The following is a 107692-nucleotide window of genomic DNA, read 5'->3' as shown; positions in this document are numbered from 1 at the left end:
TTGTCTGGTAACTTTAATTTTATCAAAAGGTGTCCTTTTTGTTTACTAAAATTATGATAAATAGAAAATAGCTTCGCGCAAAAAGCGCGAAGCTATTTTCTATTTACTGGGGTTTTGTCCCAGCCTCATAATAGTTTAACCTGCAATAGTAGCTTCGCCAGCTTCCTTTTTCACTACGTCATCTAACAGAATGTCGTGATACGTAATTTCCGGCTGACTCCCAAAACGAATATTAATCCCGGTTTGTCCTAGACCTTCACTAATATAAAAAGGCGCACCTCTAAAGTGATGGAGACCTTTCACCATCTTCATCCGGGCGAGTTTTCCCATTTTCACGAGGTGGTACGGTTTAGGCCAATGGATTTGTCCGCCATGGAAATGTCCAGATAAGAGATAATCAAATCGGTGTTCTGCCATATGAAGCACGATATTTGGATCATGAGTTAAAACTAAATGATAGCCTTCCCCAACATTCTGATAGGATTTTACAAGGTCACTACGACCAGTGCTAAAATCATCGATTCCGATTATATTGACTGCTTTTCCATTTACCTTAATCATTTCACGTTCATTTTGCAGTGTCTTAAATCCGTGTTCATGAAATACTTCTTTTAACTTTTTAAAGTTGCGTTCCCTTAAGACATAATCATGATTACCGAACACTACATAAGCGCCGTAAGTTGGCTGGAGTTTCTTTAATATATTCAAATAAGGAATCAGTTTTGGAATTGTCCATTTTCTATCAAGAAAATCACCAGTCAGCGCAATGAGGTCTACTTGCTTGTCGGAAATTTTTTTATATAATTGATCAGGCGTAATCGATATATTTTCTAAATGCATATCCGAAACATGAAGAATACGTATTGTGGGAGAGTGGGAGGATGGGTTTCCTAGTTTCATATAATTGACCGCTACGTCTTGCGTGTTTTTGTAGCCTTTATATAAGATATAGCTGATGATAACGATAAACATAATTAAAAGTCCATAAAACATATTTCTCCACCTCCATACCATTCATTATAATAAAAAAGTCAGCCACTTTTTAGTTGTAATATATGGAATAAAGAGGGGGAGAAATGGATTTTAAAGGTTACCCAGATATCTGTTTAGTAATACTTCTTTCGACATAAATAAGTATTTTGGTTCTGGAACGGTGATGGAGCATTTCTTACTGGATAATAGATGAATCGAAAAAAAGGCTACTTGTTTAAAAAGCTTATAAAAACGGTTTTGAATCGTGAATGATTCGAATCCAAGTTTTGCACCTTTGTTTAATACAGAGATTCCAATCAACCCTTTAATCTTGTCACTATATTGTTTCCCTTGAATATAGTGAGCGATGGCTGGTAGGGAATCTTGAACACTTTTGTAAATTATATATGCTTTTCGAACGTCACTATCGTAGTTTTGAATTTGCTTTAAGATTTTAATATTATGCAGATGAATCTTTAATAAACAGTCATTCTTATGAATTACAGTGCCATCGGACAATGTAATGCTCCTGCCCTTATACTTGGTTAATCGTACGCGCATAATGGTACGTTCCCCGAAATCATCTGGTACATAGTCAAGGCGGGTAATACGGAAGTAAATCGGATCCATCAAGTCCCATAGCAAAAGGCTATTTTTTTTGAGTATTGTCCACACTGTTTTAACTCCTTTCGGAAGAAGATACTCTCAATAGTATTTATGTCCATATTTTTCTTTGCCATTCGAAAATTCATCGGTCTTGATCTCTTATTAAGGATACATGAAAGGGTGCTATACAGTGATTCAAATTGTTATTCGTTATTGGATTTTCAGAACTTCCAGTAATCCATAATGAGGTGGTGGTTTGGAAAAAACAAATAGTGAGTGGATGTTGAATTAATAAAGTATAAAATAAAAGGTCACATTAATTGACTTGTTATTATAAGTAACCTAATATTATATTGTAATTAAAATTATTCAGAAAAGGATGATAGCGAAATGACAAAAGTTGGTATCGTTGTAGGAAGTATTCGTAACAATTCTTTCTCAGAGGCTCTAGCGAAGAATATTGTGGAGCTTTTCCCGGAAGGATATGAAGCAGAGTTTATCGAGATTGCTAATCTGCCTTTATATAACCAAGATTCGGATGAGAATATTCCGGAAGTGTACACTAATTTCCGCAACAAAGTAAAAGCTCTGGACGCAGTTGTATTTGTTACTCCAGAACATAACCGTTCTATCCCGGCTGCACTAAAGAATGCTCTCGACGTTGGTTCTCGTCCATATGGTTCAAACGTATGGGATGGCAAACCTGCACTAATCGTGAGCCAATCACCAAGTAACTTAAGTGGATTCGGTGCAAACCATCACTTGCGTCAAGTGCTTGCATTCTTGAACATGCCAGTTGTCCAACAACCAGAAGTTTACATTGCTAACGTACACGAATTACTGGGTGAAGATGGTAAGATCACAAATGAAGATACCGTAGGCTTCCTACAATCTGTTGTAGACGCTTATGTAGATTTTGTAAAGCGTCACCAAGCTTAAGTTGATAATATCATAAACCATCCCATATTAAAGGAAATGGCCTGCAGACCATTTCCTTCTTTTTTAACCACATACTTGTTCGGTGATATTCATAAACATGTCATAAAAGAGTGTACATGAACCCATCAATATATTTTATAATGGAGATAGGCAGTTGAATAGGTTGGTATATATGACTTCAGCCCATTTATATGGTAAAATAGATATGAATTTCTATAGAAATAAGGTGATTGCAATTAGTAATATTAGACGAGCAATATATATTATGCTAGGACTTATTTCATTTGGCGTCGGAGTCGCTGGTACAATATTACCGGTATTGCCGGGCGGTCCATTCTTCCTTTTTGCTTCCTATTGTTTTGCGAAGAGCTCTCCACGCTTGGAAAGATGGTTTAAAACGACATCCTTTTATAAACAATATGTCGATCGTTATTTTATAAAAAAATATATGACAAGATGGGAAAAAATCCGTATTAATATAATAGCTGACTTTTTTATTATTCTTTCCGTCATATTGGTTGATATCCTCATTGTACGGATTATCATGATTGTTTTAGCGCTTATTAAACACTGGTATTTTATTACTCAAATTAAGACAATCAAACCGGAAGAAATTGAACTTGTCACGACAAAATAAAAAGTGGGACATTCAGGAATTCATAACCTGGTTGTTCCATTTTTTGTTGTTCTTTGGAATAGTTCATTACTACCAAATAGACCTTTTATAAAGAAAAGTATTTGATTTTTCATTATAATGGTTGTAGTTCTGTGTATTTTTTGCTGGAAGGTGTGAGAGCAATGATTGAATTAACAAATGTTACGAAGACCTATACCCAAAATAATATGCCATTCCATGCGGTTGACTCTGTTTCCATCTCTGTTGGCAGCGGGGATATTTATGGGATCATCGGTAGAAGTGGGGCAGGAAAGTCCACGTTATTACGAATGATTAATTTATTGGAAGTACCGACAAGCGGTTCTGTACTTGTAGATGGTCATGATTTAACTAAATTATCAACAAAGAAATTACGTCTTGCAAGACAGTCTATCGGGATGGTCTTCCAACATTTTAATCTTGTATCTAATAAAACAATTTTGGATAATGTACTTGTTGCATTGGAACTGGCCAACTATTCGAAGAAAGACAGAAATGAGCGTGCAATGGAGACATTACGCTTTGTTGGATTAGAAGAACATGCAACAAAGTATCCCGGTCAACTAAGTGGCGGGCAGAAACAGCGGGTAGGAATCGCTAGAGCTCTTGCCAATAAGCCAAAGATATTATTATGTGATGAGCCGACCTCAGCTCTCGATCCAAATACAACCCGTGAAATACTTGGTGTACTTCAGAAAATCAATAAACAGCTTGGTGTAACGATCGTTATTGTCAGTCATGAAATGGATGTAATAAAAAGCATTTGTAGCATGGTGACCATCATGGATGAGGGAAAAGTGTATGAGACAATAGCACTTAAACCTCAAGGAATCGTTGACTCCGATCACACACCAGAATGGTTCTTACATCAGTTGAGAGAGGATGGAAGTCATGCCTGAAGTTTTAGTTCAATATCAAGCAGAAATATGGCAATCTATTGGAGAAACATTTATGATGGTTGGTGTGTCTTTGCTGTTTGCCGTAGGCTTAGGATTGCCTGTCGGGACCTTGCTATTCCTGACGAGGAAAGGACAACTGATGGAGAATCAAGTCGTGTTCCAAGTGTTGAACTTATTCGTCAACATTGTTCGTTCATTTCCGTTTTTGCTATTTGTTGTATTTCTTATTCCCTTTACAAGATGGGTTGTTGGAACTGCGATTGGCACAGCGGCGGCAACTGTACCTTTAGCCATTATGGCAATCGCTTACTACTCCAGACTGGTGGAACAGTCGTTGGTCGATGTGCCAAAAGGTGTGATTGAAGCGGCAGTGTCTATGGGGGCTTCAATACCCGAAATTATTTTTAAATTCTTATTAGTGGAAGCGCGTTCTGGACTCGTATTGGGACTGACTACTTCAACAATCAGTTTTATCTCTTATTCAACGATTGTTGGTGTGGTCGGTGGTGGGGGAATTGGAGATTTTGCGATCCGTTACGGTTATCAGCAGTTTGAAACAGAGCTTATGGTTTACATGATTATCATTATGATCATTTTTGTACAAGCTATTCAATATACCGGCACAACGATTTCCAAGGCAATTGATAGAAGATAATACATATTTGGAGGTTACTACCGATGAAAAAACTATTTACATTATTAACAGCGGTTATCCTTTTAATTTTAGCAGGTTGCGGCAATGATAATGCTGAAGAAAATGAAGGTGCACAAGAAGAAGCGGATACTCCTCAAGAAGAGGTGGAGTTGAAAGTTGCCTCCATCAATCCTCCGATGACTGAAATACTAGAAGTGGCTCAGCCATTATTGAAGGAAGAGGGAATTAATTTAGAAATTGTTATCGTAAGTGATAACATCCAGCCCAATAATGCAGTTGTAGAAGGTGAAGTTGATGCTAACTTTTTCGGTCATGGGCTTTGGATGGAAACGTACAATGAAAATAATGATTCGGACTTAGTTGTTGTGAAACCGATTTATCATGCAACACTAGGCCTCTATTCTAAAAATTATAATTCGATAGAAGAATTGCCTGAAGGAGCTACTATTGCCATTCCAAATGATCCAACGAATCGTGGACGCGCATTAGCTTTCCTTGATGATAAAGAGGTTATTACGTTGACAGAAGGTACAGGTATTTACGGAACGTTGCAAGACATCGAAGACAATCCGAATAATTTTGAATTTAAAGAAGTAGATTTGCTTATGCTTGCAAGAATGTATGATGATGCGGATGCTTCCGTCATGTATCCTTCCTATGCAGCTCCGCTTGATTTACTTCCAAGCCGAGATGCACTTCTTACAGAGAATCCTATTGAAGACTTTGCTATTTCATTAGTGGCAAGGGAGGATAATGTGGATTCTGAGCCAATTCAAAAATTAGCAGAAGCAATGACAAGTGAAGAAGTAAAAGAATTCTTAGAGGAAAACTATCCGGAAGCAGCACTTCCGGCATTTGAATAATTCAAATACGATCGACAGATTAAACGTAACCATAGCGTTTGTTAAATTAAGCTGTTCAGACACACGTAAAGCTTCAATCGGCAGGGATAGAAAATCATCCTTTGCTGATTGGAGCTTTATTGTTTAAAAAATGCTTAAAAGTCAAGAGTATCGTATTTCCAACTTGTGTTTCTCTAGGAAGAATAGTACAATTTTTTTAAAGTACATAATTTTTAATTAATAAAATTTTATTTTTCTTACAAGAATGGAGGCAATATGATGAAAAAATGGATGAAGAAAATTCATGCCAATCATCTTGTAAGGGCTTTCGTTAAATTCATTCTTATTTTATTAGCAATTGGAATGGTACTACTCGGAATGATTGGCGGTTACTTATTAATTGCCGACTTTTTATACAATAACTAAACAGGGCATTCAGGAATATCTGAGTGATTCATTCTTAAACAAGGGGGAAGTAGAATGACAAAAGTATATTTGATTGATGGGGCGAGAACCGCATTTACTTCGTTTGGTGGTTCGTTCGCAACTGTCACGGCAACAGAGCTGGGAAGTGTTACGGCAAAGGAAGCATTAATTCGTTCTCAAGTCGACCCGGAACAAATTGATCATGTGATTTATGGAAATGTAATCCAGTCGGAAACCAACGCAGCTTACATCGCAAGACATATTGGGCTTGAAGTCGGCGTACCAAAAGAAGTTCCTGCATATGTGCTGAACAGATTATGTGGTTCCGGCTTACAATCCATCGTTTCTGGTGCACAGGAAATCTTGGTCAATGACGCGGACATTACTCTCGTCGGCGGTGTAGAAAATATGTCGCAAGCACCATACTCTAATTTTGAAAAACGTTTTGGCGGTGCAAAATTAGGAGAATTGAAATTCCATGATATGTTGCTTGCGACATTATTTGATGAGTATACAGGCTATGGCATGGGGGTAACTGCCGAGAATTTAGCGGAGAAATACGATCTTTCTCGTGAACAACAAGACGATTATGCCGTAACATCTCACCAACGGGCAGCGAAAGCAAGGGAATCAGGCAGGTTTGGTGAAGAGATCGTTGCTGTAGAAGTAGCATCCCGGAAAGGGACAATCTCTATAGACAAGGATGAACATATCAAGCCGGATACAACAACGGAGAAAATCAGTAGTTTACGGCCGTCTTTCAAAAAAGATGGCAGCGTTACTGCAGCAAATGCATCTGGAATAAATGATGGGGCAGCGAGTGTGATTGTTGCTTCTGAACGGGCAGTAAAGCAAAATGGCTTAAAACCACTTGCGGAAATAGTTTCTTGGGCGGTTGCGGGAGTTGATCCAACCATTATGGGGTTCGGTCCAGTTCCTGCAATTAAAAAAGCATTAGAAAAAGCTAATTTGACCCTAGAAGACATGGATATTGTGGAAGTGAATGAAGCTTTTGCAGCTCAATATTTAGCTGTTGAGAAAGCATTGGAACTTGATAGGGAGAAAACAAATGTAAATGGTGGAGCGATTGCTCTTGGTCATCCGGTCGGGGTGAGTGGCACTCGCTTAGCGTTGTCAGCTGCCTATGAATTAAGAAACCGTGATAAAGAGTATGCGCTTGTTAGTCTCTGTATCGGTGGCGGTCAAGGAATCGCTATGATCATCAGAAGGGGCTAATTTCTGAAGGACAATACGGGTTCATCCCTTATTGTCCTATTTTTTAACCTGCTATCGTGGTAAAATATGGATAGTTTTGATAAGGAGCAGGTGAAGACTGGTGAAGTTTTTAAGTAAATTGGCGGTTGGTATACTTGGTATGCTTTCTATATATACTTTTTGCAATAGTAATGTATTTAAAATAAATCGAGTCCGTGTCCAGACAAGAAAGTTTCCGTTGAATGGGAAAGTGCAAATCTTGCAAATCAGTGATATGCATAATAAAAGGGCGTGGGGATTACATAAGCGGTTACTTTATAAAATTGATAAACTGCATCCGGACATGATTGTACTTACCGGTGATCTGGTCGACCGTAAAACAAAGGATTTCCGTAAAATATTTACTTTTATTGATATGCTCGCTGCAACTAAAATCCCCATCTTCTTCGTGACTGGCAATCACGAATGGGGAAATTCGAAAAATAAACAATTTTTAACAGGACTTGAAAATCGGGGAGTAATCATTTTAAGTAATAAGGCAGTTGAACTTGAATTGAATTCCGTAAAGGTAACGCTGGTGGGGATTGATGATACATCAACCGAACACGAAAATATTCCTGAAGCATTCCGGCATGTAAAAAATGATGCGTATATGATTTTACTATCTCATTCACCTTATGTCATAAAAAAATATCCATATCTACCCGTTGATCTTGTGTTAAGTGGTCATACCCATGGTGGGCAAATACGTTTTCCAATAATCGGTGCCGTCATATCTCCAGGTGGAGGGCTATTTCCTGAACTGGATAAAGGACTTTTCCAATGGGGGAGAGATAAGTATATTTATGTGGACAGCGGTTTAGGTACGAGTACTATTCCAATCCGGTTTCTGAATCAAAGTCAAATGAGTCTTATCCAAATAGAGAGGGACAATTAGGAGTGGCCTCCAATTGTCCCTATTCTTGTGCTTCTTCCGCAAGTTTACTAGCAATCCAGCGTTCAGCGACTTCCTTTTCGACCTCGTAGACTTTTCCAGCTCGAAGTAATTCGCCATGATAAGAAGTTTGTACATTCATTTTTACTTTTATTTTCAATAATCGCACCTCCTGTTTCATTATATATGATTAAGATGGAAGCGGCAGGAGAGAAATGTTGGCCTCCTGCCGACTTTATCGCGAGAGCTTATTTGTACTCACTTATTAACTACTTATTAACCATCTGTAGTGCACTTTCTGCAAATTGTTCGATACGCTCGATGTCTTCGTTGGATGGTGTAAGGTCTACTTTCATACGTTCTGGAACAACATTAGCCCCGAGATGTACAAGTTTATCACCCATGAGATCTACGGATAAACAAAATTCATCGTATGCTGTATCTCCTGAACCGAATACCCCGAAGACCCGGCCTCCGATGTCAGCCTCATCCAATTCCTCATAAAAGTCTTCTGCCTCAAATGGAATTTCTCCATCATCAGATGAGTGGGTTCCAATAAATACAACATCATAATCTAGCAATTCTTCAACATCTATCGGATCAAAATCAAAAGTCTTAATATCAACAAGATGATCTTTATATTCAAGATAGCCAGCGATTGCTTCAGCCATCATTTCTGTATTTCCAGTCATAGAAATATATAGTATAAGTATGTTTGCCATTCCTTTCCTCCTTTTGAGTTCTTTGATGTTTCCAGGATATCATACTCACTTCGTACTATTTTACCGTAATAGGAGAATGATTTTCAATGAAAGGGTCTAAAGATGTTCACTATAAACAAAAAGACACATGAGGCTCTTTAAAATTAGTGGAGAAATCTTTCTTAATATACTATATTGAAAAAGCGCGGATAACTAGGACATTAATCCCCAACTCATACGTGAAATAGAGTACAATACTAATAGATAAATGATTTTTCTAGGCATTTAACCCTAAGTGATGCGTAATAATTACTTTAATAAAGTTGGGAAACTGCCGATATAAAATAAGCTACTAAAAAATCTAATGTACAACAATCAAATAGTGGGAGTGGGGGATTATTGGTGAGGAAGAAAGCTGCTTTAAACAAAAATAAAAAACAGCTACGTCCATCTGGATTGCGGGTACAATTAACGATACCTTTTGTTATTTTAATTGTACTTGCCATCGGAATAGTAGCATTTGTCAGCTATAATTTCAGTGTCCGTACAACAACGAATGAACTTTCGAAAAACGTCGAACAGCAAATGACGAGTGTCAATCATACGTTCGAAATGTATTTCGAGAATATGGAAAACGCGCTTACCCGGATGGCAAACCATAATTATTTAAGAGCGTATAACGGCAATAATTTCAGTGATCTTTTTACATATTTACAAGAAACAAGTACAGCAAGTGACGACATCAAAGCCGCGTATGCAGGTTATGACAGTCGGGAGGAAATCGTTTATTATCCTTATAATGAAGAAGTTAACAAAATTAATCCGAAAGAACGGGTTTGGTACCAGCAAGCTGTTGAGGAAGAAGGGGAAATAGTTTGGACTGAACCATATAGTGATGCACTTTCCGGTGAGATTGTCGTTACTGCTGCAAAGGCATTTTATCAATACAATGAACTCGTCGGTACGGCTGGAATAGATGTCAGTACAACCTCCTTGTTGGAATTGATGAATGATATTCAAATTGGTGATAACGGTTATGCGGTTGTCATAGATGAATCAGGAAACTTTATTACACATCCGGATCAATCAAAGTTGAGTGAGAGTATTTCTGAACAAGCATATTATCAGGATATCATGGCAGCTGGTGAACAAGGATTAATTCGGTCATCGGTGAATGGCGAAGATATGATAATTGGATTTGTAAAAAATCCAACCACAGACTGGATTATCGCTGGATTCATCCATGAAGCTGAATTTGCCAGCAAGGCTAGCGTTATTATGGTTCCAATTTTAATCACGCTTGGAATTGTTTTGATTGTTGCAATAATCGCTGCAGTTCTAGTAGCGAATCGATTAATCAAACCGATCAAAAAATTACAAAGCTCTATGCAAAAGGTGGAAGCCGGTGATTTAACAGCGACAATCATTCTTAATCGAGAAGATGAAATCGGTCAGCTTAGTAAAAGTTTTAATCACATGGTAAGCGAAATGAGGAAAGTCATTGATCGAATTTCCTTTAGTTCCAACAAAGTATCCGATGCAGCACAAAACTTGGTTGCAAGTTCTGAGGAGAATTCAGCTTCTGCGTATGAAGTGGCTCGAACCATGGAAGAGATTGCAGCAGGTGCCAGCAACCAAGCTGACTTGACGGAGCAAAACGCAAAGGCCTTTGGTGAATTATCGCAAATGATAAATGAAATAAAAGATAAAAATGAGCAGATGTATGAAAAGGCTCGTGATATGGATAGGCTCTCCAGTTCTGGAATTGAAACCATCCAATCATTGGCGGCGAGATCGGCGGAAACATCGCAAGTTTCTGAAGAAGTTGTCGGTGCGATTGAACAGCTTAATGAAAAGTCAACGAACATTCATAGTATTGTAGATAAAATCTCAACTATTGCTAGTCAGACGAATTTGCTGGCATTGAATGCATCAATTGAAGCAGCTCGGGCAGGAGAACATGGGCATGGTTTTGCTGTGGTAGCGAACGAAGTAGGAAAGCTGGCTGAACAAACGACGAATGCATTAAAAGATGTTGCTGCAATCATTAGCGAAATGCAGGAGATGACGAAGGAATCAGTTGAGCTGGTAAAACATACGATGCAACTATTTGAACAGCAAACAGAAAGTGTCGGTGATACAGGACAAGCATTCCTTGCCATTTCTAATTCCGTTAAGGAAAATAATGATATGACGGAACAGATTGTAAAATTAACAAATGCCATTGTTGACATGGAAAAAGCACTTGTAGCCAACACGAAAGATTATGCCTCCATCAGTGAGGAAACTGCAGCAGGAACGGAAGAAATATCTGCTTCTGTTGAACAGCAAACTGCATCGATGGAACAGTTGACCAACCTTGCAACTGAACTTGAAAGTATTGCAAATACGATGCAGAAAGAGATAAATAACTTCAAAATCAATTAATGCCTACCTTTAGAAAGGAAGTACGACATGGAAACCAATCAATATTTGGATGTCTTTCTGGATGAAAGTCGAGAGCATCTTCAAGCAATTAATGATCATACATTAACATTAGAAAAAGAACCCCAAAATCTGGAGATTGTAAATGAGATTTTCCGTTCTGCACATACATTGAAAGGCATGGCGGCAACGATGGGGTATCAAGACATAACTTCACTGACACATAAGATGGAAAATGTTCTCGATATGATCCGTGACAATAAACTTAACGCGACAACCGAAGTAATTGATATCATTTTTGCATCTGTTGATTACTTGGAAGATATGGTAGAGGACATCAGCAATGGTAATGATGGTAAAAAGGATGTCCGCCAACTTGTAGAGCGGCTGGATCGGTTTGAAAAGGGAGAAGCTGCAGTAACACTCGAACCTGAAGTAGAAAAAACAGTGCAAGATATTGTGGAGGTTTCTGTGGATCTCGATGAATTTCAAATGACAATCGTGCAGCAAGCAGAGGAGCAAGGAATTTTAGCATATCAGATGGTCGTCAAACTTTCTGAGGACTCCATATTAAAAGGTGCACGTGCTTATATGGTCTTTGAAACGTTGGAAGGGAAAGGAGATATCATTAAATCCATTCCTGAAACGGAAGATATTGAAGAAGGTAACTTTGATTCTAGTTTTGAACTTATCTATCTATCTAATGAAGACCCTGAAGAAATCAAAAAAGAGATTCTGAAAATATCAGAGATTAATAATGTTGATATTCAGGCCGTCAGCTTCAAATCAGTGGATGATATTCAGGAAGAAGTTGTGCAGAATGAAGATTTGACTGAATCTAAAGTAGAGGAAAAAGTAAGTGATACAGCTGTTGCTAATCAACAGACTTCCACATCTAAAACTATCCGGGTGAATCTCGAGCGGATTGATGATTTACTTAATCTATTTGAAGAGGTTGTCATCGATCAGAGCAGATTGAATGTCTTATCCGATGGAATTGGAAATCAGGAGCTGACGGAAACAGTGGAACATATGAATCGCGTTTCCTCTGACATGCAAAGTTTGATTTTGGCAATGCGTATGGTGCCGGTTGAACAAGTATTTAACCGATTCCCACGTATGGTTCGCGGATTAGCCAGAGATCTGAATAAAAAAATCAACCTCGAGATCCTTGGAGCGGATACAGAATTGGATCGTACAGTAATAGATGAAATCGGAGATCCGCTTGTCCACCTTATTCGAAACTCGGTTGATCATGGAATTGAGCTGCCTGAAGTGAGGAAGGCGGCAGGCAAGCCTGAAGAGGGGAACATCATTCTTCGTGCCTTCCATAGTGGCAACCATGTGTTTATCGAGATTGAGGATGATGGAGCAGGCATAAATATCGAGAAAGTGCGTAATAAAGCAGTACAGAATGGATTACTGACAAAATCCGAAGCAGCTAAACTATCAGATGATGAAGTGTCCCAGCTCATTCTCGAATCTGGATTCAGTACCGCTGAAAAAGTTTCGAGTATATCCGGTCGTGGAGTTGGAATGGATGTTGTGAAAAGCAAAATTGAATCACTCGGCGGTTCTATTTCCATTGTTTCTAGACAAGGTCAGGGAAGTATATTCTCTATCCAACTACCATTGACTTTATCCATCATCTCAACATTACTTGTGAAAAGCCAAGAAGAAACTTATGCGATTCCGTTGTCGTCCATCATTGAGACGGTATTGCTGAACGAGGATCAGATTATGACAGCTCACGGTCAAAAGGTAATGGATTTCCGTGGCCAGACCGTACCGCTTCTTGACCTGCAGGAAATCCTTGAGATTCCTGATGCTGGTCAAACAGAGAAGCAAAATGCTGTGGTCGTATTGAAAAAAGGAGACAAGTTAACGGGTCTGATTGTCGATACCTTTATCGGCCAGCAAGAGCTTGTTTTAAAATCACTAGGAGACTACCTAGGTGATGTATTCGCCATTTCAGGTGCGACCATTTTAGGTGATGGACAAGTTGCTTTAATTATTGATCCGAATGCATTAATAAAGTAAGGGTGTGAAAGTAATGGCCGAGCTGAACAAATATATATTATTCCAAATGAACGAACAGACTTTTGCGATAGATGTAGACCAGGTGATTTCCATTGAAAGAATGCAGATGGTTACTGCAGTTCCTAGAACAAGAGAGTTTATAAAAGGTGTTACGGAAATCAGAAGTGAAACGACTGCCATTCTTGATTTAAGGGAATTTCTCGGAATAAGAGTAAAAGAATATACGGATAATACAAGGATTTTAGTTGTTTCTATCGATAGCATGCAAGTTGGACTGATTGTTGATGGAGCATCAGAGGTCAGGGACATCGAAGCTGAAAATGTACAACCTGCTCCTAAAATTGTTACAGGCATACGTGATGACTTTTTAAAAGGTGTTGCAAAAATGGATGATGAGCTGATCCTCCTTCTTAACCTAGAGAGAATTCTAGATTTTGAGGATAAGAATGAATTAAAAGATGTATTACATGATGCTTGATAGAGGAGAGCCCAAATGGATTTTTCCATCTGGGCTCTTGTTATTTTCTTTTTGGAATACTGATTGTTTTCCAGTTCTCATTCTTGATGTATTTCACAATATAAATGATTTGGCCTACATGTGATGCGTAATGGGCGATTTGTCTCTCAATGGCTTCAATGACTGTATGTTTTTCTCCCCGTATTGTCAGTTCTTTTAATACATCATCTGATCTGAGTTGGTTTATGGTTGTAAATAGAATTTCCCAACCTTCTTCCCAAAGTAAAAGAACATCTCTTTTTGACTGAAAATCATCAACAAATTCATCGTCTCTATTTCTATCTGACTTTTCTCCGTCGGTTGTTAAAAAATCCGTCCAGCGTGATTTCATATTTCCGTTCATATGCTTGATGATGATGCAGATATTATTGGAGTTTTCATTTGGTCGCCAGAAGAACTCTTCATCTGACAGCTGTTCAAGTGTTTTGTCACCTTGTGTCTTTATCGCCAAAAACTGCTTACGTATGACTTTTAAATATTCATTAGCAACATCCATCATGCTTACCTCTCTTCCACTTATGATTTACATATATAATATTATGAAGATAAAAAAATAACACATCAACTTGTGATGTGTTATTTTCTACTATTCTACATAAATAAGTCTAATATTAGTACGACACCGAGTCCGACTATGGATGTGATAAAGAGTAGGACACCCCATGTTTTAAATGTATCTTTAATGGAAAGATTGAAGTATTCCTTAAATAACCAGAAAGATGCATCATTTACGTGAGTAATTGTGTTACTTCCTGCAGCGGTAGCAAGTACCATCAGTACAGGATTCACATCAAATGTCGTCATGAGCGGTCCAACGATACCAGCAGCAGTTATTGCTGAAACTACCCCTGTACCAGTAGCGATACGAATCATGGCAGTGATGAACCATGCCATAATGAGTGGATTGATCGTTGTATTTGCCATCATGCCAGCAATGTAATCACCAACACCTGAATCAAGAATAATTTCTTTAAATGCACCACCAGAACCTACGATGAAGATAATCATGGCAATTCCTTTAATTGCGCTTTCAAAAGATCCCATAACTTCTTTCATATTGCGTCCAGTACGGATACCGAATACATAAATAGCAATTAATACAGCAAGTAATAAACTCATTTCTGCGCTTCCGAAGAAGTTCACCAATTGATATAGGAATGTATCTTCACCAATAAACATGTTAACAATTGTTGCGGTAGAAATCATAATTGCAGGGATTAGTGGGATGAGTAAACTAATCCCGAATCCCGGCATTTCTTCATCTTTAAATTCCTTAGGCTTTTCCAATAAAGGAGGTACAGGACGATCTTTATCCTTATAAAATTTAGGGAAGATAATTCCAGCCGCAATAACACCTGGAATAAAGACTACAATACCTAATAGATATACAAGCCCCATATCTGCTCCATATGCTTCTACTAAAGCAGTTGGTCCGGGTTGAGGTGGAAAGAGACTATGGGAAAGTGTTGTTGCTGCAACCATGGTAATCCCTAGTTTCATATATGGAACTTTTGCTTCAATAGCAATTGAAATGACTAGTGGAGCAAGTATTATAAATGCAACTTCATAGAAAACTGAAATACCAAAAATCGCACCGACAATAATAAGCGCCCATTGAACGTTTTTTATACCGAATTTTTCAAGCAGGGTAGATGCAATTCGTTGAGCTGCACCTGAATCAACCATTAACTTACCTAGAACTGCCCCCAAACCTATGATTAGAGCAAGGCTTCCTAATGTTGATCCCAGTCCGTTTTTAATTGTTGTAACGATACTTGTGAGTTCCATTCCATTAAGAAGTCCAACAAAGATCGCTGCAAGAATAAGAGCTATTACACTATTCAACTTAACTTTCATATTTAAATAAAGTAGTAGTGCAACACCGAGAACGAGTGATATGATAGGCATATTCGCCATGAACCAATCCATATTTTTTCCTCCTTACAGATAAAAAGTTATCCGTTTACATTTTGATTTTTAATTCTGTATTGGTAACAAAAAATAGCGCTTTCTTTTGTTTGTTTAGCAAACCAACTTATTATAGTTTATTTTAAAAAAATTAATACGTCAATGACATAATGTAAAATAAAAATTTTCAGAACCGGAATATGGCTCAATATTAAATTGCTGGGAGAAGGAAAGTCCTTTACAATAGGGAAGGGAAAGTTTGAGGTAGAAATGATTTACTATAAGTTTGCTAATCTGAATATGATTAGCTTTCAGTAATAATCATAGAGATGTCTTGTGAATGGGGTTATTTATTAAAGGTGGAATGCAGGAATGCCAAAAGCAATTTGGCTATTAGTTATTGCAACAACAATTAACGTAACAGGAGGGTCATTCTTATGGCCTTTAAATACAATCTATATGCACAACGAACTAGGGCAGAGTTTAGCTTTTGCAGGATTCATTTTGATGATGAATCAGGCTGCAGCAGTTGTAGGAAATTTAATTGGAGGTGCTTTGTATGATCGTTCGAGTGCCTATCGCTCGATATTAATTGCTACTTCCATCTCTCTTATAGCAGCATTGGTTATGTCTTTCTATCATTCCATTGTCCCTTATGCGATCTTACTCATTGTTATTGGGTTTGCTAATGGAATTACTTGGCCAATTATGTTTGCGATGGCAGGTTCGCTTTGGCCAGAGGGTGGAAGGAAGGCGTTTAATGCCGTCTATGTCGCACAGAATTTAGGTGTTGCTCTAGGTGCGACTCTTAGTGGTTACGTCGCGAGTATTTCCTTCGATTATATTTTTACAGCGAATGCCTGTTTTATTGCTATCTTCTTTTTACTTGTTTTATTTACGTTCAAACGCCTGGATGCTGCTCAAAATAGACAAATGCATACTTCAGTCATTGAACAAGGAAAAAAATTTAAGGTTAGTCCAGCACTAATTTCATTATTATTGCTATGTAGTGGATTTTTATTTATACACATCAGCTATTCGCAATGGATGACGACAATTGCTTCCTATACGCAGGATATTGGAATTCCTGTCGAACAGTATAGCACGATTTGGGCGATAAACGGTTTCCTTATCCTTTTATTACAACCTTTGGTACAATGGTTTACGAACCGGGTTACAAATGGAAAACATCATATTTATATAGGAACGACAATCATGATATTATCTTTCCTTGTAGCGATGAACGCTGGAAACTTTACGATGTTTGCAGTGGCGATGGCGATTTTAACAATTGGCGAGGTGTTGATGTGGCCCGCATTTCCGACGCTTGCTAATCAGTTGGCGCCAAAGGGGAGAGAGGGGTTTTATCAAGGGCTGGTAAACAGTATTGCTACAATTGGCCGTATGGTTGGCCCGTTGGCTGGAGGATTTATAGTTGATTATTATAATATTGAAGTTTTATTCTTCTGTTTACTTGGCCTGCTCATGATCCCTTATATTACAACGTTCCTTTATGACAGAAATGTAAAAGTAAACCAAGGAGGACAAACATGAAAGATATTAAATTGATAGCCCTTGATATGGATGGTACGTTGCTGAATGATGACCATGAAGTTTCTGAGAGAAATAGAAAAGCGATAGAGAAAGCACTAGAGATGGATGTACATGTTGTTCTAAGTACTGGACGCGGGTTTGCTACATGTTATCCATATGCGGTTGATTTAAAATTACCTTCATATCTGATCTCTGCTAACGGAGCGGAGATTTGGACGATGGAGAAAGAATTGCTGCGAAGAAATGGTTTGAAGGCTGAAATGATGGAAAAGCTATATAACATAGCGAGCCAAGTCGGTGTAGGTATGTGGATGATAGCCACAGAAGGGGCTTTCCGTGAAGAGATTCCTACTGACTTTGACAACTACGAATGGTTGAAGTTTGGCTGTTATACGGAAGATCAACAGAAGCTTGATATCTTAGTTAAAGAGTTCTCAAAATATGAAGAGCTTGAGTTATCGAATTCCCTGCCTACGAACATTGAGGTAAATGCCAAGGGAGTCAGCAAAGCCCAAGCGTTACACTTCTTATGTGACCGGATTGGCATTACGATGGAGAATGTCATGGCTTGCGGGGATAGTTTGAACGATATTAAAATGATTCAAGAAGCGGGCATTGGTGTCGCTATGGGTAACGCTCAAGAAGCGATTAAAAAAGTTGCAGATTATATGACGGTCACCAATAATGAAGGTGGAGTAGGGGAAGCAATCGAGAAATTTGTTTTATCCCGGTAAGTGGTCAGCTGGCTTTATGGATAAGTAGTAACCAACTGAATAAAGTTTCCATATGATACAAACGCGATTCTTCTTTAACAAGGAGAGTCGCTTTTTATATAATCAGTTGGCGATTTTTGCAATATAGGATATGATACGAGAAAAGATATGAATTACGTAATAGAAGGGTGATTTTATGAGTCTTACAAAAGGAGCGTCCAAAGTACATACAAAAAATCCGACAAAGATGCTGACGTTTACTGCAGCATTAGTCGGCATCAATCTAGTGTTAAACCAATTTACTTTGTCACTTGGCCCGTTATTGGAGATAGGCTTTGCTTTCTTGCCAATTGCGGTACTCGCCTATTTATACGGACCGATCAACGCTGGAATTGCTTCGGCTGTCGCAGATATAATTGGATTTGTCCTGAGGCCAGCAGGGTTCTTTTTCCCTGGATTTACTTTTAATGCTTTGCTGATTGGGATTATATTCGGCTGGTTTTTCTATAAAAAAGAAATCACCCTAACCCGTGTGGCGATTGCAAATTTGGTAGTCACAATCTTGATCACATTGATCTTAACACCAATCTGGCTCAACATCATGTTCGGCAGTCCGCTATTCGCTGCACCACGTATGGTGAAGGCTGTACTATTATATCCTATAGAGGTTGGCTTGTTATACGGTCTGTTGAAAAGTATCAACAAAGCGAATTTGAGACTATAAGTGAGAAATTTGCAGATAATTATCACCGGTGGAAGTTGATAGCATAAACTAAAGACATAAACCTAGTAAAGGATGGTTCTTTGATGCTAAAAAATTATTATGTTAGAGGAAATACGTCGGACGGTCTCGTTAATCATTTACAATCCAATCTGCATGGAATCCAGGAGACAATCCGACTTGAAGATACTTCTTATAAGCTGAATACAGAAATTTTAAACGCACTAATTGAAGCTAATAAAGAAGAGACTTCGGTTGAAGTACTTAAAAGTCCAATCAGTAAGGACTATTTAGATGGAGTCATATTCCGGGGAAAGCAAATCGCCGTGTTAGCTCATCACGATGAACCTTTTACAAATAAGGCATATGAATATTTTCAAAAAGGTTTAGCGGTTCATGATGATTTGGAAAAAGTTTATATTCAGGAAATGGACTTTGAGAAAGCTGATGCTCTCGCGAAGAATTTCATCCAAAATCTGTTGAGTGATAAACCGAAGCAGAGTAGAACTCCTTACGTATACCACAGATTGTTCGGGACGAATACAGTGGACGGAATTGTGAATGAAGTACCTAACCTGATAGCTGACCTTGATTACATTTATCACATTAAAGGTCGTGCTGGTACTGGAAAGTCCACATTCATGAAAAAGGTTGCCAATGCTTGTGTCGACCATGGACTCGATGTGGAAATATACCATTGCAGTTTCGATCCAAATAGTATCGATATGGTGCTTATGCCTGAATTGCGCATTTGTCTTTTTGATAGTACGGATCCACATGAATTTGAACCAGCAGACAAGACAAGAGAGGAAATTATCGATTTATATGAAGAAGCTGTCACACCTGGAACAGATGAAAAATATGCAAAAGAAATCGCTGAGTTGAATCAGGAATATAAGAGTTATATGAAAAAGGGCTTAGAAGTATTAAAAGATGAAGGGAAGAAGATTCTAGCGGCTGAAAACGGCAGGAACTTCTCTCAAATAGAAATCGATCAAATTGTAAGTCAGATTCAAACAAAAATGAACTAAAGGGACAGAGAGTCGATGACTCTTTGTCCCGTTTTTAATTCTTCAAAATACCTTAAAAGAAAAAACACATCTGCTGAGGATTCATATAATACGTATAATAATATCAGTATTTTTAATATTTTTATAATATTCCACTTGTAATTTTTGGTGAAATCGGTTACAATTAATTAACTGAAAATCAGGATGAAACAGTAAAAAAGGGTGGTGAAGTTATGGTAACGTTAAAAATGCTGAAGCCTTATTACATTAAAGCTGAGAAAAATTTTGTAAGGATTATTTTGGCTTATCAATATTTTTCTGTCATGATGAACAACAAAGTATTTCAATTTATTCCTGTCGAGTCGAATGAAATCCGTGTTAATCGCCGTACGGAAAAGATTGAAAATATCGATGCGGTCTTTGCATTTCAAAATGGAAAGGAAATTGTAAATGTCCCTATGGTGAAGCTGATTACACTGCCAGAATTTCTTGAACAAATCGAGAAAATCGCAAAACCATATTACTTCAGTACCCAAGACGGCAGTGATTTGAATGATAAGGAAACAATCGATTCTTTTATGAAAGAGTTGGAAAGAAAGAACATCTTGCGGCTCATAGATAAAGCATTGGACGAAAGAGATGAAACAAGATTCATAGAATTGACAGACGTATTAGCATCAATGGATAAAGAACAAGAAAACTCCCCTTAAAACTAAAGGGGAGTTTTTCAATCCAATCTTATTCATCATTTTTTTCTGGGTAAAGCTGATTAATCACTTCAACAAACTTACCAATCGCAAGTCCGCTTTCTTTATCTTCGGTTTCCTCGACGAGCATTGCCATTAAAATGTCAGGTGACTCATGAGGGTAAGCTACAAACCAGCTATTCTCTGCTCCACCGGTCTCTGCCGATAACTTCAATTCAACCGTTCCGGTTTTTCCAGCAATCGGCACATTTGATTCTTCCTCCGCTCGTTTTGCAGTCCCATCTGTTACAACTGCCCGTAGGATACTCTGCATCCGTTTCACTTCTTCTTCTGACAGTAAATCCTCTTTCCAAATCTGGCCTGTATCTTCACTTAAGAGTAGGGTTGGCTTTAGCATGTCTCCACCGTTTAAAAATACAGTATAAGCCGTTGCTAAGTGGAGAGCGCTCATCTCAAGTTCTCCTTGACCATAACTGGAGTTCGCAAGCAGCACTTCATCGTTTATCTCTCCCGTACTCGAAATGGTGGATGCTGGTATCGGATACTCATATGGAAAGTCTTCCTCAAATCCAAACTGTTTAAATTCTTCGATAAAGGCTTCACTGCCCATTTCCAAAGCCTGCATCGCAAAGTAAATATTATCGGATCGGACGAGGGCATCTTTCAAATCAACTGGACCATTGGATAAGGAAACCCTTGTGACTTGGTAATCGCCCCAACCTTTACCCTTGCTCCAATGTTTTCCTTCGATTTCAAACCCTTCTTCAGGATCTAATGTTCCGATGTTTATCCCAGCTGCTGCAGTTATTGGTTTTAAAACAGAGCCTGGCGCGAATGTCGCTGCAAAGCGATTTAGACTAGGGTCTTGGTCGTTTGGGTCATCCCATGCATCTCCTGACGTCCCGTACAACACTTCATTCGGATCGAATGCGGGAGCACTAACAAGAGCTAAGGTCTCACCAGTTTTAGGATCGATTGCAGCAGTTGTACCTGAATCGTCTTTATAACTGTTGTAAATTTTTTCTTGGATGTTGATATCAATCGTCAGTTGAATCGTCTCTCCATTTTCCACGGGTTTTTCGGCTATAACGACATCTTCACTATCTTCTTTCTTAATGAATATTTTTACGCCCCGTTTACCTTTAAGTCGTTCCTCATACCAACTTTCCAAACCACGGATGCCGATTTTATCATTCGGTCCGTATTCGTCACTCTCTAATTCTTCCAATTTTTCAGCAGTGATGTCGCCGATATAGCCGACTAAATGAGCTGTCGCTTCTTCACCCGGGTAAATCCGTCCGGTCATTTCTTTGCGTTGAACTCCTGGAATTGCCATCACCTGTTCATATGCTTCATCAGTTGGTAAAATTGTCGCAATTGGTACGAATAGATCATCCTGGACCCAACCTGCACTTAAAGCATCATCAATTTTTTCTTTCTTTATATTAAGTATATCGGCGATTTGCTGTTTCGCTTGTTCTGGATTGACCAAGTCCTCAGGCTTAATCCCGATTTGATAAACTGTGTCATTGATGGCCAGCGGTATCTGATTACGGTCAAGAATTTCACCGCGTACCGGCTCGATCGTTTCAATTCCGATTTCTCCACCATCTACAAGTTCTGGGTGAATAAAGCCGGCATCCCAGTTTACGAACCAATTATATTCATCCTCTTCTTCATTAACGAGTTCTTGAACTAGAGTAGCTTCATATTCGAAGCTGATCGGCCCTGCAAACGAATCCATTTCCACTGTGAAAGGAAGGGTGACACTCGGATTTTCTTCTTTTTTCAATTCATCCAGTTCCTCTTCCGTCAGTTCATCAAATGAAATATGTACGTTTTCGATGCTCAAATCATTATAAATCTTTTCATATCGCTGTATAGATTCTTCTTCTGTTATTTTTTCTTTTGTTTCTGTACTGAACATATTAAACATTTGATCAAACTCTTGTTTACTCCATATCGAAGCAAATTCCTTGAAACGTTCATTTGGAGTAACCTGTTCCTTTTCTGAACATGCAGCTAAAAGCAAAAGCGCGACAAGCAAAAAAATTACTCGCTTCATTTTCTAATATCTCCCCCCGTAAGACTTTCTACAAATATTATATCATCTTGTAAGTGGAGTATATAGCAATTAATTTGAAGAATTTAGGTAATTATATTGGTTACTTCCGTAGATAAATTTGATAATATACAGTAAAGAAGATTCTGATTATGGACGAAGATTGTTTTAATGATTCAGGATGGACCGGTAGATCAGAAACAAAAGGAGGGTGGAAAATGGATGGTGAAGAAAGGTATGAACGGGCTCGAAAAAGAGTTCGGGAGTTGCGGGATTTTTATCAGCATTTAATCATATATGTCATTGTCAATAGTTTCTTATTCTTGCTTAATTTCTTTACATCAACGGAACACTGGTGGTTTATTTATCCCTTGCTAGGATGGGGGATTGGCTTGGTAGCTCATGCGCTCTCGGTTTTTTCTGGTGGAATCTTTGGTGCTGAATGGGAAGAACGGAAAATAAAAGAGTATATGGATAAAGATAAATGGTGAATGAAAGGAGCGGATGAATCTGCTCCTTTTTATCTTGTATATAATGCATATTTAGGATACAGTGTAAAAAGTACATTTCGTTGATAAGGGGAAATATTGATGAATATAAAATTAATTGTTTTTGTGACGTCCGTTACAAATAATCAGAAACAAGGAGAGGCATTTACAAAAGAGTTTGAATCGGATTTTCGTCCTGTTAAGGGAGATATTATCCATGATTCAGGGTTCCATTCTAAATACCATAACGGATATGAAGTTGTAAAAGTGACGGTAGACTATGAGCGGAATGAGTGCTATGTATCTTTGAGTCCATTAATGTTGGAATTAGAGGATATACCTTTTGAAGAATATGTCAATCATTTACTTGCTAATGGTTGGAGAAGATTATCAAAGTAAACTTACGGCAGTTAACATTTGCTCTAAGCAAAAATTAACACCCAAGGATCTGCTCCTCGGGCGTTGAATTAACCTTGCATATGATTTGTAATTTCTGTATGGATTCGATTGAATTCTGAATCAGGTACTACATAATACCATACACCATTTATCGTGGAACCTGAACCTTCCAATTCAAGCGTTTGGATGTTATGTCTTGTTCCGAGGTAGCCTGTGAAAAGTGTTTGTATCTTATCCATGTCCAAGTCCGTTTGGACATTTCCGCCTAAAATATCAAGGATTTCACCAAACTTCGTAATGCTGGAGAAGCTGGCTCCTTTTTCCATTGCTGCTGTAATCACTGCACGCTGTCTCTCATTACGTCCCATATCACCACGCGGATCTTTTTTTCTCATTCGGATATAATCGAGAGCTTGTTCACCATCCAGATGAATCGGACCTTCAGCGAAAGTGGAACCACCTTGAGAGAAGCTTTGGGTATTATTTACTGTAACCCCGCCAAGTGCATCAATACCTTGTTTGAATCCTTCCATATTCACGCGGGAATAGATGTGGACCGGGATATCGAAAGTCTTCTCCACCGTCTCCACTGCCAACTCTACTCCCCCGAAAGCGTACGCATGGTTAATTTTATCCATGCCACGTCCTGGAATATTCACGTAAGTATCACGGGGAATACTCAACATGATCATGGAATTTGTTTTCGGGTTTAAAGACATGAGAATCATCGTATCCGAGCGTCCTTTGTCTCCTGGGCGTTCATCCACCCCAAGTAACAGAACGTTCAATGAATCTTTTGAATCAAAAATTTGTTTGATTTGCTTTTGACGTTCGGGATCTTCATCACGGGCAAGAGGGGTATGCATCGTATCTACCGCGCTGCCGAGCTGACTATAGACGTAAAACCCAATTCCACCTACTGCCAGAATGATAGCTAATAAGATTCCCCCAACCCAGTATGGCCATTTACGTTTCTTTTTTCTTTGCATTCTCGATACCAATTGAATTTCTCCTCTTATGTGTAATCTTCTCGTATTCCATTACCTTCAGACGACTTTACTGTATAAAATTATATCCGATATAGTCAATTTAGTCCATTTAAATTTGCATGGTTTATGGTAAAAAATGTAGAATTTTAGCTAATTAACTGCAAAGGTACTATAAATAACCAAAAAAAATCAAGATGAATCTAATCATCTTGATTTTCTACCGGATAGGCATAAATGATGTAACGATCTGGTGCATACCCAATGAAGTTGAATGGATAACAAGTTGTAAGAGTAAGAACTTCCTCATGATGTGGAACAATGATTGTACGATCATCTGCGCTTACTATTTTCGTTTCTGTTATTTCATAAGTGAAATCACCATATTCCATTTGCACAACTAAATGATCACCAATTTCCAACTCACCCATTTCACGAAAGACTGTATCCCGATGTCCTGAAAGGACGATTTGTTCATTTTGAAGAGGGTAGGCAGTTCCTTGGTAATGGCCAACACCGCGTTCCAATTCATCTTCATGTGTACCTTCAATAATCGGTAAATCAGCCTCTAGCTTCGGAATATGTAGAATACCGGCCGTTTCTCCCATTTCGGGGTTAAAGTTTTTTGCAGCTTCCAATGGATCAAAATCATCCTCGGCGCTAATCGCATTCCGTTCAGCGATTAGTGCTTGCGCCTCTGAAGCAGCTTCGCTCTGGGCACTTGTAGTCATATACCATTGGTATCCTCCAAAGGCTAGGAAGCCGACCCCGACAATCATTAATACGTATGATATAAATTTCATCCATGTCACCTCATTAGTAACGTTAGCTTTAGTATATACCTTTTAAATGGAATAGAAAAGGGACTAGTTTCAATGTTTCCTTACTAGTTTAAAGATTCCCCGTCTAGAGTATACTATTTAGGTTTATGATAAAGAACAGAAGATGTAAAAAATATTAAAAACTTAGTAATTTAAAGAAAATAAAAGAAAACAAGAGATAATTGTTCAATATATAGAACAAACGGCTGTTTTTGAGGTTTTCCTATTTTGAGAAAGTGCAATATACTACGACTAAGTTGTTCGTTATAAAGCACTGAGGTTATCTCGAAAAAGAACAACCGCGTTAATACATAAGGAGGGGGGACAAAGAAACAAGCAACATAGATGAGACAAAGAAGAAAGTGCTTTATGGGGAAGAAATAATAAAATTATACTAATTGGGGAGGAATTTTATAATGAGTCTAAAGAAAAAATTAATGTCAGGTGTAGGAACAGCGCTAATCGGGATGGCTTTAATCGGTGGAGGAACATTTGCTTATTTCAGTGATACAGAAGTTTCGAACAATACATTTGCTGCAGGTACGTTGGATTTAGCAGTTAACCCATCTGTAGTAATTGATGTGGATAATTTAAAACCGGGAGATACTATGGTTCGTGAGTTTGTTCTAGAGAATAACGGTTCATTGGATATTTCTACAATTGACCTTGCTACTGCATACAACGTAATTGATGCAAAAGGTGACAATGTTGATGATTTCGGTAAACATATCAAAGTATTGTTCCTAGAGAACGCAGATAAGACAGGTAATGGTTGGGTTATTGGAGATTACAATGATGTTATTTCTGAAACTACCCTGTATGACCTTCAAAACATGACACCTGATGCAGTAGAAAATCTTCAACACTGGATCACACACCTACTTGGTTTGAGTGGTGAAGGGGATGGTTTAGCAGCTGGAACAAGCGACCAAATGTACGTAGCATTTGAATTTGTCGATAACGGTGCAGACCAAAACGAGTTCCAAGGCGATGCACTTGAGCTAGAGTGGACATTCACTGCACACCAAACTCCAGGTGAATCTAGATAACGCTTTAAATACAAATAGAGAAGAGGTATGAACCTCTTCTCTTCCTACATATAGTAATCCATTAATATCAAAACATAGAAAAAATATTAATAAATCGAAATCAATCAGGAGGGGTCCCGTGAGTATTAAGAAAAATATCATATTGGGAATGGTAACCGGATTAGTGGGGATGTCGTTGATCAGTGGAGGTACTGTTGCATATTTTAGTGATGATGTTAGTACTCAAAATCAAATCATGTCAGGGACAATTGATCTTGGAATCAAGAATACATCAGATTCTGAGGGGTTCTATTTCAATTTTAAAGATAAAAAGCCTGGAGATATTTTTGAAAAATATACTTTTCAATTAGTAAATGACGGGACATTAAATATCGGGAAGCTTTTTCTTAATTCCGCGTATGAATCTTTCGACAAAGATGATAAACCAAATGATTTCGGCAGTCAGATTAAAATTAAAGAGTTGAAAGTAAATGGTGTAATAAATACTCAATTAACTGATAGAACTCTACATCAAATTGATGCGATTAAAAATAAAGCGAATTCACCTGCATTATTAATTACTGATATTAAACCAAACAATAATGTAGAAATTGAAGTGATATTTGAGTTTATAGAAACAGAAAATCAAAACAAATATCAAGGCAACAGGCTGGATTTAAATTGGACATTTGAAGCGGTGCAAGAAGTAGAAGAAAGCAAATGATAATCGCACGGACTGCATTGTGTGCAGTCCTAAGTATGTTAGATTAATATTTTTAGGACTACACATAAGAATGTAAAAGTCATTTAAAGGACGGAGATCTTTTATGAGGCAAAGCCGTTTACGAAAATTCAGATCAAAATACCGGGGTTTTTGGTTTACGACGAAAATTATTTTAATTTGGTATCTGCTACTGTTCTCTATTATGCATTTTACATCCAATACTTCTGCTGTCTTTTCTGATGCAACCAGTCCTGCAGGAAAGATAGAGTCTGGGTATTGGCCTGTAGACTATCAATTGGTATTTACGGAAAAAGGGAACTCTAATTTTGATGCATGTGGCCCTTTTGAGGTAAAGAGAACGATTAAAAATAAAGGTAAAGAAGATATGAACGATGCAGCATCTTACGAGGTTTATTACCATAAAGCTAATCCTAAAAAACACGGAGAAAAAGTTGGTGAAGGAAGTATTCCAGCACTTAAAAAGAATCAGACAGAGGAATTGAAATTTACGGCGGAAGAGCCAGGTAGATATGCATTTGTGGCTAAGTATGAAACAGTAGATGGCGAAATGGAGACGTGGAGTTTTGAAATTAAAGTAGATTGTGGATCCGGCCAAAAAACAGACAATGTGAAAGAGAAATCAAATGAGGACCACAAATCTGCACCGGAACAAAGCACTGAAGATGCTGAAAAGAACGAGCCAAACCAAGAAAAAGTGAAAGAACAAGATACTAGTGAAAATAAAGAAGACAACAATACAGAGGTTGAACAGGGGCAGCAGCCAGAAGAAAAGAAGGAAAGCGAAGCAGAAATAACGGAGTCTGGAAAAGATACAGTTCCGCCTGCAGAGCAAGAAGATAGTGAAGTCTTATCAGGCGATGAAACGAAAGATGAAGTTAAGGAGGGGGAAGAGAAATGAAAAAAAGAACATTATTTAAATGGGTGAATCGAATCGTATCTACTGTATTAATGGTCGCTCTAATTGCAGTTTTAGTCTTAGTTGTGATCAACAAAGCCTCAGGTGGAGAGCCAGAAGTTTTTGGTTATCAATTAAAAACAGTCCTATCTGGTTCCATGGAGCCTGACATCCAAACAGGTTCAATTATTGCAGTTAAACCAATTGATGGTGAAACAAAATATAATCTGAAAAAAGATGATGTTATTACGTTCATGGAATCCGAAGACAAATTAGTAACTCATAGAATCATCGAAGTTTCTGGCAGTGGTGAGAATATTACTTACACGACAAAAGGGGATAATAACAACGCACCTGATACAAGCCCAGTACTTGCCGAGAATGTAATCGCTGTATATGAAGGGTTTACTATCCCTTATATCGGTTATATTTCTTCCTTTGCACAATCACCAAAGGGTGCTATAGCATTCCTTATTATTCCTGGATTTTTAATGTTGGCATATTCCATTTTTACAATATGGAGAGCGATTAGACAGTTGGATGATCAAAAGAAGATTTCAACGGATGCAACAAATTCCTAAAAAGGAAGATGCATATGAATATTAGAAGTTATAAATCCTATCTATTAATTTTTATTGTTCTATTTAGTATGTTGTTACATGCAAATTCCGTCTCAGCTGAAGAAAGGTTATCCATAGACGTGTTGCCAGCAGATAAATTATTTGACATCAGCAATATGAAACCAGGGGATTGGGCGCCGAGAACAACGACCATAAAGAACAGTGGAAATATTGAATTTGAGTATTCAACTTCAGTTAAATCTGAAAGCGAGGATACAAAACTGTACAACGAATTGTTATTAGAAGTATGGGATGATGATACAGAACTGTACAATGGCAAACTTTCAGAGTTCGCCGGATTTTCACCTCGCATCCTATCACCTAATGAAGAAGATGAATTAGAATACATTGTCCGTTTTCCACATCATCTCGGTAATGATTTTCAAGGATTAGACGCCCAATTCACTATTTACTATACTGCAGAAGCTGTTGACAGCAATGAAAGTAAGACCGAGGGGATTACAGGAACCATTGACAGTGGTGGGGATGGTAGTGGAGGAGTTTTACCGAAAACTGCTACAAATATGTTCTCCTTCATCGTATTTGGTGCTTTGCTGATTGCGGTAGGAGGCATTATAAGCTTGCTCATACAATTAAGGCTCAAGGTGAGAAGCGCAAGAAAAATGTAGAATTTTTATTCCTCAAAACTAGAATCAATACGACAAAACAAGTCATCCAAATTAAGTAGAATTTATAGTATGATAGTCTTAGTTAGTAAAATGAATCCTCAGAAAATGGCAAACCTACTGAAAGGTAGGGGCGCAAAGTCACAGGTCTAAAGCAAAAAAAGCTAAGACGGCTGGATTACCTGAGATTGTAAATGGGGGAAGAACGAATTGGAGAAATTGTCTGTTGAGCTGAAACTGGATTATGACTGGGTTGTACTAATCAAAGAAGCAAAAAAAATAGGAATGACAGTTGAGGAGATTCGTTTGTTTTTACAATCATCTAAGGAAGGGGCATAAATTGTTTAATAATTTGTACTATATATAGAACTACTCACCTAGAATATGATATAATTTTTCTAAAAAGTAGGTGAGTGGGTTTGCTTGGTGAACGAATTAAAACAATACGGAAAGATCAAAAAATGTCCATAACGGAACTAGCCGAAAAAGCAGGAGTAGCAAAATCTTATTTAAGCTCGATTGAGCGGAATAAGCAAACAAACCCATCCATTCAGTTCATTGAGAAAGTAAGTGAGGCATTAGAAGTTTCGGTGAACGATCTTCTCTATGATGGAGAGGAAGTAAACATAGAAGACCTGGATACCGAATGGTTGGAGATGGTTAGAGAAGCCATGCAATCGGGAGTTTCCAAAAAAGATTTTAAAGATTACTTGGAATTTTATAGATGGCGAAAAGAACAGGAAATGGGTTGAATAGCCATTTCCTTCCTTATTGGATGGGAGATTTTGAAACCATAGTATAAGATACTGTGGTTTTTTACTTTGTATATAGGAGACGTGAGTCATGCGTAAACCGTATTTATATTGGCTGCTGCCAATAATCTGGATGGGAATTATATTTTACTCATCTGCTACTCCATACGACAACCAGGACATGAAGCCACTTCTGGGTGATCTGATTAATTTTTCATTTATAGAACCATACTTGGAAGGTATTTACTTTACATATAATGGATCGCCAGTCAGTTTGGAAACCCATGGCGCTGCAGGGTTGGTGGAATTTTTTATTAGAAAATCAGCTCATGTATTAGTTTTTCTCATCCTTACTTTATTATTTAAATATGCTCTGGGTAAAACAACCGATATACTATGGTACAAGCAGATAATACTTTCCTTTTTCCTTACAGCTGCATATGCTATTATGGACGAAATTCATCAAGGGTTTACACCGAATCGAACTCCATATGCTGGAGATGTGGTGCTTGATTGTCTTGGGGCGCTAGGTGCGATAGGGATTTTGTCGATTTTTAAATTTTTTCGTGAAAATAGATGATTTTCTATGAATCTCGTTGTATAATGTCCTTTAGGAAATAATAGAAATATAGACTGCGTTATTTGTAACGTAAGCTTCCACATTTTCTCTACTACCTACTAGAAAGCTTACAAACACTAGAACGGAAAGTATGAAAAGGCGGGAATAGAGTTATGGGTGAGCAAGAACGGTACAAGAATATGTTGAAAAAAGTAATTGATGCAACTGAAAATGAAAAAATTCAAACATCAGAAGACTTGATTCGCACATTAGTGAATGAACTTACCAATAATATTGGTGTGAAACCACAACAGCGTTTGGTGAAATAAATAAAAACTACATTCTAGTTATCTAGAATGTAGTTTTTTTATTATAGAGATACCAAAGTTCTTTTCTGCTTACTCACTTGTACTTTCTACATCAATTTCCACATACTTCTGGTCGATTAATTGGATGGTGGCCTGGCCATTCGTTAAATCGACGATCCAGTCATTGAAATTATCTGCCTCGTCCACTTCAACGTATACAACAAATTCGACGTTTTCCAGATAGTTAATGGTCTCTAATATATGGTCTGATTGCCGGAGGACATTTTCCAATTTGCCAAGTAATCCATAATCAACAGTTACAGAAAAGCCTTGCATGAGTACTCGTTTTACGATTCCTGTTGTTTTGATTGCCTGGCTTGTCGTGTTGCCATAGGCACGTATCAAACCTCCTGCGCCTAGTTTAATGCCTCCAAAGTAACGGGTGACTACAACGGCAGTATCCTTCAGATTTTGTTTCTTCAGTACTTCCAGCATAGGAACACCAGCAGTACCGCTCGGTTCACCATCGTCATTTGCCTTTTGGATTTGATCATGCTCCCCAATCATATAACAGGAACAGTTATGAGTTGCGTCATGATGTTTTTTCTTTATCTCCTGGATGAAGGCGAGTGCTTCTTCTTCGGTTTCAACACGGCGGACGTAACCGATAAATCTAGACTTCTGAATAATGATTTCATCTTGTCCTTCTTGTTTTACAGTATAATAATATGGTAGCATTAAATCACTCCTATAAATGAACTAGTTAGGGCGAGTTTTTTCTTTTGTGGTACTCAAGATACTGGTATAAATCAGGATAAATTCAGGTGAATTATACCAAAATAGGGAATAGACCCCATGAAAATTGAAATGGGTCTCGTATATTATAGCATATAGGGTGGTGGTAGCGTTGACTCTGAAGACGGGGGAAAAAGCAATCGATTATATTATCGATGAAATGGTACGCGTCGTCAAAAGCAGCAAAAACGAAATCTTCAACATAAGTGAGCATGCTCGCCACGAGTATGATACCCTACAAATCGAGTTGGAGGAAACAAAGCGGCTCGTTTTACAATACATAAATGAGGGAGACAGCTTAGAAAGGAAAGTACGTGCCTCCAGGAAGCGTCTTGCCGAAGTGAGTAAAGAGTTTGAAAGATACACAGAACGTGATATTCATCAAGTATATGAAGACACACATAATCTACAGACAGAGCTCATTATGTTGAGGGAAAAGGAAGAAAATTTAAGAAAGAAACGCGATGATATCGAACGGCGGCTTATTAGTTTATATGATACAATTAATCGAGCAGAGGGAATTACAAGTAAAATTTCCGTCATCGAGAATTATCTTGAAGAAGATTTCAGCCAGGTCAATGAACTCATTGAATCAGCGAAAGAGAAACAAGCATTTGGTCTGAAAATCATTGAAGCTCAAGAAGAGGAGCGAAGAAGATTATCTCGGGAAATCCATGACGGTCCTGCTCAAATGCTTGCTAATATCCTCCTCCGTTCAGAAATCATTGAACGCTCGCTAAATCAAGAATCCGTTGAGGCGGCAGTAGCAGAGATCCACAGTGTTCGAAAAATGATCAGGACCTCCCTATACGAGGTTAGAAAGATTATTTATGACCTGCGTCCGATGGCTCTTGATGATTTAGGACTAATACCAACAATCCGTAAATATATAGGGAATCTAATAGATTACCATGATATTGAAATTGATTTTGTCGTTATTGGGGAAGAAAAAAGATTGCATCACAAGTATGAGGTAGCACTATTTCGTTTGATGCAGGAATCTGTACAAAATGCAATTAAACATGCAGATCCAAAACTTATTCAAATTAAATTACAGATCCAAAGAGAAAATGTTGTTATGATTGTTAAAGATAATGGAAAAGGGTTCGATGTAAATATAAAGAAAGAGGACTCTTTTGGACTTGTTGGCATGAAAGAAAGAGTAGACATGCTCAGTGGTGATATAGACATAAAATCTGAACTTAATGCGGGCACTACCATCATCATTCGAGTTCCCTATATCATCACAGACTAATAGTGCACTTATTAAACAGGGGAAATTAGAAGTATTTGATTATCGGGAGGAAGAACAGATGACAAATGAGAAAGTAATCAAAGTAGTACTAATTGATGATCATAAGCTATTTCGCGAGGGAGTTAAAAGAATATTAGAATTCGAACCATCTTTTGAAGTAGTAGCAGAAGGTGACGATGGTACAGATGCAGCAAAATTGGTGAAAGAAAACAATCCAGATGTTGTTTTGATGGACATAAATATGCCGAACATCAACGGAATTGAAGCAACTGGTGATCTTGTTCGCTATTTCCCAGAAACAAAAATTATCATTCTGTCTATCCATGACGATGAAAATTACGTAACGCATGCATTGAAAACAGGTGCACAAGGATATCTGTTAAAAGAGATGGATTCGGATTCCTTGATTGAAGCGATTCGTGTAGTAAGTGAAGGTGGTTCTTACCTACACCCTAAAGTTACTCATAATCTAGTGAAGGAATACCGTCGTCTTTCATCAGAAAGTGTGGCGTCTGGCTCATCAGATCGAGTGGTTGAATATCGTAAGCCGCTTCATCTATTAACGAAAAGGGAATGCCAAGTTCTCCAGCTTCTTGCAGATGGGAAGAGCAACCGTGCTGTAGCAGAAACATTATATATCAGTGAAAAAACAGTGAAAAACCATGTTAGTAATATTTTACAGAAAATGAACGTGAATGACCGTACCCAAGCTGTTGTAACAGCGATAAAAAATGGCTGGGTAGAAGTATTGTAATATTACAGATAACCCCCCTCAATATTGATGGGGGTTATTTATTTTTTTAGTACAGTTCATACAAACCTCCTGCAATTATTTTCGTGATGAATAATGCTTTATTTATAGATTTCAGGTAAAATATATGTCATACGTCCGAACGTAATGCTACCAACAGGTGATTGGAAGGAATAAATGAATGTATAAGGAGAAGGTTAATAATGAGAATTGCTGTAATGACTGATAGTACGGCGTATATACCTGAGAAAATCCGCGAAGAGCTGAACATACATATGGTACCTTTAAGTGTTGTGTTTGATGATGAATCCTACCGTGAAGAACTGGATATCACTTCAAAAGAATTTTATCAAAAGTTGAAGGAGCATAAGGAACTGCCTACGACTTCACAACCATCCATCGGTTATGTAGCACAGAAGTTGGAGCAGTTGGCCGAGGATTATGATGCAGTTATTTCTGTCCATCTTTCCAGTGGAATCAGTGGAACGTACCAAGCTGTGGTCAGTGCTGGTCAAATGGTCGATGATATTAAACTATATGCCTATGACTCTGAAGCAAGCTGCATAGTCCAAGCTTTCTATTGCTATGAAGCGGTAAAACTGGCAAAGCAAAATAAAACACCAGAAGAAATCATTGCTCGTTTAGATGAAATGAAACAATCGATGCGGGCATATTTCATGGTCGATGATTTGACAAACCTAACCCGTGGCGGAAGATTATCCAATGCTCAAGCGGTTGTTGGGAGTCTGTTGCAAGTGAAACCAATCCTCCATTTTGTCGATAAACAAATTGTCGCATTTGAGAAGATCCGTACACGAAAAAAAGCAATAAATCGTATTATGAGTATGTTGGAAGAGGATGCTCAGCAAGGGAAAGATTTGAAAGTATCCTTTATTCATGCAAATGATGAACAAGCGGCAATCAATCTGGAAGCCGAGTTTAAAGCAAAATATCCAGACATTGAGACATCCATTTCTTATTTTGGTCCAGTTATTGGCACGCACCTTGGTGAAGGAGCCATTGGTGTAGGTTGGTACGAGAAATAATTTAATCGATATTGGTCTAATTTTTATTTTAATATAAGCCTAATAAAACAGCTTAACGATTATCGTTAGGCTGTTTGTTGTTTGTAGGTAACATTTCATTCCAATTCTCACTTTACGATTTACTTCCTCTTTTGTATGCGTTATCATATTCTTACCAAATTATTCTGTTGTCAGGAGGGATACAGTGCTGCGAGTAGGAGAAGTTATTACATTTGAAAGACAATTTACAAAAAGGGATGTCGAACGTTTTACGGAGATTTCACAGGATGAAGGGAAACATCACATATCAGAAGACAACCAAGGCAGATTGGTTGTTCAAGGATTGTTGACCGCCACATTACCAACAAAGATTGGAGGCGATCATGATGTGCTTGCCAGTAATATGAATTTTAATTTCTTACGACCTGTGTATACTGGAGATACAATAACTTGCATGGTTAAGATTGAAAGATACGAGAGAGTGAAAACGAATCGTATGGCTATACGTGCGACGTTCACATGTGACAACCAACATTCAAAAACGGTGTTGACAGGTGAGTTTTCCGGTGTCGTATTAGAATAGAAAGGATGATACCGTTCATGCAGCAAAACATAATGGAAAACTTTAGCGAGCTTGCCACCGTGTTAGATGGCAAGTTGCTTCGTATTGAAGAAATTCCCTTCAAATCCACGATGATTGAATTACTTCTTTCAAAGAAACTCCTCGATACAAAACCTGCTATTACCAAAACTTTACTTACCACTACATGCAAGCGCTGTGGCAATAAGGATAACCGCTATTTTGCTGAAATTCCCTGTAAAAAATGTTCCCGTACCCACCTATACTGCAGAAAATGTATTGAAATGGGGCGGGTGATGGAATGTGAATCTCTATACTATTGGATTGGTCCTCCAGCTATATGGCCGACACATCAAAATCCCAGTTCTTGGGAGGGGACATTAACAACGGCACAAGAAAAAGCTGCCAACCGTATCAAGACTGCGATTATCAATCAAGAAAAGGAAATTCTCGTATGGGCTGTATGTGGTGCAGGAAAGACGGAGATGCTTTTTCCGGGAATATCGAAAGCTTTAGAAAGAGGAATGCGTGTCTGCCTTGCTACTCCAAGGGCAGATGTTGTCAGAGAACTAAAACCGAGACTACTCCAAGCTTTCGAGGGAGTGTCCATTCAAGCTTTGTATGGTGGGAATGAAGATAAAGGGAAAGATGCACAATTTGTCATCGCCACAACCCATCAGCTACTTAGGTATCAATCGGCTTTCGATGTCATGATCGTTGATGAAGTCGATGCATTTCCATTTCATGCAGATCCTTCCTTGCCTTTTGCCCAAAAGCGTGCTGCCAAACAAAATGGTACTACCATCTATCTCACCGCAACCCCGAGACAAAACTTAAAGAAAGCCATCAACAGGAAAAAACTTCCTCATGTATTCGTACCTGTCCGTTACCATGGCCACCCCCTGCCAATTCCGACATTAAAGATGTGTTATTCCTTACAGAAGGATTTAGCAGCTTCCAGAGCTCCAAGTCGCTTCCTCCCTTGGCTGCTGAAACGAACCAACCCCGAAAGACAATTGCTCATATTTGTGCCTACCATTGATCTTGTGAATCGATTAAAAACTCCATTATTAGATTTGTTCATTGCCCACCGATTGATTAACAATGAAACCGAATTGGATGCTGTCCATGCCTCTGATGAGAAAAGGGAAGAAAAAGTAATGGCATTTCGCCAGAAAAAGTTGAAGGTTATTTTAACGACTACAATCCTCGAGCGGGGAGTCACGTTCCCATCGGTGGATGTTGCAATTTTTCATGCAGGACATGACGTATTCGATGAAGCTGCTCTTGTTCAAATAGCGGGTCGGGCTGGTAGAAATGCGAATGATCCGAATGGAGAAGTGGTGTTTTTTCATGATGGGAAAACAGAAGCAATGCTTGAAGCGATTTATCAAATCAAACAGATGAACAAAAGAGGGGGTTTTTAGTTGAACTGTTTATGGTGCATGGAAGATAGAAACAATAATCTTGGCTGGAGTGACTTTTTCATATTGAATAAACAGAATGGATTTTGTGAATCTTGCCTCTCTGGTTTACAACAATTGTCTGGGAAGCGGTGTTCGTTGTGTAGCCGTATGACTGAGTTTGAGCAATGCTCCGATTGTGAATGGTGGAGAAATCAATTTAAGAGTGATCCGCTGGAATATAACTATTCCGTCTTTCAGTATAATTCTTTCATTCAAGAAATCATTGCCAAATGGAAATATCGTGGAGATTATGTCTTGGGTGAAGTATTTCGTCCATATGTATACGCTGCCTTTATTGAAAAGTTCACGACACAGAAGAAAAACTTGATTGCAGTCCCTATCCCGTTAAGTGAAGAGAGAATAACGGAACGGGGCTTCAATCAAGCAGAGATGCTTGCGGGTTTTCTTCCGATAAGACAAGAGCTGCTACTACAAAGAGTAGATGGAGAAAAACAGTCTAAAAAGTCACGAAAAGATCGAATCACAACTAAAAATCCATTTTCTCTTGAGAAAATGGTTAAAAATCCGGTGTTATTAGTCGATGATATATATACAACTGGAACAACTTTAAGACATGCTGCCAGATTATTGATAGAGAGTGGTTGTCCTGAAGTTTATGCTTTAACTTTAATCCGTGGTTAATATATTTGATATAATATAAGAATAAGGTTAAAAGAGGAGAAATAATTATGGCGGAATTAGCAAACTGTAGCCGTTGTGGTACAGTATTCGCAAAAACTATTCGTGATATATGTAAAAATTGCTATGACGAAGAAGAGAAAGCATTTCATACCGTATATGACTTTTTACGAGTTCGTGAAAATAGACTAGCTACAATGTTAGAGATTATAGAGGCAACTGGTGTCAAAGAAGAATATATCATTAAATTCGTGAGAGAAAAACGGCTCTTGCCAAAAGATGTCCCTAACCTTGCATATCCATGCGAACGCTGTGGAAGGGATATATCAGCAGGACATATTTGTGAATCTTGTCAGAAAGAATTGAAAAATGACCTCGCTACATTTGAGAAGGAAGAACAAAATAAAGAAGATCGTAAAAAAATCCAGAGTACGTACATTGCAGTAGATAAACATAAATATTAATCCTTCACAAATCGGTGAACATGCCGATATTAATAGTAATATAAAAAAATCATATTGATGATATATATTCATGATCGTGTTGGGAGGTTAGCTTTATGAAAATAAACGGACCGAATCATTTAAATTTAAATCCATATAGACAACAGATGCAAAAACAGATGGACGTGAAAAAAGCAGAAAACAGATCTGATGAACTGCAGATTTCCAAAGAAGCTTTTAAGCTTCAAGGCAAAGATAAACCGCATGAGAAGCGTGCAGCGGTTGTCCAAGAAATAAAACAACAAATAGCAACTGGAGAATACAAGGTTGATGTTGAAAAAACAGCTCAAAAAATGATGGATTTCTGGAGCAAGTAGTCAAATCTAAGTGATGTTTCGATTTAAAGGAGGACCTCGTTGTCCATGGAGAAAATTATACAAGCTTTAAATGAATTAGTAAGTTTGCATCAGGAACTTTTGAAACTTTCCAAGCAAAAGACGGAAGTTATTAAAGAGGGAGAAGTTGAGAAGCTGCAAAGTGTTCTAGTGAGTGAAAGGAAACTTGTACGGAAACTGGAACAAGCGGAAACAAGACGGATGCAACTGGTAGGAGAATGGGTTGAAAAAGAAGGGTTAACAGGAGCGGACCCAACAATCACGTTGATTTTAGAGCGAATTACAAATGAAGAAGAGCGGACAAAGCTCGAAAAAGTTACGATTGAACTGACAAAGGCAATGACAGATTTAAAAGCTCAAGAGAATTTGAACCTTGCTTTGATTGACCAATCGATGCAATTTGTCCAATTGTCCTTGGATTTATTAAGTCCATCCCTTAAGAATATGAATTATTCGAATAACAATAAGCCGAATATGGAATCGCCAACTCGGTCCATTTTTGATTCTAAAGCATAACAAATGCTGGATGGTCTTAAAGCTAGAAAACTAGAAAAGGTTTATGATAAAGGAGTTACAGCATATGAGTACATTTCACGGATTGGAAATGGCAAAGCAAGCATTGTTCACCCAGCAATCTGCTTTATATACAACAGGTCATAATATCGCAAATGCAAACACGGAAGGATACTCACGTCAACGAGTAAATTTTCAAGCCGATACGGCTATGCCGGCTGCTGCGAAAAACCGCATGGGAATCCCAGGTCAAATCGGCACGGGTGTGAAAGCTGGATCAATTGAAAGAATTAGAAACCAGTTTCTTGATACACAATTCCGAGGAGAGAATAGTTTAGCAAGTTATTGGGAAAAGCGTGCAGACGCATTAGGTCGTGTAGAAGATGTATTGAACGACCTTCAAGAAACTGGTCTTTCCAGTGTGATGGATCAATTTTGGAGTTCTTTGCAGGATCTGGCGGTAAACCCTACAAATGACGGTGCCCGTTCAGTAGTTGCGCAGCGGGGTATTGCATTAAGTGATACATTTAATTATTTAAATCATTCACTAACACAGATTCGAACAGATTTAAAAGAAGAAATTACCCAAACAGTCAATACTGCAAATATCATAACGAATCAAATCCAAAGCATAAACGAGCAAATCAAAGCTTTGGAAGTAAATGGATATGTAACGAATGATTTATATGACAGACGTGATACTTTAATTGATCAATTATCAGGTATTCTACCAATTGAAGTGGAATATGTGGATTCTAGAAAGAATGACCATGATGACAATGTTCCGCAAAATACTAATAATGCCCAGAACGGTGTCGCTATCATTAAGTCTAACGGAATTACTCTCGTAGATGGTGTGACTGGAGAAACTCCAGCTCAGATTTCTGTAAGTTTTAGCGATGATAAAAGTGAACTCGTCAACTCTATTACAATTGGTTCTGAATCGCTTTCTGTACAATCAGAACTTGAAACAAAAGGGACTTTGAATTCGCTTATTCAGGCTTATGGCTTTGGTGATGGAGAAGGAGACATCTTCCAAACTCAACAAGAGTTGTTGCAGATTAGGGATCATTTTATAGATGAATTTAATAAGGTTCACCGTGAAGGTGCAGATGCTGGAGAGGGAATTGATTTCTTCGATGTTTCAGAAACAGGAGAAATGTTCGTGAATCCAGCTATTATCGGTAATACTGATTTAATCGCAGCTTCCTCCCCGGCGACTGGAGCAGGGGCAGGGGATGGCAGTAATGCTCTTAGACTTGCGGCTGTATTTGAAGAAGCGGGGATTAAAGGTGACTATTCCAAGTTGATTGGAACGTTGGCTGTACAAGTGGAAGATGCAGAACGTATGCAAAGAAACACTGGTATATTAATAGCGCAAATAGATGGTAATCGCCAAGCTGTCAGTTCTGTGTCACTTGACGAAGAAATGACTAACTTGATTCGATTCCAACATGCTTACAATGCAGCAGCCCGCACCATGACGGCGACAGATGAAATATTGGATCGGATCATTAACAATATGGGACTTGTAGGAAGGTAGGATAAATAAATGCGTGTAACACAAAGTATGCTTTCAAACAATTTACTACGAAATTTAAACCAAAGTTATGCTGAAATGGATAAGTACTTTAATCAGCTTAATACTGGTAAAAAATTTAACCGCCCTTCTGATGATCCTGTAGCTGCAATGAAAGGTATCGGGTTTCGTACAGAACTTCATCAAGTGGAACAATATCAACGGAATACAAATGAAGTACATAACTGGCTCGATAATTCAGATTCGGCATTGGACCAAATCAATAGTGGATTGCAAAGAATTCGCTACTTGGCAGTACAGGCGAGTAATGGGACGTATGGAGAATCTGAACTTAAAAGTATAGCTGCAGAAGTGGAGCAAATAAAAGCGGATTTAATTGAAACAGCAAATATGAAAGTAAATGATAAATATATCTTTAATGGAACAAATACGAATATACCTCCTGTAAATGTAGATGCAGAGCCGATAGTTGTCGAATTTGATGATAGTCAAGTGATCATCAAAGTAGCGACGAATTCGGAGCTTGCGGCAAACGTTGATGGAAACAAAGTGTTTATGAACGGTGAAGAGAGTTTGTTTGATACGATTGATCATTTCATCGCCAAATTAAATGGTGAAATTGACGAAGATATGGATGAAAGCATCGCAGATATGGATATTTTCATCGATAATGTTATCAATTCCCGAGCAGATTTAGGTGCAAAAATGAATCGTTTGGAACTGATTGAAAATCGCCTTGCAAAACAGGAGATTGTCGCTACATCAACATTATCGAAAAATGAAGATATAAATTATGCTGAAACCATTACAAATCTAATCACTCAGGAAAGTATCCATCGTGCCGCGTTATCAAGTGGCGCTCGGATCATGCAGCCTACATTATTAGATTTTCTAAGATAAGAGATGAATCCAACCCTTAGCCCTTATGATAGGGGTTCTAAGGGTTTTTCTTACAGATGATATTTACTGATTAAGCTAGGGGGCGGCAAGCGTGAAAATCCCACAACTACAAATGGAATCTCAATTTGCAAGAATAGCAATCAATCGGACGGATGCAAAGTTGGAGATAAAACAAGAGCTTCCAAAAGTTCATATGGAACAACGACCAGCAGATGTTACCATTCGTACAGTTCCTGGAAAGCTTACAATTGATCAAACGCAAGCCTTTGCGGATATGAACCTGATGTCCATTTTTGAAAGGAATGACCGATTCAGTCGGGAGGGTCTGCAAGCTGTCCAAGAAGGAACTGCTAGAAGAGCTAGGGAAGGAAAAGAACTTATGCAAATTGAACATGGTGGAAATGTTATAGCCGCACAGGCGAAGAGGAATACACATCCTCCAATGAAAGCACTTGGCATTACCTTTATTCCTTCCAATTTTTCTGTGAAATTAGATTATCAACCTGCTGAAGTGCAGATTGATGTGACCACCCATCGACCAAAAATTCAAGCCGAAACGAATTCTCCCCAATTTACGTACCATCCTGGGGATGTAGAAACGAGTCTTGTACAAAAAAATGATTTGAAAATAACGGTAATCGAACCGTAACTAATCTTGAGAGGAAGAATAATGCATGCAATTAGCAACAAAGTATTTAGGAAATGTCGAAGTGGATCAAAGGAAGATTATTCAATTTCCAAATGGGCTTCCAGGCTTCCCGGATGAAAATGAATTTATTATTTTAGATTTGCCCAACAACGCTGCTTTTCAATTATTGCAGTCTATAAAGACGAGCGATCTTGCTTTTGTTATAACGAATCCACATTTAATATATAAAAACTATGAAATAAAACTGGAAAAAGAGCTATTAACTACATTGCAAATTAATAAAGAAAAAGATGTTGCTGTTTATGCAATTGTGACTCTAAACAAGCCTTTCTCAAATAGTACACTTAATTTACGTGCACCAGTGATCATTAATACAGAACAACTGATGGGGAAACAATATATTTTAAACGATGATACATATTCTTCAAAAGCTAGCTTGACTCCTGATAAAAGGGAGGTCGAATCATGCTAGTATTGACTCGAAAGAAAAATGAAGCAATCCAAATCGGCGATGATATTGAAATTAAGATACTAGGTATTGAAGGGGATCAAATTAAATTGGGGATTGCTGCTCCTAAATCCGTTGATATTTACCGAAAAGAAATTTATCTTGATATTCAAGAGCAGAATAATGCTGCTGCAAATCTATCGCTCGACTTATTGGATTTAATGAAAGATACGCATACTGATAAGTAATATACAATTTTGTCTTGAATTCTATCAAAATTGACCGATAGTAATAGTAGGTATAGGAAGGGAATGGTTGGGATGGCAATCGATAAAATTGGATCTCAGGCTTTCGCACCAAGTGACATACTACATCAAGTACAGACATCAGAAAGATCCACAATGACTTATAATGCAAAAGAAAAAACTAATGAAAAACTGGATGGCTTTGGGATGCTAAAAACAGAGTCGGTAGAAGAAGCTGTTGATAAACTGAATAATTTTTTAGAACCGGTCCGTCGTAATTTAAAATTTGAATTACATGATAAACTCGACAAATATTATGTGACCGTCGTTGATTCAAACACAGATGAAGTGATCAAAGAAATTCCACCTAAGAAAATCCTCGATATGTACGCGGCAATGGCGGAATTTATGGGACTACTTGTAGATAGAAAAGTTTAAGGAAGTGAGAGAATGCGTATAGGTGGGCTAGCTAGTGGAATTGATACGGATAATATCATCAAGGAACTGATGAATGCCGAACGAATTCCATTAAATAAGCTGGAACAACAAAAAACAAAAATGGAATGGCAACGTGACGCCTTCCGAGATGTCAACAAACAGATATTTGAACTGGAACGTTTGATTGAAAACAGAAGGTTAAATATAGGCGGTAGTACAGTTAATCCAAAAATTGTTTCGTCTTCAAATGAAAGTGCGATAACTGCGTCAGGATCATCCTCTGCTGGGAATGGGGCTTATAGGATTTCTGTTGAGCAGCTTGCTTCCCGCGAGATGCATGTGATTGATTTATCGGGACAAGATTTTACCATTCCAACTGGAGAATTTATCTTCATGACATACGATGAAGCAAGTAAGGAGAATGATTTTCAGGCAGGGATGTATGAAAAATCAATCACAATTGAAGAGGGGGATACTCTTCAAACAATCGCTAAAAAAATCTCTGATGCAGATAAAAATGTTCAGGCTTTTTATGATGAAAAATCTGAAACATTTGTCATTGAAACGACAAGGTCGGGAATTCATAATTTAAATGAAAATGAGGATGAAATTGTTTTTAGCGGCGGTAATGATGATTTCTTTACACAACTCTTTTCAGCTGGTACTTATGAAAAGGTTGATGCAAAAAATGCTAAGTTTACATATAACGATGTAGTAGAATTGGAATCTAATGAAAATAAGTATACATTAAATGGGATCACCTTCAATTTCCATGACGTAACAAAGGATGAAAATGTCACACTTACTGTAGCACATGACACTGACAAAGCCGTTGAGAATATTAAAGAGATCGTTGATAAGTTCAATGAAGTGGTTGAGACTTTGAATGATTTACAAAATGAACCTGTATATCGGGATTTTCCTCCATTGACAAAAGAACAAATGGAAGAAATGTCGGAAAAAGAAATCGAACTGTGGGAGGAAAAAGCTAAAAGTGGCTTGTTACGGAGAGATCCAATCCTTTCTTCCTCTCTGACAAATTATCGTTCTATCTGGTCATCTTCCATGTCGGAGGCGGGACCAATAAGTTTGCTTGCTGATATCGGAATCACCACTACAGAAAATTATCTCGATGGTGGAAAACTTGAAATTGATGAGGAAAAGTTAAGGAAGCAACTTGAAGAAAATGGTGAAAATGTAAACAGCTTACTGTTTGGTACTGGAGAGGGGACTTCTCGTGGATTGTTCACGCGTCTTGAAGATTCCCTGCAAAATACAATTAATCAAATAGACAAGCGTGCTGGAAAAGGTTCTTCAACAAGCCAATCCTACACGATGGGACGCCAACTCGAATCAATCGAAGACCGTATCAAAGCATTTGAAGATCGCTTAAAACAAGTGGAAGACAGATATTGGCGCCAGTTTACTGCAATGGAACGAGCAATATCCATGATGAATAACCAATCGGCTATGTTAATGAGCTTTGGCGGAAATATGTAGCGGTAAAGGAGTGAGACGATATGAATAAAGCCTATCAAACGTATAAAAATAACTCAGTCAATACGGCATCTGGCGGAGAACTTACGTTAATGTTATATAATGGTTGTATTAAGTTCATTAAGCAAGCGATGAAAGATGTAGAAGACAATAATTATGAAGCTAAAAACAGAAACATCCAAAAAGCACAAAACATTATTCGAGAACTATTGATTACATTGGATCCAAAAGTAGAGATCTCTAAACAGTTTCAACCTTTATACGAATTCATGCTTAGTGAGTTGACAGCTGCCAATATTGAGAACAGCCGTGAGAAATTGGAAAATGTCTTAGAGTTAGTGACGGAATTCAGAGATACTTGGAAGCAGGTGCTATTGCAGCACCGGAAGCAAAAATTTTCTCAAAGGCCTAGCATATGATAGATGATTTGAAAAAGGTTCACGAACTTACCCTACAGTTACAGAAGCTGCTGGAGGACCCGATATCTTCTGGTGAACGCGAAGTTGTCATTGAACAACTAAATGAGCTGATCGAAGAACGTGGGAAATATATGGAGCATATTTCCCCTCCGTATACGGATGAAGAAAAGCATTTAGGAGAGAGGATTTTTCGAATGAACGTTGACATTCAAGCGAAGATGCAACATATATTCTCAGATTTGAAGCTTGAGATGAAACGAATGAAAAAACAGAAGAAGACTCAACAATCTTATATAAATCCATATAAGAATGTATCCTCTTCAGATGGCTCTTTCCTGGATAAAAAGAAATGATTTATAAACAGTGTGCTGACGGCACACTGTTTTTATATTGCCTGGGAAATCGCATAAACAGCGTCGTATCGATGTAAAAGATTATAAATCGACAAAATTTTATTAGACAATAGAAAATTTATTAATATATTGTAAACTCTTTAAAGCTTGTCATGTCAAGGTTTTCGGTGGTCTCTTTTGAAAGCCTTTACTTTTTCTTAACGTTTCGGGAGGTAAAGTTGCGGGGAAAGTAGTATAATATATATATAAAGAATAAAGGAGGACACTTTTATGAGATTTAACATTCGTGGTGAGAATATTGAGGTTACTGGAGCGATCAAAGAGTATGTAGAAAAGAAGATCAGCAAGCTCGAACGGTACTTTGAAACAACTCCATCAACCGATGTTCATGTAAATTTAAGTGTCTATAATGATGAGCAGCGCATTGAAGTAACAATTCCTATGACTAACCTGCTTCTAAGAGGTGAAGTTACACATGATGATTTATACGCAGCTGTGGACTTGGTAGTGGACAAACTAGAACGACAAATCCGTAAATATAAAACGAAGATCAATCGTAAAACACGTCAAAATGGTGCTCCAAAGCATGTGTTTGCAGAAATGGAGAAAGAAATTCAAAATGAAGAATATGATGACTCCAATGAATTTGAAATTGTACGGACAAAACGTTTTAATCTAAAGCCAATGGACTCTCAGGAAGCGATACTTCAAATGGATATGCTAGGTCACTCCTTCTTTGTCTTTACTAATGATGAATCAGGTGATACGAATGTAGTGTATCGCCGAAATGATGGCAAATACGGTTTAATCGAGCCGCATGCCTGATCTATCTGGTTAATATGAACAAGTTATCGAGAGATCACTCGATAGGTTAATTATTATAATAGCGTGGTGCTTCTATCTTTGATGGAAGTATCACGCTTTTCCTTTAGAGAAGGTAGGGCGTGTATTCCTCTCCATATGATTTACATTAAGATGAACGGATTATTCTTTTTGTTCTTCCATTCGAGGATAAATGTTGGGATGCAAACTTGTTTGAATGCTTGAGGGAATTACGATATCGGCCTTTGTTTAGGTTGTCATCAACAATTGGATAGTGTTATTATTGTTTATAAAGGCATTGATTATATTGAGGAGCGTATATAAATGGCAGGATTGTTAACTAGGATTTTTGGTGATGGTAATAAAAAACAACTTAAACGTATAGAGAAAACAGTGAATGAAATCGAAGCTCTTGAGCCAGAGGTGGAAAAGCTATCAGATAACGATTTAAAGAACAAAACAAATGAGTTTAAAGATAGAATAGCAAATGGTGAATCATTGGATGACCTTCTTGTCGAAGCTTATGCGGTTGTCCGAGAAGCGTCAAGACGTGTTTTAGGTATGCGTCCTTTCCGCTCTCAGCTGATGGGTGCAACAGCCTTGCATGGTGGAAATATCGCTGAAATGAAGACAGGGGAAGGTAAAACCCTCGCTTCCACTATGCCTGCTTATCTGAATGCGTTAGAAGGTAAGGGTGTACATGTCATTACCGTAAACGAATATTTGGCAGAACGTGATTCACGTGAAATGGGAGAGCTTTATGAATTCCTTGGTTTAACTGTTGGTTTAAATATTAACAGTATGACAAAGGAACAAAAACGTGAGGCGTACCAACGAGATATAACTTATGGAACGAACAATGAGTTTGGCTTTGACTATTTGAGAGATAATATGGTCCTATACAAAGAACAAATGGTGCAACGTAACTTGAATTTTGCAATCATTGACGAGGTTGACTCGATTCTGATTGACGAAGCGAGGACCCCATTGATCATTTCCGGCTCAGCAAAAAAATCTGCATCGCTTTATACACAGGCGAATGGTTTTGTTATGACGCTGAATAAAGAAAGTGATTATACGTACGATGAGAAGACAAAAGGTGTACAGCTTACAGAAGAAGGGATCAACAAAGCCGAAAAATACTTTAATATCGAGAACTTATTCGATCTTGATCATGTTTCTTTAACTCATCATATTAACCAAGCATTAAAAGCCCATGTAGCTATGCACCGTGATGATGACTACATGGTAGAGGAAGGACAAGTTGTTATTATTGACCAATTCACCGGACGGAAAATGAAAGGCCGCCGTTACAGTGATGGGCTTCACCAGGCAATTGAAGCAAAAGAAGGTCTGCAAATTCAAAATGAAAGTATGACACTTGCTTCTATTACCTTCCAGAACTATTTCCGGATGTATAATAAATTATCTGGAATGACAGGTACAGCAAAAACAGAGGAAGAAGAATTCCGTAACATATATAACATGGATGTAATCGTAATTCCTACGAATAAACCGATTATCCGTGATGACCGCCCAGATTTGATTTACAAATCGATGGAAGCAAAGTTCCGTGCCGTAGTGGAAGAAATTAAAGAACGTAACCAAGCGGGCCAACCAGTTCTTGTAGGTACAGTAGCCGTAGAAACTTCCGAACTGATATCGAAAATGCTCAAAAAGGCTGGTATTCGTCACGAAGTCTTAAATGCGAAAAACCATTACAGAGAAGCGGAAATCATTGAAAATGCCGGGCAAAAAGGTTCTGTGACAATTGCTACTAATATGGCAGGTCGTGGGACAGACATCAAGCTTGGAGAAGGTGTTCTTGAACTTGGGGGACTTGCTGTTATTGGGACAGAGCGACATGAGTCCCGTCGTATTGATAACCAGCTGCGAGGTCGTTCCGGCCGTCAGGGTGATCCAGGGGTCACTCAGTTCTATCTTTCAATGGAAGATGAATTGATGCGTCGTTTCGGGTCCGATAATCTACGGAACATGATGGACCGCTTTGGAATGGAAGATGATCAGCCATTAGAAAGTAAAATGATTTCAAAAGCAGTTGAATCCGCACAGAAGCGTGTGGAAGGAAATAACTTTGATGCTCGTAAAACAATCCTTGCTTATGATGATGTTCTTCGAGAACAACGTGAAATCATCTACAAACAACGTTTCGAAGTAATTGACTCAAAAGATGGTTTAACTGAAATCATCATGAACATGATTCGTTCGTCTGTGGAGCGGGTAGTTGGTTCTCATACACAGGACGACGATGAAGAACTTTGGAATTTAGAAGCGATTATCGAACATGTTCATGCGAATTTACTCAATAAGGAAGATATTGAAGTTAATGACTTGAAGGGCAAAGATCCGGAAGAGATGATAGATCTCATTATGGAGAAGGTTCAGAAAGCATACGACACCAAACGGGAAGAATTGGAACCTGAACAATTCCAAGAGTTTGAAAAGGTCATTCTTTTACGTACGGTTGATTCCAAATGGATGGATCATATCGACCAAATGGAGCAGTTGCGTCAGGGGATCTATCTTCGTGCTTATGGGCAAACAGACCCATTGCGCGAGTATCAAATGGAAGGATTCCAAATGTTTGAAGCTATGGTCCAGTCGATTGAAGACGAAGTTGCGAAGTTTGTAATGAAAGCTCAGATTCGTGATAATTTGCAACGACAAGAAGTAGTGAAGGACACAACTGCAGCACATGGTGGGCAAGATGGTAAGAAAAAAGTCCGTAAACCAATCGTCAAAGACAACCGAGTTGGACGTAACGATCCATGCCCATGCGGCAGTGGTAAAAAATATAAAAACTGTCATGGTAAGATTCAATAGAAGGTTAACAGAATAGCCTAAAGACAATAGCGTATATAAGTTTCTGACTGTGGCTTAAAATTCTACTAATTCACATGTCAATCCGCGCCCAAGCGAATATCGGAATTTCTGGAATTCATCAGTGGTAAGTAAGCCACGGTCATATTCACCGTGATTTCTTATCCCTGTGAAACAGTCTAACCGTAAATCGCTTAAGGGCGCTTCCGCTTTTGTGCTATTAAACAGTTTTTATCATTCAAATTTTTATGAGGTGATGTATGATGGATTTAGCAGAAATCAGAAATGAATTAGACAAAATAACTTCACGTGTTGAAGACTTTAGGGGGTCTCTTTGACTTAGATAATAAGCGGGCGCGGATTAACGAATTAGAGCAAGAGATGGCTAACCCAACTTTCTGGGATGATCAGCAGAGCGCACAAAAAGTTATCAACGAGTCAAATGGACTGAAGCACCAAGTCGAATCACTGGAGAATATAGAAGAAACCTTGGAGGACTTAGAGGTTTCCTATGAGTTAGTTAAAGAAGAAGCAGATGAAGAATTGTTCAAAGATTTAAATGATCAACTTGAAGAATTCTTAGTGAAGATCAGTGACTTTGAACTTGAAATGCTTTTGAGTGAACCTTATGATGCTAAAAATGCGATTCTTGAGCTCCATCCTGGTGCAGGAGGGACGGAATCACAAGATTTTGCAGAAATGCTTTTAAGAATGTATCAGCGGTGGGCTGAACAAAAAGGTTTTCAACTTGAAACATTGGACTATCAACCAGGTGATGAAGCCGGAGTAAAAAGTGTCACCCTGTTAATTAAAGGTCATAATGCTTATGGATATTTGAAAACAGAAAAAGGTGTACATCGTCTCGTTCGTATATCACCATTTGATTCATCAGGAAGACGTCATACATCTTTTGTATCATGTGATGTAACTCCAGAAATGGATGAAGATGTGGAAATAGAAGTGCGTGATGAAGATATAAAAATCGATACGTACCGTGCGAGTGGTGCTGGTGGTCAGCATGTCAACAAAACGGACTCAGCAGTACGACTGACTCATTTACCAACAAATATTGTCGTAACGTGTCAAAACGAACGCTCGCAAATCAAGAACCGTGAATCTGCAATGAAAATGCTGAAGTCGAAGCTCTATCAACTGGAAGTAGAGAAACAGGAGCAAGAATTAGCGAAACTACGCGGTGAACAAAAGGAAATTGGTTGGGGAAGTCAAATCCGTTCATATGTTTTCCACCCTTATTCGATGGTGAAAGATCATCGGACGAATGAAGAGGTAGGTAATACCCAAGCGGTCATGGACGGTGGAATTGACGTCTTCATCGATGCTTATTTACGTTCGCAAATGCAATAAAATAAAAAAATATTGTATCCTTCCAATACTCGCATAGTCAGGAATTTGTTGGTAATTGTTCACATACTATGTCGTTATCTGTGTTTTATATTAGAGTAATTAGGATATAATATTATTGATGTTCAAATTACTCAATTGGAATGGGGGATTTTTGCATGAAGAAATGGTTATTAGCAGTATTATTCGGAGCAGTTCTTGTACTTGGTGCTTGTGGTGGAGGAGACGACACGACAGAGGAGCCTGCTGATTCAGGTGATACAGGTACGGAAGAATCAACGGATGACGGCGCTGCAGTAGATACTGCAGCTGGTGAAGAAGTTTACCAAGCGAACTGTGCAATGTGTCACGGTGCAGATTTATCTGGTGGAGCAGGACCAAGCCTAGAATCAGTTGGTAGTGACTACTCTCCAGAAGAAATTGAAGACATTATTGTAAATGGTAAAGGTTCTATGCCAGCACAAAATGTTTCAGGTGATGATCTTGATGCACTAGTATCATGGTTGTCAGAACAAAAATAAGTTATGGATGAAATAAGTCTAGCTTACAATGTGAGCTGGACTTTTTATTTTGCTGAAATTTTTCATTGGAACATCCTTCCAACGACATAATCCCCTTAATTAACAAGGAAGATTACATGAAATTATCATTGAAATATAAATGTAATAATTTTATGTCTAAAAAACTCGCATATTGATGTTATAATAACTAGAGTAATCTACTAATGTTCAAGCAGCATTCAATCAGAAGAAAAAAATATAAAATTATAAAGGTGATACATATATGATTTTAATGGAAGATGTTTATAAAACATATCCAAATGGAGTCGCGGCTCTTAATGGAATTAGTGTTGAGATAAAACAAGGTGAATTTGTGTATATCGTAGGTCAAAGTGGAGCTGGGAAATCCACTTTTATAAAGCTCATGTACCGGGAAGAAAAGCCTACTAGCGGTAAGATCATCATTAATGATATTGAATTAGATAAGATGAAAGAAAAGCGCGTTCCGTTTCTAAGGAGGGATATCGGTGTTGTTTTCCAAGACTTTAAACTTTTACCGAAGTTGACAGTCTATGAAAATATCGCTTATGCACTTGAAGTTATTGAAGAATCTCCTAAATCGATCCGTACACGTGTACTCGAAGTACTGGATGAAGTCGGCTTAAAAAATAAAGCACGTTTCCTTCCAGCAGAGCTTTCTGGGGGAGAGCAGCAACGTGTTTCCATTGCACGTGCTATCGTAAACCGTCCACGAATTGTAATTGCGGATGAACCTACAGGAAACTTGGACCCAGATACATCATGGGAAATTATGAAGACTTTTGAAGAAATAAATGAAAGAGGAACGACAATCATCATGGCAACGCATAGTAAAGACATTGTTAATACGCTTAAAAATCGAGTAATTGCTATTGAAAATGGTGTAATTGTTAGAGATGAACAACGAGGTGAATACGGTTATGAAGTTTAGAACATTTACACGGCATTTTAGGGAAGGTACAAAAAATATCTTCCGTAATGGTTGGATGACAGTCGCTTCCATTGGTGCCGTAACCACAACGTTAATTCTAGTTGGAGTGTTCCTCGCTATCGTATTCAACTTGAATGAATTTGCGAAGAATATCGAATCCGATGTGGAAATTAAAGTATTGGTTGATTTGACCACAGAAAAAGATGATGTACTAGCCTTAGGCGACAAAGTTAAACAGATTGAAGGCGTAGAAAGGGTTTATTTCTCCTCGAATGACGAAGAACTGGAAAGTTTGATTAATAGTATGGGAGAAGAAGGAAGAGCTTGGGAACTGTTTGAACAAGATAATCCTTTAAACCACGCTTATGTTGTTCAAGCTGCAGATCCTCAGGATACAGAAAGAATCGCTGAGGAGATCATGGGATATGACCATGTTTATGATGTGAACTTTGGGCAAGACATCGTTGATAAGCTTTTCGAGTTTAATAATTATGCCCGAATTGTTGGTCTTGTTTTAATTGCAGCTCTAGTGTTGACAGCTGTATTCCTTATCTCAAACACGATAAAAATAACAATTATTGCAAGAAGTACAGAAATCTCCATTCAAAAGCTGGTCGGTGCCACCAATGGATTCATTCGTTGGCCATTTTTTGTGGAGGGGTTGATTCTTGGAGTGTTGGGATCAATCATCCCAATTACAGTAGTACTGGTTGGATACCAGTACGTATATGATAATGTTGCAAGTCAAATTAATATAAGTTTTGTCGAGTTATTACCATTCTCTCCATTTGCTTGGTATTTGGCATTAATCATTTTACTAATTGGTGCCACAATTGGTGTTTGGGGAAGTGTTATGAGTGTCCGTAAATTCTTGAAAGTGTAATAGATTTTTAGAATACAAGAAGTCATTTAATCAGAGCGTGCCGTCCATATATTTTCTGAAAATGTGAAAATTATATGGACGCCGTCTTGATTAACTCATTCATAAGTGGGACGCCACTGAAAAAGTTTTATTTATTGAAGGGAGAATACGAGTTGAAGAAATCCATCTTAATCCTCACTATGACTACACTCTTACTCACAACTCTAGCAACTGCAGGAGGAACCTCAGTCTCCGCAGAATCAATTCAGGAATTGAAAGAAAAGATTAATCAACATGAAGCAGAGAAATCTAAGATATCAGAAGAAAAGAATAACCTTGATAACAACAAAAAAGACACTGAATCTAAAATTGATGAAAACCTAAAGGAACAAAAATCAGTAGAGCAAGAAATCGTTGATCTTGATGAAAGATTAGCAAAAACACAAAGTGATATTTCGACTAAAGAGAATGAAATATCTGAAACGAATAAAGAAATTGATGAGTTATCAGAGCGGATTGAAACATTAAAAGAAGAAATTAAAATTTTAGAGGAAAAGATAGAAAAACGTGATGTTTTACTGAAAGATCGTCTCCGTTCTATCCAACAAAGTGGCGGAGAAGTAAAGCTGATTCAAGTAATCTTCAATTCTAAAAGCTTCATAGATTTTATTAGTCGGACAACAGCTGTAAATACGATCATGGATCAAGATAAAAAAATTATGGAAGAACAAGCAGCTGATAAACAACTACTAGCGGAAAACCAAAAAGAAGTGGAAGAAAAGAAAAAGATTGTAGTTGCGAAAAAAGAAGAATTGGAAGGGCAGAAGAAAGAACTCGTTGCTTTAAAGAATCAGCTCGATGAGCAGAAATCTGAAAGAAAAACGTTAATGGCCCAACTTGAAGAAGAGCATCAGGAACTTGAAGAAATTAAATTGACAATTGAAGAAGAACAGGAAATTCTTGCAGCTGAAGAACAAGCAAAAGCTCAAGCAATTGCTTTAGCGCAAAATAAAATTGGTGAGCTGGAACAGCTTGCTAAAGAAGAAGCAGAAAGAAAGCGGAAAGAAGCAGAACGTAGAAAAGCTGAGCAAGCGAAATCCAATCAGAATCAAGATGGCAAGAAAGTTGCATCAGCACCAGACACGAGCACAGGATCTAGTGGAACAAGTGGTGGAGGCAATGGAATATTCATTTACCCAGCAGGAAACAGTATAAGCTCTCCGTTTGGTATGAGATTCCATCCTATTGATAATGTTCATAAGCTTCACGCTGGAATCGACTTCCCTGTAGGTACGGGAACACCATTGAAGGCACCTGCAGATGGAGTAGTTAGTACTGCACGCTGGATGGGTGGCTTTGGTAATGTTATAATGATTTCCCACTACATAGATGGCCAAAGTTATACAACCGTATCCGCTCACTTGAGCCGAATTGATGTCTCACCAGGACAAGCGGTAAGTCAAGGCGAAGTAATTGGTGCAACTGGAAATACTGGAAAATCAACGGGTCCTCATCTTCACTTTGAGGTTCATCTAGGCGGATATGGTAATCCAGTAAACCCAGCTCCTTATATGAATTAAATCTTTTAAAATATAGGTATCGTTCAAATGGACGATACCTTTTTCTTTAATGAAGTTTCATAGTTACACTGGGGGAAAGTAATATACGTCATTTATGATAAGGTTCACGCTAATACGTATATTCACAATTAAATAATTTCATTTATGAGAAGTCTTAGGCATAGTCATGATAAAGATATAATGGTATCCTTTTTTATAATGGATGGAAGATATTGAGGTGGAAAGATGAAGCTTAACAAATTACAGATTGTACTTTTATTGATAGCTGCTTTAGCGCTCGGTTTTCTAGGTGCTTATGCAGGTATTTCTTTAGCAGGTAATGATGATGGCGAAAGTAACCCTAATCGTCAAGAACAAAGGTTGAGTAAGGGTTCAGACAACTTACCGGGTGAATTACAGAAGGTAGCTCAGGCATTTAATTTAGTTAAAGAAAATTATATTGAGAATATTGATGATACTCAACTTGTTGAAGGAGCAATAGAGGGGATGCTTGCTACATTGGATGATCCTCATACTTCTTATTTGAATCTTGAATCGATGGAAGAATTTAATCAACAAATTGAATCTTCATTTGAGGGAATCGGTGCCGAAGTAAGTATGGTCAATGGTGTTGTGACGATTGTTTCACCTATTAAAGATTCACCTGCTGAAAAAGCTGGACTGCGACCAAATGATCAAGTGCTATCAGTAGATGGGGAAAGCCTTGAGGGGCTAAATCTGAACGAAGCCGTTGCTAAAATCCGCGGTGAGAAAGGAACAGAAGTAACGCTGGAAATAGTGCGTGCTTCGGCTAATGAATCTTTTGATGTTGTGATCGTACGTGATACCATCCCAGTAGAAACAGTTTATAGCAGTACAGAAACTGTTGACGGAAAAACAACGGGTATTATTGAAATCACAAATTTCTCGGAAAAAACGGCAAGTGAATTTGAGGAACATTTAACGGAATTAGAAAGTGATGGAATAGACGGATTAGTGATTGATGTAAGAGGCAATCCAGGAGGATTACTCAATATTGTGGAAGAAATCCTTGCTTTATTCGTTCCTAGTGATCTTCCTTACATTCAGATTGAAGATGCCAATGGTAATGTTGATAAGTTTCATTCTAGACTGGACGAAAAGAAAGAGTATCCAATCAGTGTCTTGATTAATGAGGGTAGTGCCTCCGCATCAGAAATTCTTGCCATTGCATTGAAGGAGATTGGATATGATGTCATCGGACACACAAGTTACGGTAAAGGAACAGTCCAAACCGCTTTACCTTTAGGTGATGGCAGCTCCATTAAAATGACGACGTATAAATGGCTTTCTCCAAAAGGAGAATGGATCAATGAGACTGGTGTCGAGCCGACGGTAGAAGTTGACCAGCCAGAATATTACTATGCTAATCCGATTGTAGTGGAAGAGGAACCATTTGGTTTAGATGATAGTAATCCGAACATCGAAAATATACAAATTATGCTGGATGGATTGGGATATGAACCTGGTCGTGTCGATGGTTACTTTAACGAGCAAACAGAAACAGCAGTTAAGGAATTTCAAGCGGATAATGACTTAAAAGTAACTGGTGAAGTGGATGAGCAGACCGCTGGAATGATTGATGCAAAAGTAATTGAAAAAATCCGATCTGGTGAGGATGACGTCCAATTGGACAGCGCACTGGAAGAGTTATATAAATAATTCATGTATAAAACATAGGATAAGGCTGCTTATCCTATGTTTTTTTATTGATTTTTTCGACAAGAAAAGGATGAAAACAATTCGTTTAAAATTGTGGGTTTACAACTCGGATGAGGTAGAAGACATATTGTTTTTTCTCTTGCCCAAAAACCTATATAAAAGGATGAAATTCTCGCTCCAAAACATGAATTGCATCACCCCTGTATATTGATTTTCATGGTATACTGTTAACATGAAGTCATTGTCCTGTAAGAAGGAAAAGAAACGAATCGTGGCGAATTATAGTAGTAATGGATGCTTTACAATAGATACATAGAGGGTGGTTTGTTTGGTTGAACTATGGTTACAGGAATTAGCGAGAGGAGCGCTGAAGGTATTTGTCAATCCGTTGTTTTACTGGATATTTATCCTAGTTGTCTTAGCGGGATATCAACGGATAAAAAATGAACGACAACAATTCGGGGTTAAAGTATTTGATTTATTTAGTGAATGGAAATATACATGGTTTCCGGCAATTTTGACAGGACTTATCTTATCTATTATTTTCGCAGGTGTCGGATTAGTATACTCCTATGGTACTATCATCGTATTAAGCGTTATGATGATCATATTATCCATTCATCTACGATTCACTTTATTGTCTCCAAGCTATACGATTGGCCTAACCTATATCGTTTTGTTGTTTGCACCAGTAATTATAAAAAATCAAAATTATATACCAGAATCTTATTTTACGGATATAAATTATCTTGGGCTGGCGTTACTGTTAGGTGTGATGCTTATTGTGGAAGCATTTTTCATCCGACGGGTCAAACGGGATGAGACGTTTCCCAGGTTATTAAAAAGTGAACGTGGTATCTGGATTGGAGAACATCAAATTAAAAAGCTGACTATGATTCCGCTTATATTTCTTGTGCCTGGTGGTGTGATTGAAAGTTTCGCACCTTACTGGCCATTGATCTCAATTAATGATACTACTTATGGCCTTGTGCTTTTTCCATTTCTTCTTGGATTTTCCCATAGGGTGAGGGCAAGCATTGCTCCTCTAGCGGCAAAACACTTGAGTAAAAAAATCCTATTATTAGGTATTCTTGTTCTTGCTATATCAGTAACAGGTTATTACTTAAAAGGCTTGTCTCTCCTTGCGTTGTTGATTGCTCTGTTTGGAAGGGAATTTATAACGTATCGATTCCGTACACAAGAAAAGCAAAAGAATGCCTTTTTTAAACCCGAAGAAGTTGGTCTTCGCGTAATTGGAATTATTCCTGGAACACCGGCAGAAAGGTTGGACATCCAAGTAGGTGAAGTGGTCTATAAAGTAAATGATAAGCGAATCTATAGTTCGGATGGATTTTATGAAGCCTTACAAACTTCCGGTGCTTATTTTAAGCTTGATATTCTTGACGACAATGGGGAAGTCCGATTTGTGCAGAGTGCTTTTTATGAAAGTGATCATTATCGTCTAGGACTTCTATTTGTTGAAAAACCACATCGAACAAAACAAGCGGTTAATGAAGGTTAATGATAAAGAAAGACAAAAGAGGCATTCGTGGATAATCAGCGAGTGCCTTTCTAATTAGAAAAAATATAAGAGAAGGGGTATATGCGATGAAGTTTTTTCATACAGCTGACTGGCATCTAGGTAAGCTCGTACAGGGTGTCTATATGACAGAAGATCAAGCATTTATTTTAGAACAATTTATTCACATGGTTGAAGAAGAGAAGCCGGATGCTGTCATTATTGCAGGCGATTTGTATGACCGTGCAGTACCACCAACGGATGCCATCCAATTATTGGACGATGTATTGCAACGGATTGTACTTGACTTAAAAGTGCCTGTAATTGCCATTGCCGGGAATCATGATAGCCCGAGCAGATTGGACTTTGGAAGCAATCTAATGAAGAAAAATGGTTTTCACATTATTGGAAGGCTGACGGAAAATATAGAACCGATTATATTAAAGGATGAATTTGGTGAAGTATATTTTCATGCAATTCCCTATGCAGATCCGAGCCAAGTCCGGAACCTTTATAAAGATGACTCCATACGTAATCATAATGATGCCCAGCGTAGGATCATCGAAAAAATCCAAGCTAATCTGATTCCTAACACAAGAAATATAGGGGTAGGACATGCTTTTGTAACCCCTTATGGGGAAGAAGCTGAGAATACAAGTGAATCGGAACGCCCTTTATCTATCGGTGGTTCAGAGTATGTTGATGCCCGCCTTTATGAAATTTTTAATTATACGGCGCTTGGTCATTTACACCAAGCTCACTACGTTTCCAATGAAACGATCCGTTATGCAGGCTCTCCGCTTAAATATTCCATTTCTGAAGAGCATCATAAAAAAGGCTTCTATATCGTCACTATGGATGAAAAAGGTAATACGGAAGTCGAAAAACGATTACTCACCCCGCGAAGGGAAATGAGAACGGTTGAAGGTTATATGGATGAAATTTTGGAGTCTCCTGCGAGTGATGACTACGTATTTGTCCGATTATTGGACCGTACACCAGTATTGTCCCCGATGGAAAAAATTCGTTCTGTATTTCCCAATGCCATGCATGTGGAAAGGAAGCATTATTCCGCTTTTCATCTAAGTGGAGACAACGAATCTATAAAAGAACGGAGAAAGATGACGGATTTGGAACTGTTTCGTGCATTTTACGAAGAAGTAAGAGGGGAAGGTCCTGGGGAACAGGCAGAAACCATATTTAAGGAAGCATTAAGCATGATTACAAGTGAAGATAAATAAACTAAAAGGGGGAGAAACAGTTGCGTCCTTTGAAATTAACGATGACAGCGTTTGGTCCATACAAAGATACGGAAGTTGTGAATTTCGCCGAGCTGGAGGAACATGATCTATTTGTTATTTCTGGAAAAACTGGTGCAGGAAAAACAACGATTTTTGATGGCATTTGCTTTGCACTGTATGGAAGTGCCAGTGGACAAGACCGGGGCGAGACCAAAATGCTCCGAAGTGATTTTGCATCAGACGATGTGCATACAGCAGTTGAACTGGAATTTGAATTAAAAGGAAAACAATACCGTATTAGAAGACAGTTAGGACATGTAAAGAAAGGTAATCGCTCCAAAACAGGAGACGATATTTTCATTTATGAACGTCAAGGTGAAGAAGAAATTTCGATTGTTGATCGGCAAATTGTGTCGGAGGTCAATCAAAAAGTTGAAGATTTGATTGGACTTACCAATGATCAGTTCAAACAAATTGTTATGCTTCCCCAAGGAGAATTTCGTAAGTTATTGACATCAGATACAGAGAATAAAGAGGCTATATTACGCAGGCTATTTAAAACAGAAAACTATAAGTCAATTAATGAAGTTCTGCGTAATAAACGAAACGAGGAGCAGCTCGAATATGAAAAGCAGTTACAAATCAGAAATGAGTATATTCATAGCATCCCTTCCTTTATCAAACTCCGAGAAGAATCTCTTCTAATCGATTTACTAGAGACTGATTTTCCAAACGCTCATCAAGTTGCAGCTGCTCTAGAAGATGAAGCTGAGTATTATGAGGAAAGAATTAAAAATGATGAAGAAACATACAAGAAATCCTATGAATTAACGAACAAGATGCAGAAAGAATATCATGAAGCCCAGCATCTCAATGAACGATTCCAAGAACTCGAGAAAAAGCAACAGACCTTAAATGAGCTCTACCAGCGAAATAATGAATTCGAAGAGAAGGAAGTAAAGCTACTTGCTGCTGAGCGGGCTAATTCTTTGCTGTTTTATGAACGCCAGCTTGAACAGGTAAAACAAGAAGAGAAACAGGTTGAAAATGAGTTGCAGCTTGTTACTAATCAATTATCTAAAGCGACTAATGTTTTGGAACATGCGAAAAGTTCATATTTGAATGAGGAGAAACGTAAACCAGAGCGAGAGAAAGCTGCAAAAGAGCTTGATGAGCTGGAGAAGTATCTTCCTATTGTAAGAAGTATTGAAGAAACAAAACTAGATATTGAACGAATTAAAGAAAAAGGTATAAAAACGAAACAGAAGCTCGCAACAATAGAGAAACAACTGCTCGGTTCTGAAGAAAAGCAACACTTTTTACGAACGGAAACTTCTAAGCTGGATGAAGAAATTGATAAATTAAGTGATGCACCAACTAGGTTGATGAAGCTTGAGGAACAGGCGAGAATATATAAACGGTATGAGAATCTCGCTAAGGAAAGTGAACAGGCTCAACAGGTTGTTGCCACAATCACTAAATCTTATAATGAGTTAAAAGAGGATTATCGGGAAAAAGAAGCTTCGTGGCTCAGTAACCAGGCGGTTGTACTCGCTGGACACCTTCACAATGGAGAGCCTTGTCCGGTTTGTGGAAGTGTCGAACATCCTAAAATTGCAACCAGTAAGGAACAAGCTGTATCCAGGGAGGAACTGCAACATACTAAATTATTGTTAGACAAAAAAGAAAAAGAATTCCAAGAAGCAAATATCATCCTTCAAGCTAAAAAATCTCAACTTGCCGAAGTGAAAGAAGAAATCAAAGCATTTACAGATGGCGAGAATTTGGAGCAGTTTTACACTAGACTCATTGACGAAGGCAAAAGCATGCGTAATAAAGTTCAGTGTTATGAAAGACTTCGGGAAGAACGGAAAGCGAAGAAGCAAGAAGAGGAAAAAATACTTGAAGAAAAGCGGAATCTAGATCCGATTTTTAATAAGTTGAAAGATGAACACGTAATGCTTCAACAAGATTACAAAACGAAGCGGGCCGTTTTGGAAGAACGTTTGCGTAACATACCGGAATCACTAACTGTATTGGAAGAACTGGAAAAACAGATTAGATTAGTTTCCGAGAAAAAACAAACTCTAGAAAAAGCATGGGAAGATGCACAACTTCAACTGGAAAAAGCGAGGGAATCTTTCACCAAAACCGACGCAAATAAAACGCATCTGGAAAAGCAGTTGTCCAGTATAAAAACAAAAGTAAAGGAAGCAAAAGATAAATTTAAAACGAAATTATCAGAAGAAAATTTCGTGGATGAAGCCGCATATTTTGCTGCTAAACTCCCTGAAGAGAAACAACAGTTATTGAAGAGTGAGATTGATGCCTTTAAACAACAGCTTGCTATATTAACTAAACAGACGGACGAGCTAAAAGAGAGCTTAAAAGGCAAGCAACCAAAGGATTTAAACGCATTAAAGCAGGAACTCGACCAATTACAAAAGCAATATGAGGAAGCTTTTAAGCAACTTAATGAGGCAAGGGACTATCAAGAGCGTGCACAATCAAGGAAAATCCAAATCCTGAAAGCAGATGAGGAATTGAAGAAAAAAGAACAACTCGTCTCTGCAGTCAGTGATGTATATGATATGCTTCGTGGTCAAAACAGCAAAAAGATTTCCTTCGAACGCTTTTTACAAATGGAATATTTGGAGCAAATCATCCATGCCGCAAATTCCAGACTACAAAAATTATCGAATAACCAATATTATCTAACGAGAAGTGATAGACAAGAATCCCACGGAAAACAAAGTGGTCTCGCACTTGATGTATATGACAACCATACTGGACAGACAAGGGATGTTAAAACATTGTCTGGTGGAGAAAAGTTCAACGCAGCATTGTCGCTTGCATTAGGTATGTCTGATGTCATTCAAAGCTTCCAGGGAAACATTTCGATTGAAACAATGTTCATTGATGAAGGTTTTGGCTCATTGGATGAGGAAGCGTTGACCAAAGCAGTTGATGCCCTCGTTGAACTCATGGAGTCTGGTCGGATGATCGGTGTCATTTCCCATGTAAAGGAATTGAAAGAAATTTTCCCTGCGATACTAGAGGTGAGAAAAACAAAAGAAGGATATAGTGAAACGGCATTCGTATTAAAATAATGTTAGTTGCAGAACCAATAAGAAAAACCTATAATAAGACTGGTATGCAAGTATTGCAATTCATGTTGAGGTGTAGAAATGGAATTTAATATAGGTCCCCGGATGCTCAAGACGGGTATCGCGGTCACATTGACGCTAGTCATTACAAGTTTGCTGCAAATGAATCTGGAACTTGTTGCGGCTATTGCTGCAGTACTAGCGATGCAGCCATCGATTATGCGTTCGTTCCAATACTTTAAAGAAGTCGTCATTGGAAACTCAATTGCCGTCATCTTTTCATTATTAGGTTTATTCTTGCTGGGCAGCCATCCGTTGTCAGTAGGAACGGTCGTTATTCTTTCAATTGCAGTAAACGTTCGATTGGGCTTGAATAAAACGGTTAGTTTGACTGTATTAACCATTATTACGATTATGCTGCAAAGTACTGGGGGCATTGATATAGCATTTATTGTTCATCGGTTGTCACTCGTAGTGATTGGTGTAACATCTGCATTTATTGTCAATGCATTCGTCTTCCCACCCGATCATCAAAAACTGCTCTTTAATCGTATAGATGATGCTGTTACGCAGACATTATTTTTACTTCGAGTCATACCGAATAAAACAATGAGTGTTCCGACATTAAAAGATGAAGATCGGGAAATAGAAAAGAAAATTACAAAAATCAAAGATTATTATGATATTTTAGTTGGAGAGCGGAGCCGCCTGTTCATCCGCCATAAAATCAACTTTCTCCGTAGTATTGTCATCTACAAGCATATGATTCGTGTGTTGGAAAAGCAGTATACCCTTATTACCCAATTGGAAAAGAATATGGAAGAAATCGAAACAATGGGTAGCGGAAAAAGTCATGTGATCAAAAAGTTGATTAATGAAATAACCAATTATAGCGAGAATGTTTTCCTACTTTATCAGGATAAGATTCTTCTCGATCGTGATTTACAAAGGGAAACGAAAAATGCAATGCGCTTGACGATCAATAATCTTATTGAAGAATTACAAGGATCGGATTACGAAAAATGGACATATGTCTTTCCAGTAGCGAACAGTCTTATCGAATTGTTCGCTGAGTTGGATAAACTTGAGAAGTTTGTACGTAAAAAAGAAAATCATCCGAAAAAATCACCTAACTTTGGGACATCTTAATGAACCCAAGGTTAGGTTTTTTTTATGAAAATGGCTTATATTTCTACTGAATATGAAACCTTTCAGTTTGGACACCCGTACTACTAGGTGGAAGTATTACATCATAGATAGAAGGGGGTAAAATGTATGTTTCCATTTAACATTAAGCAGACATGTTATCAATGCAAAAAACAAATTCATAGCGATGAAGAGATTTATGCAAGAATGCGCTATCCAAGCAGTCGAGGATCTACCGAAATTAAAGCATATCTTTATCAAAATACACAGGTATTCTGTGTAAGCTGTATGAAAGAACAGTATCATGATAATTAAATTGAAATTGCTGTTTACATAATAATATGAGGCATTGCAGAATGATATCTGTTATGATAAATGTTAGAAAAACAATTAAGGGAGGTCTACTGTGAGTACAAAAGAACCTAATGTAACTCCAGAACAACTAGCAAAAATGAAAAAAACGGGGAAGATATTTGGAATAATCTTTGGTATTCTTTTAGCAATTGGATTAGTATTCTTACTTACTTTTAATTGGATCACCGATTATATATGGATGGATAACCTAGGATTTGGCAATGTTTTTACGACTATACTAGGTAGTAAATTGACGTTGATGGGAATTGGCTTTGTTTTATTTTTCATCGCTACTTTCATCACATTACAATGGATTCGTAGTTCATATGTAAATCATTTCCATGAAAGCCAATTGCCGCCTTTTCTTGCCGAAAAGAAATTCAGCCGTTTGATCATCGTCGGTACATCTTTTCTTGTAGGGGTCTTAGGAAGTTCAGTAGTCCAAGGACTTGGTTGGGAACCGCTACTAAAATTTTTGCAACATGAAAAGTTTGGAGTTACTGATCCGCATTTTAATATGGACATTTCCTTCTACATGTTTGTATTGCCATTCTTGGAGTTTGTCATTTATCTGATTCTTACATTGGCGATACTCGCACTTCTCGTCGTAGCCGGCGCTTATTCTGTTTTCCATATGTATCGGTTAAGCAGAAGAGCTCAACTCCATATCGGAGTAACAATCGGCCTTGTTGGTTTGATGGTCGCAGCGATTCATCTGCTCCAACCTTATCATACACTCTTGTCCAATCAGGTCAACTTATTCCAAACAAGCGTTGTCTATGGATTAAGCTATACAGATGAACTCATTAATATACCTAAAGCTTATGTTCTTGCTGCTGTAGCAATTATCGCAGCTGTTTGGACAATTATTGGTTTATACCGAGGAAGGATGAAATCGGTAATCATTCCAATTGCAGCTTATTTCGTCTTACTGATTGCTGGTCAGGGTGCATCGATAATAGTACAGAACTTTGTCGTATCACCAAATGAATTCCATAGAGAATCACCATACTTGGAGCGGAACTTGGAATTTACAAAGGCTGCATATAATCTTGATGAAATTAAAGAAGAGCAGCATCCCGGAAATTATTCCCTTGACCGTGACATGGTGGAGAGAAACGCATTGACGATCGATAATATCCGTATCAATGATTCTCGTCCGTTACTAGATATCTATAATCAGATACAAACATTCCGGACGTATTATCAATTTAATGATATTGATATTGATCGATATGAAATTGATGGTGACTATCAACAGGTCTTTATCGGAGCCCGCGAATTAAGTACAGAAGATTTACCAGAACAAGCACAAACATGGGTAAACCGAAATCTTCGATATACTCACGGTTATGGTGTGGCGATGAGTCATGTAAATGAAGTTACAGGCCAAGGACAGCCACAATATTTACTGAGAAATATTCCTGTTGAAGGGGCAATTGATGTAACGCGTCCTCAAATTTATTTTGGGGAAGAAGATTATAATGATGTCATTGTAGATACGAATGTAGATGAGTTTGACTACCCATCTGGGGATGAGAACGTGTCAAGCCGTTATGAAGAGGAAGCTGGTATTCAGCTGAATGGCTTCAACCGCTTGTTGTTTGCAATCGATCAAGCATCTTTCCGATTCCTTGTATCTGATCAACTCGACTCGGATAGTAGATTATTAAAGACACGTAATATTATGGATCGTGTAACTAAGATAGCGCCTTTCTTTGAATATGATTCAGATCCATACATCTTTATCCGTGATGATGGAAGCCTAGCTTGGATGATTGATGCTTATCTTGTAGCCGAAAACTATCCATATTCTGAACAATTCAGTGGAGATGATAATTATATTCGCAACTCGGTAAAAGTTGTAGTCGACGCTTATACCGGAGAAGTTGACTTCTATAATGTGGACCCTGAAGAACCGTTGGTAAGGACTTACCAGGCTATCTTCCCTGACTTATTCACGGAAGAGATCCCGGAAGATGTACAACGTCATTTCCGTTATCCTGAACAGCTCTTTAAGGTTCAAGCTAAAATGTATGGAACGTATCACATGTCCAACTTAGAAGTCTTCTATAACAGAGAAGACTACTGGCAATTTGCTACTGAAAACTATTTCGATTCTGATGTGGAAATCGAACCATATTATATCACGATGAAATTGCCGGAGTATGAAGAAGAGGAATTCATCTTAATGGTTCCATATACCCCGAAGAATAGGCAAAATATGATTGCTTGGATGGGGGTACGAAATGATGGGGACAATTACGGAGAATTATTTGTTTACACCTTCCCGAAACAGCGGAACATCTATGGACCACAGCAAATTGAGAACAGGATCAATCAGGATAGTACGATTTCGCAACAATTAAATCTATGGTCCCAAGGTGGTTCAGAGGTTATCCGAGGGAACTTGATAGCTATTCCAATAGAAGATACAATCATGTATGTTGAACCGATTTATATTGAATCTGCCAATGAAACGTCATTACCAGAAGTAAAACAAATTATAATTGCTTATGAAGATTACATTGTCATGGAATCAAACTTTGATCGTGCATTGGATGCTCTCTTTGATTTAATCGACCGAGGAGCTCCACCAACACCAATTGGTGATGGAGAGGTCGAGGAAGGTGAGGAAACGACACCATCCATTCCTTTAGAGGGAGCAGATGTTATACTTCAGCAATTCTCCACTTTATTTGATGATTACCAAGAAGCCTTATCAAATGGTGATTGGGAAGAGGCTGGAAGGATTATGGCCGAGATTGAGGAAATCCTGGCAAATATCGAATAGAATCAACATGTTAGCTTATGCTAAGACGGACAGGAAAAAATCCTGCCCGTCTTTTTTGTAATGGTCAAGTATCTAAAGCAGTTAGGAAAGTTGCAGTTTGGCATATCACATATCGTATACAAACTTATGATAATGCCGATAAATTTAAAATTTCTAAATTATGATGTATATTCATATTCTAATTGGACATCCTAATCTGGTGTAAAGAAAAATCAGGTGGTATAAATATAAAACCATCAAATTGGAAGTACCAGAGAGGTGTAAAAATGAAGACTTTTTACGAAAAACTAGGAATAATAACATTATTTATTGCTATATTCCTAGTGGCCGTAACCACATTAGAAGAGGATAGCGGCCGAGTCTATGCGCAAATGGTTCAAGTTGACAATGGTGGAATCACCGCCGAACAATTTGGACTACGAGAAACATCGTTGAACAACAAAGAATTACACCATGAGAAATCCCCGGTTACGTATATATCGAGTGACAGTATTGATGCGCCGCAAACGTTAGAAGAAGCTATTGATTTCGAACAATATGATAAAGTGAATGTAATTGCAACAGGATATACGGCCGGCTTTGAGTCGACAGGAAAGACGGAAGCCCATCCAGAGTATGGAATTACGTATTCAGGTGTCCAAGTTAAACGTGATTTGTATTCGACCATTGCCGCAGATATCAATGTTTTTCCGATTGGTACCGTGCTTTATATTCCATCTTATGGATATGGTGTAGTAGCAGATATTGGAAGTGCGATTCAAGGAAATAGAATCGATTTATATTATGAGACAGTAGAAGATGTATATAATGAATGGGGAAAACAAGAGCTTGATGTGTATGTGATTGAAATGGGTGAAGGGAGTCTGTCAGAGGAAGTTTTGGCAGAATTGAACGATAATGAAGCGCTTCAAGTTTTTCGTTCTGAATTTATCAGTGAATAGTACAGATGAAAGACCCCAGAATGGATGTCATTCTGGGGTCTTTAGTGTTATAAAAATAAGGGATGAACGAGAAAGGCGACGATTATACCGGTCAAAGCACCAAAGAATACTTCAATCGGTTCATGCCCTAATAATTCCTTCAAATCCTCACGTTTTTTTTCATCATCTTTTTTATTCCATTCTTTCGCTTCTTCGAAAATTGTTTGCAAGTCTTTCATCAACTGATTCAATACGGCAGCATGGACACCTGCATGACGTCGGATACCGGATGCATCATACATCGTAATGACACCGAATACACAAGCGATTGCAAACAGACTGGAAGTTACTCCTTCAACAATACCGATTGCAGTAATTAGTGCAGTAACCGCGGCAGAATGACTGCTCGGCATTCCTCCAGTACTGAAAGCAATTCGAACGGAAAGTTCCCGTGCAACGATTAGTTTTATTGGTACTTTAATAAATTGTGCAATGACAATTGCAATTAAAGCCGCCCATAAAGGAAAGTTTGTAAATATCTCCATCTGTCGATTCTTCCTTCCTGTTGAAAGCCTAAGTAGTAACAAGTTTACCATAAGGCCTTTGCTTAGTAAACAAGACAGGAAGAGGTCGAATCTTAGGAGGCTCTTGCCTTGATCCAAGTCGCTGGTACGCGTTTAATCAGTTGTATCATAAAGATTGCGGCAACGAAAGAGAGTGCTGCATCCTTTATGATAAACGGAATCATTCCTGCCCAAGCAACGATATAGGAAATTTCAAGATTGAGCCATGTATTCATAGCAAGATACATATAACTCACACCAATTACATAGTTCACTACAAGACCTGCCAAGGCAGCAATCGTATAACCAATAAAAGAATCTTTACCAAATTTTTCGCTGACGTAGCCAGCTGCAAAAGCGACAAAAACAAATGAAATTAAAAATCCTCCAGTTGGACTGATTAATGTAAATGGTCCACCTTGCATCCCAGCGAAAACTGGCACACCAGCTGCACCGACAAGAATGTATGTAATGATGGTAAATGCTCCTCGCCGTTTACCGAGCATAGATCCTGCTAAAATTGCAAAGAAAGTTTGTAAAGAAACTGGTACAGTCGTTCCGCCAATGGGTATGGCAAGCATTGGGAACCAAACGGTAATATTTGCCCCAATTACCATTAGACAAACAAACATGGCCCCAAAGGTTAGATCTAATGTTCTAAATTGTTTCAAGTGATATTCCCTCCCTTTTTTAGATATTACATAGAAAGGTCATCAATGTCAACTTAATGTTTATCTAGGTGACAATAAAAATCACCCCAGAATTATCTGGGGTGATCGGAATTAGAAATCTTATGCTGTTTCTAGTGCTATTTCAATCATTTCATTAAATGTTGTCTGACGTTCTTCAGCTGTTGTTTCTTCACCAGTTAAAATATGGTCAGACACAGTTAATACCGATAGTGCTTGACGGTCATATTTTGCTGCTAATGTATAGAGAGCTGTCGTTTCCATTTCAATTGCAAGGACATTATAATTCGCAAGGAGTTCATTGACTTGTCTTGCATTTTCACGATAAAAGTTGTCACTAGTAAATACATTTCCAACTTGAACAGACATCCCTTTATCCGTTGCAGCATCATAAGCTTTTTTCAGCAGGTTGAAATCTGCCAGTGGTGCATAGAAAATGTCTCCGAAAATAAGTTTGTTAGCTTGTGAATCCGTTGTAGCTCCTTGAGCAATGATGACATCTCTAACTTTGACATCTTTTTGAAGTGCTCCACAAGTGCCAACACGAATCAATTTCTTTACATCATATTCGTTTATCAATTCATTGACATAAATCGAGATGGAAGGGACTCCCATACCTGTACCTTGTACTGATACTTCTTTTCCTTTATATTTTCCGGTGTAACCATACATACCGCGAACTTCATTGTAGAGTTTTACATCTTCGAGAAATGTTTCTGCAATATACTTTGCCCGTAATGGATCTCCAGGAAGTAAAATCGTCTCCGCAATTTCTCCTTTTTTTGCACCTATATGTACACTCATGTTCCATTCCTCCTTCGGTCTTATCATAAGTAAAGGTACCATACTCAAAAATCATTGACAAATTTCTGCAATATATTATTTATCTTTAAAGAGATTTCCTGAGTTATTAGTTTGAATATAGGCGGAAATTGTTTATAATGAAAAAGAGGAAAAATACATTATTATACGTAGTGTTAAATAGATGGAAGGGAAGCGATACAATGCAAACTAAAAACTTTACAATAACAGCGGAATCTGGAGTACATGCAAGACCAGCAACTCTATTGGTGAATAAGGCGGGTCAATACAGCTCTGAGATTCAAATTACGTATAAGGATAAAAAAGTAAACTTGAAATCCATTATGGGAGTCATGTCCCTAGGAATTCCAAAAGGTGCAGAAATCGAAATCATTGCTGAAGGTAATGATGAGGATGAAGCAATCGAAGGAATTACTTCAGTAATCAAAGAACATTTAGGCGAGTAAAAAATAAAGGAAGCGTGAGGGGACTCTAGCTTCCTTTTATAATTTTTGAATACACTTCTTCCTCTAGTCGATGTAAAGTCTTCAAGGCAAGTTGATTATATTCACTGTCATTCTCTTCAAGTTTGTTTTTATAGATTTCTAAAGCCTGTTTCAATGAATCTTTATACTCCGGGATTTCCCCATCATATGGATGCACGGCTGGTTTTTTAACATTCATCTTTTCATGAAAGGCGAGAGCTTTTCTCTCGTGGAAAAATACATTCTTTGTAGCGTTCATGTTATGTAAATCTCCCTGAAGAGGATGCTTATAAACCGCAAGCACTTCAATCAGAAACCTGTCGCCACGGTCTTCGATCACTTTCCCAATATATGTTCCTGAGCGGTAGTGCGCTCGTACAATCTCACCGATCTTTACCTTGTCCATCATTAAAACCTCCCAACTCTATTGTGCCAAAATCATGAATAATTTGCGAATAATAGCTACTGATTACTATGGAATGCGTGTCCAAAAACTTTTTGATATACTAAGTAAGAAGGGTGTGAGAGAAAATGATTTATATGCCGTTTTTATATTTCCCTGAGGACAAATCCGAATATTTGCCATCAGTAATTATGTTAATCATTTTTATGTCATTTGCTGTTTTGGCACTATATTTCTTTATTAAAAAATCAAGAAAAGAAGAAAAGAAATTTGAAGAAAAATATAAAGATGTAATTGATGAAATTGAAAAAGAGGACTCAGAGAAAAATAAATAAGATTTTAGATGTTTAAAGATGACTTTTCCTGGGATACTGTTGATAGTAACCTAGAAGGAGTCAAAGACATGCGTTGGATATTCATAATTTTACTAGTCCTGTTAGCAGCTTGTGCGAGTGGGGAGGACGACTCGAAAAGAGAAGTGGACATGCTGAATGCTGACGGTGATAAACTCGGTACAGCAACCCTAACCGAAGAAGCTGAAGGAGTAAAGGTTAAGTTGAAGCTGGAAGGATTAGCTCCCGGTTGGCATAGTATCCATGTCCATGAATATGCAAAATGTGATCCACCTGATTTTACGAGTGCAGGAAATCATTATAATCCTGAAGACAAAGATCATGGTTTAATGAATCCAAAAGGACCGCATCTTGGTGACTTGCCTAATATTGAAGCGGATGGTTCCGGCAAAGTAGATGAGGAGTTAACGTTAGCAGAAGCAACATTAATGGATGGAAAGAATTCCTTGTTGCGTGAAGAAGGCACGTCGTTGATAGTCCATGATCAACCCGATGATGGATATAGTCAACCAGCAGGAAATTCTGGAAATCGAATTGTTTGTGGAACAATTACAGCAGATGATGAGAAATAGGAAAAGTATACGAGTATGGATAGGTATACTAATAATAATCGAAATGGACAAGGCTTAGATATTTGATGATATCTAAGCCTTGTTTTTATTACTCTTTAAATGTGACAGATTAGATTCTATTCCTTTTTACAGCCTCAATAATACGTTCAACTGCTTCTTCCAATGTTTCGCGTGGACAGCCCACATTCATCCTCATAAACTGTTCGCCCTCTTCACCGTAGTCCTTGCCTGCGTTCAGTCCAACTTTGGCTTCTTTGACGAAGAATTCTCTAAGTTCTTTGGCATTTAGTTTTAACCCACTGCAGTCAATCCACAGTAAATAAGTTCCTTCTGATTTCACTACGTTGAGCTCAGGTGCATGCTTTTCAAAGCTTTCTTTCACAAAATGATAATGGCTTTCCAATAGAGTATTCAATTCATCAACCCAGGGAGCGCCATATGTATAGGCAGCTTCCATAGCAACTTGCCCCATTGTGTTCAATTGATCGCTATGAAATCCTTGTTTGTTAAAAGCTTTATCAAGCAATCTCTTATATTCTTCATTTGATGTGATACAATACGATGCAGCCAATCCAGCTACATTAAAAGTTTTAGATGGAGCCATACATGTGATGGTTTGGTTTGCAATCTCTTCAGAAAGGGATGCGATTGGAATGTGCTTCTTACCTGGATAAACTAAATCTCCATGAATTTCATCCGATATGATTAACACATTATGTTTTATACATAAACGCGCCATTTCTTCCAGCTCATCTTTTCTCCATACACGACCTACTGGATTATGAGGTGAGCAGAGGATAAATACTTTTACTTGTTTTAACTTTTCTTCAAAATCAGCAAAGTCGATGGTGTAATAATTGTCCTGAAAAATAAGTGGGTTTTTTATAATGGTTCGGTCTAATGCGTTTATGGAATTATAAAACGGCGGGTATACTGGAGTTTGAATTAAAATACCATCATTAGGCTCAGAAAATGCTTGAATTGCCATATGTAATGATGCTACAACACCACTGCTGAAAGTGAGCCATTCAGGTTGTATGGACCAGTTATGTCTTTCTTTGTTCCAGTTGATAATCGACTCTTTGAACGCATGATCAGCCAGTGTATATCCGTATACACCGTGTTCAGCTCGTTTTATTATTGCTTCATTCACTTCTTGTGGAGCTTTGAAATCCATATCTGCTACCCACATTGGGATAACGTCCTTTGATTGGAATAAGGTTTCTACCAAATCCCATTTCACAGATTTTGTATTCCAACGATTGATTACTTCATCAAAGTTTCCCATGATATAACCTCCCTAACTTAATATAAACAGTATATCAAAATTCTTCTGCCATCATCCTTTTCAGACATCCAAATAGATTACAAGTAGAAAATGCCAAAAAAAAAGCAAAGCGATTTACGCTCTGCTTACAGGGGGAATACGAGAAAGTCTTACGTTTATAGTATTACCCACTATTTTTAATATTAAACATAAAAACGATAATTTTTTAAAAAAGATTATCTCAAATGAAACTTATAGGAAGATTTTTCCGTTACATAGTTGAAGGGGCATGAGGGGAAGGAGGAAGTCAGTGGAAGAACAGGGGATTATTGAGCAAGCAAAACAACATGATGAGCAAGCTTTCGCAGAGATTGTAACGATGTATAAACCATACATAGAAAGATTGGCATTTCAATTTGGAATCCGACCAGACTCCATTCCGGATGTTGTACAGGAGACATTCCTTAACATCCATCGAAGTCTGCATCAATTTGAACGCGGTAAGTTTTCAACTTGGCTATATCAAATTACATTGAATGTCGTAAGGGATCACTATCGTCGAAAGAAACGGCAATGGAAAATATTTAATAAAGTCACTGAAGATAAAAAGCTCTGGCTGCCAGGTTATTTTTACTTTGAAGAAGAGGAACATGATGTTTTACACGAAGCTGTCAAACAACTCGATGAAAAATATCGTATTCCAATCATCCTTTTCTATTTTCATGATCAAAGTTATGAAGAAATTGCAATCATTCTTAAAATCAAATTATCATCAGTGAAAACTCGTATGCATCGAGGAAGAGGGAAGCTGAAGGAAGCTTATCTAAAACTGGAAAGAAGGGGGGCGGCTAGAGATGGACGACAAACAATTGGATAAAATATTGGACGGTTTGAAAAATGAGTATGAACGATTACCGGAGTTGACGAGAAACTTTAGAAACGCCCCTGAAGATGAAAGGAAACGTCGAAAACGTGGGAAGTTATATTCATATACTGCGCTCGCAGCTGGTATCTTTCTGTTTTTAATTCTAGCATTACCGTCGTTTAGTGACTACGAGCAGGCGGATATTTCAAGCAATTATCTGACAAGTTACTATGAAAAGAAAAAGGAAGAATTCCGAATTGAATTGGGAGTAGATTCGGTTGATAATTTTTTCGAGGTGGTTGAGGCAGAAGAATTACTTGCGACGCTTCCAAAGGAAATGACAAAGGAGGTAATGGAACATACGAAATCAAGACTCGATGAAATTTTTACAACCCCAGAAACAATGATAGGTGCTTTCAATTCTGGTAAAAAAGAATTAACAGAGGAGAGCATTATAGATTTGTTCAATAAACTTAGATATCAAAGTTACGGTATGAACGATTATTTTTCCCGACTAAAACTAGAGTACCAATTAAAACAAGCTGATGTAGAGGAGTTGTACGCAAATCAATATAATTATAATGGTCCCAGTGAAATCGTAGAGTTATTGGAAACCGTGCATCAACAAGGATTACAACTTGTAAAAACGAATGTTCTTGAGGAGGACAAATTCCAAGTTGAAGTGAATTATGGTGCAATCGTAGAGCGGGTTGAAAACTGGGAAGGATTGGAAGGAATGGCAGAGTATTTGCTGCTGATAGATGAAAAGTTTGATATTCATTCTCCTGGTGTAGATAATAGCCAGGGTATTCCTTGGTACGAATTTGATGATATATTATTGGAACTGGAGGAGATCTATCATCGATACCCAGAAAACAGAGACTTGATTTTTAAAGGGCCATACATCACAAATGCGTTATACCCTGCACAAGCTTATTTGAATGACTATTTATCGACATCTATGTTAGAAGAAGGAATGTGGGAGGAGCACAGAAATACATTAGAGACTGAGCTGATTACTTTTATAGAGAATCACCCGGAATCGTTATATACACCTCTAGTTGAAGAAGCGTTGGTGGCGTATAGGGAGAATGATTGGAGGGAGCACTCTTTCTATAATGGTAGTGGTCTATATATATTATTCGATTTGATGGAAAAGGGGATTGAATATGAGGGGCTGATTGCTTTTAACCGATGGCCCCTTTCGACAGGTACGATGTCGGTTTATAATCATTATAAAGAATCAAAAGATATAGAGGAATTCTCTAGACTGAACGCTTTCGAATTCCTTAGCTTGTATATGTATGTCTCGAACATTGATAAAGAACTTTATGATTTATTACGTCCAGATGCAAGCAGTTATGAAAAAATAGATTGGATCGAAGTATATAGTGATTCTCAATCATTGGCGGAAAATAGGGTGAATGAAAATACAATTGAGTATATTTTTATCGGTAAGCATGGCGAACCAATCGGGCTGGTAGGTTTGGCTGCAACTGCGGATGGCTGGAAAGTGACCCATCAAAATTTGTATGAGTTTGAATGGTGATAAAAAATGCGCCCTGTTTTGGGCGCATTTTTTTATAATCTATCTTCTAATTTTGCTTTTTCTTCCTCAAATCCTGGTTTTCCGAGAAGAGCGAACATATTTTTCTTATAAGCTTCCACTCCCGGCTGATCAAACGGATTAACACCGAGAAGGTATCCGCTGATTGCACAAGCTTTTTCAAAGAAGTATACAAGATAACCGAATGTATAAGCATCCAATCTTGGAATTTCCACAATCAGGTTAGGAACGTCACCATCCGTATGTGCAAGCATCGTTCCTTGGAATGCTTTCTCATTGATTTCATGAAGTGTTTTCCCAGATAAGTAATTTAATCCATCTGCATCATTTTCTGCAGCTTCCAACGTTAACTCTTTACGGGACTCATGTACATGTAGAATCGTTTCGAAAATATTTCTTCTGCCTTCTTGAATGTACTGGCCAAGAGAATGGAGATCTGTTGAAAAATTCGCAGATGATGGATAAATCCCTTTCTGATCTTTTCCTTCACTTTCACCAAACAGCTGTTTCCACCATTCAGCAAAATATTGCAGACTAGGTTCATAGTTAATAAGCAGCTCAGTCGTTTTTCCTTTATTATATAAAATATTTCTGATGGCAGCATATTGATAGCTCGGGTTTTCCTCTAAAGTTGGAGTAGAGAGGTCGTCCATTGCTTGTTTTGCACCATTCATCATTTCGTCGATATTTACCCCACTAACCGCAATTGGCAACAGTCCAACAGCTGTCAACACGGAATACCTTCCGCCGACATCATCAGGGATGACAAATGTCTCATATCCTGCTTCATCTGCAGAGCCTTTAAGAGCACCCTTAGCTTTGTCGGTTGTTGCAAAAATACGGTTTCTTGCTTCTTCTTCACCATATTTTTCTTCTAAGTATTTTTTGAAAATCCGAAATGCAACTGCTGGCTCTGTCGTCGTTCCACTTTTCGAGATGACATTAATGGAAAAATCTTTATCTTTTAATACGTCAAATAATTCTGCTGTATATGTAGAACTGAGGTGATGACCGACAAAAATGATTTGTGGCGCATTTCTTTCTTCCTTGGAAAGCAAGTTTTGGAAAGAATGATTAAGCATTTCTAAAGCAGCTCTTGCGCCAAGGTAGGAGCCCCCAATCCCGATGACAAGCAGTATATCTGAATTTCCACGGATTTTTTCAGCCGCTTGCTTGATTCTAGCGTATTCTTCTTTGTCATAGTTTTCCGGTAAGTCGAGCCAACCGAGAAAATCATTCCCTGCTCCTGTCTTTTCATGAAGCAGCTCGTGAGCTTTTTCCACAAACGGTTTCATATTTTTCAGTTCATCTTCATTAAAGAATTTTAATGCCTTATCATAGGTTAATGTAACTTTTGTCATAGGAACTCTCCTTTTAACATATCGTTATACTAACTTTAAGATATATAGTATGGGAAATCAACAAAAAAACGTTTCTCTAAGTATGACTTAAAGAAACGTTCTGGAATCATTTGTTTTCAGATTGCTTAATCCACTCTTGTAATTTCTCTTTTAACGTGTTAAATCCTGCAGTAGAATCATTCTCTTGATGGGATGGAGCAGATGGTTTAGGTTGCACATTCTCTTGAGGAGCTTCTTCAGTTGCACGAATAGAAAGAGAAACTTTCTTCGCTTTTTCATTAACCTCTATTACTTTTACTTTAACCTCATCACCGATCTGCAGGTGATCATTTATATCTTTAACAAAACCATGAGTGATTTCAGATATATGAATCAAGCCTTGTGTATTTTCATCTAATTGAACAAATGCACCATATGGCTGAATGCCTGTTACTTTACCTTCAACGATTTGACCATTCTCTAATTTGTTACTCATACTGAACAACTCCTATATTTATATTCATTTTTTTACACAAGTACTCATTTTAGCACAAATATATGAATCTAGCAAAAGTGGATGAATTAAATAAAGAAAAGTTTTCTGAAGTTGAGTTATAGTAGATAAAAATTCTATTTAAAGTCCGCAGTTCAAATACTTCTCGCTGCTCCTTTGGCGGACCCTGAGCCTCCCACGCACAGGGTGTGGCGTTCTTAGTCGGCCTCGTTGTTCTGCGGACCTTGGACCGAAGATTGGAAGAGTTAGTTATAAAACAAAAAAGCGGCAGAGGCCGCTTTGTTAGATGGATTTTAATTTGTTTATTAAACTGTTGTATACTTCATCCCAAAAGTCTTGGTTATCTCGGAATGATTTTCCAATAAATTTGTACATTTCATTTGCTTTTTCTTCATGATCAGGAGCGTCCTTAGGTGGTAGGGCAGCTCTGGATTCATCAATAAACTCTTGAACTTTAGCTGCACGTGGTCCCCATTTTGCGACTTCATTACCTTCCTCATTAATGAAAATGAAAATTGGAATGGAGCGGGATTTACCATTCGTCAAGTATTGGTCCATTAATTCCAAATTATCATCTCTGAGAAGCATGCGCACATCGATGTTTGCTTTTTCGGCGATTCGAAGTAAGATGGGAACGTTTAGCATTGCATCGCCACACCAGTCTTCCGTTAAAACGATTGCTCTAAGATTTTTTTCTCGAATGTTTTCATATAAATCGGTGTGATCTGGTAAATTGAAGGTATCATAAATATGGAGGAGTCCTTCTTTATTCTTTTCCATTTTTTCAATATAATCATCGGCGGACATTGCTTTTTCAAACCATTGATTTAATGCCATTTCTACACACTCCTTCTCTTGTATTCGCTTAAATTTTATCGATAATCTTCTCCTAAGTAAACTTATTTGTCTTTTTCTGATACTATTAAAGTTAAATTTACAACTATTTGGAGGTAACATATGACGAAGTTTAATAAAGAATTTTTACTACAACTATTAAACACAGCATCACCCTCAAGTATGGAGATGGATATACAACGGAAGTGGATGGATTATGTTAAGGGTTTTGCCCATGAAGTGAGAACGGATAACGCAGGTAATGTAATCGGGATACTCAATCCAGATGCTCCTTTTAAAGTGTTGCTTGCTGGTCATAGCGATGAGATTGCGCTCGTAATCAATAGGATTGACGATAGAGGTTTTCTGCATTTCGATAAGATGGGTGGGATCAACCCCAAAGCTGCGGTTGGTATGCGTGTCGAAGTCCTTGGATATAACGGAAAGTTGACAGGTGTGATCGGTGTGAATGCGCAACACCATGGCGGGCTGAAGAACGACTTTACACTACATGATTTATTCATCGATTGTGGTTTTAAAACAAAAGAAGAGGCGGAAAAACAAGTACAAATCGGTGATCTTTGTGTATACAAGACAGAGCCGGAAATTCTCCAGGATCGTTATATAGCAGGTAGAGGTCTTGATAACCGAACTGGTTCTTTTATCGTGGCAGAAGTGTTGAAGCGTCTGTCTGAGAAAAATCCTCAGGTGGGCGTGTATGCGGTGAGTACGGTAAATGAGGAAACGAATATGGGAGGAGCCTATTTCGCTGCTGCGGGGATTGAGCCGACAATGGCGATTGCCTGTGATGTGACGTTTGCAACGGATTACCCGGGGGTCAATAAAGATAAACATGGGGATGTAAAATTAGAAGGTGGGCCTGTTCTTGCAAAAGGTGCGCCAATTAATATTAAAATCAATGCTATGCTGGAAAAAGCCGCAAAAGAACTAGATATGAAAGTACAATATGAATTGACTCCTAAGAACACAGGTACCGATGCTGACCGGATGCGATTAACAGGTAAAGGGGTTCCGGTTGGACTCGTTTCCTTGCCACTTCGTTATATGCATTCGCCGGTTGAAACCGCCAGTTTCCAAGATATTGAAGAGGAAATTGTATTGCTTGTAAAAATGATAGAAAGCTTAACAGGACAGGAAAGCCTAAATCCACTTGACTAATGCTGAGAAAATCAAGAGGTGATAAAGACCTGTTTGGAAAAGCTCAGTAGGTATATAGGCTTGACGTGTTGAAATTGGAATAAGATATTTAAAGGATAAAAGACCTTGTTTTCTTGATGTTAGAAAATGAAGGTCTTTTTTTCTTTGTTTTTTAGGGATATATCATCAATTTTAAAATGGTTTTTCTAAGGTAGTCATTTATTTATAGGTCTATATACACGAATTTCCTTATTAAGGAATCTATGTTGACTGCTATGTTACTAATACCTTAACAAAAGTCCTGTGAACGAAAAGAGGAAAAGATAATTCAAATCACTCAATTTCGAAAATTCAGTACAACTGCGACAAAATTCGACAATCTTTCGACTAAGATTTTACTATACTATGTTTAACAACATGAATCTACCTGTCGTCACTTTCAGAGAAATCGACAAGGATTGGAGAGGGGGGGAAGTATGACTACTGGTTGTTGAGTTCTCTGGGAGATAATCAAAAAGGGGGAGGAAAACCTTTGAAATTAAAGCACAAGACAAGAAGAAAAGCATTCAGCATTGCTGCTTCCGTAGTTATGGTTGCATCACTGTGTTTACCTGGTGCAGGGTTTGCACAAAGTAACGGGAAGATCAATCACTCGTTAAATGATTCTACTAAAGTAGTAGAACAAAAGGTGAGTGACCGATTGTTATCCAGTTTCAAAGACGATGAAGAAGTTACTTTTCTAGTAAAGTTCTATGAGCGGGCAGATGTACAGCAGGTTGCGAAAGAGGCAAAAGCAAATGCAGAAAATGCAAAACTATCACTCAATCAAGCAGAACATGTGCAACGGTCAGCTGTTATCGCTGAATTAAAGGAAATCTCCTTTAGCTCTCAACAAAATGTAAAATCATATATTGAACAGGAAATTGAAAATGGTAATGTGAAAGATTACCAATCTTATCATATAGTAAACGGGATGGCAGTTACTGCTACGAAAGAAGTGGCTGAGAAAATCGCTACCTTCGCGGAAGTTGAAAAGATACTTCCTAACGAAACTCGTGAGCTGTTTACTACAGTAACTGAAGAAGCTGATACTCCACAAGCAGAGATTGCTAATGTCGAGTGGAATATTGAACGGGTTGGAGCTCCAGGTGCTTGGGAAATGGGGATTGACGGTTCAGGTACAGTAGTAGCCAGTATCGATACTGGGGTACAATGGGACCACCCTGCATTAATGGACAAGTATCGTGGATATGATGCAGCAACTGGAGAGGTGGACCATACGTACAGCTGGTTTGATGCAACAGTTGGTAATGAAACACCATATGATGATCAAGGTCATGGAACTCACGTGACTGGAACTATGGTTGGAGCAGAGCCGGATGGTTCTAACCAAATTGGAGTTGCTCCAGGTGCAAAATGGATTGGAGTTAAGGCGTTCACTGAAGCAGGTGGTACCGATAGAGATTTACTAGCTGCGGCAGAGTGGATTCTTGCTCCAGGTGGAGATGCAACGAAAGCACCCGATGTTGTCAACAACTCATGGGGTGGCGGTCCGGGTCTTGATGAATGGTATCGGGACGTAGTAATTGCATGGCGTACAGCAGAAATCTTCCCAGAGTTCTCTGCTGGTAACACGACATTATTCAATCCAGGTGGACCTGGGTCGATTGCAACACCAGCGAATTATCCAGAGTCGTTTGCGACAGGTGCAACGGATATTAACGATAATTTAGCAAGCTTCTCATTACAAGGACCATCTCCTTATGATGAAATCAAACCGGATATTTCAGCACCTGGGGTAAATATTCGCTCCAGTGTTCCTGGAAGCGGGTATGAAGGTGGATGGAATGGCACGTCTATGGCTGGGCCTGCAGTATCAGGAGTGGCCGCATTGCTTAAACAAGCGAATGCGAATCTTACTGTAGATGAGATGGAAGAAATTTTGATGAATACAGCGACTCCATTAACGAATGGAACTTACCCTGAATCACCGAACAATGGATTTGGGTATGGATTAGTAAATGCTTATGATGCAGTCTCTTCAGTTGTATCAGGTTTAGGAGTCCTTGAAGGAGCAGTTACAAAAGAAGGTGAAGATACGGAAGCACCGACTTATAGTCATGAAGCTCCAGAGGGTACCTATGCAGGAATGGATTTGGAACTTGTCCTCTCGGTAGAGGATAACATCAGCATCACATCTGTAGAAGTGGTTTATGGTGAAAATCGGGTAGAAGCAAACCGGTTATCCGGAGATCATCGAAGTGGTGAGTATGTTGTAACAGTTCCGGGTGAGGATATACAAGAAGGTACGTTTGATTATCACTTTGATATTAACGACTTCGGAAATAACACCGTAACAACCGATAGTTATTCGGTAACGGCAGAACCGGGAATTACAGTAGGATATTCCGAGGATTTTGAGGGGTCCCCTGTTGGTTGGACAGTATTTGGTGAAAACAGCAGTTGGGAACACGGAGAACCAACTTCTGGTCCTGGTTCAGCAGTTTCGGGTGAGAATGTATATGCTACGAATCTGAGCGGTACGTATAATAGTAATGAGAACGCTACACTTGTCATGCCGCCAATTGACTTACCAGAAGGAGAAGCATATTTACAATACAGTCAGTGGTATAACTTGGAAAACAACTGGGATTTCGGTCACGTATTTATTTCAACAGATGGTGAAAATTGGGAGCAACTGAATCGGTTTACAAATGTCTCCAATGGTTGGGTAGATGCCGAAATCGACCTGTCCGACTATAGCGGGGAGCGTGTATATATCGGCTTTAACTTAACTACGGACGGTAGTGTTGTCCGTGATGGTTGGTATATTGATGATGTAAGTTTATCAGAAACCTCAAGAAGCAGTTCAAGTAAAGCGCCAAGTTTAGGGCTGAATTCTCAAAAAGGATTAACTCCAGATTTTGATAGCATTGGAATGAAGAGTGGCTCTGTTGATCCAGACAAAATCGTACCAGCTCCTTCAGTAGAAAAGGATGCAGCGAAGGAAGAATCAGTTGCACCTGCAGGTTTACCTGTCGGAGCTACGGTTAGCGTTGTGGAAAGTGGAAGATCAGTGAAGACGAATCCAGCTGACGGAACGTACTCACTTCTCCATGCAGCAGGTGAATTTACGATTGTTGCTGATTCCTATGGTTTTCATTCTGCGGAACAGTCAGTTACGATTGAAGCCGACGAATCAGTAACGGCTAGTTTTACACTACAAGAACAAGATCAATATACTGTAACAGGTAATGTAACGGATGAAGTAACCGGAGAAGCTATTACGGATGCAACATTACTCCTTGTTGAGGATGCAAACGTCCAACCTGCTTCTACGAATGAAGAAGGTAGTTTCAGCATCACTGCTTATGAAGGAGTTTACACCGTAAAAGTTCTTGCACGTGGTTACCATGCGAAAGAAGTGGAAGTGGACTTCACAAGTGATGGAACAATCGATATCGAACTTGAGCCGTTCTACACTGTTCCGGGTGGAGAAATTGGCTATGATGATGGAACGCCAGAAAATGTACGAGCATTCTATGATGCGGGTAACGGTTGGGCTGTACGAATGTCCTTGGAAGAAGGTCGTGACACAGCAATTGTGACGGATGGAGTCTTCCAATTCCATGGAACTGACTGGCCAAACCCAGGCGGCGTTGATTTCGCTGTAGAAGTTTGGGATGCTACTGGTCCGAATGGGGCGCCTGGAGAGCGTATTGCCGGTCCGTTTGAAGCAGAAGCAACACGTAGCTTGGATGAATGGACGGTTGTTGATTTGAGTGAACATGCAATTCAAGTAGACGGTGACTTCTACATGGTGTACATTCAAACAGATCCTAATCCAAATACACCAGGATTAGCTACAGATGAGAATGGACCATATGCAGAAAGAAGCTTCCAATATGTAGGAGGTGCTTGGTCAGCATCGCCTGCCAGCGAAGGTAATTACATGATTCGTGCCCGTGTAAGTTATGAAGTGGAGGGGCCGGTCATCACTTCTCCTGAAGAGGGATTCATTACGAATGAGACTCAATTAAACGTTGAGGGTACAGCGTCGCCGACTACTTCCGTCAAACTGTTGAATAACGGGGAAGAAGTGGATACTGTAGAAGTCGGCAATGAAGGTACTTTTAACATTCCGGTTGATCTTTCTGAAGGTGATAATGAATTAGTTGCAGTCACATTACTTGATGGAAGAGAAATTATGGAATCTGAATCGGTAACAATCGTATCAGATACGGAAGCACCAGAACTTACGATTGATAGTCCAGAAGATGGAATGAAATCAAAAAATGAAACGGTGACGGTAGAAGGTACGGTAGCAGATGCTAATCTGGATTATGTAGAAGTAAATGGAGAGCGTGCACGTGTAGATGATGGCAACTATTCACTGCGCATTCTTCTAGACGAAGGAACAAATGAGATCGAAGTAGTTGCCGCTGACCTGGCTGGTAATACAACAGCTGACTCAGTTAGCATCGATGTTGATTTTACAGCACCTGAGATTGAGAATTTAACGCCTGAAGAAGATGTTACCTTAAATGCTGGACAAACTGTAAAGTTTGAATTCGACAGTGAACCAGGACTTGATGCAACATTCGTTATCCACATGCCATTGACGAATGTACAGTCCAATCCGACAGAATTACCGATGATGGAAACATCTGAAGGTCATTATGTTGGTTACTGGACAGCAACAAGCAGTGTTGTTGCTGAAGGAGCGGTCATCGAAGTGAAAGTGGTTGATGATTACGGTAACGAAGCTAGAGAACAGGCGGAGGGCAAACTGTTCATTAATGTGGAATAAAACAAAAAAATAAAGATGCGGCAAACTGAGCCGCATCTTTTTCTTTTTATCAATATAGAAAAATGACATCACTATTTGTGTATTATGAAGGCTTTTGAATAATATTATATGAGCTATGTTTATTTGAGGGTCTCGCTTGTATTATAATCCTCCATTGATCCTGTCTTTTCTTTAACTGCTGTGATGCGAAATGTTTACCGATTGGCACTTTCGTGTAAAAGAATCCAGCGGTAATGAGAATGCCGAAAAACCAACCTGCAATTTTGTCTATAAATAAGCATTCGGTTATATCCGTCCACTCCATAAGTTTTTAATAAACATGTATTCCAGTTATGAATAGACCTCTCGAAATGAAAAGCAATTGAATGACTTGGAACCACATCATAATACCATCTTTATTATAACCTTTTAAAAAATACAATAAATACTGAAAATATCATAAAAAATTTATAGTAGCTCCCTTGCAAAATATAGAAAATGTAGTATACTTATCTTTAGTAATTAAATAATCGATTCTAATCTTCGGGGCAGGGTGCAATTCCCGACCGGCGGTAAAGGGTGAATACTCTTAAGTCCGCGAACCATAATGGAATGTTATGGTTGACCTGGTGTGATTCCAGGACCGACAGTTAAAGTCTGGATGGGAGAAGATGTCAAGCCAATTTAGGTGCGATTTTTGTGTACCTTTATTTACCTTTGCATACTCAAATCCTATAGCCCCACTAGGCTATAGGATTTTTTACTTTTTCTCTAAAGTCAAAGGATGCACGAGGCAAGGCAATCCTTCATCACGAGTTAGAATCGATTAGCAAAAGATGAAGGAGGAGAAGAAGATGCAAAAAACGAATAAGCAATCTTCAAACTTACTAAGATTAATTATATTAGCACTACTAGGAACGATTTCACTCATTCTATTTTTCTTGAACTTTCCATTGCCGTTCCTGCCACCGTATTTAAAAATTGATTTCAGTGATGTTCCTGCGTTAATGGCATCACTTATATTCTCGCCACTTGCTGGAGCTGCTGTCGTCCTGATTAAGAATTTGCTCTATTTAGCAGTTTCTGGAGCGGGAGATCCTATTGGTGTAGCAGCGAATTTCTTGGCAGGGGTCATGTTTGTTGTTCCAGTATCCGTCATTTACCACAAATACCATAAAGGTGTGAAATCGATTGTTTCCGGTTTGGTAACAGGAACGATTGTGATGGCAATTGGAATGTCCGTTTTAAATTATTTTGTCATCCTACCGGCTTATGCTTGGTTTATGGGATGGGAAGATATGACCCAATCCGTGAAATGGGGCGCAGTCCTAGCTGGGATACTTCCATTTAATATTTTGAAAGGGATTATTGTTGGACTGTTATTCGTACCAGTATTTATAAAAATGCGTGCATGGATAGAGCAAAAGCAATCGACTCTTGCATAAAAATAACAGGGAGCATCCTAAGTATGAGATGCTCCCTGTTTTGTGTTTTTTAATTATTGTTCTTCATCGACAAGAAATCGAGCAGTTGGCATTGCTTCCAGTCTTTCTTCTGGTATTGGTTTTTGTGATTTTTCACTGATGCCATAGGTCTTCTTTTCAATTCGTTCCAATGCATCTTCTATTTCCATTAGTTTTTCACGATGAACCATATCCAAACCGGCATCACGTTCTTGTTCAAATTGCTCCGTCCCGATATCTGCCGGATGGTTACCGTAATCTGCAAGTTCTTGAGTTGCTTCATTTGGCGATTCATTTTTACTTGTATTTAAAAGTTGTTCTGTTTCGGTTTTTAATTGCAGTAGTTTTTCTTTAAAATATTCCAGTTTTTCATCAGATAAATATGTCTGCATCCAAATCGCTCCTTTTAGGTCATCTTACAATCCATGAGAGAGGAAAGAGAAATGTAGCGCAGCACATGTTTATAAAAAGGTTTAGAAGAATACAGCAAGTACTAAAGAAATTCCAAGTAATAGTCCATAAATTGTATTCGTCTTTCCGGTTGCTGCCATCGCTGGCATCATCTCTAACGGTTCTGTTTTCCCACGGAAGTTCTTTATGACGAAAATAGCTTTCGGTGCACTAAGAAATGTGAGCAATGACCAAATCGGCAAGAGGTTAAAAATTATTAGGCCAAGTGTCCATCCATAAGCAACAAAGAATAAAACAGCAAGTAATGTTATTGCTTTTTCTCTTCCGATTAATACTGCTATTGTTTTTCTTCCGCCGATTTTATCGCCATCACGATCACGGATATTATTGGATAAGTTCAGGCTTCCGATTAAAATAGTGATAGGAATTGATATCCAAATAACTTCAGCCGTGAGTGTAAGAGTCTGAATATAGTACGTAATGCCGATAATGACACTACCCATTAGAACACCGGAAAACAATTCGCCGAATGGAGTGTAAGAAATTGGTATTGGCCCTCCAGTATATAAGTAACCGATTAGCATACATACTAAACCAATAACAGCAATCCACCAGCTTGATGCAAGACAAATATAAACACCGAGAATAACGGCTATTCCATAAAAAGCAAAGGCTAAATTCCGGATTGTTTTTGGGTTCACCCCATCTCGGACAATCGTTCCTCCGATACCTACAGATTCCTCGGTGTCGAGACCAAGTACGTAATCATAATACTCATTGAACATATTAGTTGCAGCTTGAATTAAAACAGAAGCAACCAGCATTGCGGTAAATAGCAGCCAATTGATAATTCCATCATGATAGGCAAGCATCGTTCCGACAAAAACGGGTATAAAAGATGCAGTGAGTGTATGCGGTCGCATTAAACGCCACCAAACATCAAAGCCTGATTTTTCATTCAGTGCTTCTCTGATTTCATTTTTTTTAGCAGTTTGCATTAGACTTCCCCCTAAGACTCTATCCAATTAATTTTAGGAAAATATGCACATTATGTCAATTTGTTTTGATTCAGTGGATTCTTGCAATGTCTGCAAACGGTTCTTTGGGCATACAATTCCATCACAAATAATGTTTCATTATATTTTTCCCACATTAATTGTTAAACATGTTCGTTATAATTTGTCAAAAAACGGGCCTTTCCTTGAGAAAGTGAAGAAAAGAGCATAAAATGGAAATGGATGTTTTTTACTAGTGAAGGAAAGAGATTTTAGTGTTGTGACTAACTGTCACATACTAAAATAGCCACGCCGGCTAAAGTACACTGTGGCTCGAGCCCAACTGCTTACTTAAATAAGAAGAGCATTTTAGCCTATGAACGTGGTAATTATCGGAGGTCTAATTATGATTGATATAAAAATGAAAAAGCTTGAAGGACAAATTGATGCGGCAATCAAATCCATCCGTTCCGATGAGTCAGTAAAGCTTTTCAGTATAACGAAGAGAATTAATAAGAAAACCCCTCTTCAGGTTTTTGAGGGGGCTAAGCGCTTTGGCAAAGATCGCTTCTATTGGATGAATGCCGAACGCACACTCACTATAACTGGTGTTGGTGCAACGATAACGATAGAGGCTGAAAAAGACCGATACCACCAGACGGAAACAGTATGGAAACAAATTTTAAATGAAGCGTGGATTGAAAATGAATATTCATCCATTCCTGCAACTGGAGTTGTTGCTTTTGGTGGAATGGAATTCGATCCATTGAAACCAAAAACAGAGCTATGGAAAAAGTTTAAGACAAGCCAATTCTATATACCTGAAATGATGGTGACAGAATTTATGTCTGATTACTTTTTCACGATAAATATATTTATTCATAAAGAGGACTGCCCAGCTGATATTGCTGATAAAATTTATGAACAGGAAAAGGCGTTCTTTTTTTCTGAAAGCTTCACTCCTGAACATATTGAAATTATCCAAAAGGAAGAAATCGAACCTATAAAGTGGAAGCAAACTGTAGATGATGCTACAGAAGTAATGAAAAAGAAAAAAGTGGAGAAAATTGTACTTGCTCGAGAGTTGCGCCTTCGCTTTAATCAAGAGGTGAATATTCCACAAGTACTGAAAAAACTAAATGATACCCAATCGAACAGTTATATATTTGCATTTGAAAGTGGAGGGGATTGCTTTATTGGTGCAACGCCGGAAAGGCTAGTTAAGCTGGAGAAAAACAATTTATTGTCCACTTGTCTTGCCGGAACAGCCCCTAGAGGAAAGACGGAAGAAGAGGATAAGCAAATCGGGTATGAGTTACTTCATGATAAGAAGAATCGAGAAGAACATGAATTTGTAGTAAAAATGATTAAAGATGCGTTACTGAAGACATGTACAGATGTTGAAATGCCAAAAGAACCAGTTCTGCATCCTTTAAAGAATTTACAGCATTTATACACACCAGTTACCGGAGTCTTAAGTAAAGGATTCTCTATTTTTGACGTGGTGAAAAATCTACACCCGACTCCAGCATTAGGAGGTACTCCGACAGAAGAGTCGCTTGCATTTATTAGAGAACATGAACTGTTAGACCGCGGCTGGTATGGTGCACCGATCGGCTGGGTGGATAGTAATGATAATGGGGAGTTTGCAGTTGCTATACGGTCAGGCTTGATCCAAGGTGATTCAGCCTCATTATTTGCTGGTTGCGGTGTCCTGGCGGATTCTGACCCTGAAATGGAATTTGAAGAAACTAGGATTAAGATGCTGCCAATGTTAAACGTATTAGGAGGATAACGTGAATGGATCATACAGAAATTTTAACTAGATACACCGCTAACTTTGTCGATGAATTAATTAATAATGGAGTTGAACACGTTATTATTTCTCCTGGATCACGCTCGACACCGCTTGCTTTGGCTTTTTCCGAACATGAGGGAATTAGAGAGTGGGTCATCATTGATGAGCGCTCGGCTGCTTTTTTTGCACTTGGTTTAGCGAAACAAACGAAGTCAGCGGTTGCTTTAGTCTGCACCTCGGGAACTGCGGTGGCTAATTATTTTCCTGCAGTTGTTGAGGCTCATTATAGTAGGGTGCCATTAATCTTGTTAACAGCTGATCGTCCCCATGAATTAAGGGATGTTGGCGCACCACAAGCGATTGATCAGTTGCATTTATTCGGTAATTATGTGAAATGGTTTCAGGAAATGGCCATACCTGAGGCGTCTGTGGAAATGCTTAGTTATGTCCGCCAAAAGGCAAGTCGCTCTGTTTATATAGCCCAAGAAGGAAATCCAGGTCCAGTTCATCTTAACTTCCCATTTCGTGAACCCTTGACTCTAGATTTTTCTCTAGAAGGGATATGGGAACACAAGGCATATAGCGAGAACTCATATAGATATCCGCTTGATGGAAAAAAACAGTTGACCCTTGACCAGCTGGAGGCTTTCATCAATCGTTTGAAAGGGAAACAAAAAGGATTAATCGTTTGTGGGCCACAAGGTGATGATGAAATCTTCCCTGAAAAAGTTGCTGAGCTTGCAGAACAGTGGCGATTGCCAATTTTGGCTGATCCATTATCCCAATTGCGGACAGGAAGGCATTCTAAGGGGAATGTAATCGAGACTTATGATGCACTCCTAAAAAATGAAGCTATTCGTGAACGGTTTAAGCCTGATTTTATTATTCGGTTTGGTGCGATGCCTGTTTCGAAATCATATCTTTTCTTCATTAAAGAAAATAAAAACGTACCACAGTTTATAGTGGAAAATCATTCTGGCTACCGCGAACCAACAGGTAATGTGACAGACTTTATATTTGCTGATCCTGTACATTTTTGTGAGGGATTATTGGAGTTGGATAAACCCAATTTCTCATATGAATGGTTGCAGGAATGGCAAGCAATGAATGAAACAGCGAAAAACCATCTGTTGACCGGAGTTGAGGAACGGATTACCGAAGGAGAAGCTATTCGAGGATTGCAAAAAGTTATTCCAGAAAATAGTACATTATATGTTGGAAACAGTATGGCGGTAAGAGATGTGGATACTTTTTTCCTAAATGACGAGAAGAATATTTCTATACTTGCCAACCGGGGAGCGAATGGAATTGATGGCATGGTCTCTAGTGGGGCCGGTGCGGGAGCTGCAGCTGAGAGGGTGACGCTTGTACTTGGTGACTTATCTTTTTTCCATGATATGAATGGTTTGCATGCAGTGAAACATTATGGAATTAATCTTACCATCTTACTGATTAATAATAATGGAGGCGGAATATTTTCATTCCTTTCCCAAGCAGAAAATCCAAAACACTTTGAAGCATTATTTGGTACGCCATTGAATTTAGAATTCTCTAAAGCCGCAGAAATGTATGGTGCTAATTACTTTAATCCCGAAACAGAAGAAGATTTAAAGAGGGATCTAGAAGAAAGTTATCAAATGAGAGGGTTATCGATCGTTGAAGTGATGACGGACCGTGAAGAAAATGTGAAATGGCATCGGTCCAAGTGGCAGGCGATTGCTGATGAAATTTTAACGAATGAGGGTTGATGATTTGTATTTTTCCGTTGGTGATATGGAGTACTGGTATGAGGTTCATGGTGAAGGGATACCTATAGTGCTACTTCATGGCTTTACTGGAAGCAGTTCCACTTGGCAACGATTCGTCCGTGCCTGTCCAAGTGGGTTTAAGCTTGTAACCGTAGATTTACCAGGCCATGGACGGACATCAGGTGAACAGATTAAGTCGATGGATGCGTGTATATCTGATTTACAACAATTATTTAAGAGTCTACAACTTGAACAATTTATCCTGGTAGGGTATTCGATGGGTGGAAGAACCGCTTTAAGTTATACGATTAAGTATCCGGAGAATGTGGCAGGCCTCGTTTTAGAAAGTGCCTCTCCAGGTCTCTCTGATGCAGCTGCAAGGGATGAGAGAAAAAATAAAGACGAACAGCTCGCTTTACGTATTGAGGAAGAAGGCGTAACGGCTTTTATTGATTATTGGGAGAATATCCCGTTATTCCAAACGCAGAAACAGTTATCGAAAGAAAATCAGTTAGCAATTCGGAAAGAACGGATCGAGCAAACAGCCATTGGTCTTGCGAATTCCTTACGTGGGATGGGTACCGGCAGCCAAGCTTCCAATTGGGATGCTTTAATAGAGGTGAAGATACCTGTCCTGCTATTGGTTGGAGAGCTGGACAGCAAATTTATAGAAATTAATCAAAGGATGAAGCAAAACTTGCCGATGGCTGAGTTGGAGATTTTTTCTTCTGCAGGGCATGCACTACATATTGAAAAACCAGCTAGTTTTTTGGAATCTGTACTAGCATTTGCAAATTCTTATAGGCCATGAGAAAATAAAAATTAATGAGGTTAGAGTAGAAAAGGGAGGAACTCGGTTTGACAGTAGAATGGGTTGAAGTAAAAAAATATGAAGAAATCATTTATGAAAAATATAATGGTATCGCTAAAGTAACCATCAACCGACCAGAAAAACGCAATGCATTTACACCGCTTACAGTAAATGAAATGATTGACGCTTTTTCTGATGCACGTGATGATTCAGAAATAGGTGTTATCGTATTAACGGGTAAAGGTGAAAAGGCATTTTGCTCTGGTGGTGATCAGTCTGTACGAGGTCATGGTGGTTACGTTGGTGGAGACAGCATTCCTCGTTTGAATGTACTTGATCTTCAACGTCTAATCCGTACCATTCCAAAACCAGTTATTGCAATGGTAGCGGGATATGCTATCGGTGGTGGTCATGTGCTTCATGTTGTATGTGATTTGACCATTGCTGCAGACAATGCGATTTTTGGACAAACAGGTCCAAAAGTAGGGAGCTTTGATGCGGGTTATGGTGCAGGATACTTAGCACGCCATATCGGACATAAACGTGCCCGTGAAATCTGGTTCCTCTGCCGTCAATACAATGCAGAAGAAGCTTTCCAAATGGGGCTTGTCAATACAGTAGTTCCATATGAAAAATTAGAAGAAGAGACGATTCAATGGTGTGAAGAAATTTTGGAAAAATCCCCTACAGCACTTCGTTTCTTAAAAGCGTCATTTAATGCTGATACCGACGGATTAGCAGGACTTCAGCAATTAGGGGGAGACGCTACACTTCTTTACTATACAACAGACGAAGCTAAAGAAGGACGCGACGCCTTTAAAGAAAAAAGAAAACCGAACTTCAAAAAGTTCCCGCGTTTTCCTTAAGAAATTCAAAAGCGGAAGAGTCCCTTACACAGGGCACGGCTTTATGATTCGTGATGAATCGATAAATGAATCTCAAACTTTCGCAAACAGAAAACCTTTGCTGCAAAGCAGAGGTTTTTCTATATGAATGATTAAAATAAGATTATTGAAAGGATCAGGTACATGTCAGAAAGCATCCCACACTGGCTAACGAAACAAGCAAATATATTGCCTAATTATCCCGCAATCGAGCTTACGGATGGTACTCATGTCAGCTTTCATGATTTGGAGATAAATAGTTTATCTTATGCTAGAAAATTAGCTGCCATTGGAGTGGAAAAAGGGACACATATAGGCATCTTATCAACTAATTGCCTGGAGATGGTGTATACCATTCATGCCATCAGTTATCTGGGCGCTGTCGGGGTTTTATTAAACACCAAACTCACGGATGAAGAACTTAATTTTCAATTAGATGATGCTGATGTAAATATACTTATTACAAATGATAGAAGAAACCGAAACCTTAGGGTGAAAGAAAGCTATACGTTTCAACAATTAGAAACAATGGAGGAAAGTTCTGTTTCACTTCAGTTCCATATCAACTTCGATGATACATTCACTATAATGTATACTTCTGGAACGACAGGGTTTCCAAAAGGTGTCGTCCACACTTATGGAAACCATTGGTGGAGTGCGATTTCTTCTGCGTTGAACCTTGGATTGAATAAGGACGATAAATGGCTTATTTCTTTGCCGCTCTTTCATGTTAGTGGGTTATCTACACTGATGAAGAGTGTGATTTACGGAATGCCGATCTTTCTCATGAAGAAATTTGATGAAAGTATGGTCCACCATGCAATCATGGAAAAGCAAATTACCATCGTATCCGTTGTGACTGTTATGGTTCAACGTTTGCTTGAAAGACTTGGTACGGAAAATTATCCAATCAGTTTAAGATGTTTCCTGTTAGGTGGTGGCCCTGCTCCAAAAGTACTCTTAGAAAGAGCTAAGGAGAAAGGAATACCAGTCTTTCAAAGTTATGGGATGACAGAAACAACATCCCAAATTGTCACTTTATCAGCTGGAGATGCCTTGGACAAATTAGGCTCAGCAGGGAAGCCGCTTTTGCCTGCACAATTGAAAATCAATAACCCCGGTTCGGATGGCGTGGGGGAGATAGTGGTAAAAGGGCCGATGGTGACTCCAGGCTATTATAAAAATCAAGAAGCGAACGAGAAGAGTTTCAAAGACGGATGGCTTTATACAGGTGATTTAGGGAGTGTTGATGAACAGGGCTTCTTATATGTGGTAGATCGCAGAACGGACCTCATTATTTCTGGTGGGGAAAATATATATCCTTCTGAAATAGAAAACGCTCTTATGAAAATGACTGAAATTAAAGAAGCAGGGGTAACACGAATGGAAGACGACAAATGGGGGTATGTCCCTGTTGCTTATGTTGTTTTACATTCCGAGATTACAAAGGAAGAAATATTCGCCTTTCTAGCCACACAATTGGCTAAATATAAGTTGCCTAAGAAAGTGTTTTTTGTTGAAGAGCTACCGAGGAATGCTTCAAATAAATTATTAAGAAATAAACTAAAGGAACTATAATCAAACCGAGCCGTGGCATGAATGCCCGGCTTTCTTTTCGGTTCCGAAGCCGTGGGATGTTTCAAATTTCCTTATTAAGGAAAAGGATATGATAACAGTGTTTATAATAGTTTTCGATCGATATAAAGTAATTTTAAATAAAATCTTTATGAATACCATGTTATTTACATGGTTTTATATAATCCAGGCAAACTAATAATAAAGGAGGACGACCATATGAAAAAGAAGTATTATTTGAATATAGCAAACGGTAGTATTGTTGATGAGAATACAGCTGACACGAATGCGAATTTTGCATTTTATGCAGATGAAGGAGACTTGAATCAAGTTAGAGAAAAGTTGGAAAACATGGACGGAGCCAGTCGAGGAAGTTATTTGAGGGCCCATATCCCGTATTATCCTGAAATGGATACACCAGAAAATGCCAAGTATGACAAAAATCTTAAAGAATTGTACTCCTTGCTTTATAAGCTGGGTGATGAGCAAGCAAAAGAACATATCCAATCGCTTGACATTATTGATAAACCTGGAGACCATCTCGTTTAAAGCAGCGGGGAGGGTCTCCCTCTTTTTTTTATGTAATCCGTAAGAGTATATTAAATAATTGATTTCATTGCCATCCGCGTCTATCTAAATCCTTACTCTAAGACGTGTTTTTGAACGTGATCTGTTGAGGATAGTACTAAAAAAGTAAAACGGATGAAACAAAGAAAGAGCAATTTCCAACTTTTAACGATATAATGACAAAAGAAGAGGAATAATAATCATCAAAGGTCGTGTGTTTTTTGATAAAATTTAGAGATTATTACAATAATGAAGTGCATCTGTCTTTTAAGGATCATCCTTTTTCTGAACAGCCTAAGCATGTACTGATTATTTGTCGCTATCAGGGTAAATGGTTATTGACGAGACATAAGGAACGGGGGTTGGAATTTCCAGGCGGAAAAGTGGAAGAAGGTGAAACTGCTGAGGAAGCTGGTATTCGTGAAGTGATGGAAGAGACAGGTGGAAAAGCATCACATCTACAATACATCGGACAATATTATGTAGATGGCAGAAAGGATTATGTCATCAAAAACATTTATTATGCAGAAATTGAAGAATTAAATGATCGGGATACTTATTTCGAAACGGAAGGCCCTGTAATTATCGACAATATACCAAATAATGTCAACCATAATCCGAAGTATAGCTTTATTATGAAAGATAAGGTTATTGATTATGCTATTGACTATATTATTAAAGAACATAATAAAAGCTAAGAAATCGCCTTGCAAAAGACGATTTCTTTTATTTCGTATGTCTGATTAGCCAATGTTCTAACTTCTCCACTCCTTTATACATTAAGGCAGCTAGAATTGCGATAATTACCAGACTTGACATGACTAAAGTAAAGTCGAATACTTGGAAACCATAAATGATTAAATAGCCAAGTCCTTGTTTAGATACAAGGTATTCTCCAACAATGACCCCTACCCAAGATAAACCGACATTTACTTTTAAAGTAGAAATCATTACAGGTAATGCTGCTGGAAAAATGGCTTCTTTAAAAATTTGTGATTTCGTTGCTCCGAAGCTTCGAAGTACCATCGTATAATTTTGGTCAACTTCAAGGAATGCCCGATAGACAACCAAGGTCGTAACGATGACCGAAATGATGAATCCCATCGCAATAATGGACATATATCCTGGCCCTAAAGCAACAATGAGTATGGGACCCAAAGCGACCTTAGGCATGGCATTGAAAATAACGAGATAAGGATCCATAATGTTGGCGAATCGGTCAGAATACCATAATGAGGTTGCGATTAAAACTCCACCGATTGTTCCAATAAGGAATCCTAGTAACGTTTCAAATAAAGTAATAGAAATGTGGGAGAACATCGTGCCATTAGAAATTCTCGTTATAATCAATTCAAAAATTTTCGTCGGTGAGCTGAACAGTAATGGATCGATGATGTAAAACCGGCTAGTAATTTCCCAACTTAAAAAGAAAATAACAGCAATGCTCAACTGCCAAGTAAAGACAATTCTCTTTTCTTTTAGTAAGCCTCTTTGATATTGTTGAAAGAGCTTTTCATCCTTCGTTAATTTCATGTCGAGTCACCTATTTTTTCCTTTGATTCTGTTTCTTCAAGGTCTTGCCAAATTTTATCGAATAATGGTTGAAATGCTTCATGTTTTCTTGCAATCATCGGAGTTTCATTTCGTAATACCTCTGGTACATCATACACATGTGCAATTCTTCCGGGGTTTGCATGCATAATGATGATGGAATCACTCATAGCAATCGCTTCACCAATATCATGAGTCACAAGGATTGTTGTTTTATGGTAGTTTTTAAGAATAGTCGCAACCAGGTCTTCAAGTTTCAATTTTGTTTGAAAGTCTAAAGCGGAGAAGGGCTCATCGAGAAGGAATATTTCTGGGTTGTTCATTAAAGTCCTTACGAGTGCAGCGCGCTGGCGCATTCCACCTGATAACTCTTTCGGATATTGGGATAATACATTACCTAAACCAACTTCCTGCAACAGTTTTTTTGCCCGGTCCTCTAATTCTTTGTTTTGCCTTTTTTGGATTTTTGGTCCTAACATAACGTTATCGAGAACTGTTTTCCAAGGAAATAGGTAATCTTGTTGCAGCATATATCCTATTTCAGCTTCATTCTTATCTATTGGTTCATTATGGATAAGGACTTTGCCTGATGTGTTCTCAAGCAATCGTCCAACAATGGAGAGGATCGTTGACTTTCCACAGCCGCTTGGTCCAAGAAGAGAAATAAATTGACCCGCCTCCATGGAAAAACTGATGTTTTCAAGCGCTTTAGTATAGCCTTTTTTAGTGAAATAGTAATGGCTGACCTCTCGAAGCTCCAAAATTGGCATTTCTACACCTCCTACTCATTCATCACTTCTTCGGCAACATTTGTATCAACTAAATCATCATATGGAGCATCGATAGGTAGTTCGCCAGCTTCGTCCATGATTGTTTTTAAGTTTTCCCATTCTTCTTCATCTAGGAAAGGATCTTCCGCAAATGAACCTTGGCTTTTGTAACGTTCGATGGATGAGGTGAGGATATCTAAGTCTGTATCTTCAAAGTAAGGTGCAATCACTTCGGCTATCGTCGATGCATCGTTTTCGGCAACCCATTTTTGCGCACGATAAATTGCCCTTGTAAATTTCTCAACATTTTCCTGATTATCTTCCAAATAGCTTTCCTTTGTCATAAAGACAGTGTATGGTACTTTACCTGACTCTTCACCAAACGAAGCAATAATATGTCCTTGGCCTTCTTGTTCAAATACACTTGCAGTAGGTTCAAATAATTGTACAAATTCATAGTTTCCTGATTGGAAGGCACTAGGAATATTTGCGAAATCAACACTTTGATCAAGTATGAGATCTGTGTGAGGATCGATATCATGCTTCTTCAGTACGAATTCTCCAACCATTTGTGGCATACCGCCGACACGTTGACCTAAGAACTCTTTTCCTTTCATATCATCCCATGTGAATTTTGGATACTCTTCTTTTGCAACAAGGAAGGTACCATCAGTTTGGGTTAATTGCGCAAAGTTTACTGCATAATCACGGGAGTCCTGAGCGTAAACGTAAATGGAAGTTTCCGATCCGACCAATGCAATATCTGCACCACCGGAAAGTAGAGCTGTCATGGTTGTGTCACCACCCCAGGTTGTCTGTAATTCAACCTCCAAACCTTCTTCTTCAAAGAAACCTTGCTCCAAAGCTACGTATTGTGGGGCGTAAAATAAAGAGCGGGTAACCTCAGCAAGATTAATTTTAACGCTCTGCTCCTGACAGGCAGAGAGAAGAAATAAAAATCCGAGGATAAGCAACCCCTTGGTTATTTTTTTCATCATGTCCGACCCTTTCGCATTGTATTAGATAGTCAACTACAGTTTATGCCCAGACGTGATTTTTGTGCAGTATTGGTAGGGTGGGGGAATAAAAAAATCCCGGAACAAATAATGTTCCGGGATTTCAGCAATAATAGCTGTATATTCTTCTCTATAATTATCCTTTTGGGATGAGGATACAATGATTAGTTTTTGTACGCTGGGCCTGCTGCCTTAATTGCTTCGCTTACATTCTCGAATTTCTCGAAATTTTGATGGAACTTCATAGCGAGTTCTTTTGCGGATTGTTCATAAGCAGCTTTATCTTCCCATGTATTTTTCGGAATAAGCACTTCGTCAGGTACACCTGCCACATGGACAGGAATTTGCAAGCCGAAGATCTCATCAGCCGTTGTTTCAATATTATTCAATTCACCTTCCAGTGCAGCGTGGATCATGGCACGAGTGTAGGATAATTTCATTCGGCTACCAACGCCATAAGACCCACCTGTCCAACCAGTATTCACGAGGAATACGTTTGAGTCATATTGATCGATTTTTTGTCCAAGCATGTCAGCATATTTAGCTGGTGCAAGCGGTAAGAAAGGAGATCCAAAGCAAGCAGAAAATGTTGCTTCCGGCTCTGTTACCCCGCGCTCTGTACCCGCGAGTTTACTTGTGTAACCACTTAAGAAGTGGTACATCGCCTGTTCTTTAGTCAGTTTACTGATAGGAGGCAGGGTGCCTGATGCATCAGCTGTCAAGAAAATAATTGTATTTGGATGACCCGCCACGCTTGGTGTAACAATGTTATCTATATTATCAACAGGATAAGCGGCACGAGTATTTTCTGTTAAACTCGTATCGTCATAATCCGGTTCACTTGTTTCTTTATCAATGACTACGTTCTCTAATACGGAGCCAAATCGGATGGCATTGAAAATCTGTGGCTCTTTTTCTTCTGATAGATTAACACATTTTGCATAGCAGCCACCTTCGATATTAAAAACGCCATTCGGGCTCCAGCCATGTTCATCATCACCAATCAAGCGACGATAAGGGTCTGCAGAGAGCGTTGTTTTACCAGTTCCAGACAATCCGAAGAACAAAGCAACGTCACCTTCTTGACCGACGTTCGCAGAGCAGTGCATCGATAAAACATCTTGCTGTGGTAATACATAGTTCATGACAGAGAAAATAGACTTCTTAATTTCTCCGGCGTACTCTGTACCACCAATGAGTACAATCCGCTTTTTAAAAGAAATGATAATAAATGTTTCTGAATTTGTTCCATCGATTTCTGGATCTGCTTTGAAGTTTGGAGCAGAAATGACAGAAAACTCAGCTTCGTGGTTTTTCAATTCTTCTTCTGTTGGTGTGATGAATAATTGACGTGCAAATAAGTTGTGCCATGCAAATTCATTAAACACTTGAATTGGTAAGCGATACTTTTTATCTGCACCTGCATAACCTTTAAATTGATATACTTCTTCCTTATCCATTAGGTAATCAATAACCTTGTGATACAATTTATCGAAGGAAGCTTCATCAATCGGTTGGTTAACGCTGCCCCAATCTACTGTGCTCTCCGTAATTTCGTCTTTAACGATAAATTTATCTTTTGGTGAGCGTCCTGTATATTTACCAGTAGTTGCTGTAACTGCACCGGTAGATGTTAATACGCCTTCTTTCCTGTCTAAAATCCGTTCGACTAGACGTGCTACCGATAGGTTTTGTTTTAAATTCCCATGTTTCAACAGTTGAGTTGTCAAGGATTTATCCACCATTTTCATTTTCATTCTCCTGCCTTTAGAAGGTTTTGTTAAGAAACATCCCAAGCTTCCTTTTCGATGATCTTAATTATGCTATTAGTATAACACATTAAATTAAATAGTCCACACTAATATGAAATATTTTTATATCATACATACGCATTTACTGAGAAAGCGTTACCTAAAATATCAGGAAACGATTACAAATATAAATAAATAACCTCCTTTTCATTTAATTGGTGTTTTAATTGTAACAAATGGGTAGCGTGATTGGAAATGCTTATCGAATTATATTTGCCAGTTTTTTTCACGTATGCTATACTAACCCACGATACAAAATCATTTTTTTGCATATGCTATTTTTATATGTAATTTAGAGTGGATCCTCTCTTATTCAGAGTCGGCGGAGGGACAGACCCGATGAAGCCCAGCAACCTCACATCTCGTGAAAGGTGCTAACCTGATGCAAGGTAAAACCTTGATCAATAAGAGTGAAAGGCTGTCTTACCTTTCCTCATGTATGTGGAAAGGTTTTTATTTTATTTGCATAGGTAATTTAATTTTACTATATGTGGATAATTAGACAGGTATAGCCTCGTCCGGCTCCAGCGCCCAGGGACTGCCCAGACTTCCCGTCCCTCCGTACGATAAGTCAACATCGACTCTCTTCGTTCGTCGTGTTTCCTTTATCTCTGAAAGGGAAGGGAAGTTCGACTAAGAACGCCCCATCCTGGGGCAACGTCAAACCACCCCACGTCCTGTGGGGCGCAGTCTGAACGTCCCTAAACGGGCGCTTACGCCTTGGCCTTTGAATAACAGGTTCCGTTACATTTTATACAAAGGAGAGAACAAGCCCTATGGCTGGAAATCGTCGTTTATTTACCTCAGAGTCTGTAACTGAAGGACATCCTGATAAAATGTCCGACCAAATTTCGGATGCAATTCTAGATGAAATTTTAAAAAATGATCCTGAAGCTCGTGTAGCCTGTGAAACAGTAGTAACAACTGGAATGGTGTTTGTTGCGGGGGAAATCTCTACAAAGACATATGTGGATATACCTCAAATCGTACGCCAAACAATAAAAGAAATTGGATATACAAGGGCTAAATATGGATTTGACTCGGAGACTTGTGCTGTCATTACAGCTATCGATGAACAGTCCCCGGATATCGCCGGCGGTGTAAATAAAGCACTTGAAGCACGGCAAGGGAAGATGGAAGAGGAAGTAGAAGCTATTGGAGCAGGTGACCAAGGGTTGATGTTTGGGTATGCTTCAAATGAAACAGAAGAATATATGCCGCTTCCCATCAACTTATCACACAAACTAGCAAAACGTTTAGCTGATGTAAGAAAAAATAGAGTGTTAGACTATTTAAGACCTGATGGAAAAACACAAGTCACCATTGAATACGATGAGAATAACCAACCGATTCGTGTGGATACGATTGTAGTATCTACGCAGCATCATGATGAAGTTTCAAACGAACAAATTGAATCAGATATTCTTGAACATGTTATTAAACCGGTGGTACCTAATGAGTTGCTGGATGAAGCAACGAAATATTTCATTAATCCATCTGGTCGTTTCGTGCTCGGTGGTCCTCAGGGTGATGTAGGTTTAACGGGGAGAAAAATTATTGTCGACACTTATGGTGGATATGCTCGTCATGGCGGGGGCGCTTTCAGTGGAAAAGACCCGACAAAAGTGGACCGTTCAGGAGCGTACGCGGCTCGTTATGTTGCGAAGAATATTGTGGCGGCAGGCCTTGCGGATAAATGTGAAGTCCAGCTTGCTTATGCAATCGGTGTAGCTGAACCTGTATCTATAAGTATTGATACGTTTGGCACAAGTCAATTTAGCGAAGCATTACTCGTGAAAGCAGTTAGAAAACTATTCGATCTTCGTCCCGCAGGTCTTATTCAAATGCTTGATTTAAGAAGGCCGATCTATAAGAATACCGCTGTTTATGGACATTTTGGCAGAACGGATATTAACTTCCCTTGGGAAAGTTTAGATAAGGTAGAGGACTTACAAAAAATAGTTAATGAAGAATAAAATAGTAGGAGCTGTCAGGGATTAGCCGGACAGCTCTTTTTCTTATATTCTGCCTAAACTTGTATGTTCTTTATAATATTTACCTTTTTCCACATATGACTTTCGGACCCGCTCCATCTCCTGATAATCTGCTTCCGTGAGTTCTCTTGCGAATTTTGCTGGATTCCCCATATATAAGGTGTTCGGAGGGATTTTTTTACCAGGTGGTACGAGACTACCCGCTGCAACAAAAGCATTCTCACCAACTTCTGCTCCGTCCAGTACAATTGCTCCCATACCAATTAACGCATTTTTTCTAATGATTGATGAATGCAAAGTAACCTGATGCCCGATTGTAACATCATCTTCAATGATAAGGGGGGTATTTGGACTTTGGTGTAATACAGTGAGATCTTGTATACTTACTCGTTTCCCGATACGAGTAGGAGACAAATCTCCGCGGATGACTACGTGGAACCATATGCTTGATTCTTCATCAATCGTTACATCCCCTATAATCACTGCATTTTTAGCTACAAAAACGGATTCATGAATAGTTGGATAGACCCCTTGATAATGATCAATCATTCTTTAACGCTCCCTTGTATTATTTTCATAAGTATGTAGATAATATAAGGATAGTATATCAAAATGGATTAGAATAACGAAACTATGTGGAGGCTATGACAAATGCATGTACCAAATTCGGCATTTGGATTACTGGACAATGTTTTTAACAAGTTATTCCCCCTAATAGATGAAGAACTGGATTATTGGAAGAAAAGGGCGCAGGCGATTCCAGACGAGGAGCTGAGAAAACAAGCACTAGCAAGTATTCATTCCAAAACGTTCCACTGCCAGGGTGGGGGTGTATTTGCATTACTAGCTGGCAGACATTGTAAAGAAGCAATCCGGTTTATTGTCGCTTATCAGACAATCAGTGACTACTTGGATAATCTTTGTGATCGTAGTACATCGTTGGACCCGAAGGATTTTCGTATGTTACATGAAGCGATGAAAGATGCTTTGATCCCTGGTGCTCCGGTAAAAAACTATTATACATATCGCGAAGAGCAAGAAGATGGAGGATATTTGACTGAACTAGTACTTACATGTCAGGGTGTTTTGGATAATGCAGAAGCCTATGGGCTCTGTCGTGATTATTGTTTAATGTTAGAAGGTTTATATGCAGACCTCCAAGTGCATAAACATGTAAAGATGGATGAAAGAGTACCACGACTGGTAAAATGGTATTTGGAGAATAGAGAGAAAGCCCTTGGATTAAGTTGGTACGAGTTTGCTGCTGTGTCTGGTTCAACGATAGGAATTTTTTGTTTAGTATCTTACACATTGTCTGGTAAACTGACAAAAACTTTAGCAGAGAAAATTATTTATAGTTATTTTCCTGCTGTACAAGGCTTACATATTTTACTTGATTATTATATTGACCAGGAAGAGGATGAAAAGGAAGGGGACTTGAATTTCTGCAGTTTTTATCGTGATGATGTTCAATTAGTGGAGCGGATACAATATTTTCTTCTAATGGCGGAAGAACGGTTGCAGGTCCTGCCTGATCCTGAATTCCATCAATTCATTCCAAAAGGGCTCGTTGCACTGTATTTAAGTGATGGAAAAGTGAAGTCACTGAAAAATGGTAGTCGAGTAAGGAGGACATTGTTGAAAACCTCTGGAATTAGAGGCGCATTCCTCCACTATAATATTAGAATTTATAATTGAGTGGCAAAATAGGACAATCCGTTATAAGCTTGTATAAAAAGCTATGTATAATAGGGGGTAGGTTTTAATGTACGAGTTGAAGACCAAAGAAAATGATCGGGACGTTATTGAATTTATTGAATCCGTAGAGCACCCAAAGCGTCGCGAGGATGCATATCGTTTCTTGGATATATTCACACAGGTGACAGGTAAACAAGCAAAAATGTGGGGCCCAAGTATAATTGGTTTCGGTTCCTATCATTATAAGTATGATTCTGGACATGAAGGCGATGCTCCGGTAGTTGCCTTTTCTCCAAGGAAGGCAAGACATAGCTTATACATCGTTATGGATGATGAGAAGCCGCAGGAGCTGCTGGAGAAATTTGGTAAGTTTAAAATGGGTAAGGCTTGTATTTATGTGAATAAGATCGAAGACATAGATACGAATGTATTGGAAAAAATTATTAAAGATACTGTTCAGACTGTAAAAGAAAGATATGATGTTTCTTAAGATTTATATAGCAGGCCAATCGTAAATGATTGGCCTGCTATATCATTTAATCGGTTAGCTTTTCGATTGCGAGCAAAAATGGCGGATTGTTCTTTTGGTTGATAAATTGATACTGAAGAACATGGTACTTTTTTTGATCAAGCTGAGTAACATATTGCAAGAGAGCGTCTTTTTCTTCTTTACCACCTTTATGACCATGGTAGACAACGAGAACAAGAAGTCCTTCATGCCTTAATTTAGTCAGTATTTTCTCGACTGCAGGTATCGTTGATTTGCTTTCGGTGATAATTGTTTTATCACTTCGTGGCAAATATCCTAAATTGAAGATTGCAGCACCGATCTGTTCGGACTCTCCCAAGAATCGATCGACGTATTCGTGACTTTCTTGGATGAGTGTAACGTGATTGATTCCGGCTTCATTTAGTCTTTTTTTCGTCGTATGAATCGCCTGTTCTTGAATATCAAATGCGAGTACTTTCCCGTCCTTGCCGACTAGTTCCGCCAAGTATAGAGTGTCGTTTCCGTTTCCGCAAGTTGCGTCGATTGTAATTTCGCCTGGTTTCAATGTTTGCTCAAGCAAATAATGGGCATAATGTAAGATGTTCTTTAACATATCTGATTCTTCCTTTCTGAGATTAAGGATAGAACATTTGGCTTATCTTGACAATAATCTTGTAATTCATTATAATTCGATATAATTATTACGATAAAAAACGATGAATAGGAATAGTAGTAAATACAGACGTATATAGAGAGGCAGCGGGTGGTGGAAGCTGCTTATGTCGTGTTTATGAACTCACCTATAAGTTGCGGGAGTGAATGGAGTAACTTCTGCCGTAAATCTTGCGTTAAAGATGAAAGTGAGCTCAAATGAGCTAATTCGGGTGGTACCGCGGGAAACAAAGCTTCTCGTCCCTTTTATAGGGATGAGTGGCTTTTTTTATTATTTTGTAATGTAAAGGGTTTTTATGAAGGAGGGTCACAGCATGAGTTATAAGCATGCGGAAGTAGAAAAGAAATGGCAAAAATTCTGGGAAGAAAATAAAACGTTTAAAACAGAGACGTATTCGGATAAAAAGAAGTTCTATGCATTGGATATGTTCCCTTATCCGTCTGGTTCAGGTCTGCACGTAGGACATCCGGAGGGATATACCGCAACGGACATCATTTCCCGAATGAAACGGATGCAAGGCTATGAAGTACTACACCCAATGGGATGGGATGCTTTTGGTCTTCCGGCGGAACAATATGCGCTTGATACTGGAAACAGTCCCGCTGAGTTTACGGAAAAAAACATCGCAACATTCAAACGTCAAATTAAAGAGCTAGGTTTTTCTTATGATTGGGATCGTGAAATCAACACGACTGATCCGAATTACTATAAATGGACACAGTGGATTTTTGTGAAATTATATGAGAAAGGTCTAGCATACATCGACGAGGTGCCGGTGAACTGGTGTCCAGCACTTGGTACAGTACTCGCCAATGAAGAAGTGATTGATGGAAAAAGTGAGCGTGGTGGACATCCAGTTATCCGTAAACCGATGAAACAGTGGATGTTGAAAATTACTGCTTATGCAGATCGTCTACTGGAGGATTTAGATGATTTGGATTGGCCGGAAAGTCTAAAAGAAATGCAGCGCAACTGGATTGGCCGTTCGGAAGGTGCCGAAGTGACGTTTACCATAGACGGTCATGATAAAGAATTCACGGTATTTACAACTAGACCAGATACTTTATTTGGTGCGACATATGCAGTGCTTGCTCCAGAGCATCCATTTGTAGCTGAAATAACAACTTCTGAACAAAAACAAGCAGTTGATACGTATCTAGATGAGGTTCAGAAAAAGTCCGATTTAGAAAGAACAGATTTGGCAAAAGATAAAACTGGAGTTTTCACTGGTGCATATGCAATTAATCCTGTAAATAATGAAAGAATTCCGATTTGGGTAGCGGATTATGTACTCATGTCTTATGGAACCGGTGCGATCATGGCTGTTCCGGCTCACGATGAACGGGACTATGAATTCGCAACGAAGTTCGACCTGCCGATCATAGAAGTGGTCAGTGGAGGAGATATCTCTAAAGAAGCTTATGTTGGTGATGGCCCACACGTCAACTCCGATTTCCTTAATGGTTTAGGGAAAGATGAAGCAATCACTAAAATGATTGACTGGCTTGTAGAAAACGGTAAAGGTGAAAAGAAAATCACGTATCGTCTCCGTGACTGGTTGTTTGCAAGACAACGTTACTGGGGAGAGCCTATCCCGATTATCCATTGGGAAGATGGAAGTATGACTGCTGTTCCTGAAGAAGAACTTCCATTAGAGTTGCCTGTTATTGATGAAATCAAACCTTCCGGTACAGGTGAGTCCCCGCTTGCCAATGCAGAAGATTGGGTGAATGTCGTTGATCCTGAAACCGGGATGAAAGGCCGTAGAGAAACAAATACGATGCCACAGTGGGCAGGAAGTTCTTGGTATTTCTTACGATATATTGATCCGCATAATACAGAACAACTTGCTGATCCAAAGGCATTAGAAGAATGGATGCCGGTTGATTTATATATTGGTGGAGCTGAACACGCGGTTCTTCACTTGTTGTATGCAAGATTCTGGCATAAGTTCTTATATGATCTAGGTGTAGTGCCAACTAAAGAACCGTTCCAAAAGCTATATAACCAAGGCATGATACTTGGTGAAGGTAATGAGAAAATGAGTAAGTCAAAAGGAAATGTCGTTAACCCTGATGATATTGTACATTCTCATGGTGCGGATACATTACGTCTATATGAAATGTTCATGGGACCACTTGATGCATCTGTTGCCTGGTCAACTACAGGACTTGATGGAGCCCGACGTTTCTTGGACAGAGTTTGGCGATTATTTGTAAATGAAGATGGAAGTTTATCAGAAAAAATAGTGGACGAAGATAACGAGAAGCTGGATAAGGTTTATCACGAAACGGTTAAGAAAGTAACAATAGATTATGAAAATCTCCATTTCAACACGGGAATATCCCAACTGATGGTGTTTATCAATGAAGCTTATAAAGTGGATCGTATCCCTAAGAAATACGCTGAAGGATTCGTCAAGATGCTTTATCCGATTGCACCGCACTTAGGTGAAGAGCTTTGGGAGAAGTTAAATAATGATAATACAATTACCTATGAACCTTGGCCGGAGCATGATGAATCCAAATTAATTGAAGACGAAATCGAAGTAGTCTTGCAAGTGATGGGTAAAGTTCGATCCAAAGTAAATGTTCCTCGGGGAATTTCAAAAGATGAGTTGGAAACTATAGCACTTAAAGATGAAGTAATTCAAGAATGGATAGAAGGAAAGACAGTAAGGAAAGTCATTGTCGTTCCGGATAAGCTCGTTAATATTGTTGCAAATTAAACGCCCCACGGACGTGGTATACTCGTTTGATTATCTACACACAGAAAATTTAATAATATCTAGTAAAAAAAGCTTTTCTTCCCCTTTAAACAGGGGGAGAAAGCTTTTATTTTTTACTTAATAATAACTTCGCCATTCCAATCTAACATCCCGCCTACCATATTGGAAACATGGAATCCTTTCTCTTCCATATATAGTGCAGCGTTTAAACTTCTTGCTCCAGAACGGCATACTAAGATATACTCTTTTGTTTTATCAAGCGACTCTGCTTTTTCTGGGATTTGATTCAAAGGGATATGAAGAGCACCCTCAATCATACCTTGCGCAACTTCTTCATCTTCCCTCACATCGATAAGGATAACATCTGATTCTTTATGTAACATTTCTTCTACTTCATCAGTAGTGACTTCTTTAATATGGGCCATATATATTTTCCTTCCTATAGTTAGATTTATTTCATCTAACATTTTACGTTTTTGATGTATAGCTTGCAACTAAGACACACATCCTATCAATGACAGTTTACAGGGAAAAGGGGAGTGAGGATGAAGACTATATTTCTTCTATTGACAGTACCATTTTTGTTTTTCCATGCATATGATGTGGAGGCTAGTGAAACTGAGCCTATTCTTCTTAATGATTTTGAAGAGGATGTCACTGGTGACGGTCAATTAGATAAAGTTGAATTATATGGAGTCCTGTTTAGTCCTGAAACAGTATATTATAGAGATATTTTTTCTGTCATCCGTTCTGGTGAAAAAGAATGGAGAATTAATTATCAAGGTGGTTACGATCCGGTTATCCAGTTTTTTGATTTAAATCATGATGGTATTAGTGATATATTCTATCAAAGCCCTACAGGTGGAAGTGGGGGACTGTATACAACACGTCTTGATTCGTTGGCTAACGATGAATTAACAAACATGCCCTTACCTGAACAGGTTTATGTAAAAGGATATTTTAAAGATGGTTTTCAAGCGGTAATAGAGATTGCACCTAATACAAAACCTATCGTGTTAAATGTAGAGGATAGGAAAGACGACTATATTCGACTTGGTATTTTTGATGAACATGGTAAATTGCTGAAAAGAACTGAGCTTATGGTTGATCCTATAGCTTTCTATGAACCGTTTGAGATAAGCGAGCAACAAGGGTTTGGATTGAAAAGCTATAAACAAGTTAGCGGGGCTTATCATGCTGATGGTTTAGGTGTGATTGAAACGCTTTGGTATTATGAAGATGGTAGATGGACTGCCTTACACACGGAATGGAAAGAAGCGAGAGAATATGACGCTAGTAAATTCTATTAAAAAAGATGTATAATCCTGCGAAAATATGAGTTTTTTATGTTGACACTTTATAAGGCTAATGCTATACTGTAAATCCAAGGTTAATTCTTTGCAAACATATTTTAATAAATATCTATTAAAAAAGATGTTGACAAAGAGAGACCTTATGTGATACATTTATAAAGTTGCTTCTGCGGAGGCAAATATTTGCTCTTTGAAAACTGAACAAAACAACCAGTATGTCAAGCAAGGTCACGTGAGTGGCCAAGCATAAACTTAACAAGAAAACCCCGTTTTCTTGTTAAACAAAAGCTAAGTTTTTCAAACACTTTTATGGAGAGTTTGATCTTGGCTCAGGACGAACGCTGGCGGCGTGCCTAATACATGCAAGTCGAGCGCGGGAAGCAGACTGATCCCTTCGGGGTGACGTCTGTGGAACGAGCG

General features: G+C 38.5%; 106 protein-coding genes, 1 rRNA gene, 3 riboswitches and 1 other annotated feature. Of the genes, 80 read left to right on the top strand and 27 right to left on the bottom strand.

Annotation, left to right across the window (positions count from 1 at the left end; genetic code table 11):
- Nucleotides 1-135: 135 nt before the first annotated feature.
- Nucleotides 136-993 carry a metallophosphoesterase gene (locus tag M3210_RS08305; protein WP_251513169.1) on the bottom strand — a complete coding sequence of 286 codons (858 nt, stop codon included), beginning with the start codon at nucleotides 991-993 and terminating at the stop codon, nucleotides 136-138.
- Nucleotides 994-1083: 90 nt separating this feature from the next.
- Nucleotides 1084-1647 (bottom strand): YkoP family protein, encoded by a 564-nt coding sequence (locus M3210_RS08300; protein ID WP_251513167.1) that lies wholly within the window; start codon nucleotides 1645-1647, stop codon nucleotides 1084-1086.
- Between the two features lie 321 nt (nucleotides 1648-1968).
- Here M3210_RS08300 and M3210_RS08295 point away from each other — a divergent pair, with 321 nt between their 5' ends.
- The 8 genes from M3210_RS08295 (at nucleotide 1969) to M3210_RS08260 (ending at nucleotide 8146) form a co-directional block, all read left to right on the top strand.
- Nucleotides 1969-2517, top strand: a complete 549-nt coding sequence (locus tag M3210_RS08295) for an NADPH-dependent FMN reductase (protein ID WP_251513165.1) — start codon at nucleotides 1969-1971, stop codon at nucleotides 2515-2517.
- 154 nt (nucleotides 2518-2671) lie between these two features.
- Nucleotides 2672-3154 (top strand): YbaN family protein, encoded by a 483-nt coding sequence (locus tag M3210_RS08290; protein WP_251513163.1) that lies wholly within the window; start codon nucleotides 2672-2674, stop codon nucleotides 3152-3154.
- A gap of 161 nt (nucleotides 3155-3315) precedes the next feature.
- Nucleotides 3316-4071 (top strand): methionine ABC transporter ATP-binding protein, encoded by a 756-nt coding sequence (locus M3210_RS08285; protein ID WP_251513161.1) that lies wholly within the window; start codon nucleotides 3316-3318, stop codon nucleotides 4069-4071.
- Nucleotides 4064-4726, top strand: a complete 663-nt coding sequence (locus M3210_RS08280; protein WP_251513159.1) for a methionine ABC transporter permease — start codon at nucleotides 4064-4066, stop codon at nucleotides 4724-4726. The genes M3210_RS08285 and M3210_RS08280 overlap by 8 nt, the downstream gene beginning before the upstream one ends.
- Before the next feature lie 23 nt (nucleotides 4727-4749).
- Complete coding sequence (locus M3210_RS08275) at nucleotides 4750-5589, top strand: MetQ/NlpA family ABC transporter substrate-binding protein (RefSeq protein ID WP_251513156.1); 840 nt, start codon at nucleotides 4750-4752, stop codon at nucleotides 5587-5589.
- A 258-nt stretch (nucleotides 5590-5847) separates the two neighbouring features.
- Nucleotides 5848-5994 (top strand): hypothetical protein, encoded by a 147-nt coding sequence (locus M3210_RS08270; RefSeq protein ID WP_251513155.1) that lies wholly within the window; start codon nucleotides 5848-5850, stop codon nucleotides 5992-5994.
- Between the two features lie 54 nt (nucleotides 5995-6048).
- A complete protein-coding gene (locus M3210_RS08265; protein ID WP_251513152.1) occupies nucleotides 6049-7230 on the top strand; it encodes an acetyl-CoA C-acetyltransferase in 1182 nt (393 codons plus the stop codon).
- A 100-nt stretch (nucleotides 7231-7330) separates the two neighbouring features.
- A complete protein-coding gene (locus M3210_RS08260; protein ID WP_251513150.1) occupies nucleotides 7331-8146 on the top strand; it encodes a metallophosphoesterase in 816 nt (271 codons plus the stop codon).
- A gap of 19 nt (nucleotides 8147-8165) precedes the next feature.
- Here M3210_RS08260 and M3210_RS08255 read toward each other — a convergent pair whose 3' ends face one another.
- Complete coding sequence (locus tag M3210_RS08255; RefSeq protein ID WP_251513182.1) at nucleotides 8166-8303, bottom strand: hypothetical protein; 138 nt, start codon at nucleotides 8301-8303, stop codon at nucleotides 8166-8168.
- Between the two features lie 109 nt (nucleotides 8304-8412).
- Nucleotides 8413-8865: a flavodoxin gene (locus tag M3210_RS08250; RefSeq protein WP_251513148.1), complete on the bottom strand. Its 453-nt coding sequence runs from the start codon at nucleotides 8863-8865 to the stop codon at nucleotides 8413-8415.
- Between the two features lie 381 nt (nucleotides 8866-9246).
- Here M3210_RS08250 and M3210_RS08245 point away from each other — a divergent pair, with 381 nt between their 5' ends.
- Genes M3210_RS08245 through M3210_RS08235 form a run of 3 tightly spaced genes read left to right on the top strand, consistent with a single transcriptional unit; the run spans nucleotide 9247 to nucleotide 13786 of the window.
- The gene (locus M3210_RS08245; RefSeq protein ID WP_251513146.1) at nucleotides 9247-11271 is read left to right on the top strand and encodes a methyl-accepting chemotaxis protein; all 2025 of its coding nucleotides are present in this window, start codon (nucleotides 9247-9249) and stop codon (nucleotides 11269-11271) included.
- A 27-nt stretch (nucleotides 11272-11298) separates the two neighbouring features.
- A complete protein-coding gene (locus M3210_RS08240) occupies nucleotides 11299-13308 on the top strand; it encodes a chemotaxis protein CheA (protein WP_251513144.1) in 2010 nt (669 codons plus the stop codon).
- Between the two features lie 13 nt (nucleotides 13309-13321).
- Nucleotides 13322-13786, top strand: coding sequence for a chemotaxis protein CheW (locus M3210_RS08235; protein WP_251513142.1), 465 nt, complete (start codon nucleotides 13322-13324; stop codon nucleotides 13784-13786).
- A 40-nt stretch (nucleotides 13787-13826) separates the two neighbouring features.
- On the opposite strand, the gene M3210_RS08230 is transcribed toward M3210_RS08235, so the two are convergent.
- Complete coding sequence (locus tag M3210_RS08230) at nucleotides 13827-14321, bottom strand: DUF1572 family protein (RefSeq protein WP_251513180.1); 495 nt, start codon at nucleotides 14319-14321, stop codon at nucleotides 13827-13829.
- Between the two features lie 95 nt (nucleotides 14322-14416).
- Entirely contained in the window at nucleotides 14417-15754 is a 1338-nt protein-coding gene (locus M3210_RS08225) for a gluconate:H+ symporter (protein WP_251513140.1), read from the bottom strand.
- 351 nt (nucleotides 15755-16105) lie between these two features.
- Between M3210_RS08225 and M3210_RS08220 the strand changes: the two genes are divergently transcribed.
- From M3210_RS08220 to M3210_RS08200, 5 genes are all read left to right on the top strand, one after another.
- Entirely contained in the window at nucleotides 16106-17287 is a 1182-nt protein-coding gene (locus tag M3210_RS08220; RefSeq protein WP_251513137.1) for an MDR family MFS transporter, read from the top strand.
- Entirely contained in the window at nucleotides 17284-18021 is a 738-nt protein-coding gene (locus M3210_RS08215; RefSeq protein ID WP_251513135.1) for a Cof-type HAD-IIB family hydrolase, read from the top strand. Before M3210_RS08220 ends, M3210_RS08215 begins: the two co-directional genes overlap by 4 nt.
- A gap of 175 nt (nucleotides 18022-18196) precedes the next feature.
- Nucleotides 18197-18724, top strand: coding sequence for a folate family ECF transporter S component (locus M3210_RS08210; protein ID WP_251513132.1), 528 nt, complete (start codon nucleotides 18197-18199; stop codon nucleotides 18722-18724).
- Between the two features lie 83 nt (nucleotides 18725-18807).
- Nucleotides 18808-19752: a hypothetical protein gene (locus tag M3210_RS08205; RefSeq protein ID WP_251513130.1), complete on the top strand. Its 945-nt coding sequence runs from the start codon at nucleotides 18808-18810 to the stop codon at nucleotides 19750-19752.
- A 212-nt stretch (nucleotides 19753-19964) separates the two neighbouring features.
- Nucleotides 19965-20441: an IDEAL domain-containing protein gene (locus M3210_RS08200; RefSeq protein WP_251513128.1), complete on the top strand. Its 477-nt coding sequence runs from the start codon at nucleotides 19965-19967 to the stop codon at nucleotides 20439-20441.
- Nucleotides 20442-20469: 28 nt separating this feature from the next.
- On the opposite strand, the gene M3210_RS08195 is transcribed toward M3210_RS08200, so the two are convergent.
- On the bottom strand, nucleotides 20470-22503 hold the full coding sequence (locus M3210_RS08195) for a penicillin-binding transpeptidase domain-containing protein (protein WP_251513126.1): 2034 nt from the start codon (nucleotides 22501-22503) through the stop codon (nucleotides 20470-20472).
- Nucleotides 22504-22718: 215 nt separating this feature from the next.
- On the opposite strand from M3210_RS08195, the gene M3210_RS08190 reads away from it, so the two are divergent.
- Together M3210_RS08190 and M3210_RS08185 are read left to right on the top strand one after the other, a co-directional pair.
- Nucleotides 22719-22991 carry a 2TM domain-containing protein gene (locus M3210_RS08190; RefSeq protein WP_251513124.1) on the top strand — a complete coding sequence of 91 codons (273 nt, stop codon included), beginning with the start codon at nucleotides 22719-22721 and terminating at the stop codon, nucleotides 22989-22991.
- A gap of 99 nt (nucleotides 22992-23090) precedes the next feature.
- Entirely contained in the window at nucleotides 23091-23387 is a 297-nt protein-coding gene (locus M3210_RS08185; protein ID WP_251513122.1) for a hypothetical protein, read from the top strand.
- Between the two features lie 68 nt (nucleotides 23388-23455).
- Here the strand turns inward: M3210_RS08185 and M3210_RS08180 are convergent, their stop codons facing one another.
- Both M3210_RS08180 and M3210_RS08175 read right to left on the bottom strand, forming a co-directional pair.
- The gene (locus M3210_RS08180) at nucleotides 23456-24388 is read right to left on the bottom strand and encodes an LCP family glycopolymer transferase (RefSeq protein WP_251513120.1); all 933 of its coding nucleotides are present in this window, start codon (nucleotides 24386-24388) and stop codon (nucleotides 23456-23458) included.
- 188 nt (nucleotides 24389-24576) lie between these two features.
- Entirely contained in the window at nucleotides 24577-25176 is a 600-nt protein-coding gene (locus M3210_RS08175; protein WP_251513118.1) for a class D sortase, read from the bottom strand.
- 434 nt (nucleotides 25177-25610) lie between these two features.
- On the opposite strand from M3210_RS08175, the gene M3210_RS08170 reads away from it, so the two are divergent.
- The 9 genes from M3210_RS08170 to M3210_RS08130 all read left to right on the top strand — a co-directional run bounded on the left by M3210_RS08170 (nucleotide 25611) and on the right by M3210_RS08130 (nucleotide 30748).
- Complete coding sequence (locus M3210_RS08170; protein WP_251513116.1) at nucleotides 25611-26243, top strand: CalY family protein; 633 nt, start codon at nucleotides 25611-25613, stop codon at nucleotides 26241-26243.
- 118 nt (nucleotides 26244-26361) lie between these two features.
- Nucleotides 26362-26946, top strand: coding sequence for a TasA family protein (locus tag M3210_RS08165; RefSeq protein WP_251513113.1), 585 nt, complete (start codon nucleotides 26362-26364; stop codon nucleotides 26944-26946).
- Between the two features lie 103 nt (nucleotides 26947-27049).
- Nucleotides 27050-27865 (top strand): amyloid fiber anchoring/assembly protein TapA, encoded by an 816-nt coding sequence (gene tapA, locus M3210_RS08160; RefSeq protein ID WP_251513111.1) that lies wholly within the window; start codon nucleotides 27050-27052, stop codon nucleotides 27863-27865.
- Nucleotides 27862-28443: a signal peptidase I SipW gene (gene sipW / locus M3210_RS08155; RefSeq protein ID WP_251513109.1), complete on the top strand. Its 582-nt coding sequence runs from the start codon at nucleotides 27862-27864 to the stop codon at nucleotides 28441-28443. Before tapA ends, sipW begins: the two co-directional genes overlap by 4 nt.
- Nucleotides 28444-28457: 14 nt before the next feature.
- Nucleotides 28458-29111 (top strand): M73 family metallopeptidase, encoded by a 654-nt coding sequence (locus M3210_RS08150; RefSeq protein ID WP_251513107.1) that lies wholly within the window; start codon nucleotides 28458-28460, stop codon nucleotides 29109-29111.
- A 97-nt stretch (nucleotides 29112-29208) separates the two neighbouring features.
- A riboswitch (cyclic di-GMP riboswitch) is annotated at nucleotides 29209-29294 on the top strand.
- A gap of 24 nt (nucleotides 29295-29318) precedes the next feature.
- Nucleotides 29319-29447: an anti-repressor SinI family protein gene (locus tag M3210_RS08145; protein WP_251513104.1), complete on the top strand. Its 129-nt coding sequence runs from the start codon at nucleotides 29319-29321 to the stop codon at nucleotides 29445-29447.
- Between the two features lie 80 nt (nucleotides 29448-29527).
- Complete coding sequence (locus M3210_RS08140) at nucleotides 29528-29860, top strand: helix-turn-helix domain-containing protein (RefSeq protein ID WP_251513101.1); 333 nt, start codon at nucleotides 29528-29530, stop codon at nucleotides 29858-29860.
- A gap of 91 nt (nucleotides 29861-29951) precedes the next feature.
- On the top strand, nucleotides 29952-30440 hold the full coding sequence (locus M3210_RS08135; RefSeq protein ID WP_251513099.1) for a VanZ family protein: 489 nt from the start codon (nucleotides 29952-29954) through the stop codon (nucleotides 30438-30440).
- 152 nt (nucleotides 30441-30592) lie between these two features.
- A complete protein-coding gene (locus M3210_RS08130; protein WP_251513098.1) occupies nucleotides 30593-30748 on the top strand; it encodes a hypothetical protein in 156 nt (51 codons plus the stop codon).
- Between the two features lie 69 nt (nucleotides 30749-30817).
- On the opposite strand, the gene M3210_RS08125 is transcribed toward M3210_RS08130, so the two are convergent.
- Entirely contained in the window at nucleotides 30818-31465 is a 648-nt protein-coding gene (locus M3210_RS08125; RefSeq protein WP_251513097.1) for a YigZ family protein, read from the bottom strand.
- A gap of 169 nt (nucleotides 31466-31634) precedes the next feature.
- Between M3210_RS08125 and M3210_RS08120 the strand changes: the two genes are divergently transcribed.
- From M3210_RS08120 to spsC, 32 genes are all read left to right on the top strand, one after another.
- Nucleotides 31635-32777 carry a sensor histidine kinase gene (locus tag M3210_RS08120; protein ID WP_285853635.1) on the top strand — a complete coding sequence of 381 codons (1143 nt, stop codon included), beginning with the start codon at nucleotides 31635-31637 and terminating at the stop codon, nucleotides 32775-32777.
- A 58-nt stretch (nucleotides 32778-32835) separates the two neighbouring features.
- On the top strand, nucleotides 32836-33531 hold the full coding sequence (locus tag M3210_RS08115; protein WP_251513096.1) for a response regulator: 696 nt from the start codon (nucleotides 32836-32838) through the stop codon (nucleotides 33529-33531).
- Between the two features lie 200 nt (nucleotides 33532-33731).
- The gene (locus M3210_RS08110) at nucleotides 33732-34574 is read left to right on the top strand and encodes a DegV family protein (protein ID WP_251513095.1); all 843 of its coding nucleotides are present in this window, start codon (nucleotides 33732-33734) and stop codon (nucleotides 34572-34574) included.
- 184 nt (nucleotides 34575-34758) lie between these two features.
- Complete coding sequence (locus M3210_RS08105) at nucleotides 34759-35136, top strand: hotdog domain-containing protein (protein ID WP_251513094.1); 378 nt, start codon at nucleotides 34759-34761, stop codon at nucleotides 35134-35136.
- A 17-nt stretch (nucleotides 35137-35153) separates the two neighbouring features.
- Nucleotides 35154-36560 (top strand): ATP-dependent helicase ComFA, encoded by a 1407-nt coding sequence (locus M3210_RS08100; RefSeq protein WP_251513093.1) that lies wholly within the window; start codon nucleotides 35154-35156, stop codon nucleotides 36558-36560.
- Entirely contained in the window at nucleotides 36561-37241 is a 681-nt protein-coding gene (locus tag M3210_RS08095; protein ID WP_251513092.1) for a ComF family protein, read from the top strand. It begins immediately after the preceding gene.
- 47 nt (nucleotides 37242-37288) lie between these two features.
- Entirely contained in the window at nucleotides 37289-37702 is a 414-nt protein-coding gene (locus tag M3210_RS08090) for a TIGR03826 family flagellar region protein (RefSeq protein ID WP_251513089.1), read from the top strand.
- Between the two features lie 95 nt (nucleotides 37703-37797).
- Nucleotides 37798-38058: a flagellar biosynthesis anti-sigma factor FlgM gene (gene flgM / locus M3210_RS08085; protein WP_251513087.1), complete on the top strand. Its 261-nt coding sequence runs from the start codon at nucleotides 37798-37800 to the stop codon at nucleotides 38056-38058.
- Between the two features lie 45 nt (nucleotides 38059-38103).
- Entirely contained in the window at nucleotides 38104-38592 is a 489-nt protein-coding gene (locus tag M3210_RS08080; RefSeq protein ID WP_251513085.1) for a flagellar protein FlgN, read from the top strand.
- A gap of 64 nt (nucleotides 38593-38656) precedes the next feature.
- Nucleotides 38657-40132 (top strand): flagellar hook-associated protein FlgK, encoded by a 1476-nt coding sequence (flgK, locus tag M3210_RS08075; protein WP_251513083.1) that lies wholly within the window; start codon nucleotides 38657-38659, stop codon nucleotides 40130-40132.
- 9 nt (nucleotides 40133-40141) lie between these two features.
- Nucleotides 40142-41029 (top strand): flagellar hook-associated protein FlgL, encoded by an 888-nt coding sequence (flgL, locus tag M3210_RS08070; RefSeq protein ID WP_251513081.1) that lies wholly within the window; start codon nucleotides 40142-40144, stop codon nucleotides 41027-41029.
- Between the two features lie 91 nt (nucleotides 41030-41120).
- On the top strand, nucleotides 41121-41678 hold the full coding sequence (locus M3210_RS08065) for a DUF6470 family protein (RefSeq protein ID WP_251513078.1): 558 nt from the start codon (nucleotides 41121-41123) through the stop codon (nucleotides 41676-41678).
- 25 nt (nucleotides 41679-41703) lie between these two features.
- Nucleotides 41704-42150, top strand: coding sequence for a flagellar assembly protein FliW (fliW, locus tag M3210_RS08060; RefSeq protein WP_251513076.1), 447 nt, complete (start codon nucleotides 41704-41706; stop codon nucleotides 42148-42150).
- Nucleotides 42144-42374 (top strand): carbon storage regulator CsrA, encoded by a 231-nt coding sequence (gene csrA, locus M3210_RS08055; RefSeq protein WP_251513073.1) that lies wholly within the window; start codon nucleotides 42144-42146, stop codon nucleotides 42372-42374. Before fliW ends, csrA begins: the two co-directional genes overlap by 7 nt.
- Before the next feature lie 63 nt (nucleotides 42375-42437).
- The gene (gene flaG / locus M3210_RS08050; protein WP_251513071.1) at nucleotides 42438-42809 is read left to right on the top strand and encodes a flagellar protein FlaG; all 372 of its coding nucleotides are present in this window, start codon (nucleotides 42438-42440) and stop codon (nucleotides 42807-42809) included.
- A 12-nt stretch (nucleotides 42810-42821) separates the two neighbouring features.
- Nucleotides 42822-44309 (top strand): flagellar filament capping protein FliD, encoded by a 1488-nt coding sequence (fliD, locus tag M3210_RS08045; protein WP_251513069.1) that lies wholly within the window; start codon nucleotides 42822-42824, stop codon nucleotides 44307-44309.
- Between the two features lie 20 nt (nucleotides 44310-44329).
- Nucleotides 44330-44725 carry a flagellar export chaperone FliS gene (fliS, locus tag M3210_RS08040; protein WP_251513067.1) on the top strand — a complete coding sequence of 132 codons (396 nt, stop codon included), beginning with the start codon at nucleotides 44330-44332 and terminating at the stop codon, nucleotides 44723-44725.
- Nucleotides 44722-45078 carry a flagellar protein FliT gene (fliT, locus tag M3210_RS08035; RefSeq protein WP_251513065.1) on the top strand — a complete coding sequence of 119 codons (357 nt, stop codon included), beginning with the start codon at nucleotides 44722-44724 and terminating at the stop codon, nucleotides 45076-45078. Before fliS ends, fliT begins: the two co-directional genes overlap by 4 nt.
- Nucleotides 45079-45348: 270 nt before the next feature.
- Nucleotides 45349-45903 carry a ribosome hibernation-promoting factor, HPF/YfiA family gene (hpf, locus tag M3210_RS08030; RefSeq protein ID WP_251513062.1) on the top strand — a complete coding sequence of 185 codons (555 nt, stop codon included), beginning with the start codon at nucleotides 45349-45351 and terminating at the stop codon, nucleotides 45901-45903.
- Between the two features lie 321 nt (nucleotides 45904-46224).
- Nucleotides 46225-48744 carry a preprotein translocase subunit SecA gene (gene secA, locus M3210_RS08025; RefSeq protein ID WP_251513060.1) on the top strand — a complete coding sequence of 840 codons (2520 nt, stop codon included), beginning with the start codon at nucleotides 46225-46227 and terminating at the stop codon, nucleotides 48742-48744.
- Nucleotides 48745-49004: 260 nt separating this feature from the next.
- Nucleotides 49005-50106, top strand: a protein-coding gene (gene prfB, locus M3210_RS08020) for a peptide chain release factor 2 (RefSeq protein WP_251513176.1) whose coding sequence is annotated in 2 segments (ribosomal slippage) — nucleotides 49005-49076 and nucleotides 49078-50106 — 1101 coding nt in all. Because the reading frame shifts where the segments join, the coding sequence is not laid out codon by codon here.
- A gap of 155 nt (nucleotides 50107-50261) precedes the next feature.
- Nucleotides 50262-50624: a cytochrome c551 gene (gene cccB, locus M3210_RS08015; protein ID WP_251513058.1), complete on the top strand. Its 363-nt coding sequence runs from the start codon at nucleotides 50262-50264 to the stop codon at nucleotides 50622-50624.
- A 262-nt stretch (nucleotides 50625-50886) separates the two neighbouring features.
- Nucleotides 50887-51573: a cell division ATP-binding protein FtsE gene (ftsE, locus tag M3210_RS08010; protein ID WP_251513055.1), complete on the top strand. Its 687-nt coding sequence runs from the start codon at nucleotides 50887-50889 to the stop codon at nucleotides 51571-51573.
- Complete coding sequence (gene ftsX / locus M3210_RS08005) at nucleotides 51563-52456, top strand: permease-like cell division protein FtsX (protein WP_251513053.1); 894 nt, start codon at nucleotides 51563-51565, stop codon at nucleotides 52454-52456. The genes ftsE and ftsX overlap by 11 nt, the downstream gene beginning before the upstream one ends.
- Before the next feature lie 152 nt (nucleotides 52457-52608).
- Entirely contained in the window at nucleotides 52609-54015 is a 1407-nt protein-coding gene (locus M3210_RS08000) for a murein hydrolase activator EnvC family protein (RefSeq protein ID WP_251513051.1), read from the top strand.
- A 225-nt stretch (nucleotides 54016-54240) separates the two neighbouring features.
- Nucleotides 54241-55695 (top strand): S41 family peptidase, encoded by a 1455-nt coding sequence (locus M3210_RS07995; protein ID WP_251513048.1) that lies wholly within the window; start codon nucleotides 54241-54243, stop codon nucleotides 55693-55695.
- A 328-nt stretch (nucleotides 55696-56023) separates the two neighbouring features.
- Nucleotides 56024-57217, top strand: a complete 1194-nt coding sequence (locus tag M3210_RS07990; RefSeq protein WP_251513046.1) for a PDZ domain-containing protein — start codon at nucleotides 56024-56026, stop codon at nucleotides 57215-57217.
- Between the two features lie 86 nt (nucleotides 57218-57303).
- On the top strand, nucleotides 57304-58455 hold the full coding sequence (locus M3210_RS07985; protein WP_251513044.1) for an exonuclease SbcCD subunit D: 1152 nt from the start codon (nucleotides 57304-57306) through the stop codon (nucleotides 58453-58455).
- A gap of 20 nt (nucleotides 58456-58475) precedes the next feature.
- A complete protein-coding gene (locus M3210_RS07980; RefSeq protein ID WP_251513041.1) occupies nucleotides 58476-61565 on the top strand; it encodes an AAA family ATPase in 3090 nt (1029 codons plus the stop codon).
- Nucleotides 61566-61643: 78 nt separating this feature from the next.
- On the top strand, nucleotides 61644-62711 hold the full coding sequence (locus M3210_RS07975; RefSeq protein ID WP_251513039.1) for an FUSC family protein: 1068 nt from the start codon (nucleotides 61644-61646) through the stop codon (nucleotides 62709-62711).
- A gap of 403 nt (nucleotides 62712-63114) precedes the next feature.
- Nucleotides 63115-65856 carry a UPF0182 family membrane protein gene (locus M3210_RS07970; protein ID WP_349774328.1) on the top strand — a complete coding sequence of 914 codons (2742 nt, stop codon included), beginning with the start codon at nucleotides 63115-63117 and terminating at the stop codon, nucleotides 65854-65856.
- 266 nt (nucleotides 65857-66122) lie between these two features.
- Complete coding sequence (gene spsC, locus M3210_RS07965; protein WP_251513037.1) at nucleotides 66123-66797, top strand: stationary phase survival protein SpsC; 675 nt, start codon at nucleotides 66123-66125, stop codon at nucleotides 66795-66797.
- A 47-nt stretch (nucleotides 66798-66844) separates the two neighbouring features.
- Here the strand turns inward: spsC and M3210_RS07960 are convergent, their stop codons facing one another.
- The 3 genes from M3210_RS07960 to deoD form a co-directional block, all read right to left on the bottom strand.
- Nucleotides 66845-67321: a divergent PAP2 family protein gene (locus tag M3210_RS07960; RefSeq protein ID WP_251513035.1), complete on the bottom strand. Its 477-nt coding sequence runs from the start codon at nucleotides 67319-67321 to the stop codon at nucleotides 66845-66847.
- Nucleotides 67322-67413: 92 nt separating this feature from the next.
- A complete protein-coding gene (locus M3210_RS07955) occupies nucleotides 67414-68010 on the bottom strand; it encodes a biotin transporter BioY (protein WP_251513033.1) in 597 nt (198 codons plus the stop codon).
- A gap of 120 nt (nucleotides 68011-68130) precedes the next feature.
- Complete coding sequence (gene deoD / locus M3210_RS07950; protein WP_251513031.1) at nucleotides 68131-68832, bottom strand: purine-nucleoside phosphorylase; 702 nt, start codon at nucleotides 68830-68832, stop codon at nucleotides 68131-68133.
- 200 nt (nucleotides 68833-69032) lie between these two features.
- On the opposite strand from deoD, the gene M3210_RS07945 reads away from it, so the two are divergent.
- Nucleotides 69033-69296, top strand: a complete 264-nt coding sequence (locus tag M3210_RS07945; protein WP_251513030.1) for a phosphocarrier protein HPr — start codon at nucleotides 69033-69035, stop codon at nucleotides 69294-69296.
- A gap of 25 nt (nucleotides 69297-69321) precedes the next feature.
- Here M3210_RS07945 and kapB read toward each other — a convergent pair whose 3' ends face one another.
- Nucleotides 69322-69720: a kinase-associated lipoprotein KapB gene (kapB, locus tag M3210_RS07940; protein ID WP_251513029.1), complete on the bottom strand. Its 399-nt coding sequence runs from the start codon at nucleotides 69718-69720 to the stop codon at nucleotides 69322-69324.
- A 125-nt stretch (nucleotides 69721-69845) separates the two neighbouring features.
- Here kapB and M3210_RS07935 point away from each other — a divergent pair, with 125 nt between their 5' ends.
- Both M3210_RS07935 and M3210_RS07930 read left to right on the top strand, forming a co-directional pair.
- A complete protein-coding gene (locus tag M3210_RS07935; protein ID WP_251513028.1) occupies nucleotides 69846-70052 on the top strand; it encodes a hypothetical protein in 207 nt (68 codons plus the stop codon).
- 68 nt (nucleotides 70053-70120) lie between these two features.
- Nucleotides 70121-70642 carry a superoxide dismutase family protein gene (locus M3210_RS07930; protein WP_251513027.1) on the top strand — a complete coding sequence of 174 codons (522 nt, stop codon included), beginning with the start codon at nucleotides 70121-70123 and terminating at the stop codon, nucleotides 70640-70642.
- 109 nt (nucleotides 70643-70751) lie between these two features.
- Here M3210_RS07930 and M3210_RS07925 read toward each other — a convergent pair whose 3' ends face one another.
- The gene (locus M3210_RS07925; protein WP_251513026.1) at nucleotides 70752-71930 is read right to left on the bottom strand and encodes a MalY/PatB family protein; all 1179 of its coding nucleotides are present in this window, start codon (nucleotides 71928-71930) and stop codon (nucleotides 70752-70754) included.
- A gap of 289 nt (nucleotides 71931-72219) precedes the next feature.
- Between M3210_RS07925 and M3210_RS07920 the strand changes: the two genes are divergently transcribed.
- Nucleotides 72220-72786 (top strand): RNA polymerase sigma factor, encoded by a 567-nt coding sequence (locus tag M3210_RS07920; RefSeq protein ID WP_251513024.1) that lies wholly within the window; start codon nucleotides 72220-72222, stop codon nucleotides 72784-72786.
- Nucleotides 72764-74323, top strand: a complete 1560-nt coding sequence (locus tag M3210_RS07915; protein WP_251513023.1) for a hypothetical protein — start codon at nucleotides 72764-72766, stop codon at nucleotides 74321-74323. Before M3210_RS07920 ends, M3210_RS07915 begins: the two co-directional genes overlap by 23 nt.
- Before the next feature lie 32 nt (nucleotides 74324-74355).
- Here the strand turns inward: M3210_RS07915 and M3210_RS07910 are convergent, their stop codons facing one another.
- The 3 genes from M3210_RS07910 to M3210_RS07900 form a co-directional block, all read right to left on the bottom strand.
- The gene (locus M3210_RS07910) at nucleotides 74356-75702 is read right to left on the bottom strand and encodes a glucose-6-phosphate isomerase (protein WP_251513022.1); all 1347 of its coding nucleotides are present in this window, start codon (nucleotides 75700-75702) and stop codon (nucleotides 74356-74358) included.
- Nucleotides 75703-75808: 106 nt separating this feature from the next.
- Complete coding sequence (gene yugI, locus M3210_RS07905) at nucleotides 75809-76177, bottom strand: S1 domain-containing post-transcriptional regulator GSP13 (protein WP_251513021.1); 369 nt, start codon at nucleotides 76175-76177, stop codon at nucleotides 75809-75811.
- Between the two features lie 300 nt (nucleotides 76178-76477).
- Entirely contained in the window at nucleotides 76478-77032 is a 555-nt protein-coding gene (locus tag M3210_RS07900; RefSeq protein ID WP_251513020.1) for a thioredoxin family protein, read from the bottom strand.
- Between the two features lie 120 nt (nucleotides 77033-77152).
- On the opposite strand from M3210_RS07900, the gene M3210_RS07895 reads away from it, so the two are divergent.
- The 3 genes from M3210_RS07895 to M3210_RS07885 all read left to right on the top strand — a co-directional run bounded on the left by M3210_RS07895 (nucleotide 77153) and on the right by M3210_RS07885 (nucleotide 84421).
- Nucleotides 77153-78208 (top strand): M20/M25/M40 family metallo-hydrolase, encoded by a 1056-nt coding sequence (locus tag M3210_RS07895; protein ID WP_251513018.1) that lies wholly within the window; start codon nucleotides 77153-77155, stop codon nucleotides 78206-78208.
- Between the two features lie 511 nt (nucleotides 78209-78719).
- Complete coding sequence (locus M3210_RS07890) at nucleotides 78720-82997, top strand: S8 family peptidase (RefSeq protein ID WP_285853630.1); 4278 nt, start codon at nucleotides 78720-78722, stop codon at nucleotides 82995-82997.
- A gap of 514 nt (nucleotides 82998-83511) precedes the next feature.
- Nucleotides 83512-83653, top strand: a riboswitch (FMN riboswitch).
- 177 nt (nucleotides 83654-83830) lie between these two features.
- On the top strand, nucleotides 83831-84421 hold the full coding sequence (locus M3210_RS07885) for an ECF transporter S component (protein WP_251513016.1): 591 nt from the start codon (nucleotides 83831-83833) through the stop codon (nucleotides 84419-84421).
- Nucleotides 84422-84474: 53 nt separating this feature from the next.
- On the opposite strand, the gene M3210_RS07880 is transcribed toward M3210_RS07885, so the two are convergent.
- Both M3210_RS07880 and M3210_RS07875 read right to left on the bottom strand, forming a co-directional pair.
- Nucleotides 84475-84831, bottom strand: coding sequence for a TraR/DksA C4-type zinc finger protein (locus tag M3210_RS07880; RefSeq protein WP_251513014.1), 357 nt, complete (start codon nucleotides 84829-84831; stop codon nucleotides 84475-84477).
- An 81-nt stretch (nucleotides 84832-84912) separates the two neighbouring features.
- Complete coding sequence (locus tag M3210_RS07875) at nucleotides 84913-85848, bottom strand: 1,4-dihydroxy-2-naphthoate polyprenyltransferase (protein ID WP_251513013.1); 936 nt, start codon at nucleotides 85846-85848, stop codon at nucleotides 84913-84915.
- Nucleotides 85849-86251: 403 nt separating this feature from the next.
- On the opposite strand from M3210_RS07875, the gene M3210_RS07870 reads away from it, so the two are divergent.
- The 7 genes from M3210_RS07870 to ytkD all read left to right on the top strand — a co-directional run bounded on the left by M3210_RS07870 (nucleotide 86252) and on the right by ytkD (nucleotide 93926).
- Nucleotides 86252-87640 carry an isochorismate synthase gene (locus M3210_RS07870; RefSeq protein WP_251513011.1) on the top strand — a complete coding sequence of 463 codons (1389 nt, stop codon included), beginning with the start codon at nucleotides 86252-86254 and terminating at the stop codon, nucleotides 87638-87640.
- A 5-nt stretch (nucleotides 87641-87645) separates the two neighbouring features.
- On the top strand, nucleotides 87646-89391 hold the full coding sequence (menD, locus tag M3210_RS07865) for a 2-succinyl-5-enolpyruvyl-6-hydroxy-3-cyclohexene-1-carboxylic-acid synthase (protein ID WP_251513008.1): 1746 nt from the start codon (nucleotides 87646-87648) through the stop codon (nucleotides 89389-89391).
- 4 nt (nucleotides 89392-89395) lie between these two features.
- The gene (menH, locus tag M3210_RS07860; protein ID WP_251513006.1) at nucleotides 89396-90202 is read left to right on the top strand and encodes a 2-succinyl-6-hydroxy-2,4-cyclohexadiene-1-carboxylate synthase; all 807 of its coding nucleotides are present in this window, start codon (nucleotides 89396-89398) and stop codon (nucleotides 90200-90202) included.
- 47 nt (nucleotides 90203-90249) lie between these two features.
- Entirely contained in the window at nucleotides 90250-91068 is an 819-nt protein-coding gene (menB, locus tag M3210_RS07855) for a 1,4-dihydroxy-2-naphthoyl-CoA synthase (protein ID WP_251513004.1), read from the top strand.
- Nucleotides 91069-91230: 162 nt separating this feature from the next.
- On the top strand, nucleotides 91231-92664 hold the full coding sequence (locus M3210_RS07850; protein WP_251513001.1) for an o-succinylbenzoate--CoA ligase: 1434 nt from the start codon (nucleotides 91231-91233) through the stop codon (nucleotides 92662-92664).
- Nucleotides 92665-92880: 216 nt separating this feature from the next.
- Entirely contained in the window at nucleotides 92881-93210 is a 330-nt protein-coding gene (locus M3210_RS07845) for a hydrolase (RefSeq protein WP_251512999.1), read from the top strand.
- Between the two features lie 239 nt (nucleotides 93211-93449).
- A complete protein-coding gene (gene ytkD / locus M3210_RS07840) occupies nucleotides 93450-93926 on the top strand; it encodes an RNA deprotection pyrophosphohydrolase (protein WP_251512997.1) in 477 nt (158 codons plus the stop codon).
- A 28-nt stretch (nucleotides 93927-93954) separates the two neighbouring features.
- Here ytkD and M3210_RS07835 read toward each other — a convergent pair whose 3' ends face one another.
- The 4 genes from M3210_RS07835 to pckA all read right to left on the bottom strand — a co-directional run bounded on the left by M3210_RS07835 (nucleotide 93955) and on the right by pckA (nucleotide 98316).
- On the bottom strand, nucleotides 93955-94761 hold the full coding sequence (locus M3210_RS07835) for an ABC transporter permease (RefSeq protein WP_251512994.1): 807 nt from the start codon (nucleotides 94759-94761) through the stop codon (nucleotides 93955-93957).
- Nucleotides 94758-95549: an ABC transporter ATP-binding protein gene (locus M3210_RS07830; protein ID WP_251512993.1), complete on the bottom strand. Its 792-nt coding sequence runs from the start codon at nucleotides 95547-95549 to the stop codon at nucleotides 94758-94760. Before M3210_RS07830 ends, M3210_RS07835 begins: the two co-directional genes overlap by 4 nt.
- Before the next feature lie 11 nt (nucleotides 95550-95560).
- The gene (locus M3210_RS07825) at nucleotides 95561-96544 is read right to left on the bottom strand and encodes an ABC transporter substrate-binding protein (protein ID WP_251512990.1); all 984 of its coding nucleotides are present in this window, start codon (nucleotides 96542-96544) and stop codon (nucleotides 95561-95563) included.
- 185 nt (nucleotides 96545-96729) lie between these two features.
- A complete protein-coding gene (gene pckA / locus M3210_RS07820; RefSeq protein ID WP_251512988.1) occupies nucleotides 96730-98316 on the bottom strand; it encodes a phosphoenolpyruvate carboxykinase (ATP) in 1587 nt (528 codons plus the stop codon).
- Nucleotides 98317-98682: 366 nt separating this feature from the next.
- Nucleotides 98683-98787, top strand: a riboswitch (SAM riboswitch).
- 365 nt (nucleotides 98788-99152) lie between these two features.
- On the opposite strand from pckA, the gene metK reads away from it, so the two are divergent.
- The gene (metK, locus tag M3210_RS07815) at nucleotides 99153-100352 is read left to right on the top strand and encodes a methionine adenosyltransferase (RefSeq protein ID WP_251512986.1); all 1200 of its coding nucleotides are present in this window, start codon (nucleotides 99153-99155) and stop codon (nucleotides 100350-100352) included.
- A 42-nt stretch (nucleotides 100353-100394) separates the two neighbouring features.
- On the opposite strand, the gene M3210_RS07810 is transcribed toward metK, so the two are convergent.
- The gene (locus M3210_RS07810; protein ID WP_251512984.1) at nucleotides 100395-100919 is read right to left on the bottom strand and encodes a gamma carbonic anhydrase; all 525 of its coding nucleotides are present in this window, start codon (nucleotides 100917-100919) and stop codon (nucleotides 100395-100397) included.
- Between the two features lie 102 nt (nucleotides 100920-101021).
- Here M3210_RS07810 and M3210_RS07805 point away from each other — a divergent pair, with 102 nt between their 5' ends.
- Nucleotides 101022-102068: a tetraprenyl-beta-curcumene synthase family protein gene (locus M3210_RS07805; RefSeq protein ID WP_251512981.1), complete on the top strand. Its 1047-nt coding sequence runs from the start codon at nucleotides 101022-101024 to the stop codon at nucleotides 102066-102068.
- Between the two features lie 67 nt (nucleotides 102069-102135).
- Nucleotides 102136-102558, top strand: coding sequence for a DUF1801 domain-containing protein (locus M3210_RS07800; protein WP_251512979.1), 423 nt, complete (start codon nucleotides 102136-102138; stop codon nucleotides 102556-102558).
- A 46-nt stretch (nucleotides 102559-102604) separates the two neighbouring features.
- On the opposite strand, the gene mnmM is transcribed toward M3210_RS07800, so the two are convergent.
- The gene (gene mnmM, locus M3210_RS07795; protein ID WP_251512977.1) at nucleotides 102605-103171 is read right to left on the bottom strand and encodes a tRNA 5-(aminomethyl)-2-thiouridylate-methyltransferase MnmM; all 567 of its coding nucleotides are present in this window, start codon (nucleotides 103169-103171) and stop codon (nucleotides 102605-102607) included.
- 94 nt (nucleotides 103172-103265) lie between these two features.
- Nucleotides 103266-103478, top strand: a binding site (T-box leader).
- Between the two features lie 66 nt (nucleotides 103479-103544).
- Here mnmM and leuS point away from each other — a divergent pair.
- Entirely contained in the window at nucleotides 103545-105959 is a 2415-nt protein-coding gene (leuS, locus tag M3210_RS07790) for a leucine--tRNA ligase (protein ID WP_251512975.1), read from the top strand.
- A gap of 113 nt (nucleotides 105960-106072) precedes the next feature.
- On the opposite strand, the gene M3210_RS07785 is transcribed toward leuS, so the two are convergent.
- On the bottom strand, nucleotides 106073-106384 hold the full coding sequence (locus M3210_RS07785) for a rhodanese-like domain-containing protein (RefSeq protein ID WP_251512973.1): 312 nt from the start codon (nucleotides 106382-106384) through the stop codon (nucleotides 106073-106075).
- Between the two features lie 120 nt (nucleotides 106385-106504).
- On the opposite strand from M3210_RS07785, the gene M3210_RS07780 reads away from it, so the two are divergent.
- Nucleotides 106505-107269, top strand: coding sequence for a YybI family spore inner coat protein (locus M3210_RS07780; protein WP_251512970.1), 765 nt, complete (start codon nucleotides 106505-106507; stop codon nucleotides 107267-107269).
- Nucleotides 107270-107578: 309 nt separating this feature from the next.
- Nucleotides 107579-107692: ribosomal RNA gene (locus M3210_RS07775) — 16S ribosomal RNA — on the top strand; the annotation flags it as partial.

The organism is Oceanobacillus luteolus (assembly GCF_023715655.1).
GTDB classification, from domain to species: domain Bacteria; phylum Bacillota; class Bacilli; order Bacillales; family Amphibacillaceae; genus Oceanobacillus; species Oceanobacillus luteolus.
The sequence above is the reverse complement of the archived record's forward strand: the minus strand, read 5'-3'. Positions and strand labels throughout refer to the sequence as shown.

What these genes read in the sequence shown, in the direction of transcription:
- M3210_RS08080 (WP_251513085.1), top strand. Translation starts at nt 38,104, where the DNA reads ATGGAGAAAATTATACAAGCTTTAAATGAATTAGTAAGTTTGCATCAG.
- M3210_RS08285 (WP_251513161.1), top strand. Translation starts at nt 3,316, where the DNA reads ATGATTGAATTAACAAATGTTACGAAGACCTATACCCAAAATAATATG.
- deoD (WP_251513031.1), bottom strand. Translation starts at nt 68,832, where the DNA reads ATGAGTGTACATATAGGTGCAAAAAAAGGAGAAATTGCGGAGACGATT.
- M3210_RS08195 (WP_251513126.1), bottom strand. Translation starts at nt 22,503, where the DNA reads ATGAAGCGAGTAATTTTTTTGCTTGTCGCGCTTTTGCTTTTAGCTGCA.
- M3210_RS07810 (WP_251512984.1), bottom strand. Translation starts at nt 100,919, where the DNA reads ATGATTGATCATTATCAAGGGGTCTATCCAACTATTCATGAATCCGTT.
- M3210_RS07995 (WP_251513048.1), top strand. Translation starts at nt 54,241, where the DNA reads ATGAAGCTTAACAAATTACAGATTGTACTTTTATTGATAGCTGCTTTA.
- M3210_RS08275 (WP_251513156.1), top strand. Translation starts at nt 4,750, where the DNA reads ATGAAAAAACTATTTACATTATTAACAGCGGTTATCCTTTTAATTTTA.
- yugI (WP_251513021.1), bottom strand. Translation starts at nt 76,177, where the DNA reads ATGAGTAACAAATTAGAGAATGGTCAAATCGTTGAAGGTAAAGTAACA.
- secA (WP_251513060.1), top strand. Translation starts at nt 46,225, where the DNA reads ATGGCAGGATTGTTAACTAGGATTTTTGGTGATGGTAATAAAAAACAA.
- fliW (WP_251513076.1), top strand. Translation starts at nt 41,704, where the DNA reads ATGCAATTAGCAACAAAGTATTTAGGAAATGTCGAAGTGGATCAAAGG.
- cccB (WP_251513058.1), top strand. Translation starts at nt 50,262, where the DNA reads ATGAAGAAATGGTTATTAGCAGTATTATTCGGAGCAGTTCTTGTACTT.
- M3210_RS08115 (WP_251513096.1), top strand. Translation starts at nt 32,836, where the DNA reads ATGACAAATGAGAAAGTAATCAAAGTAGTACTAATTGATGATCATAAG.
- M3210_RS08240 (WP_251513144.1), top strand. Translation starts at nt 11,299, where the DNA reads ATGGAAACCAATCAATATTTGGATGTCTTTCTGGATGAAAGTCGAGAG.
- M3210_RS08280 (WP_251513159.1), top strand. Translation starts at nt 4,064, where the DNA reads ATGCCTGAAGTTTTAGTTCAATATCAAGCAGAAATATGGCAATCTATT.
- menD (WP_251513008.1), top strand. Translation starts at nt 87,646, where the DNA reads ATGGATCATACAGAAATTTTAACTAGATACACCGCTAACTTTGTCGAT.
- M3210_RS08205 (WP_251513130.1), top strand. Translation starts at nt 18,808, where the DNA reads ATGCTAAAAAATTATTATGTTAGAGGAAATACGTCGGACGGTCTCGTT.
- M3210_RS08170 (WP_251513116.1), top strand. Translation starts at nt 25,611, where the DNA reads ATGAGTCTAAAGAAAAAATTAATGTCAGGTGTAGGAACAGCGCTAATC.
- sipW (WP_251513109.1), top strand. Translation starts at nt 27,862, where the DNA reads ATGAAAAAAAGAACATTATTTAAATGGGTGAATCGAATCGTATCTACT.
- M3210_RS08190 (WP_251513124.1), top strand. Translation starts at nt 22,719, where the DNA reads ATGGATGGTGAAGAAAGGTATGAACGGGCTCGAAAAAGAGTTCGGGAG.
- M3210_RS07885 (WP_251513016.1), top strand. Translation starts at nt 83,831, where the DNA reads ATGCAAAAAACGAATAAGCAATCTTCAAACTTACTAAGATTAATTATA.
- M3210_RS08100 (WP_251513093.1), top strand. Translation starts at nt 35,154, where the DNA reads ATGCAGCAAAACATAATGGAAAACTTTAGCGAGCTTGCCACCGTGTTA.
- ftsE (WP_251513055.1), top strand. Translation starts at nt 50,887, where the DNA reads ATGATTTTAATGGAAGATGTTTATAAAACATATCCAAATGGAGTCGCG.
- M3210_RS08250 (WP_251513148.1), bottom strand. Translation starts at nt 8,865, where the DNA reads ATGGCAAACATACTTATACTATATATTTCTATGACTGGAAATACAGAA.
- M3210_RS07915 (WP_251513023.1), top strand. Translation starts at nt 72,764, where the DNA reads ATGGACGACAAACAATTGGATAAAATATTGGACGGTTTGAAAAATGAG.
- M3210_RS07930 (WP_251513027.1), top strand. Translation starts at nt 70,121, where the DNA reads ATGCGTTGGATATTCATAATTTTACTAGTCCTGTTAGCAGCTTGTGCG.
- metK (WP_251512986.1), top strand. Translation starts at nt 99,153, where the DNA reads ATGGCTGGAAATCGTCGTTTATTTACCTCAGAGTCTGTAACTGAAGGA.
- tapA (WP_251513111.1), top strand. Translation starts at nt 27,050, where the DNA reads ATGAGGCAAAGCCGTTTACGAAAATTCAGATCAAAATACCGGGGTTTT.
- flgK (WP_251513083.1), top strand. Translation starts at nt 38,657, where the DNA reads ATGAGTACATTTCACGGATTGGAAATGGCAAAGCAAGCATTGTTCACC.
- M3210_RS07925 (WP_251513026.1), bottom strand. Translation starts at nt 71,930, where the DNA reads ATGGGAAACTTTGATGAAGTAATCAATCGTTGGAATACAAAATCTGTG.
- M3210_RS07910 (WP_251513022.1), bottom strand. Translation starts at nt 75,702, where the DNA reads ATGACAAAAGTTACATTAACCTATGATAAGGCATTAAAATTCTTTAAT.
- M3210_RS08125 (WP_251513097.1), bottom strand. Translation starts at nt 31,465, where the DNA reads ATGCTACCATATTATTATACTGTAAAACAAGAAGGACAAGATGAAATC.
- M3210_RS07880 (WP_251513014.1), bottom strand. Translation starts at nt 84,831, where the DNA reads ATGCAGACATATTTATCTGATGAAAAACTGGAATATTTTAAAGAAAAA.
- M3210_RS08215 (WP_251513135.1), top strand. Translation starts at nt 17,284, where the DNA reads ATGAAAGATATTAAATTGATAGCCCTTGATATGGATGGTACGTTGCTG.
- M3210_RS07845 (WP_251512999.1), top strand. Translation starts at nt 92,881, where the DNA reads ATGAAAAAGAAGTATTATTTGAATATAGCAAACGGTAGTATTGTTGAT.
- csrA (WP_251513073.1), top strand. Translation starts at nt 42,144, where the DNA reads ATGCTAGTATTGACTCGAAAGAAAAATGAAGCAATCCAAATCGGCGAT.
- ftsX (WP_251513053.1), top strand. Translation starts at nt 51,563, where the DNA reads ATGAAGTTTAGAACATTTACACGGCATTTTAGGGAAGGTACAAAAAAT.
- M3210_RS08110 (WP_251513095.1), top strand. Translation starts at nt 33,732, where the DNA reads ATGAGAATTGCTGTAATGACTGATAGTACGGCGTATATACCTGAGAAA.
- M3210_RS08305 (WP_251513169.1), bottom strand. Translation starts at nt 993, where the DNA reads ATGTTTTATGGACTTTTAATTATGTTTATCGTTATCATCAGCTATATC.
- leuS (WP_251512975.1), top strand. Translation starts at nt 103,545, where the DNA reads ATGAGTTATAAGCATGCGGAAGTAGAAAAGAAATGGCAAAAATTCTGG.
- M3210_RS07825 (WP_251512990.1), bottom strand. Translation starts at nt 96,544, where the DNA reads ATGAAAAAAATAACCAAGGGGTTGCTTATCCTCGGATTTTTATTTCTT.
- M3210_RS07830 (WP_251512993.1), bottom strand. Translation starts at nt 95,549, where the DNA reads ATGCCAATTTTGGAGCTTCGAGAGGTCAGCCATTACTATTTCACTAAA.
- spsC (WP_251513037.1), top strand. Translation starts at nt 66,123, where the DNA reads ATGAAGACTTTTTACGAAAAACTAGGAATAATAACATTATTTATTGCT.
- M3210_RS08235 (WP_251513142.1), top strand. Translation starts at nt 13,322, where the DNA reads ATGGCCGAGCTGAACAAATATATATTATTCCAAATGAACGAACAGACT.
- M3210_RS08135 (WP_251513099.1), top strand. Translation starts at nt 29,952, where the DNA reads ATGCGTAAACCGTATTTATATTGGCTGCTGCCAATAATCTGGATGGGA.
- flaG (WP_251513071.1), top strand. Translation starts at nt 42,438, where the DNA reads ATGGTTGGGATGGCAATCGATAAAATTGGATCTCAGGCTTTCGCACCA.
- fliT (WP_251513065.1), top strand. Translation starts at nt 44,722, where the DNA reads ATGATAGATGATTTGAAAAAGGTTCACGAACTTACCCTACAGTTACAG.
- M3210_RS07975 (WP_251513039.1), top strand. Translation starts at nt 61,644, where the DNA reads ATGGAATTTAATATAGGTCCCCGGATGCTCAAGACGGGTATCGCGGTC.
- M3210_RS08200 (WP_251513128.1), top strand. Translation starts at nt 19,965, where the DNA reads ATGGTAACGTTAAAAATGCTGAAGCCTTATTACATTAAAGCTGAGAAA.
- pckA (WP_251512988.1), bottom strand. Translation starts at nt 98,316, where the DNA reads ATGAAAATGGTGGATAAATCCTTGACAACTCAACTGTTGAAACATGGG.
- M3210_RS08090 (WP_251513089.1), top strand. Translation starts at nt 37,289, where the DNA reads ATGGCGGAATTAGCAAACTGTAGCCGTTGTGGTACAGTATTCGCAAAA.
- M3210_RS07805 (WP_251512981.1), top strand. Translation starts at nt 101,022, where the DNA reads ATGCATGTACCAAATTCGGCATTTGGATTACTGGACAATGTTTTTAAC.
- M3210_RS07850 (WP_251513001.1), top strand. Translation starts at nt 91,231, where the DNA reads ATGTCAGAAAGCATCCCACACTGGCTAACGAAACAAGCAAATATATTG.
- kapB (WP_251513029.1), bottom strand. Translation starts at nt 69,720, where the DNA reads ATGGACAAGGTAAAGATCGGTGAGATTGTACGAGCGCACTACCGCTCA.
- M3210_RS07895 (WP_251513018.1), top strand. Translation starts at nt 77,153, where the DNA reads ATGACGAAGTTTAATAAAGAATTTTTACTACAACTATTAAACACAGCA.
- M3210_RS08295 (WP_251513165.1), top strand. Translation starts at nt 1,969, where the DNA reads ATGACAAAAGTTGGTATCGTTGTAGGAAGTATTCGTAACAATTCTTTC.
- M3210_RS08225 (WP_251513140.1), bottom strand. Translation starts at nt 15,754, where the DNA reads ATGGATTGGTTCATGGCGAATATGCCTATCATATCACTCGTTCTCGGT.
- M3210_RS08150 (WP_251513107.1), top strand. Translation starts at nt 28,458, where the DNA reads ATGAATATTAGAAGTTATAAATCCTATCTATTAATTTTTATTGTTCTA.
- M3210_RS07935 (WP_251513028.1), top strand. Translation starts at nt 69,846, where the DNA reads ATGATTTATATGCCGTTTTTATATTTCCCTGAGGACAAATCCGAATAT.
- M3210_RS08130 (WP_251513098.1), top strand. Translation starts at nt 30,593, where the DNA reads ATGGGTGAGCAAGAACGGTACAAGAATATGTTGAAAAAAGTAATTGAT.
- M3210_RS07960 (WP_251513035.1), bottom strand. Translation starts at nt 67,321, where the DNA reads ATGGAGATATTTACAAACTTTCCTTTATGGGCGGCTTTAATTGCAATT.
- M3210_RS07900 (WP_251513020.1), bottom strand. Translation starts at nt 77,032, where the DNA reads ATGGCATTAAATCAATGGTTTGAAAAAGCAATGTCCGCCGATGATTAT.
- mnmM (WP_251512977.1), bottom strand. Translation starts at nt 103,171, where the DNA reads ATGTTAAAGAACATCTTACATTATGCCCATTATTTGCTTGAGCAAACA.
- M3210_RS07835 (WP_251512994.1), bottom strand. Translation starts at nt 94,761, where the DNA reads ATGAAATTAACGAAGGATGAAAAGCTCTTTCAACAATATCAAAGAGGC.
- M3210_RS07945 (WP_251513030.1), top strand. Translation starts at nt 69,033, where the DNA reads ATGCAAACTAAAAACTTTACAATAACAGCGGAATCTGGAGTACATGCA.
- M3210_RS07870 (WP_251513011.1), top strand. Translation starts at nt 86,252, where the DNA reads ATGATTGATATAAAAATGAAAAAGCTTGAAGGACAAATTGATGCGGCA.
- fliD (WP_251513069.1), top strand. Translation starts at nt 42,822, where the DNA reads ATGCGTATAGGTGGGCTAGCTAGTGGAATTGATACGGATAATATCATC.
- M3210_RS07985 (WP_251513044.1), top strand. Translation starts at nt 57,304, where the DNA reads ATGAAGTTTTTTCATACAGCTGACTGGCATCTAGGTAAGCTCGTACAG.
- hpf (WP_251513062.1), top strand. Translation starts at nt 45,349, where the DNA reads ATGAGATTTAACATTCGTGGTGAGAATATTGAGGTTACTGGAGCGATC.
- M3210_RS07800 (WP_251512979.1), top strand. Translation starts at nt 102,136, where the DNA reads ATGTACGAGTTGAAGACCAAAGAAAATGATCGGGACGTTATTGAATTT.
- flgM (WP_251513087.1), top strand. Translation starts at nt 37,798, where the DNA reads ATGAAAATAAACGGACCGAATCATTTAAATTTAAATCCATATAGACAA.
- M3210_RS08220 (WP_251513137.1), top strand. Translation starts at nt 16,106, where the DNA reads ATGCCAAAAGCAATTTGGCTATTAGTTATTGCAACAACAATTAACGTA.
- M3210_RS08185 (WP_251513122.1), top strand. Translation starts at nt 23,091, where the DNA reads ATGAATATAAAATTAATTGTTTTTGTGACGTCCGTTACAAATAATCAG.
- M3210_RS07780 (WP_251512970.1), top strand. Translation starts at nt 106,505, where the DNA reads ATGAAGACTATATTTCTTCTATTGACAGTACCATTTTTGTTTTTCCAT.
- M3210_RS08210 (WP_251513132.1), top strand. Translation starts at nt 18,197, where the DNA reads ATGAGTCTTACAAAAGGAGCGTCCAAAGTACATACAAAAAATCCGACA.
- flgL (WP_251513081.1), top strand. Translation starts at nt 40,142, where the DNA reads ATGCGTGTAACACAAAGTATGCTTTCAAACAATTTACTACGAAATTTA.
- M3210_RS07875 (WP_251513013.1), bottom strand. Translation starts at nt 85,848, where the DNA reads ATGCAAACTGCTAAAAAAAATGAAATCAGAGAAGCACTGAATGAAAAA.
- M3210_RS08230 (WP_251513180.1), bottom strand. Translation starts at nt 14,321, where the DNA reads ATGGATGTTGCTAATGAATATTTAAAAGTCATACGTAAGCAGTTTTTG.
- M3210_RS08175 (WP_251513118.1), bottom strand. Translation starts at nt 25,176, where the DNA reads ATGAAATTTATATCATACGTATTAATGATTGTCGGGGTCGGCTTCCTA.
- M3210_RS07785 (WP_251512973.1), bottom strand. Translation starts at nt 106,384, where the DNA reads ATGGCCCATATTAAAGAAGTCACTACTGATGAAGTAGAAGAAATGTTA.
- M3210_RS08270 (WP_251513155.1), top strand. Translation starts at nt 5,848, where the DNA reads ATGAAAAAATGGATGAAGAAAATTCATGCCAATCATCTTGTAAGGGCT.
- M3210_RS08265 (WP_251513152.1), top strand. Translation starts at nt 6,049, where the DNA reads ATGACAAAAGTATATTTGATTGATGGGGCGAGAACCGCATTTACTTCG.
- fliS (WP_251513067.1), top strand. Translation starts at nt 44,330, where the DNA reads ATGAATAAAGCCTATCAAACGTATAAAAATAACTCAGTCAATACGGCA.